Raw genomic sequence first — 111,740 nt, forward strand, 5'->3', positions numbered from 1 at the left:
TGCATCGGCCACCTCTTATATTTCTACCATGCGACATGTGTTGAAGATCTGCGCAACCTGCGCACTGGTGGCAATACCCGCCCATGCTGAAGAGGACAGCAAGTCCTTGATGGAGCGAGGTGCCGAGCTTTTTCTGGAAGGTCTACGGCAGGAAATGGAGCCCACGATCGAGGATTTGCGCGGTTTCGCCGAGCAGTTCGGCCCGGCATTGCAATCATTCCTGCAGGAGATGGGGCCAGCGCTGGCTGAACTCGCCACTCAGGTTCAGGATTGGACGGCCTATGAAACGCCCGAAATGTTGCCCAACGGCGATATTATCATCCGTAAAAAGCCAGCACAGGAACGACCCGAAGAAACGGTTCCGCAAGATGACATTCCATCCGATGGCTTGACTGATATTTGATCAGCCCCTCAGGATAACCTTGGGTTCAGAATTCAGCGCATTAGCCAATGAGTTGAACCGCGCTTCGGCAACTTCGTTGAACAATGGACCTGCTGATTTGGGCAAGCGCAGTTCAAGCTTTTGCTTCTTCGGATAGTAGCGCAACTTACCCATAGCCGCGTCATGCTGCATCCAAAGCATTGCTCCAAAGCGAAGCGCTTTGCCCAGGATTTCGGCCTGTTCTTGGCCGCGTTCATCCAGCAGTTCATAGAGCTTGTTAAATCGGCTTCCCTCACGCTTGTTCCTATATCGGTGCTGCAAAGCGAGGCCGATAAATACTCTCTCAGAGTGTTTGATCCCGCTCATGTTGGCACGGGTCACATATTCGAAACAGGCCTCGGCTCGGTAATCGGGATGCGCGCGCCAACTGACGTCGTGCAGCAGACAGGCGGTTTTGATCAGTCGCACCCGCTGCTCTGGCGCCGAGCGAAAAAGGGGCATGACAAAATCGAACAGGTGTTTTCCGAACCCGGGCAGGCGTGCATCTTTTGCTTCGGCAAAACGGCTTACCTCGATCAACGGGTCGCGATCGCGCAGGCGTTGCGGCATCTGCTCATACAGTAATCCTTCGCGGATGCCATAGCTGGATATCGCGATGTCCTTGGGCTTGAAGGTGCGAATCAAGCGGGAAAGCACATCCATTGCATAAGGGATCAGCGCCATACGCGAACCAGATACACCAGCCTTACTGCGCAATTCATCCGCGTTATTCTGTTCGATGAATTTGATGGTCTCGCGAACTTGACTCTGAGTCATACGGTATTCGTGCAGCACGTTTAGCGGGTAGCCTCGGCGCAGCATGTCAAGGCGTGCGAAGGCGCGCCAACTGCCGCCAACAAGAAACAGGCGATCCCGCTGGGGGCCCATCTTATCGCGCATCTCTTCCATAGTCTTCTTGATATGTGTCTTACGCGCCCGACGACCGCCTTTGATATCGCGCAGTTTGAGCGGACCCAAAGGCGAGGTCATGCGACGCCCGACCTTGCCGCCTCCGATTTCTGCCAGTTCGACTGACGAACCTCCGATGTCACAGATCAAACCATACGCGCCGGGCCATCCCAACAATACGCCCTGCGCTGACAGGCGGGCTTCTTCTTCGCCATTGACCACATTGATGATCAATCCTGTTTCCGCTTTTACCTGCTCACAGAAATCGCGACCATCTCTTGCTTCACGCACTGCGGCAGTGGCGACGGCGTGCAGGGTAGGTAGCCCGAGGTCGTTGGCCAGATATTTGAACCTATGCAATGCAGCCAGCGCGCGTACACGTCCCAACGGGTTAAGGCGCCCGGTTTCGGATAGGCCTGCCCCCAATTCGCACATGACCTTTTCGTTGTAGAAATAAGCCGGAGAGCGCGCTGCACCATCGAAGATCACCATGCGGACCGAGTTGGATCCGATATCGACAACGCCAACCCGAGACAGCGCCCGAGCCCCCGGATCTTCGAAAATGGGCTTTCCAAACAGCCCGTGATCGGGGAAATCGGTCTCGGCAGTCTGTGTCATTGTGTCCCCAGATGTTTTGGGCGCAGGATGCGGGATCACCTGTGTTGGGTCAATCGTGGGCATCAGATTGTTCGAGTTCTGTGTTCAATAGACGCACCGCCAGCGCACGGGTGATATCGCGCTTTTCATCGAGTGCAATGCGATCCAATTCGTCAACCACATTCGCTGCAGCTTCAAAGCTGCGATCCATGTGTTTGACCAGATACGCGATGACATCCGGGCCGGGGCTTAGCTGACGGTCAGTGAAGAGCTTTGCGAGCACTGCACCTAACAGAGCGTCATCCGGCGCTTCCAAGGCCACATGGTGCGCTCCTTCCACGCGACTTTGCAGATCGGCCAAAGGCAGGCGCCATAGCATTGGCGCGGCGCGTCCGGTCATAAGTAAGGCGTTCCCCTCGGCCAGCACCAGATTATGCAGGTGAAATAGCGTTTTTTGCTGTTCAGGATCACCTGCTATTAGGGGAACATCCTCGATTGCGACCGAGGTACGCGCGAGGTTGGGAACCTCTTCGTAGCGCAAATCAGTGGCCTGCACGATGCGGCCGCCTGTTTCCGCCGCCCAAACATGGGCCAAGTGGGTTTTCCCTGATCCTGCCGGGCCGCTTAGCACCAGCTTGTTTCCTGGCCATGAGGTCGCAGAGATCATCGCTACGGCCAACGCATTGGCGGGCGAGACAAAGAAGTCTTCGCGGCCCAAGGCGGTCTTGGACGGCAGATCAAAGCTGAGTTGTGTGGCCATTTACTCGTCGTCCTGTTCGAGCCCTTCAAGCCCGGTATAAAGACGGCTGTTCAGATATTGCTCGGTCGCGAACCGGGCCAAAACACCCAAGGCTGCAGCGACCGGAACTGCGACCAGCATTCCGACAAAGCCAAATAGTGCGCCGAACACTGACAAGGCCAGTAGCAGCCAGACGGGGTGCAAACCGACTGAGCTGCCTACCAACTTAGGGGTCAGGAAGTTGCCCTCGGTCACCTGTCCGATGGCAAATATGCCCGCGACCAGACCGATATGCGCCCAGTCCCCCCAAAACTGAAACAGAGCGAGACCAATGGCCAGAGAGCCTCCGATCAAGGCACCGAGATAAGGAATGAATGTGACCAGCCCGGCGATGAAGCCAACGATCAGGCCGAATTGCAAACCAACCAGCATCAGCGCAACTGCATAATATGTACCAAGGATCAGACAGACTGTGCCCATTCCGCGCACGAATGAGGCCAGAACAGCATCAATCTCGCCAGCCAGCCGCTTGATCGTAGGGGCGTGATCGCGGGGTAGCAGCTCTCCGATCCGGGCAATCATACGGTCCCAGTCCATCAGCAGATAGACTGCAACAACCGGTACGATGACCAGTAAAACGACAACGTTTATGGCCGATCCCAGCGAGGCCAGAACCGTCTGCAAAACATCTCCGGTTTTGGACTTCAGCGTATCACCAAAAGACACCAACATCTGGTGCGTGTTCGATTCCCGGTCCAGAAGAGCGGGGAATTGTTGTTCAATAAATGCGCGTAATTGCTTGAAAAGGCTAGGTAAAGTGTCGATCAGATCCAGTAGCTGAGTGATCAGGGCCGGAACGACCATCAAGATCATCAATACAAAGCCCAGCACTCCAACCACGGTTATGATCGCGGTCGCCGCCATTCGCGATAGACCCAGTTTTTCCAGGCGGTCCGCAACAGGATCAAGGAAATAGGCAATCGCACCACCGATCACGAAGGGTAGCAAGACATCACCCAACAGGTACAAAAGCAGCACGAAAACAACAGTGGCAATGCCCCAGTATCTAAGCTGATCCTTCACTGGCAAGGCCATGGCGCAATTCCTCGTTTGCACAGCATTGCCGTGTTCTTGGCCTATGACGCCCCGCGATGCAAGCGGTTCATGGAGCGCGATTTTTGCACCTCAATCTGTCAGTGTACCCAGTTCCGGAGTATCTCCTGTAGCCATTTCATCAGGCCAATTGGTGCGCCAAATTTCTGCTGACCAGTGGCCGCAATGCACCTCGGGGCGATCAAAGCCAGTCAGGACAGGCAGCAGCGGCGCGACCACCACATCGTGGCGCGGAACGGCGAAATACGGAAAGGAATAGCGTTCATGCCCGGATCGATTGACTACGCGATGCGGGGTCGATTTCAATCGCCCGCCTGACCATAGTTCCAGCATGTCGCCGATATTGACCACGAAGCCGCCTGGAGGGCATTCCGGTGTGATCCAGCCTCCGGTGCGGGTCTGTACCTCAAGCCCGCCGACCGGATCGGGTGCGATTATTGTCAGCGCATCGGTGTCTTTGTGTGGATGTATGCCATAGCCACGCTCTTCCGGGGCCTGAGGCGGGTAGTGCAGCAGGGTCATGTTGGTCATCGGGTCGCGGAAGGCGTCGCGCAGAGTATTGGGTGGGATCTCTAAGCCAACCTCTAGGGCACCGAGCAAAAGATCGGTTACGCCATCAAGCCGTTGCCAATAATCCAGTATGACCGTACGCGCCTGCGGCACCTCTCGGGGCCAGATATTCGGGCCGTAAAGTGCGCATTCAGCCCGGATCGGGGCATCTTCGGCTGCTTCGAAATGCAGCTTGTACCCTTCGTACTTATCCGCCGTGCCCGAGCCGTCATTGGGCGTGAAGAAACCCATCGGTATGTACCCGCGATAGTTTTCGCGAGTGATGGCCTGGTCCCATTTTCGGGCCTCTTTGATATCAAAGATCGCTCTGACACAGCCGCGTACCTGATCAATGTGCTCAGACGAAATGCCTGTCCCGGTGATCGACAGAAACCCGATACTGGTGCAGGCATCCATGATCTGCGCGACCGTTGACTCATACTGTGGTCCGGCGGGATTGGTCAGCGGGCTGATATCAATAGTTGGAATATACTCCATTAGGTAGTTCTCACGCCTTGGCGTTCCAATTCCTGATGCACAGGCGCAAGGTTCATGCTGTCGAGTTCCTGATTGCTTTTCAGCGACAAGGCCGCCGCGATCCCTGCGCCCTGACCCATCACCGCGCAGCAGGACATGTTGCGCGTCGCGGCGTGTGCGACCCGATCCGCGCCATGGGACCGGCCCGCAACCAACAAACCCTTGATCCCTTTGGGCAGCATCGAGCGATATGGTATCTGCATATATCGCCCCGTGGTCGGCAAGATCAGAATGCCGTAACCGTCGATGAATTCAGGGTAAATACCAATGGAATCCTCGAATCGGCCTTGATGGCGGGCATCGGTTTCGGTCATGTTGTAGACTGCATCGATCTTGCGCGTATCCCGAATACCGATCGTCATGCCGAAATTGCGCAAACGAGCATTTTCGCAGCCCGGCATGAAACGGCGGAGGGCATCAATGGCGAGCATCGCCTGACGGCGGCCTTCGATTTCCCCAAAAGTCAGGCTGTCGGGGTCGGTCCCGTCGATCTGGTCCATATGAATCAGGTTCATATATGTCAGCTCTCCGGTATCGTGCATCGCCCCCCAAGTGCCAGCTATCGTGTTCAGATGAGCCGGTATCAGGCCCTCATCAATCGCCTGCTGGAAGGGTTTCTTGACGAAGGGCGAGAACATGTCGTCCTCTTTGCCCGAGGTTTCGATATTCCATTCGCCGCCACCGCCCCAGTCCTTGTAGGTCTGCGGGTCGGCTTTGATACCTTCCATAAAGGCCCGTTTGTCAACGCCGGCCAGATGAAACATGACCGAGGCTGCCATCATGTCCTCACGAGGTGTCTTGTGGGTCGGGGCACCTGCACGATGTGCGACGTCTGCATCCCCCGTTGCGTCGATAACAACCTTGGCCAAGATCGCCTCACGCCCCGCTTTGGATTCGGTGATCACGCCGGTGATGCGATCCCCGTCCATGATCGGGGCGACGAATTGTCGATGCAGCATCGGATGAACGCCCGCCTCTTCGACCAGCTTGTCGGCCACCAGCTTGAAGCCCTCGCTGTCCAGTTCATAGCTGAGCGATTGGCTTTCAGGCACGGCTGCGCCCATTTCCTTTGCGCGGGTCTCGAATTCCAGGCCGATGCCCCCGGCCTCGACGGTTTGTTCGTGGCGATACCAGGCAAAGCCTTCGACGCCAACGGCCGTAATGTTGCCACCCATGCAACCGAACCTGTCCATCAAGGAAACTTCGGCCCCTGCGCGTGCGGCGGCAAGCGCAGCGGACAATCCTGCTGGGCCAGAGCCCACAACCAAAACATCTGTCTGGTGAACAACACGGATCTGGCGGGCGGGTTCGGTGATTGTTTGCATTGTTGCCTCGCGATTGAACGTTTGCGCCAACATTGAAAAACACGGCGTTGCGGTCAATCGAAAAACCGACAGCGGCGGGGTCGTAAAAACGCCATTGCGTGATTGCCCCCGGCGGGGCTTTGGCATAATCACCTTGCAGCGAAATTCTCACCCGTAAGGTTACGTTATGCGCCTCAGCCGTTACTTTCTGCCCGTTCTCAAGGAAAACCCTTCGGAGGCTCAGATCGTCAGCCACCGGCTGATGTTAAGGGCCGGGATGATCAAACAGGCTGCTGCCGGGATTTATACCTGGTTGCCGTTGGGCTTTAAAGTTCTGCGCAAGCTGGAAAACATCGTGCACGAAGAGCAGGCGCGGGCAGGGCATATTGCGATCCAGATGCCGATCCTGCAATCAGCCGACCTATGGCGCGAATCCGGACGTTATGATGACTACGGTCAAGAGATGCTGCGGATGCAGGACCGCCACGGTCGCGATATGCTGTACACGCCGACCGCCGAGGAATTGGTAACTGATATCTTCCGCGGCCACGTCAGCAGCTACAAGGATCTTCCGCTGACGCTCTATCAGATTCAGTGGAAATTCCGCGACGAAATCCGCCCGCGATTTGGCGTGATGCGGGGGCGTGAGTTCTACATGAAGGACGGCTATAACTTCGATCTGACCAAAGAAGACGCGTTGCACGCCTACAACCGCCATCTGGTCAGCTATCTGCGCACCTATGAACGCATGGGCCTGCAAGCCATACCGATGCGCGCTGATTCTGGCCCCATTGGGGGCGATGACACGCACGAATTCCTCGTGCTAGCTGATACCGGTGAATCCGAGGTCTTCTATGACAGCGCCGTCACTGACCTGACCTTTGGTGACCGCGAGATCGACTATGATAGCCGTGACCAATGTCAGGCGATCCTCGAAGAATTCACATCGAAATACGCTCGTACAGACGAAACCCATGATGAGGCTCTGTTTAATCAGATACCTGAAGAACGTCGTCGGGTAGCGCGCGGGATCGAAGTTGGACAAATCTTCTATTTCGGGACCAAGTATTCCGAACCATTAGGCGCGACCGTTCAAGGGCCGGATGGCAAGCCGGTTCCGGTGCATATGGGCAGTCACGGCATCGGTGTCAGTCGCCTGATCGGTGCGATCATCGAGGCCAGCCATGACGACAAGGGCATTATCTGGCCCGAAGGCGTCACACCGTTCCATTGCGGAATCGTGAACTTGAAGCAAGGTGATGAAGAGGCTGATGCGGCCTGCGACAAGCTCTATGCCGCGCTGACAGCTTTGGGGCTTGAGCCGCTTTATGATGATCGGAAAGAACGGGCAGGGGGCAAGTTTGCCACTATGGACCTGATTGGTCTGCCTTGGCGTATCACTGTCGGGCCGCGCGGTCTGAAGAATGGTGTTGTCGAACTGACTTGTCGCCGAACTGGTGAGAGTGAAGAGTTGAGCCCCGAGGCAGCTGTCACCAAGATCGCAGAAATCTACGAGGGTATCGCCTGAACAAGGCGATGTACTTTCTGAGACTTAGCTCAGTTTGCTGATGTCGGGCGGTCGGTCAGGATATCGCCGTCCGCTTCACTGCCCCGAGCAACCACGATTGGGCGACCAAAGCGGCGCACGAGCTCGGCGAGCTCAAAGCCAAGAAACCGCAATCCACAGATTCGTTCGTCTGTGGCGCGATCTGAAATGCACAGCCGTCCCTGCCGGAAAGCAAGGCGATAGCCTTTATCTCGTAGAATGTCAGTCAAACCGGCCCAGCTAGCGGCACTTAAGAAAATTGGCCTGATTGCCGCGCGCAACAAAGCTGCGCTTTCACAATCCAGTTCTGTTGCTGCCGAACGGGCTAATATTGGGCCCGTGCCTTTCATATGTTCTTGAATACCCATGAGCGTACCTCCGCCCTTAAACTCTTAAAATGTGTCCCCCACACAAAAAGGGTGACAAAATTTCCTACACTTATCAATTTGTGAAACAATATTTCGCGCCCAAATGTTGCGATTGTGACTCAGTCAGGTACGGATATCTCACATTGACTTCATACCTGAAACAATAAGCCTTTGTCTGTGAAGAGGTTCACAACCTTTGGTGTATCGAAGTGGAGGTGATTCTCGCTTTGACGGTGAAGCGCTGACCTGAGTGCGAATGATTCGTTTCAGACTGTTCTTTTCATGCCCGCGTCGGCTGCAGAAGCGCCAATCGGACATCCGCGCGATAACCGGCTTGACCATCTGACCAAATGTCGAGAGGGTCGCGAAAAATCTGAACCCGAGGCAGGAATGGCCAAAACACCACCGCCCTTCGCTCTTTTTGAATGGAAGATTGCCTGGCGTTATCTGCGTGCCCGCCGTGCGGATGGCGGCGTCAGTGTGATGACTTGGATCTCGCTGATCGGGATCACGCTAGCCGTGTTCGCGTTGATCGCCACCTTGGCGGTTAGGTCTGGTTTTCGCTCCGAATTCGTGGGCACCATTCTGGGGGCCAACGCCCATGTCACCGTTTATTCCGCCGGAGAGGTTGATGCACAGGGGCGGCTGGATCGCACCATCACCGATTTCGATGGTATGGCCGAGCGGATCGCGCAGGTGCCCGGGGTTGAGCGCGCCGCCCCGCTGGTTAAAGGGCAGGTGTTGATCACCAATGCTGACCGCAGCTCTGGTGTGCAGGTCTTTGGCATGCGTCCTGACGATCTGGCTGATCTGTCGGGTATTGCAGAGAGCGAAGAAGCCTACGGCGATCTATCCAGGTTCCCGGATGGCATCGCCATCGGCTCGGGCGTGGCGCGTGCGATCGGGGCGACTGTTGGAGATCGAGTGAAGCTGACTTCGCCCAATGGTGTGAAAACCGCCTTTGGTACGTCGCCGCGCGTGAATGCTTATGAAGTGGTCTATGTCTTTTCGGCCGGGCGTTTTGATATCGATCGTACCCGAGTCTACATGCCCTTCACCGAGGCGCAGAGCTTCTTCAACCGTGAAGGAGTGGCGGATGAGATCGAGGTGATGGTCGATCGCCCCGAAGAGCTGACCCCGATCTTGATCCCGATTATCGAGGCAGCTGGAGAGCGTAGTCAGATATGGACTTGGCAGGATGCTTCAGGCGGTTTTTTGCGGGCATTGGAAGTCGAAGACAACGTTATGTTCATCATCCTTTCGATCCTTGTGTTGATCGCGGCAATGAATATCGTTTCGGGTTTGATCATGCTGGTGAAGAACAAGGGTCGCGACATCGGTATCTTGCGCACCATTGGCCTTAGCGAAGGGTCAGTGCTTCGGGTGTTCTTCATCTGCGGAGCGTTCACGGGCATCATCGGGACCGCAATGGGGGTCATTCTAGGCTGCCTGTTTGCAATTTATATCGACCCGATATTCTCGTTCGTGAACTACGTCATGGGTGGCGGCGTCTGGGATCCTTCAATTCGAGGTATCTATGCCTTGCCTGCCGAGTTGCACTTGTCGGATGTCTTGAAAGCCATCGGTCTTTCGCTGGGCCTGTCCTTCCTTGTTACCTATTTCCCGGCCCGCCGCGCGGCGCGGCTGAACCCGGTTGAGGCGCTGCGCTATGAATGATGTGACGTTAAGGCTCAGCGGTCTGAGCAAGACATATCTTCCAGGCACGCCAGGTGAGATACAGGTATTGCGAGGTGCCGATCTGGAGTTGCGTGCCGGGGAGGCGGTCGCGCTGGTGGCGCCATCAGGCGCAGGGAAGTCGACCTTGCTGCACATCGCAGGTCTTCTGGATACGCCCGACACCGGCGATGTTGAAATCGCGGGACAGGGGGCAACGGGCAAGGGGGATCGCGCACGCACAGCGATCCGGCGGCGCGATGTGGGATTCGTCTATCAGTTCCACCATCTGCTTCCCGAATTCACGGCACTAGAAAATATCATTCTGCCGCAACTTGCGAATGGCACATCCGAAAAAGCGGCGCAGGTACGAGCGATGCAGTTGCTCGATCGTGTTGGCGTTTCGGCCCGCGCGGAACACCGGCCAGCCGCATTGTCGGGCGGAGAACAACAGCGCGTGGCTTTTTGCAGGGCATTGGCCAACAAGCCCCGTGTTCTGCTAGCGGATGAGCCGACCGGCAATCTGGACCCCGAAACCTCGGATCAGGTCTTTGCAGCCCTCATGGCGCTGGTGCGGGACGAAGGGCTATCGGCGCTGATCGCCACGCACAACCTCGATCTGGCGGCGCGGATGGACCGGATGTTGCGGCTGGAAGGCGGTGTGCTCAGGCCAGCTGAGTGATTGCGACACCGATCGCCATTATCGCAATGCCTCCCGCCCGCATCAATGTCAGCGGTGTGACCTGAGCACCGAACAGGCCGAAATGGTCAATCGCAGCCGTGCTGATCAACTGGCCCAGCAGTACGAAAAACACGGCATTCCCCACTCCGAAATGTGGGGCTACATGGGTAATTGATAGCACGTAAAACGCGATCAGCACGCCGCCCAACAGTAAGTGACGCGGAGCTTGTGCGATTTTGGCAAAGGCCTCACTTCCTCCGAGGATCAAAAGCGCCAGGGCCGAGGACACAAAGGCAATCGCGAACAGAATCACGGCCGCAGCGGTCGGCGATCCGATCAGTCGGCCCAAGGCTGCATTCAGGGCGGCAAGGATGGGAACGCCGATCCCGGCGGCCAGCATTATTGCTGCGTATTGTGTCATGGCCCTGTATCCCTGCGCTCGTTTCGTTGATCTGGATCATTGCGCCAGTGTGGCCGTCGGGCAAGTCTGGAATTGTCAGGCAGAAAGGAGAAAAGCGATGGTCCGATCAATACTTGGCTTAGTCTCGCTGTCGGTACTCACTGCGATTTCGTCGCCCGTTTTCGCACAGGATGCCGAGGCTGGGGCCAAGCTGTATCAGCATCACTGCGCGACCTGTCATGGGTTGGACGCAACCGGGCATGGCCCGATGGCTGGGGTGCTGGTGATCCAGCCAACGAACCTGAAAGCGCTGCTGGATGCTGATGGAGATTTTCCGACCGCGCGCGTGGTCGCCCGGATTGATGGACGCGATCCGTTGGTCAGCCATGGAAGCCCGATGCCAGTATATGGGCCTTATTTCGAAGGGAATGACACCGCAATCAAGACGCCCGATGGGCAGCCGATTCTGACCAGCAAGCCGATTGTGGATCTGGTGGTATTCCTGAAAACTCTACAGGAGGGCTAGAAGGCTCAACGGCAGATACCTTGCACTTTCACGCCCGACCAAGGCAGCAACACATCGCTTTCGCGCTTATTTCCGGGGAGTTTTGAGACATCGAAATGTACGCTTAACATATCGTGCAGGCGTTTGGTTCGAGGTGCCTCGGGGTCGAGAGCGCGGCAGCAGACATATTCTTCGACAATCGCGCCTTGTTGTTCAAACCCATAGGCAAGAAAATCAGGTGAGGTATCCAGATCGAACAGATACGGATCATTCTGGCGCCCGTGCTCAGCCGCTGCGCGCAGCGGGTGATAGCCGGTCGTCTTGCGATTCTGCCATTGCCAGACATGGGTCAGTTCATGCGCCAGCAGCATGGCCGCAATCAGGTTCATCTGCTCAGGGTATTGGCTCATGTAGTCGTCCAGATACCAATCTTTCGTAAAGTACACGTGATTGAATAGGGCGACACCCGCCGGTTTGCCTGTCACGGTTTCCTCTTTGATGGGTGGCAAAATCCGCTCTCGACAAGCGACCCGAGGGCGGGCTTTCCTGGTAAAAGTTACTGCGGCAACCGGTGCGCCCTCGACCAAGCGCACGCGGTCAAGGTTCAGCGTTTCGCCATGAATTTTGCCAGCGAATGTGCGCTCCTGATCGGTAAGCGGGCGGCCACAGGAAGCAAACAGAAACAGAGCTGAAATCATCAGGGTGCGGAGCATATCGACAAGCCTAATGTGGAAGCTCGGCTCTGCAAGCCGTTTTCAAAGGCTCATCGCCAAAACCCGGCTGATTTCTGTAAGCGAACGCCCGGATTGTTCCATCCAAGTGTTGAAAGCGGTTTGCACCGCAGCCATGGCTTTTTTGGAAGTTGCGGGTTTGTCGATGATGCCCTCGGCAACCAAACGAGCCGTCACGTCGCGTGACAAAATAAAACTATCCCGGCCAGCAAATCGCATGGCGTATTGGGCTGATGCACCGCCGAGTCGCGATCCGCGATTGGCCAGCATCTGCAGCAATCCGACATAGTCCTGTGACGGCCAACCGCCCAAAGTTTGACCAACGCCACCCTCGGAGCGGAGTTCCAGAAGAAAGGCCGCATTGTCCCGAACGGCAGCGATTTTAGTGCCGTTTCGTACGATACGAGTATCTTGGAGCAGGGCGTCGAACTTTTCATCATCCATGAATGCACAACGACCGAGGTCGAAGCCGTCAAAGGCTGTTTCAAACCCGTACCACTTTGCCTCGATCACTTTCCAGTTAAACCCGGCCTGAAAAATCGTTTTCGTGATTATCGATAACCAACGGTCATCAGCCATCTCCGCCAGTTCATTTAGGGGGGTTGGTTCGGTTAGCTTGTTTTCCAGCGCTTCGGGTCCACTATGGCGGTCTGCTGCCAGCTCATAGATTTCATCAAAGTGACGCATCTTAGGCCCTCCGTTGCGCAAATGCTGATACTTCCTGTTCGTTTGGCAAGTAAAAACCAGTACGCAACCCGAAAAACCGGGATGTTTTTATTGACTAGTCAATCAAGTTCTTTCACTTTGTGGTATGAAGGGTGCTGCGTATGGGGAACACCGGTCGGAGAGGGGCCGGAGCAATAGTTAGAATTGGCGGGGGCGGATGATCTGGTTAACAACAACAACTGCCTGTTCAATTTCGACCAGAATTGTGCATGTTTCGATCGCACCGTGAACGAGGAAATACTGGATGGGCTGTTAAAAGCTCAAAAACGGCAAATGAAAAAGACAGGGAGTCAAAACAATGAAAAAGCTTAGCGTAAGCGTGTTAGCTATCTTGGTCGCCAGTTCAGCCCATGCGGCAGACATGGGCGCTGTGGATGAACCGATCAAGCTGGCAATCAATGAATGGACTGGTCAGCACGTTACCACGCATGTTGCAGGCGAGATGCTGAAGGCTGCAGGTTATAACGTGGAATATGTGACCGCCGGCATGATGAACCAGTTCCAGGCACTGGCCGATGGCGACATCGATGCGACGCTGGAAATCTGGTCCTCTAACGTGTCAGACGAGTATGCCAAGAAGATTGACGAAGGCACTGTTGTCGAAATTGGCGATCTGGGCCTCGATGCGAAAGAAGGTATTGCCTACCCTGCGCACGTCGCCGAGCTGTGCCCGGGCCTGCCTGCGTGGGAGGCGTTGAAAGACTGCGCGCAGGTCTTCGCCACTGCCGAAACACTGCCTGGTGGTCGCCTTGTCGACTATCCTGCGGATTGGGGCACACCTGGCGCGGACCGCATGACCGGTCTTGAACTGCCGTTCAAAGCGGTTCCTGCAGGTTCCGAAGGTGCTCTGATCGCGGAATTGCGCGCCTCGACCGAGCGCAAGTCGCCGCTGCTGATCACTTTCTGGCAGCCGCACTGGGCGATGTCGGCCTATGATGTGCAGTTTGTTGAACTGCCTGCGGGCGAAGAAGCGTGCTTTAACGATCCGTCCTGGGGCCCGAACCCAAATGCGGTGAACGATTGCGACTTCTCACCGTCCCGTATCTTCAAGGCCGGTTGGAGCGGCATGGAAGAGAAGTGGCCTGCAGCCTATGAAATCCTGACCAACTATCAACTGGCGGTCGAAGACCAGCAGCCAATGATGGGTGCGATCGACGTAGATGGAGGTGCAGTCGAAGAGGTGGTCGCTGCATGGATGGCCGAGAACGAAGGCAAGTGGCGTCCTGTGGTTGACGCGGCAACCGAGTGAGCCCGCTTTAGTGACTGACGCCAATACGCCAGCCATTGCCTGCCAGAATCTCTGGCAGGTTTTTGGCCCCGGCGCTGAGAAAGCTCTGACCGACGCGCTGTCTCGGTCAGGGAATGACGCCGACAAAGCCGCAACTGATCTTCGGGAACACGGGTTTATTCCCGCTGTTCAAGACGCCAATTTCGAAGTTCGCGAAGGCGAGCTATTCGTCATCATGGGGCTTTCGGGTTCGGGCAAATCGACGCTGATCCGCTGCATCTCGCAACTGTTGCCTGGTACGGGCGGGGAAATCCGCGTGGATGGCGAGAACGTTATCGGTGCATCCAAGAAGGTGCTGACCGATCTTCGGCGCAAAAAGCTAGGCATGGTGTTCCAGCATTTCGGCTTGTTTCCACATATGACTGTGGCTGAAAACGTAGCATACCCGCTGCGGGTTCAGGGTGTGAGTAAAAAAGAACGTTTGGCGCGCGCGCAAGAAGTGATCTCTCTGGTCGGTCTGGAAGGGCGCGAAGACAGTTTCCCCCGGCAGCTTTCAGGCGGCCAACGCCAGCGTGTGGGGATCGCGCGCAGTCTTGCCGTGAATCCGGACATTTGGTTTTTGGACGAGCCGTTCTCGGCGCTCGACCCATTGATCCGCCGTCAGCTGCAGGATGAGTTCCTGCGTATTCAGGCGACGTTGAAAAAGTCGATCGTCTTTATCACTCATGATATCCAAGAGGCTCTGAAGCTGGCCGACCGCATCGCCATCATGCGCGATGGCAAGATCGTGCAGATCGGTACACCAACGGATATCGTGCTGCGCCCGGTGGACGACTATGTGCGCGAGTTCTCAAAGGATGTTGCCAAAGGCCAGCACGCCAAGGTCGCCTCGGTCATGCGCGATGATGGGGAACGTGGGCCAGATGATCCGGGCCTGACCACATCAATGACATTGGATGCAGCACTTGCGCATTGCATGGAGCTTTATGAACCCGTGCCCGTGCGCGATGCAGACGGCAATATTGTCGGCACCGTGCATCCGTCTGATTTGGCTGCAGCCTTGCAGGTGGATGAGACATGACCGCGGTGACGGACACTCCCGCGCAACAGGTTCGCCTGACAGCCGGGGCGCAAGCTGCGCTGATTACAGTGATCGTCGGCGCGGTCTGCCTTGCGCTGGAAGGCGTTGCCCCGTGGCTGGTCAAATGGCCCGCCGTGTGGGAATTGCCCGCAACTCAATGGGTTGGGGTATTTCTGGATTGGTTTCTGAACGGCATCAAACCGGCCATGCGGCTGTTTTCGGACCTGATGACCTATCCGATGAATGCTGCCAACTATGTGCTCGGGAACACCCCGTGGCCGATTCTGATCGGTATCGTCACCGCTCTGGGCTGGTATCTGGGCGGCTTGCCCATGGCGGCGCTGGGCTTTATCGGCCTCAGCTTCGTTCTGGCCTCAGGCTATTGGGCCGAGAGCATGAATACGCTCGCCCTCGTCGCCGTGTCGGTGCCCGTGGCGCTGATTATGGGCGGCGCGATCGGCATCCTCGCCAATGAGGTGCCGCGGGTGAAGTCATTCGTGCAGGCGGTGCTGGACATCATGCAAACGGTACCGACTTTTGCTTATCTGACGCCGCTGCTGCTGCTGTTTGGATTTGGTCCGGTGGTTGGCCTGATCGCCTCGGCCATCTATGCGGCACCGCCGATGGCGCGCAACGTGATGCTAGGGTTGGAACGGGTGGAATCCGAGATCAAGGAAGCCGCCATCATGTCCGGCGGCACCCGCCTGCAGCAACTATTTCAGGTCGAGATTCCGGCGGCCACCACGCAGATCATGGTCGGTGTGAACCAGTGCCTGATGGCGGCCCTGTCGATGGTGATCATCGCCGCCGTCATCGGTGGCTTCAACGACATCGGCTGGGAGGTTCTGCTGACCATGCGCAAGGCGCAGTTCGGCGAATCCCTGATGGCTGGTCTGGTCATCGTCGTCTTCGCTGTCGTGATCGACCGGATGAGCGGCACTCTGGCGACTGAGCGCAAGCGCTATGACAGCCGCGTTGTCTGGGCGATGCTGGGCTTTGCGGTGCTGTTCACCGCTGCCTTCTGGGCGTGGCTGCCGAAACCGTCCGAGCTAACCGTGCTGGACCCGATGGCCGGGGCCATCGACAGCGGCCTGACCGCGTTCACGCAAGCCAACGGGCCGTGGCTGGATGCGCTCAAGAACAACTCACTGTTCTATGTGCTGCTGCCGCTGCGGATCGGGCTGGATCAGGCGGTGCTGCCTTTCACTTGGGGATTCCAATGGACCCCCAACATGAGCTGGGGTCTCTTCGCCGCTGGGGCCACAATCGCGCTGCTGATGGCTTGGCGCGGTCACCTGACCGGAGGGCTGGTGGTTTTGATCCTGATCGGCATGCTGGAAACCGGCATCGCCAACCTGCCATGGCCCTTTGTACTGACCGGGGCTGCCGCACTGGGCTGGGTCGCAGGCGGCTGGCGTCTGGCGGCGTTGTCGGTGGGTCTGCTCTGCACCATCCTTGTCTCAGGCCTGTGGGAACGCGCCCTGTTGTCGCTCTATCTCAGCGGCGCTGCAGTGTTCTTCTGCGCCGTGCTTGGCGGTCTGATCGGGCTGGCCAGTGCGGTCTGGTCTCCGGTCTGGACCGTTGTGCGCCCGATCTGCGATATGCTGCAGACGATCCCGCTTTTCGTGTTCCTGATCCCGGTCCTGATGGTGTTCCAGATAGGAGAGTTCTCGGCTTTCCTTGCGATCTGTGCCTACGCGATTGTCCCGATGATCCGCTACACGCGGCACGGGCTGGTCAACACGCCCGAGGAAATGATGGAGGCCGCGATCTCCAGCGGCGCGACTGAGTGGCAGATCATGCGCGACGTCCGCGCGCCTTATGCTGCGCCCACCATCCTGCTGGGTTTGAACCAGACCATCCTTTATGCCTTTGCCATGTTGGTGATCGCCGCATTGATCGGCACCACCGGTCTGGGTCAGTCGATCTATCTGGCACTGGGGCAGGCTGATGTGGGGCTTGGCATCTCGGCTGGAGCGGCGATGGCCATTCTGGCCCTGATCGCCGATCGCATGGTGCAGGGCTTTGCCGAGGAACGCCGCAAGGCGCTGGGCCTCTAAGACAGGGCAGGGGCGGGCAACCGCCCCATGCCGAACTTGATTTCGGACAAAGACCCACACGTGATCACGACGTAATCCGGGTGCAACATGTTCGGAGATAAAAATGACCGGTTGGGGCTATTTCCTCGCAGCACTTGCCACCTTTCTGCTCAGCCACATGATTCCAGCGCGACCAGCCGTGCGAGGCTGGCTGATAGGCACACTCGGGCGCACAGGGTACTTTGCTGCCTACTCACTGATCTCGCTCGTGGTATTAGGCTGGCTGATCGTCGCCGCTGCCAATGCACCATATCTCGAGGTCATTCCGCCGCTCACTATCTTCCGCTGGGTGCCAGTGCTCGTTATGCCGATAGTCTGTTGGCTGGCCATTGCGGGCCTCTCGATCCAGAACCCATTTTCTTTTGGAGGATTAGGGCATCGTTCCTTTGATCCAGAATCCCCCGGCATCCTGCGCACTACGCGCCATCCGATCCTAGTGGCGCTGATGCTTTGGGCCGTTGCCCACCTACTGGCAAATGGCAGTCTGTCACATGTCATCCTGTTCGGATTGTTCGCGGGCTTCGCTGCGATGGGAATGGTTCTGATCGACCGCCGCACAGCCCGTTACATGGGGTCGGATTGGCATCGCCTGTCTCGAAATACCGCGCGTATCTCCTTGCGTGTGCCTCGTCCATGGCCACGCTTTTGGGTCTGGCTTGCCGCTTTCGCTGCCTACGCAGTTATCTTCCATATGCACGAAGCTGTGATCGGGCTCTCGCCGATGCCGTAAAACGGAGGAGTGGCCGAACCGCCCGGCCCGTGCTATCTGATCTGTCACCATTCGAAGTCTTGAGGTCTCCAAATGCATCTCGCCTATGTCACAACCACCGATCGCGGTGCCACCGATCGCCTGCTCAGCACTTTTGCCGAGGCGCTGACAGATGCGGGCACCGCGTTGTCGGGTGTGGTGCAAACCAACACCGAATGCGCCGAAGGTTACAAATGCGATATGGACCTTAAGGTGTTGCCGACCGGAGAAACCATTCGCATCTCGCAATCGCTGGGTAAAAATGCGCGTGGGTGTCGTCTGGACCCGGCCGAGTTGGAACGCGCTGTCGGATTGGTAACGCAATCTCTGGATAACGCTCCTCAGTTGCTGATTATCAACAAGTTCGGCAAGCATGAGGCCGACGGGCGCGGCTTTCGCCCTCTCATAGCGGACGCGTTGGGACGTGGGATACCGGTCCTGGTAGGGCTCAACAAACTGAATATAGAACGGTTTCAGGAGTTCGCGGGCGGGATGGCCGAAGCGCTCGAACCGGACCTCGGTTGCCTGACTGATTGGCTTGACGGTCTGAACCAGTCTGAAACGCAGCGCACAGCCTGATTGCCCATCATGGGCGGTCGTTAAACCGCATTCGACACGAGAATGTGAAAAAACTGGACATGTCTGACTGCATCGGGTCTAGCTTCGGCGAGGAAGCAATCCGGTAGTTCGACAGGATAGGGACGCACCGGTGGAATCGGGGCGTATCATGAGCCAATCCCAGACGGATCCTTACCAGCTATCCACCAATCCTGGGCGGATTCAGCAGTTGGCTGGAACTGACAGATTTTGGCTTTGGTTATATTGCGGTTACTTCTTGCTGCACGTTGTCATCCGGCTTGCAACGGGTGGCGCGCTTGGTCTGGACGAGGCCGAGATTTTGCTGGATGCCCGCGAACTTCAATGGGGTTACGGCCCCCAACTACCACTGTATGCATGGTTGCAATGGGCCGTTTTCCAGATCACCGGCCCAAGCATACTTGGGCTGTCGCTGCTGAAGAACGGGTTACTGTTGGCGACCGTCGTCACTCTTTATATGACTATTCGGACCCGACAAAATCCCGTAGTCGCAGGGGTGTCGGTGCTGTCGTTGTTGATGCTTTATCAATTCAGTTGGGAAGCGCAGCGCGCGCTGACGCACACAGTTCTCGCCAATCTCTGTTCTGCGCTGAGTTTCGCGGTGATCTGGGGATTGATCCGCAATCCCACGACCAAAGGCTATGCCCTGCTAGGCGTGGTGATGGCGGTGGGTGGGCTGTCCAAGTACAATTACGCTATTGCGCTCCTGGCTATGCTTCTGGCGGCGCTCAGCGCGCGAGAGACGCGTAAACCTTTCTTATCGCTGAGGTTGTTGTTGTCGGCCGGTATCGCTGCGGCTCTGATTGCTGCTCCGATCGTGTGGATTCTAAACCATTCGGCCCTTGCCTTTGACAGCGCGCGCAAACTCGACATGTCTAGCGATGGGCCCACCTTTTCGGCGGCCTTGCGCGGCGCAGCCGAGCTGTCGATGGCGGCGCTGGGTTTTGTGGCGCTGCTATCCCTGATTATGAGCATTCTCTGGTTGATCTACCGGCGGCAAGGGGCGCCCGGTGTCGCAGATGACCTATTGCGTTTTATGCTGCGGACGGTGTTTTGGGCTTTGGTCCTGATGGCGTTGATCGTGATCATCAGTGGCAGTACCAATATTAAGGATCGCTGGCTGCAACCCATCCTGATATTTGCAGGTCCAGCCATTATGCTGTGGCTTCTACCCAAGATTGGTCGAGCTGGAACCCGGCGCTTCTGCCATATCTCGGGCGGGCTAGCTGTGCTGATCGTCGTGGCCATGCTGCATCATAATCTTGCCGGAAATGCAAAGCGTGCGGCTCCGTTTGCTGCGCTTACCCCTCAGATACTGGACCAGACCCCGCCTGAGATCGTGATCGTTGCCCATAACTGGCTGGCTGGTAACATGGCCTATCTGGCCCCGGATCGATCAATTCACGGCGAACGCCGCGTGAGCGTATCTGCTCCGGCGCTCCGTGTTTGGGCTGCAGGTCGAAAAGCACCGAATGACATCAATCCGGCAGATGTTGTCACATTGGAAGCCCCTTATCGATTTGATTCTGGCGAATTGATGTCGCTGTCTTTCGCACCTGTGACCCGGTAGCGTTGGGCTGCAGCTCAATCGAAGATCAGGGCGCTCAACGGTCATCCCATGGTCTTGAATATACCGGACGCGCTTTGGCACGATCTCTAGGGCAAATCAGGTGGCCCAGCCAACGAGTGACGAACGACCATCCTAGTATCTATGCAGACTGATCGGCCTTCTGACCTACCTTCAACCATTTCTACAATTTCCTGTGCAGCCTTGCGCCCCATTTCGCGATGAGGGACGTGAACTGTCGTCAGGGACGGGCTTACAATTTCGGCCAACTCAATGTCATCAAATCCAGTTATCGAAAGCTGCTCTGGAACCTGAATGCCAAGGTTATGTGCTTCGCGCAGGGCCCCGGCGGCCAGAACGTCGTTGCCGCAAATCACTACCGTAGGCCTTGGGCTCAGGTTCATGAGTTTACGAAGGGCCTCAGCACCCTTTTCAATTTCGTATGTGGTTTCGATCAGCGTTAAGGTGTCAGGGTCGAGGCTGTTTTCCGTCATGGCCAGTCTGACACCCTCAACCCTACTTTGAGCCCGGTCATTGCCTTTCGTTATCCCCGAAATCATTGCAATCTGTCGGTGACCGGCCAAAATCACCTTTCGGGCCAGTTCTCCCATTGCTGCGGTATTGCTGAAACCGACCGAAGGGCGCTGCACCATTGGATCGTAAGACCAGGCAACCAACGAAGGAATCTGGTGCTGTTGGAGATATTTGTAGATCTCTGCATCTCGTGCATATCCAATCAGCAGCAACCCGTCTGCACCGCGCGCGACAAGAGTGCGAATTTGTTCTCGCTCGACTTCGGGATCATAGGCCGAGCTGGAGACCAAAAGCGTATATCCGCTTTCGCGAAGCTGGTCCTGAAATTCCTGCAGCCCGCGGGCGAAGATCGCGTTGTCCATTGTCGGGATTATCGCACCGATCGTAAAGCTGCGATTCGCTGCCATCACGCGGGCCGCGAAATTCGGTGTATAGCCCAGCGATTCGACTGCTTGCATCACACGCTTGCGCGTGGATTCGACCACTCTTTCCGGTGAGTTCAGGCATCGCGAGACTGTGGCGGTCGATACGCCCGCCGCCTTTGCGACGTCGTTAAGTGTCGGAGCTGAACGGGTTTTTCCCATACTGTGCCTGCATCTGATCTGACGCCCGTCTTATCACAAAAATGCCCATTTGCCATCTATTCATGTAAGCGCTTGCATTATCAATGTAAGCGCTTACAAATGTATTTGAGATAACGAACTGGGATTCCGTGATGTTCCTCTGGGCTGCTGCCGCTGTGTTTATCGTGTTCTTTGCCAATGTGGCCTTGGGCGCCTTTGGCGGTGGTGCGTTTCTGGGGGATGTCGGGGAAATGCTGGTTTTGTTTGCCGCCTCGATTTTGTTCGTGGTGGCCATTCTCAAGCAAGAGGCTGACCATAAAAACAAAAACGGCAGCTGACGGATTTCATGGGAGGAAGACAATGACGAATGGCAAGGATGGCCTCAAATCTGCTGAGCGCCGGAATTTTCTGAAACTGGCCTCAACCGGCTCGTTCACAGCGGCGCTTGTGGCTGGTGCGGGTGGCGTGTTGTGGTCATCAGAGGCGGCGGCGCAGACCGCCAAAGAAGAAAAAGAACGCGAAAAAGCGGCCGATCACGTAATGACTGTCGCCACAGCTTATGTTTTGGGTGCTTCGCGTAGCTATCCGATTATGCAATTGGATCTGAAAGAGAACATTCAGAACGCCACCAACGGCAAGGTATATGTCAAGCTTGCCCCAGGTGGCCAATTGGGTGCAGGCGGCGCACTGGTCCAGAAAGTTCAGGGTGGAACAATTCAGGCGGCCCAGCATTCGCTGTCAAACTTTGCGCCCTTTGCGTCAACCGTTGACCTGATCAACATGCCGTATCTCTGCGGCTCGAACCAGCGGTTCACAAACCTGGTGCATTCGGACACGTGGACCAATGAAGTTCACCCCAAAGTCGAAGCTGCTGGGTTCAAGGCCCTGTTCTACGTTGTCATCGATCCGCGTGTTGTCGCTGTGCGGCAGGGCGGGAACGCGATCATGACACCGTCTGATATGAGCGGTGTAAAATTCCGCGTGCCGGGATCAAAAATGTTGCAGCAATATTATCGGATGGTCGGTGCGAACCCGACACCGGTTGCCTGGGGTGAGACGCCATCGGCGATCAAACAGGGTGTTGCGGATGCGCTCGATCCATCGGTCGGAGCACTGTATGTCTTTGGATTCAAAGACATCCTCAGCAATGTCACCTTCACACAGGCGGTGCCTGACAGTCAGGTCTATTCCTGTAACCTTGAGTGGTTCAATTCCATGCCAGCCGACGTGCAGGAAGGGATCATGTGGGGTTCTGAAATGACCAGCCATCAGAATCTGTCCAAAGTTCCCTCAGCAAGGGCCTTTGCAATGGCCGAACTCAACAAGGCGGGCGTGCAATTCCATTCGCTGTCTGACGATCAATTGGCCGAGTGGCAAGATGCCGGTGGCTACCAGCGTTCGGAATGGGATCCTTTCAAGACCGAACTGGCGGGCTCGATGGAGAATTTCGAGAAACTGGTCGAAGCGGCTGGTACGCAGGGCAAATACTACGTCCACGACGCGTAATATAGTTGGGCGAGGGGCAAACGCCCTTCGCCTGCTTTTTCCCATTTAACCAGATGGCAGCGGTCCCTTTGGACCGGCAAAATTGAGCGCTGCCAGGGATCGGGGCTGGATATGACCTTATTGCAAAAGATCAACCGCGACGCCGAACGCTGGCTGCTACTGGTGTTCTACGTGATGCTTGTCATTACCATGGCGATCGAGGTGCTGCGGCGCGAGGTATTTGCCTTTTCCTCGATCTGGGGCGAGGAAATCGTTCGCTACTCTTTCATCTATCTCGCCTGGATCGGAGCGGCGGCAGCGGTCAAGGAACGTGCTCATATCCGTATCGACGTGCTCATGCACTACATGGGGCAGCGTCCAAAGGCGGTTCTGTATATATTCGGCGATCTTGTGATGCTGGGTGTGGCAGTCATCGCACTCTACTGGTCCTATGAAGCCGTCCATGTCTCCGCCAAATTCGGTTCGGTCACGGATGGGCTGCGGGTGTCCAAGGTTTGGTTTCTGATGGCAGTCCCCACCGGGTTTGCGCTGATGATATGGCGCCTCATTCAATCCTTGATGCGCGACTTTAAATCTCTTCGAGACGGCACACCCGTCTTCGAAGGCGACAAACTGTTTGACTGAGGAGAACTCGAATGCTTTGGAATTCCCTCAATCAAACGGTCGAGCTCGGCTGGGATTTTTATTTGCCCGTCATTCTGTTCGTTGGCCTGATCGCATTGGCCGTACCGGTATGGGCGGCGATCGGCACCGCCGCGATTGTCATGTTGGTCATGTCAGGGGATCTGCCGCTGAGCGCGGTTGGTGAAAGCCTGTTCACCGGAATAGACGCCTTTGCCTTAACAGCTGTCCCCCTTTTCATCCTGACCGGGGATGTTCTTGTAAGGACTGGGCTTAGTAAGAAATTCCTTGATGTCGCTGAAGCGCTGACCTGTTGGACGCGCGGAGGTTTCGGGTCAGCCACGGTGCTGGTTTGCGGGATGTTTGCCGCGATTTCGGGCTCTGATGCGGCGGGCGCTGCTGCGGTGGGGCGGATGACCATCGCACGCCTCGTCGAAAGCGGTTACCCGCGACCTTATGCCTGTGCGCTGGTGGCTGCGGGCGCCTGTACCGGCATCCTGATTCCACCTTCGATCGCCTACATCATCATCGGCCTCGTGTTGGGCATTTCAGCCTCGACCCTATTTCTTGCGGCGTTAATCCCCGGCCTAGCGATTTTGGTTTCGATCCTGATTACCAATATTATCATGAACCGGATCTATACCTATGAAACCGGGGGCAATATGGGACTGAGCGAATGGCTCGGTAACCTTGGTCATTCGCTAAAATCCGGTTGGTACGCCTTCATCGTGCCCGGGATTATCTTCTACGGAATTTTCTCTGGCCGCCTGACCCCGACAGAGGCCGGTGCGACCGCGGTTGTCGTCACCATCGTGATGGGCTTCATTTTGGGAACTCTGAAGCTATCCGACTTTCCTGCGATGCTGGTCAGTTCTGCCAAAGTGAACGGGGTAATCCTGCCAATCATCGCGTTCTCGGCCCCGCTGGCCGAAGCGCTGGCAATCATGGGAGTCCCTCAGGGGTTCGTGACGGCGGTGACTGGTTTGACTGATGATCCGATGCTGTTGATCCTGCTGATGATCTGTATTCTGATCGCCGCAGGCTGCGTCATGGAAACAACGCCCAATATTGTGATCCTGGCACCAATCCTGAAGCCACTGGCCGACAATATCGGAATGAATGAGATTCAGTTCTGCATCATGATGATCACCGCGCTGGGTGTGGGATTCATCACACCTCCGTTGGGATTGAACCTCTTTGTTGTCTCGGGCATCACGGGCGAGTCCATACTCAAGATTGCTGCCCGCGCCATACCCTTTGTGCTGACAATGTTGATTGTGGTGCTGTTGATTGCATATTTCCCACCGATCTCGACCACGCTGCTTCCCGATATCTATAAATAGGACTACCCGGTAATGACTCGCGAATATCTGAAAAAGGCAGATCTGACCCCAAAATCAGACGCGTCTGAGACCCACAAAATCGTGCAGGACATCCTGAACGATATCGAGAGTGGGGGTGACGCCAAAGCACTGGAATATGCCGCAAAGTTCGACAATTACGAGGGCAATGTACTTTTGACCCCGGAAGAGATCGAGGCGGCTTGCGCGCTTGTGCCGGAAAAGCTCAAGGCTGATATCCGCTTTTCGCACAATAATGTGCGCCGGTTCGCCGAGCTGCAGAAAAGCACAGTGCATGATGTGCAGATCGAAATATCACCGGGTTTTATTACGGGTCAAAAGGCGATCCCGGTGGATGCTGCCGGCTGCTATGTGCCGGGCGGCCGTTATAGTCATATCGCCAGCGCCATCATGACCGTGACAACGGCCAAGGTGGCGGGTTGCAAGCACATTACGGCCTGCTCACCACCGCACCCTGGGGTAGGGGTTGCGCCTGCTATCATCTATGCGGCGCACATTTGCGGTGCAGATAAAATCATGGCGATGGGGGGCGTTCAGGGGGTTGCGGCAATGACCTTTGGCCTATTCGGGCTGCCAAAGGCAAATATTCTTGTTGGCCCTGGCAACCAGTTTGTTGCCGAAGCCAAACGGATACTGTTTGGTCGCGTCGGTATCGATATGATCGCCGGACCGACCGACAGCCTGATCCTCGCCGATTCCACGGCGGACGCACATATTGTGGCCACCGACTTGGTGAGTCAGGCCGAACACGGTTACAACTCTCCGGTCTGGCTGGTGACCGACAACCGTTCATTAGCGGAAGAGGTCATGCGATTGGTGCCAGCCTATATCAACGACTTGCCAGAGGTGAATCGTGAGAATGCAGCCGCAGCCTGGCGCGATTATGCCGAGGTCATTCTGTGTGCGGATCGCGAGGAAATGGCAGCCTGTTCCGACGAATATGCGCCCGAGCATTTGACGGTTCAGGCTGATGATCTGGACTGGTGGCTGGATCGGCTGACTTGCTACGGTTCGTTATTTCTGGGTGAGGAAACTACGGTTTCCTACGGTGACAAAGCGGCGGGCACCAACCACGTGCTTCCGACTTCACGAGCGGCAAGCTACACTGGCGGCTTGTCGGTTCATAAATACATGAAGATCGTGACATGGCAGCGATCCACACGGGACGGCTCGAAGCCGGTCGCTGAAGCCACCGCCCGAATTGCGCGACTTGAGGGCATGGAGGGCCATGCGCGTGCTGCTGACGTTAGATTGGCGAAGTATTTCCCGGATGAAACCTTTGACCTGACCGCGAATGGCTGACCCACGCGCATTGTTTGACCTAACCGGACGAACCGTTTGCGTCACCGGTGCCAGTTCAGGGCTGGGAAGACAGGCGGCCATTACGCTTGCGGCGGCGGGGGCGCGGGTTGTGGCCGTGGCACGCAGGGCAGAAGCTTTGCAGAGCCTCTGTGCGGAAATTGGTGCGGACGCTGCCTATGTGCAGTCGGATGTGGCAAACCAAAGTCAGACAGAGGCATTGGTCGCAGAGATTTCGCGACCCTTCGGCGCCCCGGATATTCTGGTACATGCCGCCGGGATAAACACCCGGCAGCCAGCAGATGAGGTCACGGTTGCCGAATGGGATAGAACTCTGGCGCTGAACTTATCTGCTCCGTTTTTTCTGAGTCAGGCAATGGTGCCAGCAATGAGGCAGCGAGGTTGGGGACGAATTGTTAACTTCGCCTCGCTGCAATCCTTCCGCGCTTTCCCCGGTGGCATCGCCTATGGGGCAAGCAAGGGTGGGGTCGGTCAGCTGACCCGTGCGATGGCAGAGGCTTGGTCTGGCTTCGGGATCTCCGCAAACGCGATTGGGCCGGGGTTCTTTCCAACCGAGCTCACACAAGCTGTGTTCAGCGACGAGCATCGTGCAGCGGGCAATGCGGCGCAAACCTGCATTGGCCGCAATGGTCGGCTTGAAGACATCGACGGGCCGCTGCTGTTTCTGTGTTCTGAGGCATCTGCCTATGTCACGGGTCAAATCCTGATGGTTGACGGGGGGTTTACGGCGAAATGAAAGCCCTGGTTTACGAAGGTAATGAAACGCTCGGTTTCCACGATGTGCCCATGCCGGTCGCTCAGGTAGGAGAGCATCTGATCCGCATCCAAGCCTCTGGCATCTGCGGATCCGACATGCATGCCTATCTGGGGCATGACGCGCGCCGCCCTGCGCCCCTTATCCTGGGACATGAAGCGGCCGGTGTTGTTACCGGTGGGCCCCGCGATGGCCAACGTGTGACCATAAATCCTCTGGTCAACTGTGGTTCTTGCTCTGCTTGCGCGTCAGGTCGGGAAAACCTCTGTCCCAACCGCCAGATCATCTCGATGCCCCCGCGCGAAGGCGCGTTTGCTCAATTTGTGGCCATCCCGGATCGCAATTTGGTTCCGATACCGGATGACGTGCCCTTGGAAAAGGCTGCGTTGACGGAACCATTGGCAGTCAGTTGGCATGCTGTGCGTCTTGCACTGCAAGCGTTGCGTCCGGGAATGGACCGTCGCGCTCTGGTCATCGGTGGAGGGGCCATCGGACTTGCGGCGGCTCTTGCCTTGCGCGCAATGGGTGTGACTGACGTGATTGTTCAGGAACCCAATGCCGAGCGTCGGGCTTATCTGTCCGAGCGTTGCGGCCAGCAAACCATCGATGTGTTTCACGGCACTGTGCCACTGGTTGTAGATGCGGTCGGAATTGCAGCTACGCGCGCAACGGCATCTGCTGTTGCATTGCCGGGGGGGGTGATTGCACATGTTGGGCTAGGCGAGGATGCCGGAGGCTTAGATATCCGCCGCATGACTCTGCAGGAAATCACGTTCATCGGCACCTATACCTACACTGCACAGGATTTCCGAGATACCGCACGCGCGATCTTCGATGGTTGCCTCGGTCCGCTGGATTGGCCCGAGATGCGCCCTTTGTCTGACGGTGCTACTGCCTTTCAGGACCTGCGTTCTGGTTCGGTGGCTGCGCCCAAGATAATCCTCGATCCCTGGGCATAAGACACCTGCCCAAGAATAAGGAGAGCACAAATGTACGACAGAGTTCTGGTCCCCATGGCGCTGGATCACGGCGTTTCCGGCACAACCCTCACCGCCGCCAAAACCTTATGCAATCCGGGCGGACAGATCACCGCGCTGCATGTCTATGAGGCGCCACATAGTTCTGTCAGCGCGTATCTCGATGAGGAGGCCGTGCGCAGCGCGTGGGATAAAGCCCAGCAGAGGTTGGCAGAGAAAACGGCCGGCCATGGTGATGTGACAACCGAAATGGTCAAGGGACGTTCCTATCGCGCCATTCTTGAATTTGCTGAAAAACATGATGTGGATTGTATCGTTGTTGGCTCGCACAAACCGGGCCTCAGCGACTTTTTCCTTGGCAGCACCGCTGCGCGTGTGATCCGACACGCACCTTGTGCGGTTCATGTCTGTCGCACATCCTAGCTTTCAAACTGACACGCCAAATCGCGCAATGCGCCCTAAACAGGACAGATACTCCGGATATGGACATAGACAAAAAGATAACAGACGACCTGGTTGCGAACGATATCTCGTTTGTGACCACCGTTCCATGCAAGCAACTTGCAGGCGTAATCGAACATATCGATGCGCGAGATGGGATTTTCCATATCCCGTCGAACAAAGAAGACGAGGGCATGGGCCTGTGTGCCGGCGCATGGATGGGTGGAAAACGCCCAGCGATCATCATGCAGAATACGGCCATTGGTGTTACCATCAACACGCTGGCGACTTTGATTCAGTATTATAGGATGCCACTGCCTATGCTGATTTCATATCGCGGAGAGCTGCGTGAACCGATTGCATGTCAGGTCGAAATGGCCGTTCATACCAAGGCCCTTTTGGCTCAGCTCAACATACCGACCTATCATTTCCACCATCAGTCAGATGTCGAAGAACTGGACGCGATCCTGAAATATACGTTCATGTGCAATAAGCCGGTCGCGATCTTGACCGATGCCAATTTCTGGGGAGGCTACGGCGACCAATGATCCGTTCTGAAATTCTCAAGGAAATCGCTCCGATCCTGCGTGATCAACTGGTTGTCTGCAACATCGGCATTCCCAGTCAGGAACTGCACGCCATCGACGACCAACCGTCAAATTTTTATATGCTGGGAACCATGGGATTGGCCTCTTCAATCGGGTTGGGATTGGCGTTGTCGCAGCCCAAACCAGTGATCGTGATTGATGGTGATGGCTCGATCCTGACCAATCTGGGTACTTTGCCAACCATCGCGAATAATGTGGCGGACAACTACATCCTGTTGATTGTGGACAACGGTTCCTACGGGTCGACGGGGGACCAGCCGACTTATGCGGGTCAAAAAACCTCGCTTACAAAGATGGCCGAAGCCGCGGGATGTGAACGTGTGATTGAGTGCGCGGCCGAAGAAACAGGTCGTGTCCTGCAAGAGGCCCTGGATGCGAAACAGATGACCATCATTGTCAGCAAGTGCGAAAGCGGCAATGCCAAGATGCCACCGATTACAATGGACCCGGTGGTCATTCGTGACCGCTTCATGAAGGCCGTTCAGGCCTGATGGCCGCCAGCACCATTCATTCGGCCGAGGACGCGCGACGCCTAGCGCGTCGCAGGCTGCCTTGGATGGTGTTTGACTATATCGACGGCGCTGCCGGACAGGAATCCGGGGCGGCACGAAACCGTGCTGCCTTGGATGCCATTACTCTGCGTCCGCGTATCTTGAAGGATGTGAGCCAGCGATCGCTGTCGGCGCAGATTTTAGACCAACAATCAGATCGGCCTTTTGGGATTGCCCCGATGGGAATGTGCAACCTTTCAGCTCCTGGCGCTGATCTGATGCTGGCGCGTTTGGCAGCACACAACCGTGTGCCTCATGTCGTATCCACAGTTGCGTCTACCTCAATGGAAGAGATCATTGCCGAAGCCGAAGGCAATGCCTGGTTTCAGCTTTATTTCAGTGGAGAAGGCTCAGGCACGTTCAAACTGGTCGAGCGGGCGAAATTCGCAGGTTATGACGTTCTGGTTCTGACTGTAGATGTGCCCGAGGTTGGTCGGCGTCCACGCGAATTGCGCCATGGGTTCAAGATGCCGTTTCGTATCGGACCGCGCCAGTTCCTCGACTTTGCTCTGCACCCTCGGTGGTCGTTGACCACCTTGTTCAAGGGTCGCCCTGTGATGGCGAATTTCGATGCGGAAGGTTACGATTTTGACAGAACTGAAAGCCGCGCGCGTGCCGATTGGGATACGCTGAGCCGGTTACGCGATGCCTGGCCGGGAAAATTGGTGATAAAAGGCGTTTTGGATGTCGAAGATGCCCGAACACTTGTGTCGGCAGGGGTGGATGCAATTCAGGTCTCCAGCCATGGCGCAAGGCAGCTGGACTCTGCACCTGCACCCATCGAAAAGCTGCCAGAAATCCGTGATGCGCTTGGGCCGGACTTCCCGATTTTTTATGATAGCGGCATCAGATCCGGCGAAGATATCCTCAAGGCTCTGACAGTCGGAGCGGATTTTGTCTTTGTGGGACGAATACTGCAATATGCCATCGCCGCTGCCGGAGAGCCGGGTCTGGAACAACTTTGGGATGTTCTCAGCGACGAATTGAGCATTGTAATGGCGCAGACTGGGCTGACGACATTGGACGATGTCAGTCTGCGCGAATAGCGTTAGTGCGCGCTGGCTGTCCGGATCCAGCTTCCTAAAGCATTGAAAGTGTGTGGAAATGGTAGCCCGTAGGGGAATCGAACCCCTCTTTCCAGGTTGAAAACCTGGCGTCCTAACCGATAGACGAACGGGCCATTTAGACCAAACAAACGAAATGGTAGCCCGTAGGGGAATCGAACCCCTCTTTCCAGGTTGAAAACCTGGCGTCCTAACCGATAGACGAACGGGCCACGTTGGCTTGTGGAGGGCCTTTTACGGTTTACCTTCCCCCCCCGCAAGACGAAAAACGCAAGGCTACGAAACTTTTTTGACTGGTTGTACGGCGTGTTGAAAAAGGTGTCAGACGGCTTCTGCCGCATCCTCCAGTCGCAGTTGCACGCCCTGCCGACCGCCCCAGGAATTGACCTCAAGCCGACCTGCGAAATGGAAGCGGGCACCGCCATGATTTGAGAGGCGATCCCCCAGCGGACCATCGAACGCACCAAAGGCGATCGCATCCAGTCCTCCGGACATGCCATCCGATAGCGACAGTTTCAGATGTGTTTCGCCTACGCGTTTTGCAAAGCGCACCTGCAGATCGGGCAGAGCATAGCGTGGGGCAGGCGCACCGGCCCCGAACGGGCCTGCCTTTTCGATCTGCTCGATCAGGTCGACTGTTGCGGCGCCAGGCATCAGTGCCCCGTCCAGTTTCAGATCGGCAGGGCCTGCTTGCCCCGCACCCTGCTTGGCCAGGAGTTCCGACAGGCGCGCCATGGCGGGCTCTAACTGATCCCGCATCACCGTCAGACCTGCCGCCATCTTGTGTCCACCACCTTTGACCAACAACCCTTCGGCTGCCAGACGCTGGATCGACGCGCCCAGGTCAATGCCCGAGACGGAACGGCCCGACCCTTTGCCCTCATCTCCATCAAACCCGATCACGATCGCGGGCCGGTTTGCGGCCTCTTTCAGCCGCGATGCAACGATGCCTACGACACCGGGATGCCATCCCTCACCAGCAGCCCACACCAACGGTGCATCAAGCCCGCGTTCATCCGCCTGTGCCAGTGCTGCAGCGCGCACTGTGTTCTCGATCTCACGCCGTTCCGAGTTCAGGGCATCTAGTCGCTCGGATAGGGCTTCGGCTTCGGTCGCCGAGTCAGTGCTTAGCAACCGCGCGCCCAGATCAGCCTGCCCAATGCGCCCACCTGCATTCACGCGCGGCCCCAGCAAAAAACCTAGGTGATAGCTGTTGGGCGCAGTATCCATGCGGGCCACGTCCGACAACGCCACCAGCCCTGGCCGTTGCCGCTGGGCCATCACCTTCAGTCCTTGCCGCACCAAGGCCCGGTTGGCCTCAATCAGCGGCGCGACATCGGCCACCGTAGCCAGCGCCACAAGATCCAGCATGGCCATCAGATCCGGCCCTTTGGCGCCAGCCTCGCGGAGTTGGCGGCCCGCCTCGACCAGCATCAGAAACACCACCGCAGCCGCGCAGAAATAGCCCAGATCACCGCTTTCATCCTGCCGGTTCGGGTTCACCACTGCGACGCAATCCGGCAGGGTTTCTCCCCCCAAATGATGATCCAAAACGATTACATCTGCACCATTCGCCGCCGCGATAGGTTCATGGCTAAGTGTTCCGCAATCCACGCAAATGATCAGATCATGGCTAACTGCCAATTCCTGCATCGCCGGTACATTTGGTCCATAGCCCTCATCAATCCGGTCGGGCACATAGAGCGTTGCGGCTATTCCCATCTGGCGCAGCCACACCAGCAGTAGCGCAGCCGAACTGCCCCCATCCACATCATAATCGGCAAACACCGCGATATTTTGACGATTACGCACCGCTTCAAGAAACCGCGAAGCGGCAAGCTCCATGTCCTTCATCGAACGCGGATCAGGCAGCAGTTCTTTCAACTTTGGCTCCAGAAAGCCCGAGGCCTCCATCACCGGAACACCGCGTCGCGCCAGCACCTGACAAACGGCGCGCGGCAAATCGGTCTGCTGCGCCATCATCTCAGCTGACCGCTCGACCTCTATCCCCGGTCCAACCCAACGCCGACCGGTCAACGATTGCTCTACGCCCAGAAACGCCACATCTCACCTCATGCGCCAAGGCCGGGCCCCTTCGAACCCGGCCTCTTCATCTTTTTAGATACTCTCGCCGAAGGCAACGGCGCAAGCCGCTAAGCGTCGGTATGTGGCCACATAGGCGTCCGATAAGACATGCGACGAACAGAACCGGTCTTTGACCGCATCAGCAGCGTCGTTGTCTCAACCCAGCCCGGTTCCCGCTTGATGCGTGGAAGCAGAGAGCCTCCGGTCACGCCAGTGGCAGCGAAGATGACATCTGCAGTCACCATCTCGTCGCGCGCATAAACGCGGTCCAGATCGGTGATGCCTGCCTTGGCGGCGCGGCCGCGTTCGTCATCGTTGCGGAACAACAGGCGGCCAAAAATCTGTCCCCCCATGCATTTCAGCGCAGCAGCTGCCAGAACCCCTTCGGGTGCGCCGCCTTGGCCCATATACATGTCGATCCCGGTCACTTCGCTTTCGGCGCAGTGCATGACGCCAGCGACGTCACCATCGGTGATCAGGCGGATAGAGGCGCCGGTATCGCGGACTTCAGCAATCATTGCTTCGTGACGAGGACGCTCCAAGATGCAAACGGTGATATCTGCAGGCTCACACCCTTTGGCTTTGGCCAGAGCCTCAACACGCTCGCGCGGGCTCATGTCCAGATTGACAACGCCTTCAGGATAGCCGGGGCCAACGGCCAGTTTGTCCATATACACATCAGGCGCGTGCAGCATCGAGCCGCGCGGTCCCATGGCGATCACCGTCAAGGCGTTTGGCATATCCTTGGCTGTCAGCGTGGTGCCTTCCAGCGGGTCCAGCGCAATGTCCACGCCCGGCCCATTGCCAGTACCAACCTCTTCGCCGATATACAGCATCGGTGCTTCATCGCGCTCGCCCTCACCAATGACGACGACACCCTCGATGTCCAGAAGGTTCAGCTGTTCCCGCATCGCGTTTACAGCAGCCTGATCAGCGGCTTTCTCATCACCCCGGCCAACCAATGAGGCGGACGCCAGCGCGGCCTGTTCCGCCACCCGCGCAAGGCCCAGAGACAGAAGGCGGTCGTTAAAATCGATCTTGGCAGCACTCATATGTTCGTATCCTCAGGTCAATAAAGCCGTAATTACCGGCATAGCTTGCGTTTCATGCAGGTCGCAAGCTCAAACCTCTTCAATGCGCAAGGCGACAGGCTCACCCGCGATAACATCCGTGTCGCGCAAGCCTTCAAGCGCGACGTCAAGAGTTGCGCGTGTAGTCTTATGAGTGACGATCAACACGGGCGCGGTGCTTTCGGCATGCCCATACTGGCGCATCCGGTCAATCGAGACGCCTGCATCTCCCAGAATAGAGGCAACCTTGGCCAGCGCGCCTGGTTTATCCTGCAGGCCCAGCCGCAGATAGTAGGGCGCAGGCAAACCAGTAACGGCAGGCTTTGCCTCTTCCAGTGATGCGGCAGGGCGGCCAAATGTCGGGATGTGCAATCCGCGTGCCAGATCGCAGACATCGCCCATCACAGCGCTTGCAGTGGGACCTTCGCCCGCACCGGGGCCACGCAGAACAATCTGCTCAACTGCATCGCCATCCAGCACGACCATGTTGGTTCCACCTTCCAGCTGACCCAACGGAGAGTCACTCGGCACCAGACAGGGTTGCATACGCTGCTCTAGTCCCCGGGCAGTGCGCTGAGCCACGCCCAACAGCTTGATCCGGTATCCCATGTCGTGAGCCTGATGGATGTCATCCAGGCTGATCTGTTGAATGCCTTCAATCTCGATCCCGTTGAAATTCGGCTTGGTGCCGAAGGCAATCGATGACAGCAGCGCCAATTTATGCGCCGCATCGATGCCACCAACGTCCAGATTGGGATCGGCTTCTAGATACCCAAGCTGCGCGCATTCCTCGAAAAGAGCGTTGTAGCCCAACTCCTGCGATTGCATCCGGGTCAGGATGTAGTTGCAGGTGCCGTTCATCACACCCATGACGCGTGTGATCTCATTGCCAGCCAGCCCTTCGGTCAGAGACTTGATCACCGGGATACCACCCGCGACGGCTGCCTCGAACCGAATGACGCGGCGTGCAGCTTCGGCCTTTTCCGCCAAGTCCTGTCCATGGATGGCCAGCAGCGCCTTGTTGGCAGTGACGACATCTTTTCCACTAGCCAATGCCGCCTCGACAGAGGCTTTTGCGGGACCGTTCTCACCGCCCATCAGTTCAACAAAAACATCGACGTCGTCACGTTTTGCCAAGGAAACCGGATCGGTTTCCCACGCGTAGTCGGATAGATTTACGCCACGATCCTTATTGGCATCGCGAGCCGAAACAGCGGTGATCTGAACGGGGCGCCCGGTGCGCGCCTGCAAAAGATCGGCATGCCGGCGTACGATTTTGACCACTCCCACTCCGACAGTTCCCAGACCGGCAATTCCAAGCCTCAGCGCCTGTGTCATTCCCTTGGGTCCTTTCTGCTCGCAATGCCGCCCGCGATGGCGAAGTGTCCTTTGCGGGCTGCCTTAGCGGGTTAAGGGCAAGGGTGCAATCCGTCTAATCTTTCGGAGGCTTAGGCGCAGGCAAAATCCTAGTTAATCTCGGCATTTTGCAACGCCTCGGCTTTTTTCGCCAAGGCTTCGCCGCGCGTCGACAAATCCTCTTCAACCTCTTCCGCTTCGCTGACGGGATCAGTGGGGGCACCGAGGGCCGGATCCAATGCAATGAGTTTGGGATAGGGGGCCTTGCGCAATGCGGCGGTTTCGCTGCCTTCCAACTCGGGGATATTCGCGCAACTCGCAGTGGCGAGCACAAGAAATATCGACGGCAAAAGCTTCATCGCAGACCTTTGGGTTGCAGAGTTTTTCATGTGATGCACCTTTTACCGCGCTGGTTCAAGCGGGGTTCTATCTGAACAACCGTTCATATAGGATAAGTTCATGGCACGTACACAAGGCTCTCATTCAGACATCACCGGCCCTCGCATTCGCGAGGCAGCGTTGGGGTTGTTTGCCCGTCACGGCTATGCCGCTGTATCGATGCGACAGATCGCGGGAGAGGTGGGGGTGCAGGCCGGAGCCCTGTATAATTATACCCCTGATAAACAAAGCCTGTTGTTCCGTCTTATGCGCGATCATATGCAGGATTTGTTGGCTGCATATGAAGAGCTTGAGCAGTTTGACGACCCACACGATGCGCTGCGCCAGTTTGTCGGGTTCCACATCCGTTTTCACCTTCAGCGCCCGGATGAAGTATTTATCGCCTATATGGAACTGCGCAATCTGACGCCCGAAAATTTCACCGAAATTGAAGCGCTGCGCCGCCGCTACGAAGACTCGCTGGAGAGTATCTTGCGCATAGGACAGCAATCGGACCAATTCTCGGTTACCGATACCAAAATCGCCACTTTGGCGGTGATCGCCATGCTCAACGGCGTGATCACCTGGTACCGCAGCGGCGGGCGATTGTCGTTGGATGAGGTTGAACAGGTCTATTGGGATATGGTGCGCAAGGCCGTCACCGCCTGACCGGCCCTCAATGGGCCGGGCGGATGAATGTGCCGTTGCGCAATTCACGAAAGGCCTGCTGCAATTCGGCCTGCGTGTTCATGACGATCGGTCCGTGCCATGCGACAGGTTCATTAATCGGAGCCCCAGAGATCAGAAGAAATCGCACACCATCGGGCCCGGCCTGAACGGTGATTTCATCCCCAGTTCCAAACCGAACTAATGTCCGGTCTCCAGACATGTCGCGGATATTGACCTCTTGCCCGGCGATTTCCTTTTCCAAAAGCACTCCAGAAGGGCGGGAGGCATCCGCGAAGGCAGCGCTCCCTTCAAAGATATAGGCGAACGCGCGACGATAGGTATCTATTGGAAAGGTCTTTTTCATGCCTGCCGGTATACTGATATCCAGATATTGCGGATCTGCAGCGATCCCGTCGACAGGACCTGTACGGCCCCAGAAAGTGCCGACTATTACCCGGACCGCAGTACCATCGTCTTCGATAATCTCGGGAATCTCGGTGCTTTGGACGTCCTGATAGCGCGGGGTAGTCATCTTTTGATCCGATGGAAGATTGCCCCATAGTTGAAAACCATGCATCTGGCCGCTGTCCGAGCCTTTGGGCATTTCCTGATGCAGAATACCAGACCCTGCAGTCATCCATTGAACGTCTCCTGCACCCAAAGTGCCGCTATTACCCAGCGAGTCACTGTGTTCTACTGAACCAGACAGGACATAGGTGATCGTTTCGATGCCGCGATGTGGATGCCATGGAAAACCGGCCACAAAATCTTGCGGGTTGTCGTTCCGAAAGTCATCAAACAACAGATAAGGGTCCAGTTCCGAGGGGTCTTGAAACCCGAATGCGCGATGAAGTTTGACACCCGCGCCTTCCATTGTTGGAACCGAAGTGCGCGTCTCAAGGATCGGTCTGAGGGACATTCTAGCCTCCTGATTGCTTAGCCGCAATTTATGGCCAGTCCCGGCGTAATCAATTTGCGCAGGAACACGCAGTCTGTGCAATCACGCTCAGACCAGCGACATGGGTGTTGTTCTTTGCATATCAAACCAGCTAGAGCAGACGAGTAACGGGGAGAGTGACATGCAAGACGAAGTTCTGGCCTCTATTCAGGCCTCATCCGCGCGCCGATGGACCGGAGTAGGGATGTTGGCCACTGTCGGAGCGCTGGTGATTTATGTCGCGATAGCATCGCCTCCGGATCTTGGTTGGCAGATATTCCTGTTTGTTGTGGGAATTGGGGCTTTCTGGCTGTCGCATCACATGTGGCATTCGACTCAGGACAGGATTGAACTGACCTCTACCGATTTACGCACCAGCTCGGGGCAGGTGATTTGCAAAGTGCAAGAAGTCGAAACCGTCGACCGAGGTGTATTTGCGTTCAAGCCATCGAATGGATTTATTATCAAAACCCGCACGGCAGGATCGTTTGACTGGTTTCCAGGCCTTTGGTGGCGTGTCGGGCGCCGCATTGGTATCGGCGGAATGACGGCCGCCGCCGAAACCAAATTCATGTCCGAGATACTGACCGGATTGCTTGCTGAAAGGTCGTAGCTAGACGACGCAGGACGGATCAGTATTGACGATATTGTCGAATACGCGCGGATGAGTGAACACAAGGTTGTTCATGTCAAATTCGGCGAATTCAAATGCGATATAGAATGGCGGCCGATATGTGTTCCGGGTTTCGACCACGATCATCGATCCATTGTCAGGCATCGCGGGTAGCCGAGGCTTTATGTCGTCAATGTCTGCGTTTGACCATTTCGGCAGGCCTGTGCCACGAACGCAGGACCACAGTACATTATGGATGTCGTTCTCGGCATCAAATGTAAGATAGGTCATCCGTAATGTTACCGGCGCGCGCGTTTCGACCATGGTCTCCAAAAGATCATACATCGTGTTTACGTAGGCTTCGGTCACATTGCCATCTTCACGCGAAACCACATCGGCAACCGCGTAGGCACCCTTGATATTACGCGCACTTTGCCGATAGGCGTCATAGTAGGTGTATGAAGCAAGCATAGACCAGTATAGCAACGGCAATATCAGCATGGCTTCAACAGACATGATGCCGTCTTCCCGACGCCGGAAGCGACGAACGGCTCTTGCAATTGCGCCTCTGATTGAGAAATTAGCCGCCGGCATCTGCTACGTCCTCCGGTTCAGAAGTGCCACCTCCAGTGGGAGTACTTGATGAGCCTCCAAATGGTTCATGAACAAACACAGAAGAGGCGTGTATTTCCCACTGCCCGTCATTATCTTGCCTTACCAGATCGTTCATCATGGAGAGGCCGAATACAGGTGAGACTTCGAGGCAGGCTCGAATAATCATCATTTCGTTCGAGGTTCCCAATTCAAAGGCAACATCTTCGGGTTTTCTGATCGTCGCCGGTGTATCAACGCAATAAGGCGTAGGATCCAGCTGGTTGCCGACGCGGGGGTCAATGGATTTCATCTCGAGCGCGAGATTTTCAGAACAGTCGGAAATGATTGCGTTCTCACACACCATCTTCTTCAGAAGGGCATGATCCCACGTGTCTTCGCCAGGCGGCAGGCGATTCAGTCGAACCTCCCTGATCGTCATGTCCAACGACCGCTCAAGGTCGGCGTGGCGAAATGAGATCAATCCCAGGTCCATGCCAGAATATGCGACATATAAGAAGAGAGGGAACCAGAACATAAACTCAATGCTCGAGGATGCGCCATCCTCTTTACGCCAGAACCTTTGCGCCCGTATTCGCAACGACATGATCATTGGGTCAGCCTCAGGTTTTGAATCGAAGTGCTGATTGAATCGAAGACACGTTCAATCTGTGTGCCAGTTGCTTCGTAGTAGCGGGCAGGTTTGATCGCACAGTCTTTCAGCATCTGCTTGACGCCGTAGGGGGCTTCGAAAGCGATCGAGAAAATTATGACTTTTTCTTTCTCAGCTTCTACGCAAAGATCGACAACCCGTGGATTTTTGGTTGAAGGGCCGATTTCGGTGGTCGACGCAGCCGCGAATTCATTGCCACGGGTCCAACCGTAGGCATGGCGGAACATATTCCGGATCGCGTTTTTCTCCGTATGCGCCCAGACATCAGGCCAATCTAGTTCTGCTGGCGACGAACCGCTTTCGTTGAAGTCGCGATCATTCGATCTGTCGATATCGTAACAGGTGCCATTGTAGTAATCCCGGCAACGATATCGTTTGTAGGTACCATTTCCGTGCGCATGATCCTGGAACTTGTCACGAGTCCAGTACCCGCCGGTATTATTATCCCAAATGGTGGTATTTACATTTGGCCAAGCCCAATGCCCATTTTCATCATCATAGATGGAATAAGTCTGTGCACTTTCGTTCCAATAAATATTGGAGCCACCCTCGTTATAGGGTGAGTTTACCTTATGCTGATAGGTGTTTTCCCCATCCGTCATCAGCACGAGTACCTTAAGGGTGTCTGTCGTGGTGTTCGGTGCAGGCCGAATGGCGAACGAGTCTGGGATTTCGGAGCTGTCTGCAATCTGGGCAATCAATGGCTGAATACTGTCATCAAGCAAGGTCAAGCCCCACTTCAATCCAAGATCAATCGAAGTCCAGCCGCTTGCGACCAGATTATCAATCTGGTCCTTCAAAATATCCGGGTCATTCTGGATAACGGTCATTTCCCGTTGGTCAGTCGCGGATTCAAGCCGGCAGATGTTACTGGATACCAAAGTATCACTGAATCTTCTGTCGTTTGTGCCGCTGTCCTTGAAGTGTAAGGTCTGAGGAATGTAGTCCCCTTTCCTAATGATATTCCCGCCATCATCGACGATATCGTAATAGTTGAAATTGGTTGTCGTGAAGTCCGAGGCCTGGAAGTCGATGCAATTTGCAACTTCGTTGGCACCGATCGTATTCAAGGAATCCATCAGATAGTCAGGCACCGAGACCTGTTCGGAATAGGGTACGATCGAAATTGACAATCTACCGTCTTCTGACTTCAGAACCATTTCATCAATAAAGTCGTTTGCGGCCTTCTGTAGGTTGGTCAGCTTTGTTCCGCGCATTGAGCCTGACACATCCAAAACCAACGAGATTTCAACGTTACCAATCGATTCTTCGGCAACGCTGGTCGCGGTTGAATCGATAAGATCGACACCACTCCACTTCATAAAGTGGGTCTCGACGCTCATGTCAGCACTGGCTAAAACCTTGCGCTTGCCTTCAAGCTCGGCGATCTGTTCAACAGAGCCGTCCGCATTTGTCTTACATGTCTCGGGTTCGACTTCGATATTGCTGATGATATCAGGGTTGAAGCCTTCCTTGGTAATGTAATCGTTGACGACAACACGGGGGCAAAGCTCCTGATCCAGGTCCGCTGCTGCCAAAACGGCGCGGTCAAGGGCATATTGCAGTCGCACCCTTTCCCGATCGTAACGCATGATATCGACGGCAAATCCGGCAACGGTGAAGACAATCAATACCAAGAAGAGCGCAAGGATCGTCATCGTGCCTTCTGTTTCAGATGCAAATTGCCGCAAGCGTCGGGCGCACCTGTTTTCTCGGCACAAAAAGTTAAACAATTCTTTTAAATCATAATTGCGCATAGTGAATTCCTCTGTCGACAGGGCGCACCAATGCCAGCGGTTTGCAGCGCTAATAAATTATACAGGGATCGTGGCGAGAATTAGGCGTGATCATCACTATGCTGCTCGTTTTTAACGGTTTTCAGCTTTATTCGTGGCGTTTCTGCTGCCTTTGTTTCCCGCCTCGGGACAATCGCGCGTTGGTGATCGATGGTCGACTCACTACGAACACGCCGATTGGCCTTTCGCAAATTGCTTAAAATAAGTGCAGTTACTGATTGCGGTGAATTACAAGCAGTGCGACAAAACGTCATGACGTTTGTCATTTGCCAGTACGGAGGATTGTATGACCGGCATTATAGAACCCAGCTTTCGTGAGAGTGTTGATCTGATGTTCAACAGAGCTGCGTCTCTGATGGACCTGCCGCCCGGACTGGAAGAAAAGATCAGGGTATGTAACGCCACCTACACAGTCAGGTTCGGAGTTCGGCTGAGAGGGCAGATTCACACATTCACCGGATACCGCTCGGTTCATTCAGAACATATGGAGCCGGTCAAAGGTGGTATTCGCTATGCCCTCGCGGTGAACCAAGACGAGGTCGAGGCGCTCGCGGCACTGATGACCTACAAATGCGCTCTGGTAGAGGCGCCATTTGGGGGGTCGAAAGGCGGGTTGTGTATCGATCCGCGCCAATATGAAGAACACGAGCTAGAGCAGATTACCCGCCGTTTTGCCTATGAATTGGCTAAACGCGATCTGATCAACCCGTCTCAGAACGTCCCCGCGCCCGACATGGGAACCGGTGAACGTGAGATGGCGTGGATGGCCGACCAATATGCGCGGATGAACACCACAGATATCAACGCGCGTGCTTGTGTGACAGGTAAACCGCTGAACGCGGGGGGCATCGCGGGCAGGGTCGAAGCGACCGGGCGCGGCATCCAATACGCTTTGCGCGAATTCTTCCGAAACCCGGAAGACGTCAAGAAGGCGAACATGTCCGGCTCGCTGGACGGGAAGCGCGTAGTCGTACAGGGCTTGGGTAACGTGGGTTATCATGCTGCCAAATTCCTCAGCGAAGAAGATGGGTCGCGCGTGGTCGGCATCATCGAATGGGATGGTGCACTGTATAATCCCGACGGCATTGACGTAGAAGCCGTGCGGCAGTGGATCGTCAAGCATGGCGGCGTGAAAGACTATCCGGATGCGACGCATTCAGCCGAGGGCGGTGCAGTTCTTGAATCCGAATGCGATATCCTGATCCCGGCCGCACTAGAAGGGGTGATTAACCTGTCTAATGCAGAACGGATCAAAGCGCCGCTGATTATCGAGGCTGCAAACGGCCCGGTCACAGCGGGCGCGGATGAAATCCTGCGCAATAAAGGTACAGTCATTATCCCCGATATGTATGCAAATGCGGGCGGTGTTACAGTATCCTATTTTGAGTGGGTCAAGAACCTTAGCCATATCCGTTTTGGCCGCATGCAGCGCCGCCAGGAAGAAGCGCGCCATGAACTGATCGTCAGCGAGCTTGAGCGGCTTGATCGATACCTGGGTGATGCCTGGTCGATGTCGCCGAACTTCAAGGCCAAATACCTTAAGGGTGCTGACGAGCTGGAGCTGGTGCGCTCAGGCCTCGATGATACAATGCGCATCGCCTATCAGGCTATGAGCGAGGTTTGGCATGACCGCGCTGATGTCGATGACCTGCGCACTGCAGCTTACATTGTGGCGATTGATCGGGTCTCAAAAAGCTATCGGGCAAAAGGACTCTGAGCACTCAGGCAATCGAATTTCTGATAGCGGCCGCCCCATGGGTGGCCGCTTTTTACGATTTGACCTAATTCGGTTTCGCAGAAGGGTCGATCGATATGCCGTCGGTCGTTCTGGATTTGGACCGGGACAGCGTTTATGTCGATGTTCAAAATACCTCGGTTACTACGCTATTTCAGAAGAAACTCTGATACGCCGCCATATGACCGCACGCGAGTGTTGAAACATCTGCGAAAAGTCAGTGCCTAATGCTGCGCTGGCAGGGTATGAAGCTGTTGTTAGCCGCCTGACGCTTCGACTGAGGTACAAATTGAAATCGGCGATGGAAGGTGTTGCTATGCAGGGTTAAGCTGCGCCAAAGGAAACGAATCCGGGAGAACCCCATGTTGCGTATTGCCATTGTCGCGGTCTTGCTGGCCTCACCCTTGGCTGCTCAGGAGACTAAAGAGCAAAGTTGCAAGTATCAGGCAGATGTCGTGGCTGCGGTGCAGAAGGCACGTCTGGACCGGGTCAAGGAACGCGACGTGGCGCAGGCAGTAGCAGACAGCGGTCCGACATGGCCCGAGAACTACAATGCGGCGATTCCGTTGATCACGCCTTGGGTGTACGAACAAAAAATGCGCGACGTGCGCAAAAAAGATCTCGGTGCCGCTTGGCTGGAGTTGTGTTTACAGCAATAATCCACAGCCAGATCATTTCTCTGTGGACAACCGCGCGCCATCCCCTTGGCGCGCGTTTTCATTTCTGGCAGGTTTGACTCATGTCTTTGCCCCCCGGATTTCTGGATGAACTGCGCACGCGCCTCAGCCTGTCTCAGGTGGTCGGGCGTAAGGTCATGTGGGATCAGCGTAAATCCAATCAGGGCAAAGGGGATATGTGGGCACCTTGCCCGTTTCACCACGAAAAGACCGCCTCATTCCACGTCGATGACCAAAAGGGATTCTATTATTGCTTTGGGTGCCATGCCAAAGGCGATGCTATCAGCTTTGTGAAAGAGACCGAGAATGTCTCGTTCATTGAAGCGGTCGAGATTCTGGCGCGTGAAGCGGGGATGCCGATGCCCGCGCGCGATCCGAAAGCGCACGAGAAACAGGACAGACGCTCGAAACTCGCCGACGTCATGGAGCAAGCGGTTCAGTTCTTTCGCTTGCAACTCAAGACCGGGGCAGGGGCCGAGGCGCGCGATTACTTGACCCGCCGAGGGCTGGATGCGCAGGCGTTGGATCGATGGGAGATCGGGTTTGCCCCCGACGGCTGGCAGGCGTTGTGGGATCATCTAACCGGCAAGAATGTAGCCGATGAACTGATCCTTGCAGCAGGTCTGGCCAAACCGTCCAACAAGGGCAAAAAACCTTATGACACGTTCCGAAACCGCATCATGTATCCAATCCGCGACCCACGCGGGCGTTGCATTGCCTTCGGCGGTCGGGCGATGGACCCGAATGACAACGCAAAATACCTGAACTCGCCCGAGACCGAGTTGTTCGACAAAGGCCGTAGCCTATATAACCACGGTCCTGCGAGACAGGCGGCTGGGAAGGGGCAGCCCCTGATCGTTGCCGAGGGTTACATGGACGTAATCGCGCTGGCCGAGGCGGGCTTTGGCGCGTCGGTGGCGCCATTAGGAACTGCGATCACCGAACATCAACTACAGTTGTTCTGGCGTGTTTCAGATGAACCGATCATTGCCTTGGATGGTGACACAGCGGGCCTGCGCGCCGCGATGCGGGCGATTGACCTGGCCCTGCCGTTGCTGGAGGCAGGCAAATCCTTGCGATTTGCACTCATGCCCGAAGGCAAGGACCCAGACGATCTTCTGCGTGCCGAAGGGCCGAGGGCGGTGCAAGCCGTCCTGGAAGGGGCCATTCCGATGGTCAAGCTGCTGTGGCAACGTGAGACGGAAGGCAAGGTGTTCGACAGCCCTGAACGGAAGGCGGCGTTGGATAAATCTCTGCGTGAGAAGATCAAGCTGATCCGCGACCCCTCGATCCGATCGCATTACGGGCAGGAAATTAAGGATCTGCGCTGGCAATTATTTCGTCCTCAGAGACAATCGCAAAATCGAACGTGGCAGCCGCGCGGAAAATGGCAGGCGCAACCCCAGCCTGCCACGCCCGGTGCGCGCGCATCGTTTCTGGCGTCGTCCGAGAACGCAGACATCCAATTGCGCGAAGCGGCCATTCTCGCAATTTCTATTCTAAATCCGCAAGTTGTAATTCAATTCGAACACCAGTTGGAAGAAATGGATTGTTACGATCCCGATCACGCAGCTTTGCGCGGGGCGATCTTGCGCCATGCGATTGACGATCCGGACAATCTGCAAGAGCACATCGTACAAACTTTGGGGCCGGAACCCCTTGAAAACCTTCTGGCCCTTCGCCATGTCGCAGTGATCCCCTGTGTGTACAAACCAGGCGACGTTGAAAAGGCCCAGATGACGCTGGCCGAGGAACTCGCAAAGATCAAAGCGCTCCGGGGGTTGGATGCTGAGATTGCCGAAGCGGCGGAGGAATTGTCTGATCTGGCCGATGAGGCGGTGACATATCGGCTGGCGCAAGCCGCCGAAGAGCGCAACCGAACAAGCCGCAGCCAGAACGAAGACAGGGCCGTTTTTGACATCGCCGACAATGGTGCGCGAATCAACCGTGACGAGAAAGACGCGTTTGAAGCGATCATGTCGGGTATCAATTTTGAGCGGAAACGCCGATAAAGTGGTGTTTTCGTAAGGCACTGGAAAAGAAAAACAGGTAAACGGGTGGCCGAATCACTTCTACGCGCTAATGATTCGGTCAAAACGAATCACCCATCCCTGCAGGAGCATTGAATGGCCGCCAAGGATACGAACGAAGACCGCAAATCCGACGAGCAGGAACAGGAGATCTCGCTTGATATGAGCCAGGCAGCGGTCAAGAAAATGATCGCCGAGGCCCGTGAGAAAGGCTACATCACCTACGATCAACTGAATCAGGTTTTGCCGCCTGATCAGGTCAGCTCGGAACAGATCGAAGACGTTATGTCGATGCTGTCCGAGATGGGCATCAACATCATCGAAGATGAAGAGGCCGAGGAAGAAGAGAACAAAGGTTCGACAGAACTGGTCACGACCGAAGGCCCACGCGAAGTTGCGCTGGCTGGTGCCGCTACCGAAAAGCTGGATCGTACTGATGACCCGGTGCGCATGTATCTGCGCGAGATGGGATCAGTCGAATTGCTTAGCCGCGAGGGCGAGATTGCCATCGCCAAACGGATCGAGGCTGGTCGGAATACTATGATCGCCGGCCTGTGCGAAAGCCCACTGACCTTCCAGGCGATCACGATCTGGCACGACGAATTGTTGAGCGAAGACATTCTGTTGCGCGACGTTATTGATCTTGAAACAACGTTCGGCAACCAGTTGGATGAAGATGGCGACGTACAGGAGCCGGTCGTTGACACATCGTCGGTTCAGGCAGCCAAACCCGCCAAAGATGAAGGCCCAGAGCTGGATGCCGATGGCAACCCGATTGCCAACGACGACGACGATGACGAAGACGATCAGGCAAATATGTCGCTTGCTGCGATGGAAGCCGCGCTTAAGGATCAAGTTCTGACTACGCTAGAGCGGATTTCCAGCGACTTTGCGATGCTCTCCGAAATGCAGGATAGCCGGATTTCGGCCACTCTGAATGAAGACGGATCGTTCAGCGAAAAAGACGAAGAGACCTATCAGAAGCTGCGCGCGGAAATTGTTGAGCTGGTAAATGGTCTACACCTGCACAACAACCGTATCGAAGCGCTGATCGACCAGCTTTATGGCATCAACCGCCGGGTCATGTCGCTGGACAGCTCGATGGTGAAACTGGCTGACCAGGCTCGTATCAACCGTCGTGAATTCATCGACGCTTATCGCGGGCGTGAACTGGATCCGAACTGGCTTGCAGAAATGGCCGAAAAGCCTGGCCGGGGTTGGCAGATGTTCATCGAACGCTCGACCGCTAAGGTCGAGGAACTGCGCAACGACATGGCTCAGGTCGGTCAGTATGTCGGTCTAGATATCCCTGAATTCCGCCGCATCGTGCAGCAGGTTCAGAAAGGCGAGAAAGAGGCGCGGCAGGCCAAGAAAGAAATGGTTGAAGCCAACTTGCGCCTGGTAATCTCGATCGCCAAAAAGTACACGAACCGCGGCCTGCAATTCCTTGATCTTATTCAGGAAGGTAACATCGGTCTGATGAAGGCGGTGGACAAGTTCGAGTACCGCCGTGGTTATAAGTTCTCGACCTATGCGACTTGGTGGATCCGTCAGGCGATCACGCGGTCAATCGCGGATCAGGCGCGCACCATCCGTATTCCGGTACATATGATCGAGACGATCAACAAACTGGTTCGGACCGGTCGCCAGATGCTGCACGAAATCGGTCGCGAGCCGACTCCGGAAGAACTGGCAGAAAAGCTGCAAATGCCGCTCGAGAAAGTTCGAAAGGTGATGAAGATCGCCAAGGAACCGATCTCTCTCGAAACACCCATCGGTGACGAAGAAGATAGCCAGCTTGGCGATTTCATTGAGGACAAGAATGCCGTGCTGCCGCTCGACAGCGCGATTCAGGAGAACCTCAAGGAAACCACGACCCGGGTTCTGGCCTCACTCACACCGCGCGAGGAACGCGTACTGCGGATGCGGTTTGGTATCGGCATGAACACTGACCACACACTGGAAGAGGTGGGTCAGCAGTTCAGTGTTACCCGCGAACGTATTCGCCAGATCGAGGCGAAAGCGCTGCGAAAGCTAAAGCATCCCAGCCGATCGCGGAAGCTTCGGTCCTTCCTGGATCAATAGGTCAAAGGCGCCCACGAGGCGCCTTTTTCATGCCGCGCCTCACATTGTCTGAACAACAAATCAAATTGGCGAAATATCGCATGTTGCGTTGCGCCGCTGTGCATACGTGCTCAATGTCCACTCATGGACAGGCCGGGGCGAGGCGGCAGCGCCGATGACCCCCGGCTACTTTCCTTTTTGTGTAAGCGGACGTGAAACCCATTTACGGAACGCTGTCGGGGCCTGACCGGTCCAGCGTTTGAAGGCCGTCGAGAACGCAGCCTGATCTGAATAGCCCAAAGAATACGAGATTTCAGCTAGATTCATGCCGTTCTTGATAAAGGTTTGCGCAAGATCACAGCGCAGATCTTCGACAATCTCGCGGTAGGAAGTGCCTTCATCCGCCAGACGACGGGCAAGTGTGCGCGGGCTGAGCCCAAGTCGAGAGGCGGCTTCATCTGCCTGAATTATCCCTCCGGGCATTGACCCGGTGATTAACCCTTCGATCTGTGCACGGGTTTTTTGTTCTGGCTTACGTCCTTCCGCCAGCAGACGCTCGCCATATTCCAGCAGATGCGCCCGCAGACTGGGATCATAGGTAGGGATCGGTGTTTCGAGTGAGGGTAGTGATAAAATAACCTCCAACCGTTCAGCCTCAAACTTTACTGGAAAGTCTCCGATCTTTTGAAAGGTGTCCGCATGTCGCCCCACACTGTGCTGAAATCGTATTTCGATAGGATACAGTTTCACCTGCGTCAAAGCCCGCATTCGAGCAATGCTTGCGAATAACAAAAACTCGGTTCGACGATGATATCGCGAAAAACTTGGGTCCTTCCATTCAGCCTCCAACGAGGCGGAATTGCCGGAAACACGCAGACTGAACGCCAGTGCGGGGTCGATGATACCATGAAACCGCGTTGTGTTTTCCAACACCTGTTTCAGATCCCGCGAGTATTTACTGATATATGCCGTCACACTGGAGGAAGAATTGAACTCTAATCCCGCGCCTGCACCGAATGTGATGTCACCGAGCGCATCACAGGCATGGCGAACAAACATGGCCTCTTTGCGGGCGCTAAATAGTGTGGCAGGTGCTTCAACATCCATCCGGGTCAATGCGCTGTTTTTCAGAACCTGATCGACAACCGATAAACTCGCGCGTTGTTCGAGGGCGCGCATCAGCAATTGAATGCGTGAAATATCAACGTCCATAACCTTGTCCGAAACTCATCCTGATAATCTGATCACGATAGCGGAAAGGCGCTGTATTTTGCCAGCCTCTGTTACAGACACTTGTGACGTGTCGGATATTCGAAAGGATTTGGCTGAAATTGCCAAGAATACCGCGGGAGTGACACCTAAGTATCCATCGTTGCCGGGTCAGCACCTTTTGGGGATAAGGTCGAGCCCAAGCCGACGGTCCACCAGGCCGTTTCAATGGGTTCCCCGGCACAGCTCTTCTTAGTGGTCGGTCATGCCGCATTGCCGCGAGATTTATGCTGTGCCAGTATCTTCTTGAATTGATGGTGGTATTTGGATTTACAGTGCCTGACTTGCCAGACATTGAAACTGATTTGATTGTCTTTGACGGTGAATGCGTTTTGTGTTCGCGGTTTTTTCAGTTCATGTTGCGCCATGATCGGGGCCAAAGGTTCAGATTTGCGACCGCCCAGTCGGATTTGGGGAGGAGACTTTATTCACGGCTGAATCTCCCGACCAAGGATTTTGAGACCAATCTGGTCATCGTAGATGGTAAAGTTCACCAGAAGCTTGATGCTTTTGCCGCCGCGATGCGCGCGTTACCGGGAGCTTTGTTCTTGCTGTCCTTGTGCCGATATCTGCCAGTGTTTGTTAAGGATCGGCTGTATCACTCGATTGCCCGTAATCGATATGCGTTGTTTGGTCCTTACAAACATTGTTTGGTTCCCGATGCTAGCCTTCGGTCTCGGTTCGCTTCCGATGGCTTCTGAGCACGACCCATTCCTGCAAGCTCTGGGTGTGGATGAAAAGCTGCCGGAGGCAATTCAAAAACTGCACTCGGCTGAGGGGCAATATTGGGGAAGATGCAGCATAATCCGAGGTCGGGGGCCGTTGGTCGCCCTAGCTTTGCGCATCGGAGGATTCCCGCCAGAAGGGGACGACCTTCAGATCACTCTCACCATACGGCGAACAAAAGGGCATTGGATTTGGAAGCGGGACTTTTCCGGGCATGAGACATGTTCACGCATTAGTTTTGACCGGAGATACAATTGCGTCCACGAAAGGATTGGGGGGCTCGCAATTTGGTTACAGCCTGTGCGAACCGAGGCAGGGCTGTCGATTCAAATCCGTCGGCTCGCCCTGTTTGGAATACCTTGTCCAAAGTTTCTGCTACCGCAGTCAGCCTCGACGGAAACCCAAGATTCAATGGACCGCTTTTGTTTTGACATCTCTGCCTATGTGCCCGGCCTGGGTTTGCTGATCCGATATAGCGGGTGGCTTGAGCCGGATCGGAGCGAATTGAGGTCAGTTTGAATTGATTGTGATCTCTACTGTTTGGAGTGGTGAGGCGCACTAGGTATATTTCAGGTGGAAACAGGAAGATGACGAGGATGAAACAGATATTATCAGTTACGTTGGGCGCACTTATGTTGCTCGGTTCTCCGGCAATGACCAGCGCGGCACCAAACGGATATCAAACCGAAGCGATCAGCAATACGGAATTCGAAGTCATCCCAAGGGCGCGCAGAGATGTCGATGGATATTGGTGTGCTGCGGCGGATTTCGCACGACGGTCTTTAGGTGCGGGGTGGCAACAGCGTATTTATGTCCTGCGCGGCTACGGGCCAAGCGTGACGACCGGCCGAAAGACGGCGGTGCAGTTTTCGCTCAAGCCTCCTGCAAATGTAGACCAGCAAGGCAGTATATCGGCTGGCTTCAAAGCCGGCGACAGTATGTCTGTGCAAGGTGCAAATGGCCGGTGCAGTCGTCGCATTAACTTTAGGTGATCTGCGGTGCAGACCGAATTCTCGATCTCAACGCAGGGTGCGGGGCTCTATGAGTTCACCGCCCCTGTGCGCGATTGGCTGAGGCCGGTATCAGATGGCCTGCTGACCCTCTTCGTGCGGCACACCTCTTGTTCTTTGCTGATTCAGGAAAACGCTGATCCCGAAGTGCTGACCGATTTACATGCCTTTTATGACCGGCTTGTGCCGCCTTCCGACCATCCTTCGATGGCTTATCTGCGCCATACATATGAGGGGCCGGATGACATGCCAGCTCATATCAAGGCTGCGATGATGCCGGTTTCGTTGTCGATCCCGGTGAGGGGTGGGGCGCCTCTGCTGGGCACATGGCAGGGGATTTACGTGTTTGAACATCGCAATGCACCGCATATGAGAAAGGTCGCTGCACACTTTGCGTGACGCTTTATATTGGGGTGGAAAATTCCGACTACCCAAACCCTAGCGGCTGCCCTATAGTTGTGGATAAGTAAGCCGCAGCGCTTACAAGAGAGGCCGAACTAGGGACGAGGAGACGGCGGATGCGCTGCCCGTTTTGCGGAAATATCGATACTCAGGTTAAAGATTCACGCCCGGCTGAGGATCACGTAGCGATCCGCCGACGCCGGTTTTGTCCGGCCTGCGGCGGACGGTTTACGACTTATGAGCGTGTACAGTTGCGCGATCTGGTCGTGATCAAGACCAATGGAAAACGAGAAGATTTCGACCGCGACAAACTTGAGCGTTCAATCCGCATATCGATGCAGAAGCGGCCGATTGATCCAGAGCGGATCGATCAGATGATTTCGGGTATCGTTCGCCGATTGGAAAGCATGGGTGAAACCGATATCCCATCGAACAAAATCGGTGAGATTGTCATGGAAGCGCTGGCCCGGATTGATACGGTCGCATATGTTCGTTTTGCGAGTGTGTACAAGAATTTCCAGGCGGCCGACGATTTCGAGGAGTTTGTCCACGAGTTGCGCCCGCCGCAACCTTCGACGGACGAGTGAACGAAGCAGATAAGCGATTTATGGCGCTTGCCTTGTCTTTGGGGCGGCGCGGCCAGGGCACGTGTTGGCCGAACCCGTCCGTCGGGTGCGTGATCGTGCGCGATGGGCGTATTGTCGGACGCGGCTGGACGCAGCCCGGAGGCCGGCCGCATGCCGAACCCATCGCACTTGCCCAAGCAGGCGAGGCGGCACAAGGGGCGACAGCGTATGTCTCTCTTGAACCCTGCTCGCATCACGGAAAAACGCCACCCTGTGCCGAAGCATTGATCGAGGCTGGAATTGCACGTGTTGTCTCGGCAATCGAAGACAGTGACCCGCGTGTGGCTGGACAAGGGTTCACCTTGCTTCGTGAAGCTGGGATTGATGTCGTTACCGGGGTTCTGGCCGAACAGGCTGCACGGGATCACGCGGGGTTCTTTCTGAAAACCGAGCAAGGTCGACCGTTTGTAACACTGAAACTGGCCAGCAGCTTTGATGGTCGGATTGCCACTGAAACCGGGCACAGCCAGTGGATCACCGGCCCCAATGCACGCCGTGCAGTGCACGCCATGCGGGCCCGCCATGATGCGGTCATGGTCGGCGCGGGAACGGCGCGGGCTGATGATCCGTCGCTGACGGTTCGCGATTTAGGCGTAGAACGCCAGCCGGTCCGCGTGGTGGTGTCTCGGCATCTGGACTTGCCTTTGATGGGGCATCTCGCGCGGACCGCGTCCAAAATTCCGGTCTGGCTCTGCCATGGTCCTCATCCGGATCCTGATCGCGCCCGCGCCTGGGAGGGGCTTGGTGCGCGACTGATCCCATGCGCATTGGACGATCATCACGTTGAAGCCGCTGATCTGCTGCACCAGCTCGGGCAAGCGGGGCTGACCCGCGTCTTTTGTGAAGGCGGATCAGCTTTGGCTGCGTCTTTGCTAGAAAGTGATCTGGTCGATGAGCTGGTTGGTTTCACCGCCGGGCTTACGATCGGAGCCGAAGGTCTTTCGGCGATCGGAGCCTTAGGGTTGGATACTTTGGAAACCGCACCCCGGTTCGATCTGATCGAAACGCAGGTTGTTGGCGGTGATATCCTGCACCGTTGGGCGCGCGTCACGCATTAGGCCTTAGCGCCACCAACGCGCATGCGTTGCCATCATTCCTTGTAGTTTGGACAGAAGGCGGTTTATAGGTCCTGTCGCCGTTGGTGCCCCGTGCGCAAGCCGTTCAACCGCGATCTCGACTGGGCAAGCCTGTCCAGTCACGGGATCAAAGTATCGCGGGTAGTCGATCAGGGTTGCGTGTACCAAGCCCATCAATGAAGGCTGCGCGCCGCGACGAGCAGGCACAGCCCCCAAATCTGTCGTCAACCCCCACCCAGCATAGAATGGCGCGCCTAGCGTCGTGACCTTGACGCCGCGCAGCAAAGCTTCGAACCCCAGCAGCGAGGTCATAGTCCAAACCTCGTCTACCTGAGTCATCAGGGTGGCGGGGTCGGTGCGCTTGACCACTATGTCAGCCAAATCTGATTCGATTTTGCCCTCTCGCAATCCGGCTTCGACATCCGGGTGAGGTTTGTAAATCAGAACAGCATCAGGATTGGCCTTGCGCGTTACACGCAGCAGATCGAGGTTGTTGCGAATATTGCTTGTACCCAGTCTGATCGAGGCGTCATCTTCTACCTGCCCCGGCACCAGAATGCGATGGCCTTTTGGCAGGTCCGGGGCAGGATGACCGACGTTGTACTTGCTCAGGCCCTCAGAGAGCAACTGGGCTATCAGCCGTTCTGATCGAAGCCTCTGGTCCGGTCGCAGCGTCTCTCGCGCGGTGATCCATTCCTCTAGCCGGCTGGGGTGGGTCGGGTCGTAGTAAATACCGATATCATCGGTCACAAGCGAAAGCGGTGGCACCAATTCCGCACCCAATCCACGCGAGCGTAGAAAGCCATCCTCGACGCGTGTTGCGCTCAAAGTATCACGCGCTTGGCTCGCCCAGGCCATATGGGGATGTGCGGTATCTTTTGGCTGCTCGGATGTAAAACGCAGCTTACCGTGTTGACCGAAAATGCGCTGCAGGCGCCGCCGCTTCCACACCCGCATACCCGATGCAGTCCAACCTTTGTGATCCTGTCTCCAAGCGCGGGTCTGCGCCTCGAGTGTATCGATCACGGTTTCCAATTCGCACAAGCAGTCTTGATAGGGGTCGTACCAGCGCGGATACAGGATCATTGTTGCTGCAAAAAGCTGCGCCCGCGTGAGGTTGCGTTGTCGACGGGGGAGGGGGATGTCGTCCTGTGTCAGCCCCCACCCTGAGTAAAACGGTTGCCCGAATACGCGGGGTTTATGTCCGGCCAGAATGGCCTCAAATCCCATCTGTGACGACAGAGTATAAACACCGATAGCGCCTTCCAATAGTGACCAAGGGCTTATGGGGCGGTCCAGAATGGACACGCGGTCATTCAGATCTTGATCAGAAAAGTATCCTTTCCGATGACCTGCTGTCGTTTCGGGATGGCTTTTGATGATGACGCGCGCGCCTGGGTTTTCCTCTTGTGCGATGACCAGTATCTCGCGGAACCGCGCATAGTCGCCGTGGCTCGCAGTAACTGCTGCATCTCCCTGGATTTGATCAATTACCAGAACGTAGCCGGGTTCAGGGGGTGGTTGATCAAGATCGTAGGCTGAGTATTTGCTGAGGTGCAATTCGCGTAGGCGCGCAACCGCGCCACGCGCGCGATCCAGCAGGGCAGTGTCATCCAGCGGATGTGTCGTAAGCAGGGTTTCCAGATCGGATGGCGTAGTAGGATCAAAATGTAGACCTGCACGGTCAAGCAGCAATCCCAGCGGGGCCTCGCCGCTGCGTCCGGGTTGCAGAGATCTCAGGAACGCATCTTCGATCCGTAAGATGGGCACATCGCGTTTCCGCGCTATGGTCAAGCCGCGATGAGCAGTTGGGCTGTTGCCCCAGACCCCAACAAGATCTTCGTGTTGGGGCAGACCAAGCCGAATGTCATACCCGGACAAAGACAGGACCCGGCGCACACGCCGTTGTGTCAGTAAACCACCGTTGTAAACAAATAGCCGGGAGCGTTCGCCCCCGGCCATGCTCTCCAGTTCAGGAAACATCCACTAGTTTCCTGTAAGTGTCGCTACATTCGCAAATGGTGTCAGACCTCCGGCGATCAACGAGATTGATTTGCTCCACTGTGCATATGGGGCCTCGGTGACATAGATCGTGTCATCGTCGCGGATCACAAAATCACGTGCAACAAACAAGCCGTTGGGCGCGGTCAAGTTCAACAGGTAGATCATGCGTTGATCACCCGTCAGCTCGGGGCGCCCCATAACGCTACGTGCAATGTCCTGCCGTTCGTCGCGCAGAATGAATATCCCGGTCGGATCTGACGACAGCGATTGAAGGCCCCCAACTTGTGCCAGAGCTTCGAGAGCCGATAAATCCTGACTTTCGAACGCCACGCGGGACTGCCCAGTCGAACCCAGTGCAATATACGAGCGGCTATCCTGTTCAACCAGAATGCGATCACCGCCGCGCAGGGCGATGTCGGTTTCCGGATTGCGGAAAAGATCGTTGTACCAGATCGTTCCCTTTTGATTTCCGCGGATCACGGTAACCAAAGCTATATCCGATGCAACTGCGACGCCTCCCGCTTGTGCGAGCATGGTCGACAAGGTTCCTGTCGGGCGCTCGATCGGGTAAATACCCGGTGCACCGATGGTCCCGGTCAAAGAAACAGTCGACCCATTGCCCGGCGTGCGCGTAACCTGAACCTGTGGGTCCGGCGTTTGCTCTTCCAGTTTGCTGGAAATCAGGGTGCGCAATTGCTCCGGAGTATTGCCCGCCGCACGCAGCCGACCAGCGTAGGGAACGAAAATATATCCGTCATTGTCGACTTGAACCTGATCCAGATTGGTCGCACCACCAGCTTCTGAAGTCAGCAACCCGTCGTCGACATTCTCCCAGATGCTAAGATTTAAAACATCGCCGGGACGCACAGTATCAGACGCAATGCTTTGGGCGCTGCGAAAAGATTGTGAGAACCCGTATTGCGGAACAGCGGAGGCGGCACGTGCCACGCGGTCGTCGACCTCGACAACAAAGGCGTTGCCGCCGTTTTCGACAGAACCGGCCAGGATTTCTGTTTTGTTCGGTCCAGATTTCGGAAGCTGACACGCTGCCAGCAAACCAAGGGCCACCACAAAGGAAGCCCCCCGTATCCATCGGGTGGGAAAACGCTGCACTGCCGATTTACCTCAGTCGTCTTTGTTTTGGGCAGGTTACCCGTTTCAATGCCAAACATCCAGCAACGGGTTGATTCAAGTTACTTAACAAGATGCAACTGTGGCGTTGCGGCCTCGTTGTCTTCCAGTGCCGACTGATATGGCCCCTGTTTCATAAGCATCATATCTGCGGCACGGCGCAATAATTGTCGACGTCCTTTTCGGGAATAGAAGCCACCCGGAATCTGACTGGTATTGAGAAGAAATTGTCGATAGTCCCGGTAGGCTTTGCTGTCCGGAGCATCGGGGTCAGCAAAAAAAGCCTCGATTGGCTGCCGGGAAACAAACTGTGGCTTGTCATATACCGACCGTCCGAAACTGCGCAGTGGAATGCCGCGCCACAGGGCTTGTTGGCCTGCAGTTGAATTCACGGTTACTGCTGATCTCGCTTCATCGAGAAGTTTTGCCAACTTACCACCTGGCACATAGTGAATTCGATCAGTGATATCGAGTTTTTCGGCCATGCGCTGGGCCATGTGCCGAAGTGGTTCACGATGGTTTTCCAGCGGATGCTCTTTGATGACGAGGTGGTGATGCGCAGGGGCACCCTTGGCAAAACCGTCAATCACTTGGCTGAGAAACTCACTCATGCAGGAATAATCCGAATGGGATTGCACCGAGCTGTCATGACCCAGTTGCAACAGGACAAGGTGATAGGGAAAGCCCCCCCGCCTGACCCGAGTTGTCGCCCATTTTCGTTGTAATCTGTGGAATGGCATCAGTGCCAGTCGCTTAAAATACAACTGAAACTCTTTGGCGACTGGTAGCTCGCGGTGAGGCTGGAAATTTCGATAGCGCCGGTTCATGAGCATCACGAACCAATGGTAAAGCGCGCCGTAGAAAATGTGCTGGCGCATATCCCCCCAATGCGAGGGCGGCGGAGGGGTTTGACCCTCAGACTGCGCCAATGCCGTCTGCATCTCTTCCACATCAAGCTCCATCAAACGCGAGTTTCCGTTCGAGCCGTTGCGCTCATACGTCACCCACCAGGGGCGCAGATATCCCTCTTCGAAAACATGGATAGTAATGCCGCGTGATTTCGCAATTCGAACCGCATTTGCATGGATAGGCCGGGTATCACCATAGAGTACGATATCAGTGACACCATTGAGTGTAACTATGTCGGTGAATGTAGCTGGCCAATCGTCGGGATTCCCCAGATAGGGAATAAAGCTGGTCGTGTCGCTCCAAAACGCCTGATCGCCCGCGTTGAACCCAACACGGATGACTTTGGCTCCGGCTGCGCGCAGCATACCACCTAGTGCATTGAAGAATGGACCATGGGGACCTTGCAGGAACAGGAACACACGCCGGTCAGGGCAGGTGGTTGAAGATGCCATATAGTCTGCTCGCAAGGTATATTCGTGGAACGTTTGGATGAAATTATGCCTCTTTGTTGGATTCTGGGCAAGGCAGGGCTTGTCCGTCGGGCTGGGTGCCTTTACCTCGATTATTGAAATTAGGCTCTTGGGGTTGATGAAATGTTTACAGGGATCGTCACCGATATTGGCACTGTTGCCGAACTTGACCAGCAGGGTGACCTACGGGCAAGGATCAGGACCAGCTATGACACAGCAGGGATCGATATGGGTGCTTCGATCGCAAGCGATGGTGTGTGTCTGACCGTTATCGCGCTGGGGGACGACTGGTACGATGTTCAGATCAGCGCCGAAACGGTTTCGAAGACCAATTTGGATCACTGGCAGGTCGGCACGCAGGTAAATCTGGAGCGCGCCTTGAAAGTCGGGGATGAACTGGGGGGGCATATCGTCTCGGGCCATGTTGATGGCGTAGCCGAAGTGATTGCGGTAGCTGACGAGGGCGATAGCACGCGTGTGACTTTGCGCGCACCCGTTGATCTTGCTCGGTTTATCGCGCCAAAAGGATCGGTAGCGCTGAACGGCACGTCTTTGACGGTCAACGATGTTGAGGGATGTGACTTCGGTATCAACTTCATCCCGCATACCAAAGAGGTCACCACATGGGGTGATGTCGCGGTCGGTGACAAGGTGAATCTTGAGATCGATACTTTGGCCAGATACGTGGCCCGTCTGGCCGAGATGTCCTGAACCTCAGGTTCCCGGCCCGAACCGTGCCGTGAGCCTTTTGGCCAGCCACCAGAAGAAAAGGACCAACAGGATCGAAGCATATCCATCAATGGCGTAATGCCACGCAAGATGTACCGATCCCAACAGGATGACAAAGGTAAACACTGTCAGCCCCCAGCCTAGCCACCGCGAATAAGTGAACCCATACAACGCCAGGAGCGCGCTTGAAGCGACATGCATACTGGGCATCGCTGAGATACCCCGTGCGAGCCCCGAATTTTGAAAGCCATCCAGCAGCGTGCTTTGCACTTTCAGCGCCCAGACTGGGCTGATTTCATGTGATTGGCGCAGCAATTCCATCTGCGGAACGAAATCTGTGCCCAGATTGAAGGGTTCATAGTAAACAGGACCGACAGATGCAAAGACCGTCGCGATCACGTTTCCCCCGACAAACCAGCACAGCACAAAGGCGACCAGGAATACCGTGCTACGAATTGGATCCCGGCGATCCAGGCAGGCCACGCAGACGGCGATATAAAGCATCGGAAACCAGATATGATAGGCCGCATTCAAAGCTGTTGTAATCACTGGCGACCCAAGGACGGGCCTTAGCAAAGTCCAGGGATCGACGCCGCCGTGTAGGAACCTGTCCCATTGCGCAAACTGTGTGTCCCAAAGAGAGGGATTCAACGAGTGAATTTCGTTCTTCAAAAATGTGTAGGTTATGATCAGAGCAACGATGCTGACGAAGCAGATCAAAACGTCGGGTGCTTTTTCGACGTCTGTCAGTTTGGTTCGCAGGTCTTGCAACATCCAATGAATTGGCTTTTTCGGTTTGACCACAAAAATCGCAACACCAAGCCTCCAGAGGATGAAATTTGCGAACATAAAGCAAAGCAGACGGAGCGATATTCCTAAAAGGATGGGGGTCGAGGAATCCCAAAATGACCGGCCCACATAGAGGCTGACGGCGATGGCGCATGCGATTTGCAGCGCAACCAGTGACAATAACAGCCTGTTACGCCAAAGGGAATTTATCAGAACTGCATTAGAAGCAGGGAGATAGGCGGTCTTGGACACTGGGCTCGATATCTCGACACACTAGGGAATTGTTGAGTTTTAGGTGCCTTTGATATCGGGCATTCCGAGGGCTTGATTGCGGCAATTTGTGGACAAAGCCCACATTTGCCCCTCAAAGGTTCAGAAAATGGCAACAATATCCGCGTATCGAAACAGGCATATATACACCCGCAGTGGCCAGTTTTTACGCCCGTTTTAGATTGAATTACTTGTTGCACATTCCAATGCCAAGGGCGGATCGCACAAACCCGAGCGCATACGGGCTGGTCATTGACGCGCACGTGGTCTATTTCGCCAGCAAACCTGCCATGCGAAAGGCTTACCCCATGAGCTTTGAAACCCCCGGACCGGTTGAGGCCCAGTTGCGCGAGGCGATTAGCCCGATCGAGGACATCATCGAAGAGGCCCGCAAAGGCCGGATGTACATTCTTGTCGATCACGAAGATCGCGAGAATGAGGGCGACCTCGTAATTGCTGCAGAATTTGCCGACGCGAATGCCATCAACTTCATGGCCACCCATGGGCGCGGGCTGATTTGTCTGCCCATGACAGCAGAACGGATTGATCATCTTGGGCTGCCGATGATGGCTGTTAACAATTCATCACGTCACGAGACGGCGTTCACCGTTTCGATTGAGGCGCGCGAGGGAGTTTCCACTGGTATTTCCGCCGCTGACCGCGCGCTGACCGTCGCGACCGCGATCAACGAGCAAAACACGATGGCACATATTGCGACACCGGGCCATGTGTTCCCGTTGCGTGCCAAGCGCGGTGGGGTGCTTGTGCGCGCGGGTCATACCGAGGCGGCAGTGGATATCTCGCGTCTGGCCGGGTTGAAGCCAGCGGGAGTGATCTGTGAGATCATGAACCCCGACGGCACCATGGCGCGCCTGCCTGATTTGGTAGAGTTCGCCAAAGAGCATGAGATGAAGATTGGGACAATCAGCGACCTTATCAGCTATCGCTCGCGCAATGATAATTTGGTCGTCGAAACCTCGCGTGAGACGGTGACCTCGGAATACGGTGGCGACTGGGAGATGCGGATTTTTACCGATCAGACCCATGGCATCGAACATGTTGTCATGATCAAGGGTGATATCACTACGCCCGAGCCGGTGCTGACTCGGACCCATGCTTTGCATGAAGCACCGGATATTCTGGGGCTCGGCCCGAAATCCTCGCGCGAGCTGCCTCGCGCGATGGAGAAGATCGCCGCAGAGGGGCGCGGCGTCGTTTGCCTTTTCCGCCAGCCCCGCAATTCTCTCTATGCTGCCGAAGATGAAGGTCCGCGGACTATCAAGCAAACCGGCCTGGGTGCGCAGATTCTATCCAAGATGGGTGTTCAGGAACTGGTGTTGCTGACTGATTCACCCGAAACTGTATATCTGGGGCTCGACGCCTTTGGGCTGTCCATTGTCGGAACCCGCTCGATCCTCAAGGAAGACTGAAAATGGCTGAACAAGACAAACATGGTATCCTGCCGACGCCGACATTCGATAAACCGGTGAAGTTGCTAATTGTGGCGGCTCCTTTCTATCGCGCAATTGCCGACAACCTGATTGCAGGTGCCAAAGCCGAGATCGAGGCGGCTGGCGGTACCTGCGAGGTTGTCGAAGTTCCCGGCGCGTTGGAAATTCCGACTGCTATCGCCATGGCCGACCGTCAGTGCAATTTTGACGGCTATGTCGCGCTGGGCTGTGTCATTCGCGGCGAGACCACTCATTATGAAACAGTCTGCAACGACTCGAGCCGTGCTATCCAGCTGATGGGCCTGCAGGGCCTGTGCATCGGCAATGGCATTCTGACGGTCGAGAATGACGATCAGGCCGAAGTTCGCGCAAACCCTGAAAAGATGAATAAAGGCGGCGGAGCCGCCGCTGCGGCCTTGCATCTGATCGCGCTCAGCCGTAAGTGGGGCTCTTCCAAAAAGGGCGTGGGCTTTAAGCCGCCGTCCGAGTCCATCCTTGTGGCGGGCGACAGCAACGGATCCACAACCGCATGACCAAGACAGACGCGCCGAAACCGGCCAACCAGAAACGCCTAATGAAATCCGCCGCACGCCTCTATGCCGTGCAGGCGTTATTCCAGATGGAGCAATCGGGTCAGACGACTGAAGCAGTCGTAACCGAGTTTCTGGATCACCGTTTTGGCGCCGTCTATGAAGGCGAAGAAATGCTGGATGGCGATATCAGCGTCTTCCGCAAACTGGTGGATGACGCCGTGAACTATCAGGCGCCGATCGACCAAATGACGGATCGCGCGCTGGTGGCGAAATGGCCCATAGCTCGCATCGATCCGACCCTGCGCGCCCTGTTTCGAGCCGCCGGAGCGGAGCTGACCCAAAGCAACACACCGCCCAAAGTCGTCATCACTGAATTTGTCGACGTGGCCCGTGCATTCTTCCCCGAAGGTAAAGAACCCAAATTCGTCAACGCTGTGCTGGATCACATGGCGCGCGAAGCCCAACCCGAGGCGTTCTGACGCCTTTACCCGGAACAGATTTGCGCTAGCCTAAAAGGCAGAGCGCAAGGAGGTTCACCATGCCCAAACTGGTCCGACTGTATATCACTCAAGTTGCATGGGGCTTTGCCATCTCGGCTGTTTTTGTCGGGGTGCTTCTGGCGATGAACGTTGCCAACCTGCGCCACCTGATTACAGGGTCAGAGATCGGACTGATCGCATTGGTGATGATCTGGTTTATGAACGGGATCGTATTTGCAGGGGTTCAGTTCGCCTACAAGATCATGAGCATGGCAGAAAAACCCCAGGGGCCGCGCGGCGGATCAGCTGTTGCCCACAATTTCCGACCTGCAGTCGTCAAACAGGAAGTGCGATCAGATCATTGATCTGAAAGGGAAAATGTGGCGGGACCACCAGCCAACCGTGGGGCTTTGATTCCCGAGGACCTGTGTATACAGGTGGGCGCCAGGTAATCAGGCCAGGACCTGAACAGAGCCAGCTCCCTCGGAATTGCTTAAGGCCACCGGAATGCTGCCGTGCACGAGAAGGGCAGAACCCGCCAAGCGCTTAAGTAGGGCGTGAAGCGGGTTCGCACAAGGGGTTATGCATCAACAGTTTCGTGCAGTGCTGTGCGCATCTTACCGAAATGTTCGTCCCAGCCGTTGTCCAGTGCAAGGATCAGGCCAAAGGCGTCGACCCCTTGTGGTAGCCCTTCGTGCAACAAGCCAAGGCGTGTACCGCCCGGGACCGGTTCCAAGGTCCATTTGACCACGCTCACGGTGTTACCCATCGGCTTGACGGTAAATGTGTATTCCAGATATTCTGGGCGGCGCGCCTCACGCACTTCACCCCAGATCAGAAGATCACCGCTGGTCGTCCCGAACATCTCAAGCTTTTTACCCGCTGCCAAAGGTTGTTCGGGTTTGTGGAACCATTCTGCCAGACGGTCAGGTTCGGTTAGGTAAGCCCAAACAGTTTCGGGCTCGGCCCGCAAGAATATGGTCTTTTGCAATACGGCATTGGTCACTTTTTATTCCTCTCTATCGCTTCTTTTAAGTTCGAAAGCCGGTCGTCCCAGAACCGATCAAAATAGCTGAGCCAGTCCAGAACAGGGGCCATCCCCTTGGGTTCAAGCCGATTAATGCGTTCACGGCCCTTTGCTTCGACCGTAATCAGACCTCCATCTGACAGAACAGTCAGGTGTTTTTTGACCGCCGCCCGTGTCATGTCGAAGCATTCGGTGAGTTGTGCGATCGTCATGTCCTTGGCCGCCAACATCTGCACAATGTCCCGACGGGTAGGGTCAGCAAGCGCCCGGAAGGCGTTTTGAATCTTCGGGTCCATGGGACACTCCATATGATACCATTAGGTACCATATTAATGAGATACCAAATGGTATCATGTCAAGAGCTTGATTTTTGTTCGCTAATTGTTCACATTTTAGGTATGACACTCGATCTACAACCTGGACAAAAACTGGCACGCGGTGTTTCGCGACATTTGTTAACCCATGGCTATGTTTCAATTGAGGAATTTGTACCGGCACGGGGTCTGCGCGTCGATGTGATGGGCTTGGGCCCAAAGGGCGAGCTGTGGGTGATCGAGTGCAAATCCAGTCGGGCTGACTATCAGTCAGACTCTAAGTGGCAGGGCTATCTGGAATGGTGTGATCGATTCTTTTGGGCGGTAGATACTGACTTTCCGACCGATTTGCTGCCTGAAGACACAGGGTTGATTATTGCAGACGCATATGATGCCGAGATCATCCGAATGAGCCCGGAAAGCAAAGTGGCTCCGGCGCGAAGAAAGAAGATGATCCAGAAATTTGCTGTAGACGCAGCCCGCAGGCTGCATACGCTGCGTGATCCGCGACTTTAACTGCTGACTGCCCGCGCTGCCTGAGCAGCGGCGCGGATTTCCTCGGCGATTTCTTCGGCCTCTTCCGGGTCAAAATCCATCGGAATCTCAATACCGGAGCCTTCAATAAACAGACGCACCATACCCTGATCGGTGGGGCCGATCTGCAGGTTCGCTTCGATTTCGCGTTCGGTGTTGATGCCCATTTGTGCCTCCGGGAATTCAGCCTTGGTGCTAGCGTGCAACGGGTTGAGAATCAAGCGGGCTATAGGGTCAGATAGGGAATGGATGACATCAACCTTAGACCCTTTCGTCCAGATGACACCGCGTGGCTGGTGGAACGTCACGGTACGCTGTATGGCCGCGATGAGGGGTTCGACGAGACTTTCTCCCCTCTGGTGGCGCGAATTCTTGAGGATTTTATTGCCAATAGTAACTCGGAACGCGAATGCGGTTGGATTGCCGAGCGCGCAGGTGAGCGACTTGGAAGTATATTCTGTGTCACGCAGGACGATCACACTGCCAAGCTGCGCTTGTTTTTGCTGGTGCCCGAAGCTCGCGGGCTGGGGCTTGGCAAGCGTCTTTTGACCACCTGCATGGGCTTTGCGCGCAGCGCGGGATATCGTGAAATGGCGCTTTGGACTCATGAAAGCCACGCTGCGGCCTGCGGGCTTTACCGTTCGTTTGGATGGCAGCTTACAGACAGCAAGCCGGTACATTCTTTTGGGGTCGATCTGGTGGAACAAAGCTGGCGAATTCGGCTTTAATCCCCTTGCAATCCTCGTACGCCTTCGCTAAATCGCCCCTCACGAGTGCCGCCTTAGCTCAGTTGGTTAGAGCGCTGGATTGTGGATCCAGAGGTCCCCTGTTCAAGCCAGGGAGGCGGTACCATTTCCCCGGGCTTGCATCGATTGCCGAATAAGGTCTCGGGGGTGATCCGGCGCTTGCAATAAACCGCATTTTAGAGGTGTAGTTGAGACATGCCGGACGCTAAGTTTTCAGAAACCCGCATTGCCGCCCGCCTTTCTGTCGCCCCTATGATGGACTGGACGGATCGTCACTGTCGGTATCTGCATCGCCTGCTGAGTTCGCGAACGCTGTTGTACACCGAAATGGTGACGGCACCCGCTTTGGTTCGGGGCGGGGCGTTGCATTTGCTTGAATACAGCCCCCAGGAACACCCAATCGCGCTTCAGTTGGGTGGGGCCGATCCAAGCGAGTTGGCACTGGCCGCCAAGTTGGGGGCCGAGGCTGGGTATGATGAGATCAATCTGAATTGTGGCTGCCCGTCCGACCGTGTGCAATCGGGCACGTTTGGCGCCGTTTTGATGCGCGAACCTGTGCGTGTTGCGGAATGTGTTGCGGCAATGCGTGAGGTCGCGGAGGCTGAAGTAACTGTAAAGTGCCGGATCGGGGTTGATGAGCAAGACCCTCAAAAGGTGCTGCCCGTTTTCCTTGAGCAAATCAAAGCGGCGGGATGTGAGCGTGTCACAATTCACGCTCGAAAGGCATGGCTGCAAGGGCTAAGCCCTAAGGAAAATAGGGATATCCCTCCGCTTGACTACGATCTGGTTCATCAGATGAAGGCAGATTTTCCTGACCTTCACATTTCGATCAACGGCGGAATTACATCGCTGGCACAAGCGCAGGAGCAACTGGACGCAGGGCTTGATGGCGTCATGATCGGGCGCGCAGCCTATCATCAGCCAACGGATATTCTGGCCGGAGCAGATCCGCTGATTTTTGGAATCGGCCAGATTGCAGATCCGATGGACGTGGTTCAAAAAATGTTGCCCTATGTCGAAGCCCATCTTGCCGGTGGTGGGCGATTGCACCAGATCACACGTCATATGCTGGGTCTGTTCTCAGGACGTCCGGGTGCGCGGGGGTGGCGACGGATGCTATCTGAGGGCGCAGTGCGCGAAAATGCAGGGCCTGAGGTGATCCTGCGGGCTCTGGATTCGATAGTGTCGAATGCATCGGTAGAACAGGCGGTTTGACACGGCCCTTGGCTGATTTGGAGGGATGATGCCGGATACGATGTTGCTAGCCCAGATGCTGGGGCTATTGCTTGTAATTGGCGCCTTCGCAGGGGTTTTGGCCGGGTTGTTGGGCGTTGGGGGCGGTATCGTGCTTGTGCCTGCTTTCTTCTATGCGTTTCAAACACTTGGATATGGCGGCCCACAGTTGATGCAATTGTGTCTGGCAACTTCGCTGGCGACTATAATAGTGACCTCCGTCCGTTCGGTGCTGAGCCACAACAAAAAAGGTGCGGTTGATTGGGATATTTTGCGCAGTTGGGGGCCGGGTATTGCAGCTGGTGCGGTTATCGGCGTTCTGGTGGCTTCGGCGCTGAGAACAGAGTTATTGCAGGCGCTATTCGGTATTCTTGGCATGGTCATCGGAGCCTATCTGGGACTGGGTAAATCCGAATGGAGACTGGGGGACGCGATGCCCAAAGGTATGCGCCGTGCCGCCTTGTCCCCCTCGGTCGGATTTCTATCGGTTTTAATGGGGATCGGCGGGGGCAGCTTTGGTGTCCCGCTCATGAGCCTCTACAACACCCCGATCCATCGCGCAGTTGCGACCGCCGCTGGATTTGGCGTGATCATCGCAGTGCCATCGGTGCTGGGCTTTCTGTTTCTTAACATCGCACCTGAGCATCGCCCGCCTCTGACCATTGGAGCGGTCAATCTTGTGGCTTTCAGTATCGTTGTGGCCATGACCATGATCACTGCGCCATGGGGCGTAAAGCTTGCTCATGCGATGGACCCGAAACCGCTTAGACGCGTATTTGCGGTGTTCCTTACGCTCGTGGCGTTGAATATGCTGCGCAAGGCACTGGGATGGTAGACGCCTTTTACAATCGCGGTTGGGTCAGGTTTTCTCATGATGCAGCACTCGCCCAGTGGGTGGCGCAGGTTTTGCCTGCGGCCCGCAAGGCGATCGACGATCCGCTACATTCTATCTGGCATGATTGCGAGGGGACTTGGTTCATCGGTGTGGACGCGCTGGAAAACGACGCGCAGGGCAGGGTGGAAGGGTCGCCTGCGTTGTCCGGCACGGCAATAGAATTTGCGTATCGACAATTCGGGGTGATCGACCTGCATAAGGCGCAGGTATCGGTCATTTATCCTGGGTATCCTCAGCCCCGCCGGGGTGAAAGTGAAGCCGCCGCACGATATCGCGCCAATCGCGATGCTGCGCATGTGGATGGATTGAAGCCATCGGGACCAGACCGGCGACGGCACGTGGATGAACCGCATGCCTGGATATTGGGCATTCCGCTGACAGAAGCGTCTTGTGATGCCTCACCCATGGTGGTTTGGGATGGTAGCCATAAAATACTTGGCGCAGCGTTCCGCAACGCGCTGAAAGATGTCTCTTCGGGCGAATTGGCCAACACTGATATCACGGATACCTATCAGGCTGCCCGATTGGAGGTGTTTCAAAACTGTCGGCGGATTGAACTGCCTGCACGGCCGGGTGAGGCCTATCTGTTGCATCGTCACTGTCTGCATGGTGTTGCCCCATGGGGCGCTAATGCGAATGCCGGGCCTGATGGACGGATGATCGCCTATTTCCGTCCCGAGTTGCCGGGCGGTGTGGCACAATGGCTGGAAACTCCGTAACCTCCTGCCATTATTTGGCTTTGGAGGATGATTTAGATGATTACAGTTCATACAAACTCTGATGGTGCACTGATCGAAGTGGAGCTTTCAGGCGAGGTGACAAGCGCGGATTACGCCGCCACATTGGTGCCCGCAATCGAGGCGGCGCTTGAGGATCACGATTCGGTTCGCCTGCTGGCGATTGCAACTCCCGAGTTCAAAGGATACGACCTCGGCGCGGCATGGTCCGATACCAAGCTGGGGCTCAGTCATTGGCGTGGTTTTGATCGGATCGGGGTTGTCGCCGATCAAGGTTGGGTTCAGACAAGTATCCGATTGGCCGCCCCCATACTTCCGTGCCCTGTGCAGGTTTTTGGGATGGATGAAGTGGAAGAGGCGCGCCGCTGGATGCGTGAGTCTCTCGGGGCGATCCATGTGACCGATCTTGGTGGGTCGTGTGTTCAGATTAGTCTGATGGGCAAGCTTGATTCTGAAGAATACGGTCAGGCGCAATCCGACCTGGATGCAATGTTACGTGAGCGCGACGGATTTCGTCTCCTGATCGACCTGCGCGAATTTGATGGCTGGCAAGGGCTTACTGCGATGGCGGCGCATTTTCGGTTGGCCGCTGGTCATATCGGTATGTTGGACCGTGCAGCGATTGTTGGCGATAAGAGCTGGCAAAAGATGGCGCAACGCATGGCCAGTCACGTATTGGGGACCCGGACACAGTATTTTCCTGCAGAAGAGTTCGAAAATGCGAAAACCTGGCTTGCGGCAGGGTAAGCTTGCTCAAGTAATAGCTATTGGAAACAATGCCTTGACCGGCGCCAAATTGATCTTTTTCAAGGTGACGTTACGGAATGCAGGCTATCGAGTACGTTTTTATTGACTGGCTGGTCAAAAAATTAAAGTGTGCGTTTTATCTTTCACACGTTGCGAGGGAAGGGTGAAAACTGTTTCGCGCCGCTGTGGGCTGCCACTCACTCGACCTTCGGTCTCCGGGCTCTTCTACCCCCTCAGAGTTCGGGTCTGAACCACAGCGGCGCGGCTATTTTTTTGATCTGGCCCTAAGATGAAACTCCGCTCAGTTTTGAACCGAATTTTGATTTGGGAAAGGTCGGATCGACCTCGAGTCAGCAGCGTCCCAGACGAAGCGCGCAAAAACTTGAAACAAGCGGCAAATCGGGCTGAATTGGTCGAATTGTTCAGCGCAGAATTACTAGACCGAAATGTGCTCCAAGAATTACCACCAACTCAGAAAGCTAAATTCTGACATATAGCTTTATGAATTGCCCAAACGTGCGGCACGCCCGCCACGACGCCTGGCCAGACGCGGTTTGCGTTCGGGAAGGTCTTGCATAATCTCGGCCCGTTCGCTGCTATTCATTTTGGACCAGCGCGAGATCTCGTCAATTGTACGATAGCAACCAGTGCAGATACGCTCGGTCGGGTGAACGACGCAGATCTGGATGCAAGGGCTTTCGACCTCGTCCCGTTTCCAAACCATATTCGTCATTGGCGATATCCGATCCGTCAAAGAAAGCGCAGTCTGTCCAGCGCCCCTTGCAGGATATAGCCGGCGGCGACGTGATCGATAACCTGTCCGCGACGTTTTCGTGTCGTATCCGCCTCCAACAGTGCTTTTTCTGCCGCAACCGTGCTAAGCCGTTCGTCCCAGAACCCGATGGGCAGCTCGGTTAAACGTGCCAGATTACGGGCAAATGCACGCGTGGACTGACATCTTGGTCCCTCGCTGCCGTCCATGTTGCGGGGCAGCCCTAAGACAATACCGCCAATCTCGCGGTCGGTCACGATCTCGATCAAACGCGCGGAATCCAGCGTGAATTTCTTACGACGAACGGTTTCAAGCGGAGTCGCAACGCCACGCATTCGGTCGGACACCGCAACCCCAATGGTTTTCTCGCCCAAATCCAGACCCATGAGGGCCGACATCGGTGAAAGGGCGGCGGCGAATTCCTCGAAGGCATCGTGGATCATTGTGCGATACCAGCCTGAACTGATGCAGCGTCGATCATTTGCAACGCCTGATCGTTACCCGCGAAAACTGCAACAGCCTCGTCACGAATTTTTATCGCCTGCGCCGCTTCGCCCAATACGCCTAAGGCTGCGATCAGTCGCGCCCATTCCTCGGGCGATCCACCTTCGCTGGCCAGCCGTTCAGAAAGCCGATCCACCATTCCTCGTATCATGTCCTGACGTTCTTCGGGCGATAGCTCGGCGGCAGCGTCCATATCTTCCTGGCTGGGACCTGGTGCCGCTGGCGTTGCAGACAGATCCGGCGCGTTGAATACCCCGGCGCGAAACGCCAAATCGTCGATCTGGGCACGAATGGCGTCTGCCCAAGGCGCACCTGCAGGTGCGTCGCGCAATGTGTCCACCCAAACCCGATAGGCCATATCTGGTCGTCCGGTCTGCGCCAGCATTTGTCCCCAATAATATCGCGCAGGACCCAATCTTGGATTTCGCTCGAGCGCGTATCGCAATGCCTCCTCCGCTTCGGGAGAGACATAACCACCAGCGGCCAGAATCATCATCTCGGCCTGATCGGAGTAAGCTTGTGCCGGTGCGTTTTCACCCGACAGCTCGATTACACGCGTCTGCGCCTCATAACCTGCTTTAAAGTTTCCGGCATTGGTCTCATGCTGCGCTAACAGAGTTTGCCCTTGCAGATCATCCGGTCGTACGGCCACTGTTTCGCGCAATCGATTCAGAAGGTTTTCGTAACTTTCGTCCAGTGGCGGTGCTTGCACCGGCGTTGCCAATTCCTCGGCTTCTGCCTGGCCTGGCCGGTTCTCGCGCAGTTCTTCTGCCATTTCCATCCGCGCCGAAAGTGGCATATCTGGAAATCCGGCCGCACCCAGTTGGCGATACATTGCCAGCGCTCCACCAATCAGCATGGCCGCCATGACGACGAAGGCCACGACGGTGACTGTTGGTGATGGTCCTGTACTTTCAGCCTCGCCGCGCATCTGCGCATCAGTCGCCAAGATTCGGCGAGCGATTTCCGTGCGCACGCGTTCGGCATCGGCTTTTGCGATTACCCCGCGCGCCAAGTCTCGATCAACGCTTGTCAGCTGCTCGCGATAGACCCGCAGGTCATAGGCGGCGGTAGGGCCAGTGCCGCGACGACCGCGCAGCATGGTGTAACCCAAAAAAACGGCGATGAGCAGTGCAATTAGGAAGATGAGAACCCAAAACGACATGGTCCCTCCAAAATGGTTGCCCTGACTTAGACCTGTCTGCGCATGGAAAAAAGGGACAAATGGCCGCTAGGGGCGGTCATGTCGCAATAGTGCATTATTGCGACGTTGTGCGGCAGGGCTAATATGTCAATGCACGGCATATCTGCGCCAATCATCGAAGACCGAACGGATTCGCTCATGAAACACTACTCAGCCTTTGCTGTGGCGCGCGAAGCGCTGCGCTACCATACCGGGTGGGAACGCGCCTGGCGTTCTCCTGAACCGAAAAAGCGCTATGACGCTATCATCGTCGGTGCAGGTGGGCATGGTCTGGCAACTGCTTACTATCTCGGGAAGAACTACGGCATTCAGAATGTTGCGGTGATCGAGAAGGGCTGGCTGGGCGGTGGCAACACGGGTCGGAACACGACCATTATCCGTTCGAACTATCTGCAGGATCCTTCGGCGGCGATCTATGAAAAGGCGCGCGGCTTGTACGAGGATCTTAGCCAGGAGTTGAACTACAACATCATGTTCAGCCCGCGCGGCGTGATCATGCTGGCGCAGACTCAGCACGAGATTCGCGGCTATCAGCGCACCGCGCATGCGAATGCGCTGCAGGGTGTTCAGACCGAGTGGATTGGACCCGAGCGCGTGAAAGAGCTGGTGCCGATCATCAATCTGGAAGGCCCGCGCTATCCGGTTCTGGGAGGGCTCTGGCAGGAGCGTGGCGGCACCGCGCGCCATGATGCCGTGGCGTGGGGCTATGCACGTGCATGTTCCGCAATGGGTATGGACATCATCCAGCAGTGCGAAGTTACGGGAGTGCGCCAGGAAAATGGCCGCGTTGTCGGTGTCGACACCACCAAGGGTGCCATTGATTGTGATAAACTGGGCATCGTAGTTGCGGGCCATTCTGGCCAGTTGGCCGAGATGGCGGGATTCCGTCTGCCGCTTGAGGCCGTTGCCCTGCAAGCGCTGGTGTCCGAGCCAATCAAACCCTGCATGGATGTGGTCGTCATGGCCAACACGGTGCATGGTTATATGTCTCAGTCCGACAAGGGCGAGATGGTGATCGGTGGCGGTACAGACGCCTATAACAACTTCACCCAACGCGGTTCGTTCCACCACATTGAGGAAACCGTCCGCGCGCTGGTCGAGACCTTCCCGATGATCTCTCGCCTCAAGATGCTGCGCCAGTGGGGCGGTATCGTCGACATGACCGGCGATCGGTCTCCAATCCTGTCGAAGACGCCGTTGCAGGGCTGCTTTATTAACGGTGGCTGGGGCACCGGAGGCTTCAAGGCGATCCCGGGATCCGGCTGGGGCATGGCACAGCTGATGGCGACCGGCCACTCATCGCTGACTGAAGCCTTCTCGCTCGACCGCTTCAAAGAGGGCCGCTTCATCGACGAAAGCGTCGCCGCCGGGGTGGCGCACTGATGGAAATCCAGTCTTTGCCGACAGCAATTCCAAACAAACCCCGCAAGACCAAACTGGCATTGCAGAGGTTTGTTTTGGCCTGTTTTGACGCACAATCGGATCAGGTGCAGGTCGTTCAGGTGGGTGCAAATGACGGACAGCTCGCTGACCCTATTTCGGCATATTGGTCCAAAGACCATTGGAGCGGGATCCTGATCGAACCTCATCCGCTGTATTTCTCGGATCTCAAAGCACGACATGGCAATAATCCTAACCTGACGTTGATCAATGCGGCGGTTTCAGAGACAGAGGGAACGTTTACCCTCTATCATCTTAACGAAGACCTTCGTCATGAGGGACCGGACTGGTTGCGTGGTTGCGCGTCCTTGGACAAAAAGCGCATGATCTCATCCATTGAAATGGCCAATCGGCGTCTGAAAGACGCGCTGCCCCATTCGGCTGTGGCCGAGACCAATGTAGTGGCGCGTCGGCTTGATAATATTCTCTTGGATTTAGGTGGCGGCGGCGCAGATTTGCTGGTCATTGACGTCGAAGGTCACGAAATTCCGGTCCTAAAAAGTGTCGATCTGTCCGGCCTTGGCGTCAAACTTGCGATCGTAGAAAGCAACAGCGGTAACAAAGAAGAAGAACGTGAAATTGTGTCAATTTTGAATGCAGCCGGTCTGACTGCCTTCAAGTTGGCAGGGGATATTGTTGCAATTAAACCGGGCAGCCTCAAAATCCCCATAGAGGCTATGTTTCACTTCAATAATTTTGTGCCGCTAACTGCCGATGCGGCTTCGGAAGCGACCTGACATGTCTGAGAGTGATGTAACAACATGCTGATCCTGAATTGCCCCTATTGCGGCGTCGATGCCGAAGAAACTGAACTGGCTGCTGGTGGCGAGGCGCATCTTAAGCGCTTTGGCCCTGGTTCGTCTGATGACGAGTTTCATGACTACCTGTTCATGCGTGAAAACCCCAAGGGTGTTCATTTCGAGCGCTGGCGCCATGCGAACGGTTGCGGCAAGTGGTTCCACGCGGCCCGCTGCACGCAAACGCTTGAAGTGTTCGGGACCTATTCCGCCCAGACCACCAAGCCGCCAAAAGAAATCAAGGACGCCATCACCGCAAAACGTCCTGGATGGACATGGAGAGAGTTCTCCTGATGCTTCACCTTTTCAAAAATACTCCCGCCGGAGGCTCTGATGCCTCCACCCGCGAAAGGTCCGCACTATGAGCACCCGTCTCGCAAAACAAGGCCGGCTGATCGACCGGTCGAAACCGGTCAACTTTTCCTTCAATGGCACCTCGATGCAGGGTTACGAAGGCGACACGCTTGCCTCGGCTCTGCTGGCAAATGACCAGATGATGATGGGCCGGTCGTTCAAGTATCACCGTCCGCGCGGCGTCGTTGCCAGCGGCGCGGAAGAGCCTAACGCTCTGGTCGGGTTGGGGCAGGGCAGCCGGTTCGAACCGAACCAGCGCGCGACCACGACCGAACTGTTCAATGGTCTGACCTCGGTGTCACAGAACCACTGGCCGAATCTTGAGTTCGACATTGGTGCAATCAACACGCATCTGTCGCGGTTCTTGCCGGCCGGTTTCTATTACAAGATGTTCATCCACCCGAAGCCGTTCTGGAAACATGTGTATGAACCATTCATTCGTCAGTCGGCGGGTCTGGGCAAAGCGCCGGATAAGGAAACCAAGGACGCGGACACCTATGAACACTTCTATGCTTTCACCGATGTTCTGGTGATTGGTGGTGGTATTGCAGGTCTGCAAGCGGCCAAAACGGCTGCGCAGTCGGGTGCCAAGGTGTTGCTGATCGAGCAGACAGCCCATTGGGGTGGTCGCGCCCCGGTTGATGGTGGAACTGTCGGCGGTGAGCCTGTGGATAAGTTCGTGGAACAATTAGTTTCCGAACTCGAAACAATGGACAATGTCACCATGCGCAACCGTTGCATGGGGGCAGGGGTCTATGATCACGGCTATGTGTTGGGATACGAACGTCTGACCGACCATAAACCCGGCACCCAAGGTCCGCGTCACCGTTTGTGGCGGATCCGCGCCAATCAGGTGGTTACGGCGACCGGGGCAATCGAACGACCGCTTTCCTTCGCTGGGAATGACGTACCAGGTGTGATGCTGGCCGCAGCAATGCGCGACTATTTGGTAAACTGGGGTGTGACACCGGGTGAGCGGGTCATCGTTGCGACGAACAATGACGATGCTTATCGGACGGCGATAATTCTGAAGCAGGCAGGTGCGGATGTTCTGCGCGTGGTCGATGCGCGCGATACCGCAGGTCCGTTGGCAGAAGAGGCGCGACAGCTGGGCATCCGTGTTGATCCGGGCAAGGCGATTGCAAAGGTCAAAGGCGGCAAGCGCGTGAAAAAGGTCGAACTTTGCAACCAGAACGGCATCGGCGGCGCGCGCGAAGAGGTTGAGTGTGATGCGGTTGCGATGTCGGGCGGCTGGTCTCCAGTTGTTCACATGTGGTCGCACTGTGGTGGCAAGCTGATCTGGGATGAGGCCCAGGCCCATTTCCGTCCCGACCCGGCGCGTCCGCCTCTGGGCGCCAATGGTGAAGGGTTCGTCGTTGCAGCTGGGGCGTCGAACGGACCGCTGGCATTGGCCGAGGTTCTGACTGATGCACATGCGGCAGGTAAAGCAGCCGCCAAAGCAGCGGGTTTCAAACCCAAGAACACCAAGACCCCTGTCGGTGAAACCACCGAAGAAGCTGCGATGGAAGCCGTCTGGCTCATGCCTGCCAACGCAGAGATTCAGCTGCGCATGAAGTCATGGCTGGACTTTCAGAATGACGTCAAAGTCTCTGATGTGCAGCTAGCAGCCCGCGAAGGCTACGAGAGTGTTGAACACACCAAGCGGTATACCACCCTGGGTATGGCGACGGATCAGGGTAAGCTGAGTAACATCAATGGTTTGGCGATCTTGGCTGATGCGCTTGAATCCGAGATCCCGAAAGTGGGAACCACTACTTTCCGCCCGCCGTATACGCCCATTTCGATGGGTGCGATTGGTGGCGAAGCGCGCGGTGACGTGTTCCAACCGATCCGGCAGACGCCGATGCACAATTGGCATGACAAAAATGGCGCTGATTGGGAACCGGTCGGTCATTGGCGTCGGACGTATGCTTATGTGCGTCCCGGTGAGTCCGTGCATGACGCGGTGAATCGTGAGGTGAAGAACACCCGCGAAAATCTCGGTCTGCTGGATGCCTCAACGCTGGGCAAGCTGATCGTCAAAGGCCCCGACGCAGGTAAGTTCCTGGACATGATGTACACCAACATGATGTCCACGCTGAAGGTTGGCAAATGCCGATATGGCTTGATGTGTTCGGAAAATGGTTTCCTGATCGATGACGGCGTTGTTGCACGGATCGACGAGGATACATGGCTATGCCACACAACCACCGGCGGGGCTGAGCGTATCCATGGTCACATGGAAGAGTGGCTTCAGACCGAGTGGTGGGACTGGAAAGTCTATGTCGCCAACGTGACCGAGCAATATGCTCAGGTCGCCGTTGTCGGCCCCAACGCTCGCAAGGTGCTGGAAAAGCTGGGTGGCATGGATCTATCGAAAGAGGCGCTGCCGTTCATGGAGTGGCGCGATGGCAAGATCGGAGAGTTCGACGCGCGGGCCTACCGCATCTCGTTCTCTGGCGAGCTGTCCTATGAGATCGCGGTTCCCGCCTCTCAGGGGCAGGCGTTCTGGGACGCTCTGATCGAGGCTGGGCAGGAGTTCGGCGTGATGCCTTACGGCACCGAATGTCTGCACATCCTGCGGGCCGAGAAGGGCTTTATCATGATCGGCGACGAGACTGACGGCACCGTGATCCCGCAGGATCTGGGGCTGCACTGGGCGCTGTCGAAGAAGAAAGAGGACTACCTCGGCAAACGTGCCCATTCGCGGACCCATATGGCCGATCCCGAGCGCTGGAAACTGGTTGGTCTTGAGACTGTGGATGGATCGGTGTTGCCAGACGGTGCCTATGCGGTGGGCGAGGGCGTGAATGCCAATGGCCAGCGCAACATGATCGGGCGCGTAACCTCGACCTACTACTCGGCCAATCTGGGCAAAGGCATCGCCATGGGCCTGATCAAACACGGCCCCGATCGTATGGGCGAAGTGGTCGAGTTCCCGGGCACCGATGGCAAAACTTACAAAGCCAAGATCGTGGACCCGATCTTCTATGACAAGGACGGGGAGAAGCAGAATGTCTGAACCCATCAGCGCACTGAACCACGCCTCTTATGATGGCATCGCCAAGGTTGAGGAATGCGGTCTGCAGGGCATGATCACACTACGCGGTGATTTGTCCGACAAGGTGCTGGCTAAGGCTGTAAAGGATGCTACCGGGCAGAAGGTGCCTGGCCAACGTGAAGCACTTGTCGACGGCGACACCGGTGTTTGTTGGATGTCCACCGACGAGTTGCTGGTGTTGGTGCCTTATGCTGAGGTCGAGGCCAAACTCGCTGCGATGACCAACGCGCTGAGCGCCACGCACGCGCTGGCGGTCAACGTTTCCGATGCCCGTGCAGTGATACGGGTGTCGGGCTCCAATGCGCGCGAGGTTCTTGGCAAACTGGCCCCGGTCGAGCTGTCGGCTGAAGCATTCCAACCCGGCCAGATCCGCCGATCGCGTTTGGCGCAGGTGGCCGGTGCCTTCTGGATGGACGACGCCGAGACCTTCCGCATTGTCTGTTTCCGCTCGGCGGCGGACTATGTTTTCAAACTGTTCAAGATTGCAGCGCAGCCGGGCAGTGAGGTTGGGGTTTATTAATCCCTGATCGCCTGATGATATATGGGTGAGGGGGCTTTGCCCCCTCGACCTGCGGCCTCACCCCCAGGATACTTTAGGCTAGATGAAGGGCGGATCACCTTTTCTCAGCGTCAGGAGTTCGCGCTGAACAGGAAGGTCGGGAACTGGGTGAGTGCCCGTTGGCTGGTGAGGGCTGATTTGCCGGTTTCGCCAGTAAGTGGGTCGTGGCAATGGGGATAGAAGGCCAGGTCTTCTGATAGTTTGTTCATGGCTGCGCCACGGTTATCTGCGCTAAGATAAGGTGCATGCGTTGAGAGCAACAGCGATGGGCTTTCTTTTTCCAGCCAGGGAAGCAGAGAGGGCAGAACCGAAAATTCGGCGCCTTCAATATCCATTTTGACCAAAGAAACATTAGTCAGGTCTACGGATTCAGAAAATTGATCCCAACCGACAGTGAGTGCGTCAGTGCCATGGCTTCCGTCGTGGAGCAATGACGAGGTGGAATCACCTGCCTCTCCGTGCGCTGATGCCATTCGAGTCACCCCAAACCCATCAGACAAGGCGATGCTGAAGGCTGATACATTGCGGATGTTGTTCAACTCTAGATTCCAGACCAAGTGGCGGTAAGCCACTGGGTCAGGCTCAAAACACCATACATGGCGAGCGCGCCGCGCCGCATAGAGGACCGTGGGGCCGATCCACGCACCAATATCGAGATAATCCTGCGTGGGCGACAGATATTGGTCCAGCACTGAAAATGTCTCGGGTTCCCACTCCCCGGCTGATGCCTTGCGCCAGAATTTCGAGTGGTAGGGGTCTAGACGAAAGCGCTCACCGTTCAGGTTGCCCGCATAGTATCCGCGGGCGCGATAGAACATTTTGCGCGCCTGTGTCAGCATCGCGGACCTCCGGGTTTTTGTGTCGCGGGCCTTGACCTGCGGCGGCTGTCAAAGCATTTAACCTTTGGAACCGCAACATTCATTTTCAACAGGGGGCCGACATGGCTTTTGAACTTCCTGATCTTCCTTATGCACATGACGCGCTGGCAGCCAAGGGTATGTCCGCGGAAACGCTGGAATATCACCACGACCTGCACCACAAGGCCTATGTCGACAACGGCAACAAGCTGATCGCCGGCACCGAGTGGGACGGCAAGTCGCTGGAAGAGATCATCGTTGGCACCTACGACGCAAACGCCGTCGCGCAGAACGGTATTTTCAACAACATCAGCCAGCTGTGGAATCACAACCAATTCTGGGAGATGATGGGCCCAGGCGGCAACGCCATGCCCGGCGAGCTGGAGAAGGCTCTGACCGAAAGCTTCGGTTCGGTTGACGGATTCAAGTCACAGTTCAGCGCTGCCGGTGCTGGTCAGTTCGGTTCGGGCTGGGCGTGGCTGGTCAAGAATTCCGACGGCTCGCTGGCTGTCACAAAGACCGAGAACGGCGTGAACCCGCTGTGCTTTGGTCAGACCGCACTGCTGGGTTGTGACGTATGGGAGCATTCCTATTACATCGACTTCCGCAACAAGCGTCCGGCGTATCTGTCGAACTTCCTCGACAACCTGGTGAACTGGGAAAACGTCGCCTCGCGGATGTGATCGGTTGATCGGAGAGTGACCTTCTTAGAGGCCTGCTTGCGAAAGTGAGTAGGCCTTTTTGTATTTTATTTGAATATTCAGGACTGGCATGAAGTCCGCTTTTCTATTTAGTTTCAATGACCGATTAAAGTCCAAAGCGGAAGTTCACTCGCCTAAGGTGAAACGAGTGGTTTTGGACGATTTTGCATTAGCCTGATTCCAAGTAGCAAGGACAAACATCCAAACGCCAATCCCATTGCGAGGGCATTGGCAACGAAGATACCGCCAAACAGGGATATCGCTGTTTTTCCCGCCTGCTCGATAGACGTGTCTACTACGATCGATAACCAGTCTTGCAGGTATAATGCGAACAGGACCGAGAGCCCCACGGGCGAAATGATGAGCGCTGTACCGAGAGAGGCCAATCCTCGCCCGAGGACAGCCCGCAGTGTTGACCCTTTCAAAACTATTGCGGCTGTGAAAGCAAAAACAACAAATGCAGAGAGCAGGACTAGCAACATGTCCACAATTGGAGAGAGATCTTTCGTGACCGCCCCTGCTAGGGCCGAGGTGAAGGGCAATAGAACAAAGGTCGCAAGCCCTGCGGCAAGGTGCCCGGTGAACAATTTTGGCAACTTGCCAGACGAGCGTTTGTCGCTCCGGTTTTTTGGCTTAGGCGGAGTGGGCAGAGCCGGATCAATCTGATCCCACTGCACAGACATTTGTTTTGGATTAGAAAGCATCACAGCCCCCTTGAATTGTTAAGTTAGAGACGACCCAGCCAGCCGCTTGTTCTTGGGAATTTGGTAGGCCGGAACGGAGTTTCTTTCGGCGCTTGGACTAATATTTGCGTGATCTAGACATGCCGACGCGCGAACATTGGTATCCTTGCCATTTCAAGTGATGAACATCCTGATTACGTAAGCGACAGTGGTTAGGCACAAGACGCTGCCGAACCAGATTGCGCTGAACCAGAAAACTTGCTTTAGCAGTTTCAATGGTAGCTCTCCTCTGGATCGATCTTTCCGCGGAAAACCCAGTACGTGTAGGCGGTGTAGGCCAGGATCACAGGCAGCAGAATGACGGCTCCGATCAGAGCAAAGGCCAAGCTGCTGTCCGGCGCTGCGGCTTCGGCAATCGTTAGGCTTGGGGGTAGCATATAGGGGTAGAAACTGATCCCAATGCCAATGAAGCAAGCGACGAACAATGCAATGGCGCAGAAGAAGGGCTGATAGTCGCGCTGTGTCTTCAGGCCGCGATGAAGCATCCAAGCAATGAGAGCAACAACAGCCGGCACACACACAGAGAAAACGACACCGGGCCAAGAAAGCCATCTGATCAGATAGATCGGATCTTGGAGCGGGGTCAAAAGACTGACGAGGCCAATCAACCCGAGCGTCATGAGCATCAGTGGACGTGCATAGGAACGCATCTGGTGCTGTATTCCGCCCGTTGTTTTCATATTGAGCCAGGTCGCGCCCAGCAAGGCGTACCCGATCACCAAGGCCACGCCCGTTAGGACAGAGAACGGCGTCAGCCAATCCCACTGTGCACCTGCGTAGAGCCGATCTTCGACCGGGATGCCCTGGACCAGCGCGCCAAGCGTGATGCCTTGGCAGAAGGCAGCCACGGTTGAACCACCGTGAAACGCGACATCCCACAGCCAGCGCCCACGCACCGTTCGCCACCGGTATTCGAAGGCGACACCGCGGAAAACAAGCGCAAGAAGCATGATGATAACGGGCAAATAGATCGCGGGCATCACCACGGAATAAGCCAGCGGAAAAACAGCGAACAAACCTCCGCCGCCCATGACCAGCCAGGTCTCGTTCCCATCCCATACTGGAGTGACCGAGTTCATCATGACATCGCGATCTTTGTCGGTTTTTGCGAATGGAAAGAGGATCCCAATTCCTAGATCGAACCCGTCCAGGATCACATAGGTCAGAACGGCAAAAGCAATTATGCCCGCCCAAATTGTCGAGAGTTCAAGCATTACGCTGCCTCCGCCAAAATAGAGATTTCAAGGGGTTTGTGACGTTGCTGGAAACCTTCGACAGGTGGTTTCCCCATGAGGCGCAGCATGTAGAACGTGCCCGCTCCGAACACAGTGAAATACACTACGATGAAGGCTACCAAAGACGCGGCAACAGTAGGTGCATCCACTTGTGAAAGGGAATCTGACGTCCGCATCAGCCCGTATACCGTGTACGGCTGGCGCCCCACTTCGGTGGTAATCCAACCGGCCAGTACCGCTACAAACCCACTGGGCGCCAATAGAACGGATGTCCGGTGCAACCAGCGATCTTCGTTGAGGCGACCCCGTACCCGTTGAACAAGCGACCACAGGCCGACGACCAGCATGGCAAAGCCGATAGCGAGCATGATGCGGAAGCTGTAGAACACGATCGCGACAGGGGGCACCTCGTCGTCGGGGATAGTGTCCAGCCCATCAAGCGGGGCGTTAAGGTCATGTTTCAAGATCAGCGATGATAGTTTCGGAATTGCGATGGCATAGTCCACGCGCTTTTCATCCTCGTTTGGAATGCCAAACAGGATCAGTGGTGCCCCTTCGGGATGGCTGTCGAAGTGACCTTCCATCGCCATCACTTTCTGCGGCTGATGCTCCAGCGTGTTCAAGCCATGGAGGTCGCCGGAAACGATCTGCAGAGGCGTGACTAGAACGGCCATCCACATTGCCATCGAGAACATTCGGGTGACCTCGGTCGTGCGATTGCGGCGCAGCAAGTGCCATGCCGCAACCCCAGCCACCACGAAGGCGGTTGTGAGATAGGCAGCAAGGACCATGTGGGTCAGGCGGTAGGGGAAGGATGGGTTGAAGACAATCGACCACCAATCAACGGGAATGAACTGCCCCAGCTCGTTGATGTCGAACCCAGCCGGGGTTTGCATCCAAGAATTGACCGACAAGATCCACGTAGCCGAAATCAGAGTACCAAGAGCGACCATTGCAGTGGCCATCATGTGCAAGCTCGGACCGACGCGTTCGCGACCGAAAAGCATAATGCCGAGAAAGCCTGCCTCCAGGAAAAAGGCTGTCATGACCTCGTAAGCCATCAAGGGCCCGATTACAGGGCCTGCGATATCCGAGAATGTGCTCCAGTTCGTACCGAATTGGTATGACATCACGATGCCGGACACGACACCCATCGCAAAACCAACTGCGAAGATCTTTTTCCAGTAGTTGAAAAGGTTGAGGTAAGTCTTGTCCTTGCGCCATAGCCAGAGGCCATTGAGAACGGCCAAGAAGCTTGCTAAGCCGATAGAAAAGGCCGGGAAGATGATGTGAAACGACACAGTAAAGGCAAACTGGATGCGTGCCAGGGTCTCTGCGTCGAAGTTTGCGAATAAGTTCATTGCCGTTTCCTTTGGCATTGGGTTGCAAAGTGCGGCAGTGAACAGAAGTAACTCGGCTGCCAGCTCGTCGATGTCATTCAGATGAGCCGGATTTGGGTTGGTGCCGGTTTCAGTTCGTTTGGGTTCTGGACGGTTGTTTTTGGGTTTTGGACAAAGCGGCGGTTGAGATTGGCGACCGAAGTCCGGACCCGCGGCTTCGGCAAACGTGTGACGTTTGAGGGTTCAAAACAAAGTTGCCACCCGGCTCGTTTTCCGAGCCGAATGGCAACCTATCAGAAACTGTGCGAGTTCTGTGCGGGATGGTCAGTCAAACTGCGTCTGGATGCTAACAGCGCATGCCAACCGGTCGGGTTTGTTCGGCTGTGTTTCTCCTTTTTCTGTTTCGTTGGCGGTCTGGCTTTAGTCGTTCTAGTCTTTGTGTTCTTCCTTGAAGTCGTCGCGGCGCTCTTGCGCTTCGTCCTGCGCGTCTTCGAAGTTGTCCTTCTGGATCGCACCCCCCACGGCGCCAACTGCGGCACCTGCGGCAGCACCACCTACGATGCTTTCGCCTGCGATACCGGCGATGGTGGCGCCGACAACTGCGCCCTTGATCGCTTTGTCGGTGACGTAGTCGGCCTGAGCCGTGGCAGCCATGGTGATTAGAAGTGCGCCGGAGATCGGGGCAATAAAGAGTTTCTTCTTCGAGGTCTTCATAGGGTTTTCCTTGTTCTGGGTCAGCAACCACCGCGGCTGCTGTGTGCCATTGAACTAGGTGACCCGATGGCCCGCTTTCTTTTGGAGACGGGACAAGGTTTTGTGGATCTTGGACATCTTCCGTCCCCTGTCACTAAGCCCTTTAGCGGCCAGCTTTACGGAACCTCGCGGGTGTTTCACCTGTCCAGCGCTTGAAAGCCACCGAAAAGGCGGCCTGATCCGCAAATCCAAGCATGAAGGCAACACGGGCAACACCCTCACCACTACGAAGCATCCGCTTGGACAGGTCGCACAACACCCCTTCCAAGAGTACCTTAAAGCTTGTTCCCTCGGCCGACAGGTGCCGGGACATAGTGCGCCGCGTCAGTCCAAGCTCTCCGGCGATATCGTCGCCGTTTGGTATCGGTCCGGGAAGACGCTCCCCGAGCATGTCCACAATGCGGTCGGACAGACTGCGGACTGCATCAGGCTGAGCCTTCAGTTGCTCTTCCCCGTGCATACGTAAATGCCCCAACAATGTGGAGTCTGCCGTAGGTATCCGAAAACTCATGCCGTTTGACGGCAGAGCCAAGGCGTATCCGGACTTGAAGCCTAAGACTTCACATCCTGCCAAATCGGCCAGCAGCCGGCAGTGCTCGGCATCGTCCGTTTCCAACTCAATAGAGATCGGGGCAAGCCCGCCAGAGGTGATTTGTTGAACACGCTTATAAAGACCGAATATCAGCATCTCACGGTGGCGAGGGTATTGATGCGCCGGGATAACACTGCTCTCCAGAGTGATCTTTGGCTCTTCGGGCGCCCCCACTACGTCAAGACGCAAGTCAGGATCCTGCATTGCATAAAAGCGTTGCGTCAAGGCTAGCGCGTCTTTCACCGTTTCGGCTGCCCGCACGATGTATGCCAGAAGTGTTCCGGGACCTTGCGCCGAAAGCCCAACCCGCGCTGCGAAAGTTTTGTCTTTCAAAACCCGGCACGCAGTTTCAACTGTACCCGCCTCGTGAAGCAACTCGACAGTGGCATCGGGGCTGTTGCCGATATCAATGGGCACCCCAGCCATCTCCAAGACCTCAGGAAACGGAATGCGTGTTCCGGGTTCTTGCGAATAACGCAGCCCAACGTTTTGCAGTCTGTAAGCGCTGATGCGTGGCATTTGTGCGTCCTCCCCTGACTTGCACGCAACTCTCTGCAGTTACTGCAATTGTCCAGAAGCCAATAACAAATGTCCAGAACCCTCAGGATCGCAAGTGCGATGACGGTTAGGTCCGGGTCATCAGAAAGGAAACGACCATGATCTACTTCGCAAGATATTACCGCGTACTGAAGGCAATCCAAAACTCCGTCAAACAAGAGTGGTCCGGGGGAAACATCCAAGGTCTGCACACTTTGGAGCTTGGTGAAAAAACACCGAACGGGCGTCGCTGGGACCCTCCCTACACCCTGCCGGAACAACCCTCAGAAACCGCACAACAACAACCCACCGAGAATTGACGTTCTCCGAACACTGAAAATCTACATGCTCAGCGTGGCTGCGCAACAAAAGGACCTGAAACATGAAACCACCCGCGTTCCTTGTGGCGCCCTTAATTGGCGTCATTTCAACTCCGGCCTTTGCCGCTGGCGGCGATCCCAGATGGTGGGTCGCGCCCAATCAAACCGACACCTATGCATGGGTAGGCTTGGTCGTTCTCGCCCTTGCGATCCTGCTGGTCGTACATCTGTATGCGCGCTTTGAACGTTACACCGAACACAAGTCAATCGGCACTCCGCTGCGCACAACTATTCCGACAATGCTCACTGTCGCCTTGGCGTATGAGCTGATGCCTGCCCTGAGCCACTTCAGCAGTCTACTGCCAGGTGCCTTAATCCTGACCGCAATCGCTCGCGACTTCATGTTGTGGTGGCGTCCATCGAAAGAGGAGTTGGCAAAATGATTGAACTTCTCGTCACATCTTTTCCGTTTGTCCTGCGCGTGATTTATCTGAAATGGCGCGGGCTACCGGTCACCCTCTACAATGTTCACCGAGCGCTCTTCATGTGGTTCGTCCTGGCCCTGATCGTGTTCTTTGCTGTATTCTACTACTATCCCAAGTCCTACACCGGCCTCGTGCCATTCAGAACTGTTCCGGTCGTTGCCGAGAACGGCGGAACCGTCACAGACATCTATGTAAAGGGCGGCGATCGTGTCGAACCGGGCGATCCGCTGTTTGCAGTCGAGAATGCGTCGGAACAAGCCGCTGTAGATTTTGCGATGCGCAAAGTTGAAGAGATAGAAAGCGCGAAACTGGCAGCAGAGTTGCAGGTCCAGACCGCGCAGGCCGTTGTGGATGCCGCAGTTACCGCTAGAGAACAGGCTGAGCTGGTGCTGATGGATCACGAGGCACTTCAAGCGAAGGGCTCTGCAGCATTTCAAGTGAGCCAGCTGGAGCGCGCTCAAGCAACTTTGAGCACTCGGGAAGCTGAGGTTGAGGCTGCTGAAACGCAACTTGGTGTGGCGCAAGTTCAGGCAACGGCTGTTCTGCCCGCCCAACTTGCATCGGCGCGTGCATCGTTACAGCAGGCTCAGGTGGAACTCTCAAAGACCCTGACGCTCAGCTCTGTCGATGGTGTAGTTGAACAAGTTACCCTGAATGTTGGTTCACGCGCAGCGCAAGCCGCAATGAGTCCCGCCATGCTGATTGTACCGGATCGGCAAGATGCAGAGAAAGGACGTATCGTTGCCGGTTTCTCGCAGGTTTCTCGCACTGAATTGTACGAAGGTATGGCCGCAGAGGTGGCTTGCGAAAGCAACTTCAACATCTCGATGCGCAATACCGTTCTCCCTGCAAGGATTGTACGTATTCAGGAGCAGATTTCTTCCGGTCAGCTAGCGCCTAGCGGTCGCCTGATTGAGCCTAGTGAAAAGGCGAAACGTGGTCAGATCGTAGTGCAGCTCGATTTGGTGCACCCAGAACACCGCGAACTTTTGGTGCCAGGTAGCGGTTGCATCGTCCAATCTTACACCACCAATTTTGAAGGTGAAATGGAAGGAACACTTGTCGCACACGGGATCCAGGCAATGGGCATCATCAAGGCGGTTGGTCTGCGGGTCAAAGCTTGGTTCGGTCTGACTTCGGGTATCGGTTTGATCGGTGGTGGACACGCCTGATTTTCCAAAGACCCTCCTATTAAGTAAACACGGCTCCCGATAAACGTTGGGAGCCGCTGCTACTACTTACGTACAGACCGCACGCCAAAAAAGCGAGTTCTGCTACGGCTTTCTTCTGCACGGCGAACGATCAATAGGTTCGCTCAGGCAGTCTTTTGTAGGAAAAAGACGACCACATACAGTAGTCCGGAATGTCAGCTTTATCCGCAATGCAGACGTTGAATTTTCGCAAAACATGGCGCCAAAAGTGCTGATCGGCTGTCTCCGCTAATTTCATGACCCTTTCGCCGCGAGTTAGTTCGCCGGTAATTTCCCGCTCATAAATTCGAATTAATCTGAGCGCGTATTGTACTACGCCTCCCAGTGCCTAGCTAAGACAGGCGGAGGGAGAGAACCGCCAAACAATTGAAAAACAAGGCTGTTGCGCGTGGGTGTCTTCATTCGCGGGAAGCTGAAATCATGGCCGCTGGGCGAGGGATCGGCACCTTAACCTTTGAAGGAGACCATTATGGCAGCACTTGAGCAGGGAACATGGGTCATCATCGCAGACGGGGAGAAGGCTCTGGTGATGGAAAATATCACCGACGCGCAAGATCCCAATCTGGTTGTCGTTTCAGTTGAGGAACAAGACAGCGTAACAGCAAAGCCGACGGATCGGGCTGGGCGCAGGTCTGATATCGGCCCCAACCAGAAATCCGCCGTGGAAGAGGACACATGGAGGGCTCACGCCAAGTCTTTGTTCGTGCAGGATGTGGCAAATCTACTGAATCGTAAGGGCATGAAGGGTGCATACAAACGCCTGGTGTTAGTGGCCAGTCCGCATGTTTTGGGTCTGCTGCGCCGCAGATTGCACAGCAAAGTGCTCGCTAAAGTGGTAGCGGAAGTTGATAAGACGCTGACCAACCATCCGTTGCACAAGGTTGAACAGATACTCAGGAATCGATTGGCCAAACCTGCCTGAAGAGAGGTGATCTGCGGGCGGTTCAAACCGCCCGATTACCGTCTTTTCAGTTCAGCAGTCTGCGAAGTTCGGACATCGCTGCCTCAGGCGTGGTGACCCAGGTAATGAACTCTGCCAGTGAAGCGTCGGCAAAGCCTTGACCAATAAGTTGCTCCAGCAATGTATGCAGCGCGTCCCAGTAGCCATCTACATTCATCACCAGAATGGGTTTGTCATGCAGACCCAACTGCCGCCATGTGAGGGCTTCGAACAACTCGTCCAATGAACCAGGTCCGCCAGGCAAGACGACAACGGCATCGGCATTCATGATCATGACCTTCTTGCGTTCGTGCATCGTTTCGGTCACGACAAAGCGGGTTAGGTCAGTTTTACCAACTTCGCGTTGCAACAAGTGGACAGGGATCACTCCAAAAGTATCACCATCAGACGCTTGTGCTGCACGGGCTACTTCGCCCATCAGACCCACATCTCCGGCTCCATAGACTAGCCGCCAGCCTTCTTTGGCCAGTATGGTCCCAAAGTTTTGGGCGGCGGCGGAGTAGGCGGGATTCACTCCATTGCGTGACCCGCAATACACACAGACCGATTTCTGAGACATGGGTTGGGCTCTCTGCTCTTGTGTTAGGGGTTTTGACCCGTGATAGCGGGATTGATAGGTTGGCTCAACCGCTCCTGGGAATGTGTGCCAAATTGGCCAAGTACCGGGCGGAGTGAAAGGATAAGAATGAACGCCAAATCGGGAAGCGGAGGTTCTGGTACCTTCATATGGGGTCTGGTCGCCGGGATCGTTGTGGTGCTCGTTGCGGGCGGATTATATCTGTCAGGTCTGTTTGACCGACCTCAGGAACTGGCCGAGCCAGAAGCAGTTGAAACATCCGAACCGGACGTAACAGCCAAGCAGGAAGCCGAGGAACCTGCAGATATCCAGCCGGATGAACAGACGACAGAAGCTAGCGAACCTGCGCCTGCTACGCCCGTCGAGAGCACCGAGCAAGCCGCTGTAATCGAAGAAGAGCGGGTGCAAGAGAGAGAAGAGCCGGAAACCCCGGTTCTGGCGGCGCCGGTGCTGGATCAGATTTTTGTCGAATCCGATGGAAACGGATTGTTGTCCGGTAGCGCCGAACCAGGGGCTGAGGTCAACGTTCTGCTCGACGGTGAAATTATTCATCGCTTTACTGTCGACGCAAGCGGCCAGTTCGCTGAATTCGTATCGATCCCATTTGCAGACGACGCTCGCGGGCTGGTTCTTGAAACCCGGAGTGGAGAAAGTACCAGCCGGTCAGATGACTATCTGATCGCGGCGCTGCCTGAACCGGTCCCTCCGGTCGAGTCAGACCCTTCTGCCGATGAGCCGGTCAAAGAAGTTGCTGAGGCGCAGACCGTGGTCACCGAAACAAACGATCAGCAAGCAACCGACGAAGCCGAGACCGAAGAAAATGAACCCGAGGTTGCTGGCACCGTTTCGCCGCCCGTAGACCAGGCTGCGCCCGCGACTGAAACACAGTCCGAAACAGTTGACGTGCCTGATCAACAAGTCGCGATCCTGCGCTCGGGCGAAGAAGGTGTTGAACTCGTGCAACCGCCCACCGTGCTGGACACACCGCCGGAACAGATCGCATTGGACACGATCGGGTATTCAGACGTTGGCGATGTGGAGTTGACAGGGCGCGCTCAGGACGGATCTGCAGTGCGCCTGTATCTGGACAACAAACTTGTTGCTGACCTTGAGCCTGCAACGGATGGACAGTGGCGTGGTGAGGTCGAGGGTATAGATCCCGGCGTTTACACCCTACGTGTGGATGAGGTTGCTCCGGATGGGACAGTTGTCAGTCGGCTTGAGACTCCGTTCAAACGCGAGCCCGTCGAGGCTCTGCGTGCAGCCGAAACAACCGAGGCGGGTGAAACCCCAGCAGAAACTCCTGCGATCCGCTTCGTCACGGTTCAAAAGGGCGATACACTTTGGGCGATTTCTCGGGACAGGTTCGGAGATGGTGTGTTGTACGTTAAGCTGTTTGAGGCCAACAAGGACTCGATCCGTGATCCTGATTTGATCTATCCAGGGCAGATTTTCACTATCCCTGAGTAAAAAAGACCACTGGCCCAACACCGGGCCAGGGCTATCTCTGACCGCAGTTAAGGTACGTGATGAGGCAACCATCCGCGATTCAATCCGAGCCGGACGAGCAACGTTCAGGCTGGCGCACGATCCGCAAGGTAGCGCCCTATCTTTGGCCTGAAGATGAGCCATGGGTCAAACGCCGTGTGGTTTGGGCGATGGCGATGCTGGTGCTGGCCAAGCTGATCGCTGTTTATACACCGATTCTGTATAAAGGCGCAGTGGATGGACTGGCGGGTGAGGGCGTGCCACCGATTGCGCTGGGTGCGATTGGTTTGACGGTTGCCTATGGGGTTGCCCGCATGATGACCGTCGGGTTCCAGCAATTGCGGGATGCGTTGTTTGCCCCAGTTGGTCAACGGGCGTTGCGGGCGTTGGCGCTTGAGACGTTTCAGCATATTCACCAGCTTTCGATGCGTTATCACGTGACGCGGCGCACGGGTGGTCTGAGCAGAATTATCGAGCGCGGGGTGAAGGGCGTTGAATTCCTTTTACGTTTTCTGCTCTTCTCGATTGGGCCACTGATCCTGGAACTGCTTCTGGTGTCGGTCATACTGCTGTGGCTGTTTGACGTCTGGTATCTGGTCGTCGTCGCGGTGACGATCGCGCTTTATATTTGGTTCACATTTGCGGTGACTGAATGGCGCGTGAAGTTGCGGCGCGAGATGAATGATCAGGATACCGAAGCCAATCAGCGCGCCATCGACAGCCTTCTAAACTTTGAAACGGTTAAATATTTCAATGCCGAGATGCGCGAAGCAGAACGCTATGACGTCTCGATGAAAGGCTATGCCCAGGCTGCGCTGAAGACGGCTTATTCGCTGGCATTCCTGAATTTCGGCCAATCGTTCCTGATCACTTGTGGTCTGATTGGAGTGATGGTTCTGGCCGCCATAGGCGTGCAAAAAGGATCATTGACTGTGGGCGACTTCGTGATGGTCAACGCATACATGATCCAGATTACGGTTCCGCTGAACTTTCTGGGCACGGTTTACCGCGAGATCCGGCAGTCACTGGTGGATATGGGGCAGATGTTCGATCTGCTCGAACAACCGGCAGAAGTGACAGACAAACCTTGTGCGCCAAACCTCAAGGTAGATGGTGGAGAGGTCACGCTTGAAAACGTGCATTTCGGATATGAAGCGGATCGCGAAATCCTGAAGGGTGTGTCGCTGACGGTGCCTGCCGGGCAGACCGTGGCGATTGTCGGGGCGACAGGTTCAGGTAAATCCACCATTGGGCGGCTGCTGTTCCGGTTCTATGACGTAACAGGCGGCGCATTGAAGATCGACGGACAGGACGTGCGCGATGTCAGCCAATCGAGCCTGCATGCCTCGATCGGGGTGGTTCCGCAGGATACGGTTCTGTTCAATGATACGATCCGCTACAACATCGCCTATGGGCGCGAAGGGGCGACCCAGCAGGATGTTGAGGCCGCCGCTAAAGCCGCTCAGATTCACGATTTCATCGTCAGTCTGCCTGAAGGGTATGACACCAAGGTCGGCGAACGTGGCTTGAAATTATCAGGTGGTGAAAAACAACGCGTTGGTATCGCCAGAACGCTTCTGAAAAACCCGCCGATCTTGTTGCTCGACGAGGCGACCTCGGCCTTGGATACGGAAACCGAGCAAGACATCAAAGACGCTCTGGCACGTGCAGGTGAGGGCCGGACTGTGATCACTATCGCTCATCGTCTTAGCACAATTGCCGAAGCAGACCGGATTGTTGTGCTTGAGCGAGGTGAGATCATCGAGCAGGGCACGCATGATGAGTTGCTGGGGCATGAGGGGCGATATGCCCAGCTGTGGAGCCGTCAGCAATCCGACAGCCAAGCGGCCTGAGCTCAACGGCCCTTACAACTGATGATTGTGCGGATCGGTATAAAAAATCGGTCGCTGCGATACGGTTTTCCGTTTGACGCGGACCCGCCGCCGCGACACTGTGCGCGCCGAAACAAAGACAAGGAATAACCTTATGAAAATGCGAGCGGCGGCGGTGTTGGCTGCAACACTAATGATGGCGACTTCGGCAGCAGCTGAGGATCTGGAATTCTTGATCATCAACGAAACCAGCTATGATCTGGTTGAGTTCAACGTGTCTCCGACCTCGTCCGGCAGCTGGGAAGGCAATCTGCTTGAGGGTGGTTATCTGGGTGCGGATTACGAAGTGGGCGTCCTCATCGCGGACGGGCTAACCACCTGTGTCTATGACATCCGCGGTGTTTTCAGCGACGGAGAATCGATTGAAGATTATGGTCTGAACCTGTGCGAACTGGGCGAATACGCGTTCGTCGAATAACACTTCTGCCAGAAACGAAAAGGCGAGCCCGAGGGCTCGCCTTTTTTTTATTCCGCCGCCTTCAGCGGGGTTGTTGGTGGATGATCTGGCCGGTCGTCCAGAGCGCTCTGATCAGGGGCAACTCGGTCCGGTTCATCGGTCCAGATCATCTCGGCTGCTTGCACATCTCGCGCGCTTTGGCCGATTGCCATGTCCTGCGCGATCTGGCTGGACCGTCCCGCCGTGGCGCGCGCCAGCGCCTTACCCAGCCATACCGCATAGGTTGTGACCCACACCCGTAGCGCCAGGAATGAAGGCGTGACGATCAGCGTCAGCACCGTGGCCGTGCCGAGGCCAAAGACCACCGCCGTCGCCAGCTGTTTCCACCACAGAGCCGTAGGGCTATCGATCGAATATCCGCCACCGATGAAATCCAGCGATAGGCCGAACATCATTGGGGTCAGACCCGCCATGGTCGTCAACGTGGTCAACAGAACCGGACGGATACGCGCCTCGGCCGTGCGGACGATGGCATCGATACGCGACATGTAACCGCTGTATTCCTGATAGGTGTCAATCAGAACGATGTTGTTGTTCACAACGATACCAGCCAAGGCGACGATCCCGGTCCCGGTCATGATGATCGAGAACGGTTGTTGCATGACCATCATGCCCAGCAACACGCCGGTGGTAGACAGAACCACGGCCAGCAGCACCAGCACCGAGTTGTAGAACGAGTTGAACTGCGCCAGCAGGATCACGAACATCAGGCCTAGAGCGGCAAGGAATGCGCTGGACAGGAAAGCCTGGCTTTCAGCCTGATCTTCCTGATCGCCGGTCCACTCCCACGCGATGGTGCGGCCGAACGGGTCGGTCTGCAGCCATTCGGTCAGCACAGCAATCCTTTCGTTCGGATTGATCAGGGCAAACCGAGCGTCACCGCTTTCGATGGCGGCCCGCACTTCGCCCACATTCTCGGCGCCCGTCAGCTTCACGAGTTCGAACTCGGCTCCGTCCATATTGGTGATCGTGGTGCCGGTTGGTGTGGAACCTTCGCCAATCGCTCGCACTGTGGCCAGACGCAGTTCTGCGCCGTCCGGGCCAGTGGTCACGATCTTGCTCAGCCCCGGTTCGACATCTGCCTTGACGTCGTAGTAGCGCTGCTGGTCCACGCGATTGATCTCGGCCAGCTTGGCCACCGGTTTGCGGGTTACAAAGTTCGACAAGGGGACCAACCCGTCCGGGGTGCGAACTTTCAGCGTATCCAGCGTTGACAAGACACGATCCTGATCGGGCAGGCGGACACGGATTTCAACTTCTTCATCGGTCGAATCCGGACGCATCTCACCAAGCAGGATACCGCGTGTAACAAGCTGTACCATCGCGCCTACGGTTGCGACGTCAGCGCCGAACCGGCCCGCCTTGGCAACGTCCACGTCGATCTGCCAGTCGATGCCGGGTAGGGGCAGGGTGTCCTCGATCTTGATCAGGCCGGGGGTGGTATCAAACGCCTCGCGCGCTGTGAGCGTGGCCGCGGTCAATTCTTCCCAGCTATCGCCCTTGATCCGCAGATGAACGGGCTTGGCCGAGGCGGGACCTTGCTCCAGCGCCTGAATATCAACGATGAAGCCGGGAAGAGTTGCTAACTCTGCGGTGAGTTCTTCCAGAACAAAATTGCCGTCATATTCGGCTGCAACTTCCTCCTTTGCAAAGCCGAGCAGACCAGCAATCGGTCCCCAGAACCAACCGGTAATCTGCTCAGAGCTGATTGGGCGATCTTCCCAAGGAATGAGCTCGAACTGCACACGGCCAATAGTGTCGGCTGGGGCTTCTGCTCCGCCATTGTTCTGATTCAGACCGCCTTCGCCCGCAAAGGCAAATACGTTGATCACTGCCGGATGTTCACTGATGACGCGTTCGGCCTGAAGAACCATCTCGTCTTTTTCAGCCAGAGACAGGTTGCCACGCGCCCGAACATAGGCTGTAGCCTGTTCCGGTTCGCTCTCGACGAAGAATTCGACACCGCGCGAGTTCTGCGGGAACAGGATGAACGCGACCCAGAATACCGCCGCAAAGACTACGGCGATTGATACCACCGGCATGACCGGATTGCCGACCAGGAACTTAGTCACGTAACCAAAGGGCGTGTGCTCTTTTGTGGTATGCACATGTTCATCCGGGGCCCGTTCGATCTTGGCTGCGCTCAGCGTGACCGACCCGGCGAATGCGCCGAACAGGAACAACAGCACACCAGCGAGTGAACCGCCGGGCAGCAGATAGTTGGGGTTCAAGACCTGCATTGCGCCGAGGAAGATCATATATAGTGAAGGCGGCACCAGTAGCGCCCGCACCCACCATGGTGCGCGTGCCCGCAGCCAGTTCGAACTGCGCTCGAAGCTGCGGCTCATACGGCCCGAGACACCACCCACAACCGGCAGGTAGATCAGTGCAACGATCAGCGAAGCAGACAGAACGAAGATCAGCGTGATCGGCAGCATCTTCATGAATTCGCCGGGAATACCGGGCCAGAACAGCATCGGCAGGAAGGCGCACAAGGTCGTGGCGGTTGATGAGACAATCGGCCAGAACATCCGCTGCGCCGCCTCGACATAGGCGTGCATCGGGCCGACGCCTTCTTTGATGCGCTTGTCGGCATATTCCACCACAACGATGGCACCATCAACAAGCATACCCACTGCAAGGATCAGGCCGAACATTACCATATTCGAGATTGTGACCCCGATCATCGCCAGAAAGGCGAAGCACAACAGGAACGAGGTCGGGATTGCAAAACCCACCAGCAATGCGGCGCGTGTTCCCAACGAAGCCAGAACCACGATCATCACAAGTGCAACCGCGGTCAGGACCGACCCCTCAAGCTGACGCACCATCGAATCGACGATGCGGCTTTGGTCGTTCGAGGTGCCTACATCAACTGCGGCCTGCAACTCGGTTGGCCAATTGGTCTGAGCCGCTGCGACGGTGGATTTGATCAGCGCAACGGTGTCGATCAGATTGAAGCCCTTGCGCTTGACGACCTGCAGTGCGACGGTGGATTCTCCGTTGAACCGGGCCGTGCCAGCGCGGTCCTCAAAAGTATAGTTAATCTCGGCCAGTTCACCCAGGGTGACGACGCGGTCACCATTGACCTTGACGGGCAGGCCATAGACGTCCTGCGCGGTCTTGAATGACGACGGGATCTTGACCGAGAACGTGCCCTGCTCGGTTTCAACCTCACCCGCCGCGATCAGTTGGTTGTTGTTCTGCACAACGTTGATCAGTTCAGCGGCCGTGACATTGTAGGCCTCAAGCCGGAGCGGGTCGATCACGACCTCAAGCATTTCATCGCGGTTTCCGGCGATACCGGCCTCAAGCACCGCATCCAACGCCTCAAGCTCGTCCTGCAGGTCTTTGGCAACGCGCGCCATCGTGCGCTCCGGGACCGGACCAGTCAGGTTGACAATGACGATAGGAAATTCAGAGAAGTTGACCTCGGTAATCGTATACTGCTCGGCCCCATCGGGGAAATCGGCCTGAGCGCTGTTCATGGCGTCGCGCACATCGGCGATGGTGGCGGATTTGTCCCAACCGAACTCGAATTCCAGCAGAACGCCCGCGTAGCTTTCAGCAGCAGTGGCGGTCATCGAATCTAGCCCGTCGAGATCGGCCATCTCGGTTTCCATCGGCTTGATCAGTAGGCTCTCGCTATCTTCCGCCGAGATGCCCGGAAACTGGACCGATACAAATAGCATCGGGATATCGATATCCGGCTCACCCTCTTTCGGCAGCCCTACATAAGCATATCCGCCGATAACCAGCGAGATCGCGATGAAAGCCAGAACCATTCTGGCTCGGCTTGCGGCCCAACTGACGATACCCGTCATTGCGATGCTTCCCTGTAGGTCGGCGCAACGGTTACGCCGCGTGTCACGAATTCCTGACCGATCACGATAATATCAGCGGTTTCTGGCAGGCCGCCAACCCAAACACCCTCGGCAGTGTCGCGCAACAGGCGGATTGGAACGAAATCGACAACGTTTTCAGTGACAACGGTGCGTACACCAAGTTCGCCCTCATTGTTCAGGGTCAACGCGGATTGCGGCAGCAGATGTGCTTTGACGCCCTCGGCAGCGATTTGGATATTGGCGGTCTGGCCATCACGGATCAGAAGTTCCGGGTTGGGAACGGTGATTTCTACTTCGAACGTACGTGTGGTTTCGTCAGCTGATCGGCTGAGGAAGGTGACGCGCCCTTCGACCTGCAAGCCTGTGACCAGTTGTGCAGACGCCATCGAACCGACGATAATCCGGTTCACTTCGGTTTCAGGCACAAAAGCCACCAACTTGATTGGGTCTAGCTGGATAACAGTTGCACACAGCGAACCGGGCTGCATCAGACTGCCCAATTCCGCGGTATCGCTTTCCAGCAGCCCCTTGAACGGTGCCTCGATAGTGAGGCGATCTATCTCGCGTTGGGCGGCTGCAACCGCTGCAGTGGCGGCTTCAATGCCCGCTTGCGTTGATTCCAGACCAGCCTCAGCGGATTTGATGCCAGCCTCGGCGGTACTCATTTCGGCCTCGCTCGAGATGCGGCGCGTTTCTGAACCGAACCCGGTTTCAGACAGCTTGCGTGCTGCTTTCAGATTGATTTCAGCCTCGGCCAGACGAGCATGAGCCTCTTCGATACGTGCTTCGGCTTCGGGGACACGGCTTTCGGCCTCAAGCTTTGCAGCCATCGCTTCGGCCAGACTTGCGGGGCGGGTGCCAGGATCCAGCTCACACAGTAGATCACCCGCTTCGACAAACGCGCCTTTGCGCTTTGGCTCTGACACGACGGTCGAGGTCGTCTCAGCCAGTACCTCGACCTGGCGATTTGCCTTGGTTTGACCGCGCAACTGGACCGCACTGCCAATTTCGCGCGCAGTCGAACGCACCACGACAACACCTATCGCATCCGGAGCAGGCACTGATTCCGAAACCTCAGTTGCGGCTTCAGCAGGCTCATCCCCGCGACCAGCGAACGCAAAAAGCGTGTCGCGTTCGAATACAAGAAAATACAACGCAATAATAACCAAAACAGCGTTAACGAATGAAATCAATCGCATGCGGTACAATCTCCAGATCTGTTCGCGCGGCTGGCTTTCGCCTCTATCACTTGAAATGGGGTAATAGAAACGGCTTTTCCATACTGAACTGAATAGTTCGGTTTAGTTTTTTTCGCAAGGGCCACGCGGATGCGGGCAAATGTGTGGATTCGAGCACTTGGCTTGGCCTGAACGGCGCGGTATGACATGGCGCTAGAAAACCGGACACTTAAGCCTGGGGGCAGGGATGAGCGACGTCGACAGTTTTATTGATGAGGTCACCGAAGAGGTGCGCCGCGATCGCATGTACCTGCTATTGCGCCGATGGGGTTGGGTGGGTGTTGTCGCAGTCGTTGCCATTGTAGGTGGCGCGGCATTCAACGAATACCGTAAGGCGCGCGATACAAATCAGGCCGAAGCTCTGGGTGATGCGATTCTGTCTGCTTTGTCTCAGAACGCATCCGATGAACGCGCAGCCAGCCTGCGAGCGGTCGATGCCTCATCTGCCGGAGGTGACGCGGTTCTGAATATGTTATTGGCTGCATCGCAGGCCGATGCAGGATCGCAACAGGATGCTGTGAACAGCCTGAACGCGATCGCTACACAAGGGGATTTGCCAGAAATCTACCGGGCGATTGCAAGTTTCAAGGCTTTGCTGCTGCAAGCCGACACGATGCCCGTCGCAGATCGCCGTCAACAATTCGAGGCGCTTGCGATACCCGGTGCGCCTTTGCGCTTGCTTGCCGAGGAGCAACTGGCCCTGATTGATGTGACCGAGGGAAGTACACAGGCTGCGTTGGATCGCTTGCAGGCTTTGCGCCAGGACGCCGAAGCCAGCGCCGATCTACAGCAACGCGCAGCCCAACTGATCATTGCGCTTGGGGGTGTGCCCGAGCCTGTCGCAACCCAGCAGGGTTGACCCGGCAGCGAAACGGAACATCACAGGCGAGTTTGTCGAATATGGTAACACGTTATTTCTCACGCTTTGGATTGGTCGCCGCAGCAGTTTCCTTGACTGCGCTGAGCGCATGTCAGGAACCCGAGATTATTCTGCCCGGTGAGCGTGAGGATATTCGCGCCGCCGATGACAACGAAACCGTGGAAACACGTGGCGCCAAGCCAATTAGCATTCCGGCCCAAAGCCGGAACGCGAACTGGTCGCAAAGCCCGGGCACCCCTGCATTCCGCACTACAAATGCCGCATTGAACCCCACGCCACAGCGTATCTGGTCAGCCAACATTGGTTCCGGTGACCGCCGGAAACAGCGGATTACCGCAGACCCGGTTGTTGCTGGTGGTTTGATTTATACGCTCGATTCCGGTGCGACTGTTTCGGCGGTGACGCCACAGGGGCAAGTTGCCTGGAGCACCAATCTGATTCCACCGAATGAAAAAGACGTCGATGCCACGGGGGGCGGGCTCGCTTACGCCGATGGTGTATTGTACGTCTCATCGGGTTTTGGTCGTTTGACCGCATTAGATGCTAAAACAGGCGCTCAAAAGTGGCAAAAGCGTTTGAATGCAACCGGCAGCGGCGCGCCTTTGGTCAGTGGCGGGATTCTATATCTGGTAGCCGGGGACGAGACCGGCTGGGCGGTGAACACAAAGGACGGCCGGATCATCTGGCAAATTGACGGCACTCCGAGCGTCGGGAACGTTTTGGGTGCACCAGCGCCGGTCATCGCCTCTGACCTGTCGGTCTTTGCGTTTGGATCGGGGGACATCGCTGCGACTTTTCGCCGGGGAGGCATCTTGCGATGGAACGCATCTGTAGCGGGTGGCCGCCGGGGTCGCGCGGCGGCTCAGATCGTAGACGTGACAGCCGGGCCTATGGTGTCCGGCAATTCGATCCTGATCGGCAACCACTCGGGTCGTACGGTTTCCTTTGATACCGGTTCGGGCGAGCGGAACTGGACCGCTCTGGAAGGTGCGGTTGATACGGTCTGGCCTGCAGGAAACAGTGTTTTCCTGATCAGCGATCGCAGCCAACTGGTGCGTCTGGACGCAGCGGATGGCTCGATTGTCTGGGCAATCGATCTGCCCGGATTCGTCAAGAACAAGCCGGGCCGTCGGGGTCCGATCTTTGCTCACTACGGCCCGATCATGGCCGGAGGGCGGCTGGTTGTAGCTTCGAACGATGGGTATCTACGCTTCTTCAATCCAGTTGACGGCGCGTTGGTCCATCAGATCGAAGTGCCGGGCGGCGCGACCACTGCGCCGGTTGTGGCGGGTCAGACGCTCTATGTCGTTTCGACCAAGGGCGAATTGCACGCTTTCCGTTGACGACAAGATGCGCTAAAGGGCGCTTCTTGAGTCTTGAAAGATGAGAACATGTCGCTGACCCTCGCCATTGTGGGGCGCCCGAATGTGGGCAAATCCACCCTGTTCAATCGCCTCGTGGGCAAACGTCTGGCTTTGGTTGACGACCAGCCCGGCGTGACGCGTGATTTGCGCGAAGGCGAGGGCCGTTTGGGAGATCTGCGCTTTACCGTGATCGATACGGCGGGTCTTGAGGACGCGACCGATGACAGCCTGCAGGGCCGGATGCGGCGACTGACCGAGCGTGCTGTGGACATGGCTGATGTTTGCTTGTTCATGATCGACGCGCGGGTAGGGCTTACGCCGACCGATGAAATGTTTGCTGATATCCTGCGCAAAAAATCCAAGCATGTGATCCTTGCCGCCAATAAGGCCGAAGGCAACGCGGCCGATGCGGGTGTGCTTGAGGCTTACAACCTTGGTCTTGGCGAACCGGTGCGCCTGTCTGGCGAGCATGGCGAGGGGATGACTGATCTCTATGCCCAACTTATGCCACTGGCGGATGCGGCAGCGGAAAAGGCACAGGACGACAGCCCCGAAATTGATATCGAACTGGACGAGGATGGCGAGGGTGAAGCCCTTTTGATCACGGCTGATAAACCTCTGCAGGTGGCTGTGGTTGGGCGGCCAAATGCCGGTAAATCCACTTTGATCAACAAGATCATCGGGGAAGATCGTCTGCTGACCGGCCCCGAGGCCGGGATTACCCGTGACGCTATCAGCTTGCGGATCGATTGGGCTGACCCTGATGGCGACAGCACACCGATGCGGATCTTCGACACAGCAGGGATGCGCAAGAAGGCCAAGGTGCAGGAGAAGTTGGAGAAGCTCTCGGTCTCGGATGGTCTGAGGGCGGTCAAGTTTGCCGAAGTCGTCGTGGTTCTGTTGGACGCGGCCATCCCGTTCGAACAGCAGGATCTGCGGATCGCCGATCTGGCTGAACGCGAAGGCCGCGCCGTGGTCGTCGCCGTGAACAAGTGGGACATCGAGGACAACAAGCAAGAAAAACTTCGTGACCTGAAAGAGTCGTTTGACCGTTTGTTGCCACAACTGCGTGGTGCGCCTCTGATCACGGTATCGGCCAAAACAGGTAGGGGGCTGGAGCGTTTACGCGCCGCGATCCTACGCGCTCATGACGTTTGGAACCGACGCGTGCCGACCGCAGCGTTGAACCGTTGGCTGACCGCCATGCTGGAACAGCACCCGCCTCCAGCGCCGCAGGGTCGTCGGATTAAGCTGCGTTATATGACTCAAGCGAAAACGCGCCCACCGGGGTTCGTTGTGATGTGCTCGCATCCCGACAAGATGCCCGCAAGCTACAACCGCTATCTGGTCAATGGGTTGCGCGAGGATTTTGACATGCCGGGCACCCCGATCCGTCTGACTTTGCGTGGGCAGGGCGACAAGAACCCCTACAAGGGCCGTCGCAAGAAGAACGCAGGCGCCTTGGCCAAGCATCTCAAGGGACGCGCGTAACCGCGCTAATTTTCAGCATTTTCAGTGAGGGGGCGTGACAGCCCCGTTTCCGCGCGCTAGCATTCAAGTGCGTGCATTTGTATTTGCACGTGCTGCTTGATTGCGGGTTTGCCGCACGTAATTTGAGTTTGAGATTGGTCGGAGCACCCTGGGGAGCGGGCGTGATGGATCTGAGAGAATATACAAGACAATACGCGGTACAGGACAATACGCTTGCCGCCCTTAGCTATTTCGGAACATTTGCGGTGTATTTCGCATCGCTGGCTTTGGCGATCACGTATGTTGACCAGTGGTATGTCATGATTCCGGCAGGGATCGTTTTTGCCTTTTCTGCAGTCCGTCTATACGTGCTGCAGCATGATTGCGGTCACCATTCGCTGTTTGAAACCCGTCTGCAAAACGAATGGGCTGGCCACGGATTGTCGCCATTTACCTTCGCCCCGTTCGAAGTGATGAAGCAGAACCATAATCTGCACCATGCTGGGATCGGAAACCTCGAACACCGCGAGACAGGTGAAATTCACACAATGACGCTGCGTGAATGGAACGAAGCCGATTGGAAAACGCGTCTGTTTTATAGGCTTTACCGGAACCCGTTCATTCTTGTGCCGATTGGTGCTTTGTTCACCTACTTCATTCGCTATCGCTGGCCCAAGAATACTGTTCGGTTTGGGGTGATGGGTGTGCTGCTGCATAACCTCTCAATTATCGTGTTTCTGGGACTGCTTTACCTGATTGCAGGCGCCACCGGTATTTTAGTCTGGTTGGTCTTTTCTCTGCTCGGGGGCATGCTTGGTGTGTTTCTAGTGTATCTGCAGCATAATTTCGAAGACACCTATTGGGACCGACGTCCTGAGTTGGACCCCAAGCTAGCAGCACTGGAAGGATCATCGGCATTGGATTTCGGTTGGTGGTTTGACAATGCCGTGGCTTGCATCACCCTGCACGACATTCACCACTTCAATGCGCGCATTCCGTCCTATCGTCTGCGCGCGTGCCACTATAACTTACCCCCGGAATACACGCCGCGTCGGATCAAATTTCCCGAAGCAGTGGCGGCACTGAACCTGAAGCTTTGGGATGAGGAAGCCAAACGCCTTGTCCCATTCCCCAACAGAACCGAGCAGCACCGGCTGGCCGAAAGCGGTTAACGTTACAAATGCTGTCGCTCTCTCTACTTTTTCGTCAATGCCAAAACATTTACGTTGCCAAGGGGAGACAACGAAAGGAACCGACATGACCGCAGTTACCGACGTGAGTGGGGTAGGGCCAACGCTGGAGCGGGCGCTGAATTCAAAGGGCTTCAAAACAGCAGAAGCCTTAGCAAAGGCCAAACCTGAAGACGTGCTTGGTATTCCGCGCGTCGGTATTGCCCGCGCAGCCAAGTTGATCGCAGCGGCGAAGGCTGTTGCAGGTGCCAAACCCAAGACCGCGGTTCGTGCACCAGCACGCCGCCCAACCAAGCAAAAGCCAGCAGCAAAGCAATCTGCGGTACGTCGGGCAACTGCAAAAAGCAATGCCGCCGCGAACAAGGCCGAGGCCGAGCGAAAAGCCACAGAAGAACGCCTTGCGGCGGAGAGAGTCGCTGCCGAGGCCAAGGCGAAGAAAAAGGCAAAGGCCAAAGCCAAGGCTGAGAAGGCTGCGAAGAAGAAATCCGAAATGGAAGCAGCATTTTCCAAAGCCAAGGAAAAGGTCAAGGAAAAGTCCAAGAAGGGCAAGAAAGACAAAAAGCCCAAAAAGGACAACAAGAAGAAGGACGCTAAGAAGAAGTCTGACAAAAAGTCCGGCAAAACGTCTGAAAAAAAATCTGGTAAGAAGAACAATAAGAAAAAGGCGAAGAAGTAACTCTTCTTCGCCTTGTCAATCGGGAACCGGCATCATCGATGCCGGTTTTGTTATGCCAGTGTACCGTCGATCTGTAGCGTAAGCTTGCCGCCCAGATAGGGGCCCAAAGCTTCGGGCAGGGTCACCGTGCCATCCGCGTTCTGGCCATTCTCAAGCACGGCGATCAGGCAGCGCCCGACAGCCAGGCCAGACCCGTTCAAGGTGTGAACATATTCCGGTTTACCGCCAGCTTCTGGCCGGAAGCGTGCGTTCATTCGGCGGGCCTGGAAATCACCGCAGGTCGAAACCGAACTGATCTCGCGATAGGTGTCCTGACCGGGTAGCCAAGCCTCGATGTCATAGGTGCGACGTGCGCCAAAGCCCATGTCGCCCGTGCAAAGAATGACGGTGCGATAGGGGATGCCCAGTTTTTCCAGAATACCTTCGGCGCAGCGCAGCATGCGCTTTTGCTCGTCGTCCGATTTGTCCGGGTGCGTGACCGAGACCATCTCGACCTTTTCGAACTGGTGCTGGCGCAGCATCCCGCGCGTGTCCCTGCCTGCCGAGCCCGCTTCGGACCGGAAGCAGAGGGAATGCGCAGTATAACGGCGGGGCAGATAGCTTTCCTCGATCATCGTGTCGTTGACGATGTTGGTCAGCGACACTTCGGAGGTTGGGATCAACCACCAGCCCTCGCGGGTCTGATAGCTGTCCTCGCCGAATTTCGGTAGCTGGCCAGTGCCTTGCATCATTTCCGAGAGAACCAGAACCGGGCCGTTAACCTCGGTCAATTCATTCTCATTGATATGCGTATCCAGCATCAACTGCGCCAGAGCGCGATGGATGCGCGCGACGCCGCCCGAGAGCAGTACAAAGCGAGAGCCGGACAGCTTGGCAGCGGTTTCGAAATCCATACCGCTCTGGACGGCTTCGATTTCAAAATGCTCTTTCGGTGCAAAATCCAAGGCGCGCGGAGTGCCCCAACGGCTGATCTCGACATTGTCGTTCTCATCCGCACCTTCGGGCACATCCTCTGCCGGCAGGTTGGCGATACGGATCAGCTGGTCGGTCAGCAGAGCGTCCAGGTCCTTGGCTTCGGTCTGCATCTGGGCCACTTCGGCCTTTTTCTCGGCCACCAGCGCGCGCAGACGTTCGAATTCAGCCTCATCGCCGCGCCCCTTGGCGGCACCAACCTCTTTGGAGGCCTTGTTTTGCTCGGCTTGAGCCGTCTCGGCTGCCAGAATCTTGGCGCGGCGACTTTCGTCCAGCCTTAGCAGGTCTGACGACACCGGCGCGTCCCCACGGCGCGCAAGGGCGGCGTCGAAGGCGGCTGGGTTTTCGCGAATGGCGCGGATGTCGTGCATGGTTCAGATCCTTAAATGCGTGAATCACTGAAACCGCTTATGCACCATCTGAAAGGAAGGGTGTAGCGCCGGTTACGACTTATCCGCGTCGTCGTGCGTTTCATGTGCTAGATGACCATCCCACTCTTCCGCTGGGATCTTCGGCTCGGGCGGATCAGCCATGTACGAAGGTGTCATGATTTGCACGTTGTTTTCGTTGAACACGGCAACGATGTTGCGATGCAAATCCGAGCGGATCTTCGGGATGATACTGCCCCGTGTGCTATATCCGTTGATCTGATAATTGATCGCGTAATCCGCCAAAGCAGTCCACAAAACAAAGGGTTCGGGTTTGGCTTTGATGCTCTTGGTACGATGTGCGGCCTCGATCAGCATCGCTTCGACCTTCTCGGGCGGTTCTTCATATCCGATCCCAACCGTTGTATGCAGCAGCAACCCATTGCCATCGGTTTTTTTTGAGAAGTTCACCACGTCCGAATTCATCAATTGCGCGTTCGGGATCGAGATCAGCTCATTCTTGATCGACTTCAGATGTGTCTCCATCAGCTTGATCTGCACTACATCTCCGATGTGGTCTCCGATCTGGATACGGTCCCCGAGCGAAGTCGAGCGGCGATAAATCACGAAAAGCCCCGCCAGCATATTCGAGACCACCGAGTTCGCGCCCAACGACAGCATCGCGCCGACAAGGATAGTCAGTCCCTGAAAGGCCGCAGAGTCCGATCCGGGAATGTAAGGGACAGCAAAGACCAGTGCGATCAGTATCACAACAACCCGGGCGATGTTAAACGTGGGGCCAATCCAGTGTTTCTCGAAATCGCCAAGATCGAACGATCCCGCTTCGACTGCGTCAAAGAACACGCGCATTCCCCGGATGATATACATCGTTATCCAGGTGATAAGCACCAGCATGATCAGGTTCGGGAAATAGCTGAGGATACCCTTGAAGATCAGCAGGACCGGCTCGGTCAGGTAGGTCAGCAGCAATTGCGCAAAGTATCGCGTTTCGGCAAAGGCCAGCAGAACGAAGGAGAGATAGTAATAGAAGCCAAGGAAAAAGATCACCAGCAATACGAAATTCAGGGCATACCGGATCAATGCCGCTATGGCCTCGGCCTGGACGCTCTTGGCGGTCGCAGTTTCGACGTCTTTGAGATAGCGCTTAACCAGTTTAAGCGTCCGCCGCCTGATGCGTCGGTGTAACCAGAGAATGATGACAACGAATAACGCGAAGCCGAGCGTCCAGGCCAGGGCCTCGATAGCACCCGAAACGCGTGCTTGTTCCGTGCGATTGGCGCGGTAGTTTTCGATCGCCTGTTCAATAGCTTGGCCGTGCAATAACCCGAGAACATTCAGATCCATTTGTTCAAGTTCGGAATCCGCATCGGTCACGATCGAAACCTGGATGCCATCGGCAAATATCCGGATCCCGAATTCAGAGTCCTCGAAGGTTATCGAAACTTTCTTTGCATCCGAGGATTCGGCTACTTCTATGATCTTGTTCTGAACACCCTCCGCCCGCTCGTTTGCGGGCAAAGCGCTGGAGCCGCGCACATGAAACAGGGTATCGCCATCAACGATAACTGGAGCCTGAAAGGTCTGTGTTTCAGAATCCTCTGTGTTTTGTTCTTCTCCGATTACGTTCTGTGACCAAAGTGGTGGTGCCAAGAGACAAAGAGAAACCGTCAAAAGGATTAGGCGAATAAACTTGCCAAAGGTCTGGATTAATTGAATCATTGGGCCCCCCTGGCCACAACTATATCCGACTTGCCGGGGCTGCCTAGAACATATCTGCAACGTCCCGCATCAATCCTGTGCACTTGATAGGTGAATTGCAGATGCGTTTGCTTGCAAACGTCTGAACCAAAGCATAGGTTCGCGCCAACTTTGCAGAGAGCCCTCTGCATTACCAGAACAAAGGAATATGTCATGGAAGGTGGCGCAATCGCCCAGTTTCTCCCGCTGATCCTGATTTTCGGGATCATGTATTTTCTGCTGATCCGCCCGCAGCAGAAGAAGATGAAGGAACATCAGGCCATGGTCGAAGCCGTGCGCAGGGGTGATCAGGTTGTCACGCAAGGTGGGCTGATCGGCAAGGTGTCCAAGGTCAAGGAAGGCGATAACGAGATTGAGGTCGAGATTGCAGAAGGCGTGAAGGTTCGCGTGGTCAAATCGACCATCGCTCAGGTTCTGAACAAGACCGAACCGGCGAAGTAACTTCGCGCGTCAAATCCTTGAAAAGGCAGGGTAATGCTGCAAATTGATTCCTGGAAACGGGTCCTGATATGGTCGGTCTGCGTGATCGGCCTACTGTTGGCCCTGCCGAATGCGTTCTATACACGCGTTGAGCAATCGAATGATGCCAAAGCCGCAATTGAGCTTGGCATCGATACACCTGAGATGCAGGCGGAGGCGGCGCAATGGCCGAACTGGCTGCCTTCATCACTTGTCAATCTGGGTCTCGATTTGCGCGGCGGCGCGCATCTGCTGGCTGAAGTTAAGGTTGATGACGTCTACGAATCTCGGATGGAGGCGATGTGGCCCGAAATCCGCGATGCGTTGCGCGATGAGCGCGCCACGGTAGGCACCATTCGCCGACAAGACTCGGCCCCTGATGAGATTCGCGTGCGCATTAGTCAGCCCGAAGGTATGTCGCGTGCGCTGGAAGTCGTGCGCGGTCTGGCGCGTCAGGTGCAAACACTGACCGGGGTTGGGGCCACTGACATCGAAGCCCGCGCTGAAGGAGATACCATTGTCGTACAATTGTCCGAGGCTGAAAAGCTTGCCTCGGATGACCGTACGGTGCGTCAGGCGCTTGAGATTATTCGTCGCCGCATCGACGAAGTCGGCACGCGAGAACCGACAATCCAACGCCAAGGTGCTGACCGGATACTGATACAGGTGCCGGGCATCGGTAGCGCAGGTGAGTTGAAAGACATTATCGGCACCACGGCTCAGCTGACGTTCAACCCCGTGGTGGGGCGCGGTACTGATCCTGACGCCATCGCGGGTGTGGGTGAAGAAGTTGTTCCTTCGATCGATGAGGACGGGGTTTATTACACCTTGGAATCAGCGCCGGTGGTAACCGGGGAAGAGCTGGTCGACGCACAACCGTCATTCGATCAGAACGGACGCCCTGCGGTCAGCTTCCGTTTCAATACTTCTGGTGCCCGCAAGTTTGGTGACTACACGCTAGAAAATATCGGCGCGCCGTTCGCCATTGTCTTGGATGATGAAGTGATCTCGGCCCCTGTAATCCAAAGCCATATTCCTGGTGGTTCCGGCATCATCACCGGTAACTTCACGGTGGAGGAAAGCACCAATCTGGCGGTCCTGCTGCGTGCGGGGGCCTTGCCTGCGGGCCTGGAATTTCTTGAAGAGCGCACCATCGGCCCGGAGCTGGGGCAAGACAGCATCGATGCGGGTAAAGTCGCGACAATCGTGGCGTTTGTCGCGGTATTGGTGTTCATGGCGCTCAGCTATGGCCTGTTTGGCATCTTCGCCAATATTGCGCTGATCCTGAATGTGGGCTTGCTCTTCGGACTGCTCTCTTTGATCGGTGCGACGCTGACCCTTCCAGGGATCGCTGGGATCGTACTGACGGTCGGTATGGCTGTGGACGCCAATGTGCTGATCTTTGAACGCATTCGCGAAGAACTGAAATCTGCCAAAGGCCCTGCGCGCGCAATCGAGCTGGGCTATGAAAAGGCGCTTTCGGCCATTCTGGACGCGAACGTAACGACATTCATCACCGCAACCATTCTGTTTGCCATGGGTAGCGGGCCGGTACGCGGGTTCTCCATTACACTTGGTCTGGGTATTCTGACCTCGGTCTTCACCGCGATCTTTGTAACGCGCCTGATGATCGTAATCTGGTTCGAACGCCGCCGTCCGAAAACGATCGAGGTTTGACATGAGACTGAAACTCGTACCGCAAAACACCTCGTTCGATTTCTTCAGCCGCTGGAAGATCTGGCTGGGTATTTCGGGCCTGATGATGGTAATTGCGTTTACCTCGTTCCTTCTGCAGGGGCTGAACTTCGGCATCGACTTCCGCGGGGGCACCACGATCCGCACGCAATCCGCGCAAGAGATCGACGTGGGCGCCTATCGCGACGCCATCGCGCCGCTGGAACTTGGCGACGTGACCATCACGGAGATTTTCGATCCGACATTTGGCGAGGATGAAAACGTCGCGATGATCCGTATTCAGGCACAGGATGGAGCCGAAGCTGTGTCTGCAGCAATCGTGACCGCCGTTGAAGAAGCGTTGACTGTTGCAGCGCCGGACATTCAGTTCGTTTCGGTCGAATCCGTGGGCCCCAAGGTCTCGGGCGAGTTGATCCAGACCGCAGTGATTGCTGTCGCCTTGGCCATCGGCGCGGTGCTTGTCTATATCTGGCTCCGGTTCGAATGGCAGTTTGCTCTGGGTGCGGTCGCCGCGCTGGTGCATGACGTGATCCTGACCATTGGTATCTTCTCGGAACTGCAAATTCGCTTTGACCTGGCCATCATCGCGGCGCTCCTGACCATTGTCGGCTATTCGCTGAATGACACCGTGGTTGTCTTTGACCGCGTTCGCGAAAACCTTCGCAAATACAAGAAGAAAGACCTCAAAGAGGTTTTGAACATCTCGATCAATGAAACGCTCAGCCGGACGGTGATGACCTCGGTGACCACGCTGCTGGCGTTGATTTCACTCTATGTCTTGGGCGGGGATGTGATCCGCGGCTTCGTCTTCGCGATGATCTGGGGCGTGATTGTCGGGACCTATTCGTCGGTCTTCGTGGCCTCGACCATCCTGCTGTGGCTGGGGGTCAAACGCGACTGGTCGAAACCGTCGAATACGGCGGGCAACCAATTTGCCAACATCGATGCCTGAGTATTTCGGTCAGACCCCAACTGGTCTGGCCGTTATCATTTTCGCTGCCTTTGTTGGGGGCATCGTGCGCGGTTTCTCCGGCTTTGGCACGGCCCTGATATTCCTGCCCATCGCCAGCCCCTATCTTGGCCCCTTCGGTGCCATCATCGCGCTGACAGTTATGGATATATTCGGGCCCATCCCAAACCTACGCCGCGCATGGTCTGTCGTCGACAAAGGAGATTTGGGGCGCCTTCTACTCGGATGCGCATTAGTACTGCCGGTAGGTTTATGGCTGCTCACGCGTACGCAACCCGAAGTATTTCGCTATTTGGTCAGTGTGATCTCGTTGTCGATGCTTGTCGTACTGATATTTGGTCTGCGCTATCGCGGGACGGTGCGGCGCCGCATGGTTGTGGCAATTGGCGGGGCAGCGGGGCTGCTCGGTGGAGTGGCCGGGATACCGGGACCAGCTGTCATCCTGTTCTACATGTCGCGCCCATTGCCGGTTGAGATAATCCGCGCGACGATCCTACTGTTCCTGTTTGTTTTCGATTTGCTGGTCCTTGGATACCTCGGCGGGATGGAGCGTCTTTCGCTGGCAAGCATTGGATTGGGCCTCGCGCTGGCGATCCCCAACATCGCTGGTAACTGGCTGGGGGGCTGGATGTTCCGACCCGAACATGAAAGGCTGTACCGCGCCGCAGCCTATCTGGTGATCGCAACAGCGGCCTTGTCCGGCCTGCCGCTTTGGGGCTAGAACCCTCCGCATGCGCTTAAATGAGATCACATATACAAACGCTCAACCCGTCGATGGCTATGGCCCTGGGTTCTTTCGGGTCGGTGGGCAGGTTCATAAAGGGGCAGTCTTGACCGGCCCCACCGGAACTTCGATTTGGGCAGGATTCTCGGAGGCGGATCCGCTTTTGGCCTTGTCCGAACATGTCGACGTTCTGTTCATCGGTACGGGCAAAGACCTGACCCACATCCCCACCGACCTACGCACTAGGCTAGAAGAGGCGGGGCTGGGTGTCGAAATCATGAACTCTCCGGCTGCCTGCCGCACCTACAACGTGCTACTTTCCGAAGGCCGCCGCGTTGCGCTTGCGCTAATTCCGGTCTGAGGATCTGTTCTTCATCTGGCTAAAAATATCCCAGGGAGTGTAAGGGGCCGGCCCCTCACTGCGATCCAACCAGCCGCTCTGCGGCAATTCCGACCTTTTGCCCACACGCACAATCCGCTAAGCGGACTTCATGACTTTGAAGGTAACCGATCTGGCTATCGCACGCGGCGGTGTTCCCGTGCTCGAAGGGCTGAGCTTCTCGCTTGAGGCCGGAAGGGCGCTGATCCTGCGGGGGCCGAATGGGATCGGAAAGACAACATTACTGCGTACGCTTGCGGGTCTGCAGCCGCCGCTGACGGGGCAGATCGACGGGGCAGAAGACCAAATCGCTTACGCGTCCCATTCTGACGGGTTAAAGCCGACCCTCACCGTGGTCGAAAATCTCAACTTCTGGGCGTCGGTGTTTGGCATCCGAGATATCCAGCATGCTCTGGATGCATTTGAGCTGAACGAGTTGGCCGACCGCCATGCGGGCAACCTTTCGGCGGGGCAAAAACGGCGTCTTGGATTGGCGCGGTTGCTGGTTACCGGGCGTCCAATCTGGATGCTGGATGAGCCGACGGTCTCGCTGGATCGTCACGCCGTGCAGATGTTCGCGGATGCGGTACGCGCGCATCTGGGGCAGGGTGGTTCGGCCCTCATCGCGACCCATATCGATCTTGGATTGGACGGAGAGGTTTTGGACGTTGGCCCCAACAAGGCCAAACCCAAACCCATCGACGATTTTGACGGAGGCTTCCTGTGATCGCTTTATTGCTGCGTGATCTGAAACTGGCCTTCCGCGCAGGGGGTGGCTTTGGCCTCGGTCTTGCTTTCTTCCTGATCGTCACCGTTCTGGTGCCATTTTCGGTAGGCCCGCAATCCTCGTTGCTTTCGACCATCGCGCCGGGCGTTCTTTGGCTGGGCGCGCTTTTGGCGTGCCTGCTTTCGCTGGACCGTCTGCTGGCGCTGGATTGGGAAGACGGCTCGCTTGATCTGCTTGCCACCGCGCCGCTGCCACTGGAGTCGGTCGTCACCATCAAAGCGCTAGCCCATTGGTTGACCACAGGATTGCCGCTGGTGTTGGCTGCGCCGTTTTTGGGCGTTTTACTAAACCTGCCTGTACCTGGGTTTTCGTGGCTGGTGATCTCACTGCTGCTTGGCACCCCGGCGATGAGCGTTATCGGTACCTTCGGCGCAGCCCTCACCGTGGGCCTGAAACGGGGCGGTCTGCTTCTTTCGCTTCTGGTTTTACCGCTTTACGTGCCGACATTGATCTTCGGGGCCGAGGTTGCCCGACGCGGTGCGACAGGTATGGAGACGCAAACGCCCCTGCTTATGCTGGCAGGGATTACCGCCGCTACGGTCGCACTTTTACCCTTTGCCAGCGCCGCCGTGCTGCGCATCAATCTTAGGTGATGGGAACAAAGCTTGACTGAGGTCAATTGAGAACCATGCCGACTCGGACTAGATAGGGCCCATGACAATCGCAGCCAAAGCCAACGCCCTTTGGGAATACGCCAATCCGCGCAAGTTCCTCGCCACCAGCGAGCGGGTTCTTCCGTTCTTCTGGATCGGTGCAGGTCTTTTTCTGGTCGTAGGATTGATCTGGGGCTTTTTCTTTACCCCCGATGACTACAAGCAAGGCTCGACCGTAAAGATCATATATCTACATGTCCCGGCCGCTCTGATGGCAATCAATTGCTGGCTGATGATGCTGGCAACCTCGCTCGTCTGGCTGGTGCGTCGCCACCATGTGAGCGCGCTGGCCGCGCGCGCCGCGGCGCCCATCGGCATCGTGATGACGCTGATCGCATTGGCCACCGGAGCCATCTGGGGCCAGCCCATGTGGGGTACATGGTGGGCCTGGGATCCGCGCCTGACCTCGTTCCTGATTCTGTTCCTGTTTTATTTGGGATATGTCGCTCTTTGGGAAGCTATCGAAGATCCGGACACCGCGGCTGATCTGACCTCGGTCCTTTGCCTCGTGGGCTCGGTCTTTGCGTTTCTCAGCCGATATGCGGTGAACTTCTGGAATCAGGGGCTGCATCAGGGGGCTTCCGTGATGCGTGCAGGGGCGATCACAGGTACGGACACCGAGGAGAAGGTTAGCAACATCTACTTCTATCCGCTGCTCCTGTGTATCATCGGCTTTGTGCTTCTGTTTATCGCGCTGGTCTTCTATCGCACGGGCACCGAAATCCGAGCCCGTCGAACCAAGGCGCTGATGGCGCGGGAAAGGGTGAACGGATGATCCCTGATCTTGGAAAATATGCCGATACTGTTTTGTGGTCCTATGTTGTATCCATCGGGCTTCTGATTGCGCTGGTGGGATTCAGCGTGATCCGAGGCCGCAAGGTGCGGGCTGAGATGGAGAAAGTCGAACAGAGGATGTCGCGCAATGGCTAAGATTTCGCCCCTGATGATCGCGCCTCCTCTGATTTTCGGAGCCTTCGCTGTGCTTGCTGGAATCGGCATGTTCCGCGACGATCCCAATGCCTTGCCTTCGGCGCGCGAAGGGCAGCCTGCTCCGCCCGTCGTTCTGACAGAGTTCGCGGGTAAACCCGGTTTCGACGATGCCACCCTGCGTGATGGTGAGGTCAAGCTGGTCAACTACTGGGCCAGTTGGTGCGCCCCGTGCCGCGTCGAACACCCCAATCTGCAGGCCCTGTCAGACGAGGGGACTCCAGTTTACGGCATCAACTACAAAGACCAACTGGACAATGCCGAGGCTTTTCTGACCGAGCTGGGTGATCCATACGCCGGGATCGGACGGGATGAACAGGGCCGTATGGGGCTGGATTGGGGCGTCTATGGCGTGCCCGAGACCTATGTGGTCGATGGTGAGGGCACGATTATTCTACGCTGGGCTGGGCCGATTACGCAGCGGGTGATCGAAAGCACGATCCGCCCGGCGCTTGAGAAAGCTGCGGGCGGCTCATAAGCGATAGCCACCCGTAACGGTTAACACCTCGCCGGTGATAAACGACGCGGCATCTGAGGCCAAGAATCTAACAGTCTTCGCGATATCATCGGGCTTTCCCGCGCGTCCTAAGGCGGTGTCGTTGATAAACAGAGCAGTCAGTTCCTCAGGCCGAGGTGCTTCGGGAATGTTAATCGCGCCTGGCGCCAGTGCGTTGACACGTATCCCCTCGGGCCCAAGCTCTTTGGCCATGGCGCGGGTCCACAGGTTCAAGGCCGCTTTACTGGCGCCATAGGTCACTGCGTCTCGGGGGGGCAGAACTGCGTTCATTGATGAGATGCTGACGATTGAGGCATCGCGTTTCAGATGCGGCAGCGCGGCGGTTAACAACGCTGCTGGAGCCAGTAGGTTAAGGTCCAGAATGGCGCGATGGTTCTCGGCCTGAAATTCTTCTTTCGGCGTAGATTTCACCAGACCGGCGTTATTGACGATCACATCAAGCCGCCCAAAGTGCTGCACTACCTGTTCGATCACGTTGGCAGGCTGATCTGGCGCGGACAGGTCGGAACGTATGGCCAGTTTATTCCCGCCCAAAAGATCTGGCCTCGGTTCGCTCGACAGCCACGTAAATGCAATGCGGTGATCGCGGCCCAGGTCTTCGACGATCGCGCGCCCAATGCCGCGCGCGCCGCCGGTTATCAATGCGACTTTTTCCATAGTCGCAGAAAATCGGTAAAGCGGCAGGGATTCAAGCAGTTACTTGCGAACCAAAATCCAGATCATTGCGCCGATGAAGGCAAATGTG

The 111,740-nt window shown here is 56.1% G+C and carries 113 protein-coding genes and 3 tRNA genes; 74 read left to right on the forward strand and 42 right to left on the reverse strand.

Features of this window, described 5'->3' with window-relative positions; genetic code table 11:
* Positions 1-40 precede the first annotated feature (40 nt).
* Positions 41-403 carry a hypothetical protein gene (locus ACR0MQ_RS05565; protein WP_411353633.1) on the forward strand — a complete coding sequence of 121 codons (363 nt, stop codon included), beginning with the start codon at positions 41-43 and terminating at the stop codon, positions 401-403.
* Here ACR0MQ_RS05565 and ACR0MQ_RS05570 read toward each other — a convergent pair whose 3' ends face one another.
* The 5 genes from ACR0MQ_RS05570 to ACR0MQ_RS05590 all read right to left on the reverse strand — a co-directional run bounded on the left by ACR0MQ_RS05570 (position 404) and on the right by ACR0MQ_RS05590 (position 6,223).
* Entirely contained in the window at positions 404-1,948 is a 1,545-nt protein-coding gene (locus ACR0MQ_RS05570) for a Ppx/GppA family phosphatase (protein ID WP_480606531.1), read from the reverse strand.
* 49 nt (positions 1,949-1,997) lie between these two features.
* Entirely contained in the window at positions 1,998-2,687 is a 690-nt protein-coding gene (locus ACR0MQ_RS05575; RefSeq protein ID WP_480606534.1) for a P-loop NTPase family protein, read from the reverse strand.
* Positions 2,688-3,761, reverse strand: a complete 1,074-nt coding sequence (locus ACR0MQ_RS05580) for an AI-2E family transporter (protein WP_480606537.1) — start codon at positions 3,759-3,761, stop codon at positions 2,688-2,690.
* 90 nt (positions 3,762-3,851) lie between these two features.
* Positions 3,852-4,826 (reverse strand): isopenicillin N synthase family dioxygenase, encoded by a 975-nt coding sequence (locus ACR0MQ_RS05585; RefSeq protein ID WP_480606540.1) that lies wholly within the window; start codon positions 4,824-4,826, stop codon positions 3,852-3,854.
* Positions 4,826-6,223 (reverse strand): FAD-dependent oxidoreductase, encoded by a 1,398-nt coding sequence (locus ACR0MQ_RS05590; RefSeq protein WP_480606543.1) that lies wholly within the window; start codon positions 6,221-6,223, stop codon positions 4,826-4,828. The genes ACR0MQ_RS05585 and ACR0MQ_RS05590 overlap by 1 nt, the downstream gene beginning before the upstream one ends.
* Before the next feature lie 133 nt (positions 6,224-6,356).
* Between ACR0MQ_RS05590 and proS the strand changes: the two genes are divergently transcribed.
* Positions 6,357-7,697, forward strand: a complete 1,341-nt coding sequence (proS, locus tag ACR0MQ_RS05595) for a proline--tRNA ligase (protein WP_480606546.1) — start codon at positions 6,357-6,359, stop codon at positions 7,695-7,697.
* Positions 7,698-7,726: 29 nt separating this feature from the next.
* On the opposite strand, the gene ACR0MQ_RS05600 is transcribed toward proS, so the two are convergent.
* On the reverse strand, positions 7,727-8,083 hold the full coding sequence (locus ACR0MQ_RS05600) for a hypothetical protein (RefSeq protein ID WP_170540871.1): 357 nt from the start codon (positions 8,081-8,083) through the stop codon (positions 7,727-7,729).
* 390 nt (positions 8,084-8,473) lie between these two features.
* Between ACR0MQ_RS05600 and ACR0MQ_RS05605 the strand changes: the two genes are divergently transcribed.
* Together ACR0MQ_RS05605 and ACR0MQ_RS05610 are read left to right on the forward strand one after the other, a co-directional pair.
* Positions 8,474-9,760, forward strand: a complete 1,287-nt coding sequence (locus ACR0MQ_RS05605; RefSeq protein ID WP_170779730.1) for a lipoprotein-releasing ABC transporter permease subunit — start codon at positions 8,474-8,476, stop codon at positions 9,758-9,760.
* Complete coding sequence (locus ACR0MQ_RS05610) at positions 9,753-10,439, forward strand: ABC transporter ATP-binding protein (protein ID WP_170772998.1); 687 nt, start codon at positions 9,753-9,755, stop codon at positions 10,437-10,439. The genes ACR0MQ_RS05605 and ACR0MQ_RS05610 overlap by 8 nt, the downstream gene beginning before the upstream one ends.
* On the opposite strand, the gene ACR0MQ_RS05615 is transcribed toward ACR0MQ_RS05610, so the two are convergent.
* Entirely contained in the window at positions 10,423-10,860 is a 438-nt protein-coding gene (locus tag ACR0MQ_RS05615; protein ID WP_170773000.1) for a DMT family transporter, read from the reverse strand. The two genes, ACR0MQ_RS05610 and ACR0MQ_RS05615, sit on opposite strands and share 17 nt — an antisense overlap.
* Positions 10,861-10,957: 97 nt before the next feature.
* Between ACR0MQ_RS05615 and ACR0MQ_RS05620 the strand changes: the two genes are divergently transcribed.
* A complete protein-coding gene (locus ACR0MQ_RS05620; protein ID WP_480606550.1) occupies positions 10,958-11,365 on the forward strand; it encodes a c-type cytochrome in 408 nt (135 codons plus the stop codon).
* A gap of 5 nt (positions 11,366-11,370) precedes the next feature.
* Here ACR0MQ_RS05620 and ACR0MQ_RS05625 read toward each other — a convergent pair whose 3' ends face one another.
* Positions 11,371-12,057 carry a hypothetical protein gene (locus tag ACR0MQ_RS05625; RefSeq protein WP_170472470.1) on the reverse strand — a complete coding sequence of 229 codons (687 nt, stop codon included), beginning with the start codon at positions 12,055-12,057 and terminating at the stop codon, positions 11,371-11,373.
* A 42-nt stretch (positions 12,058-12,099) separates the two neighbouring features.
* Positions 12,100-12,762 (reverse strand): DNA-3-methyladenine glycosylase I, encoded by a 663-nt coding sequence (locus ACR0MQ_RS05630; protein ID WP_480606553.1) that lies wholly within the window; start codon positions 12,760-12,762, stop codon positions 12,100-12,102.
* Positions 12,763-13,099: 337 nt separating this feature from the next.
* Here ACR0MQ_RS05630 and ACR0MQ_RS05635 point away from each other — a divergent pair, with 337 nt between their 5' ends.
* The 6 genes from ACR0MQ_RS05635 to ACR0MQ_RS05660 all read left to right on the forward strand — a co-directional run bounded on the left by ACR0MQ_RS05635 (position 13,100) and on the right by ACR0MQ_RS05660 (position 20,124).
* The gene (locus ACR0MQ_RS05635) at positions 13,100-14,050 is read left to right on the forward strand and encodes an ABC transporter substrate-binding protein (RefSeq protein ID WP_480606557.1); all 951 of its coding nucleotides are present in this window, start codon (positions 13,100-13,102) and stop codon (positions 14,048-14,050) included.
* A gap of 10 nt (positions 14,051-14,060) precedes the next feature.
* Positions 14,061-15,110 (forward strand): quaternary amine ABC transporter ATP-binding protein, encoded by a 1,050-nt coding sequence (locus tag ACR0MQ_RS05640; RefSeq protein WP_010441963.1) that lies wholly within the window; start codon positions 14,061-14,063, stop codon positions 15,108-15,110.
* Complete coding sequence (locus ACR0MQ_RS05645; RefSeq protein WP_480606560.1) at positions 15,107-17,170, forward strand: ABC transporter permease; 2,064 nt, start codon at positions 15,107-15,109, stop codon at positions 17,168-17,170. The genes ACR0MQ_RS05640 and ACR0MQ_RS05645 overlap by 4 nt, the downstream gene beginning before the upstream one ends.
* Before the next feature lie 103 nt (positions 17,171-17,273).
* The gene (locus ACR0MQ_RS05650) at positions 17,274-17,939 is read left to right on the forward strand and encodes an NnrU family protein (protein WP_480606563.1); all 666 of its coding nucleotides are present in this window, start codon (positions 17,274-17,276) and stop codon (positions 17,937-17,939) included.
* 72 nt (positions 17,940-18,011) lie between these two features.
* Entirely contained in the window at positions 18,012-18,536 is a 525-nt protein-coding gene (locus ACR0MQ_RS05655; RefSeq protein ID WP_170773009.1) for a DUF2478 domain-containing protein, read from the forward strand.
* A gap of 148 nt (positions 18,537-18,684) precedes the next feature.
* Positions 18,685-20,124 (forward strand): ArnT family glycosyltransferase, encoded by a 1,440-nt coding sequence (locus tag ACR0MQ_RS05660; protein ID WP_480606566.1) that lies wholly within the window; start codon positions 18,685-18,687, stop codon positions 20,122-20,124.
* An 86-nt stretch (positions 20,125-20,210) separates the two neighbouring features.
* Here the strand turns inward: ACR0MQ_RS05660 and ACR0MQ_RS05665 are convergent, their stop codons facing one another.
* Positions 20,211-21,239, reverse strand: coding sequence for a LacI family DNA-binding transcriptional regulator (locus tag ACR0MQ_RS05665; protein WP_480606569.1), 1,029 nt, complete (start codon positions 21,237-21,239; stop codon positions 20,211-20,213).
* Positions 21,240-21,370: 131 nt separating this feature from the next.
* Here ACR0MQ_RS05665 and ACR0MQ_RS05670 point away from each other — a divergent pair, with 131 nt between their 5' ends.
* The 11 genes from ACR0MQ_RS05670 to ACR0MQ_RS05720 all read left to right on the forward strand — a co-directional run bounded on the left by ACR0MQ_RS05670 (position 21,371) and on the right by ACR0MQ_RS05720 (position 30,403).
* Positions 21,371-21,556, forward strand: coding sequence for a hypothetical protein (locus tag ACR0MQ_RS05670; RefSeq protein WP_010441969.1), 186 nt, complete (start codon positions 21,371-21,373; stop codon positions 21,554-21,556).
* Positions 21,557-21,578: 22 nt separating this feature from the next.
* Positions 21,579-22,724 (forward strand): TRAP transporter substrate-binding protein, encoded by a 1,146-nt coding sequence (locus ACR0MQ_RS05675; RefSeq protein ID WP_170540842.1) that lies wholly within the window; start codon positions 21,579-21,581, stop codon positions 22,722-22,724.
* A gap of 111 nt (positions 22,725-22,835) precedes the next feature.
* Positions 22,836-23,348, forward strand: a complete 513-nt coding sequence (locus ACR0MQ_RS05680; RefSeq protein ID WP_170540839.1) for a TRAP transporter small permease — start codon at positions 22,836-22,838, stop codon at positions 23,346-23,348.
* Positions 23,349-23,359: 11 nt separating this feature from the next.
* Entirely contained in the window at positions 23,360-24,688 is a 1,329-nt protein-coding gene (locus ACR0MQ_RS05685) for a TRAP transporter large permease (protein WP_010441972.1), read from the forward strand.
* Positions 24,689-24,700: 12 nt separating this feature from the next.
* A complete protein-coding gene (gene hisD, locus ACR0MQ_RS05690) occupies positions 24,701-26,008 on the forward strand; it encodes a histidinol dehydrogenase (protein WP_010441973.1) in 1,308 nt (435 codons plus the stop codon).
* Positions 26,001-26,762 carry an SDR family NAD(P)-dependent oxidoreductase gene (locus tag ACR0MQ_RS05695; protein WP_010441974.1) on the forward strand — a complete coding sequence of 254 codons (762 nt, stop codon included), beginning with the start codon at positions 26,001-26,003 and terminating at the stop codon, positions 26,760-26,762. Before hisD ends, ACR0MQ_RS05695 begins: the two co-directional genes overlap by 8 nt.
* Positions 26,759-27,739 (forward strand): alcohol dehydrogenase catalytic domain-containing protein, encoded by a 981-nt coding sequence (locus ACR0MQ_RS05700; protein WP_480606574.1) that lies wholly within the window; start codon positions 26,759-26,761, stop codon positions 27,737-27,739. Before ACR0MQ_RS05695 ends, ACR0MQ_RS05700 begins: the two co-directional genes overlap by 4 nt.
* Before the next feature lie 30 nt (positions 27,740-27,769).
* On the forward strand, positions 27,770-28,180 hold the full coding sequence (locus tag ACR0MQ_RS05705; RefSeq protein WP_010441976.1) for a universal stress protein: 411 nt from the start codon (positions 27,770-27,772) through the stop codon (positions 28,178-28,180).
* Between the two features lie 59 nt (positions 28,181-28,239).
* A complete protein-coding gene (gene comD / locus ACR0MQ_RS05710; RefSeq protein WP_170472438.1) occupies positions 28,240-28,746 on the forward strand; it encodes a sulfopyruvate decarboxylase subunit alpha in 507 nt (168 codons plus the stop codon).
* Complete coding sequence (gene comE, locus ACR0MQ_RS05715) at positions 28,743-29,297, forward strand: sulfopyruvate decarboxylase subunit beta (protein ID WP_010441978.1); 555 nt, start codon at positions 28,743-28,745, stop codon at positions 29,295-29,297. Before comD ends, comE begins: the two co-directional genes overlap by 4 nt.
* Positions 29,297-30,403: an alpha-hydroxy acid oxidase gene (locus tag ACR0MQ_RS05720; RefSeq protein ID WP_480606579.1), complete on the forward strand. Its 1,107-nt coding sequence runs from the start codon at positions 29,297-29,299 to the stop codon at positions 30,401-30,403. Before comE ends, ACR0MQ_RS05720 begins: the two co-directional genes overlap by 1 nt.
* 59 nt (positions 30,404-30,462) lie before the next feature.
* On the opposite strand, the gene ACR0MQ_RS05725 is transcribed toward ACR0MQ_RS05720, so the two are convergent.
* The 6 genes from ACR0MQ_RS05725 to ACR0MQ_RS05750 all read right to left on the reverse strand — a co-directional run bounded on the left by ACR0MQ_RS05725 (position 30,463) and on the right by ACR0MQ_RS05750 (position 35,321).
* A tRNA-Glu gene (locus ACR0MQ_RS05725) sits at positions 30,463-30,537 on the reverse strand.
* Positions 30,538-30,558: 21 nt separating this feature from the next.
* A tRNA-Glu gene (locus ACR0MQ_RS05730) sits at positions 30,559-30,633 on the reverse strand.
* A 109-nt stretch (positions 30,634-30,742) separates the two neighbouring features.
* Positions 30,743-32,485 (reverse strand): single-stranded-DNA-specific exonuclease RecJ, encoded by a 1,743-nt coding sequence (gene recJ, locus ACR0MQ_RS05735; protein WP_480606581.1) that lies wholly within the window; start codon positions 32,483-32,485, stop codon positions 30,743-30,745.
* Positions 32,486-32,574: 89 nt separating this feature from the next.
* Positions 32,575-33,558: a class II fructose-bisphosphatase gene (gene glpX / locus ACR0MQ_RS05740; protein WP_010441981.1), complete on the reverse strand. Its 984-nt coding sequence runs from the start codon at positions 33,556-33,558 to the stop codon at positions 32,575-32,577.
* Positions 33,559-33,627: 69 nt separating this feature from the next.
* Complete coding sequence (locus ACR0MQ_RS05745) at positions 33,628-34,914, reverse strand: homoserine dehydrogenase (protein ID WP_480606584.1); 1,287 nt, start codon at positions 34,912-34,914, stop codon at positions 33,628-33,630.
* 128 nt (positions 34,915-35,042) lie between these two features.
* Positions 35,043-35,321 (reverse strand): hypothetical protein, encoded by a 279-nt coding sequence (locus ACR0MQ_RS05750; RefSeq protein ID WP_010441983.1) that lies wholly within the window; start codon positions 35,319-35,321, stop codon positions 35,043-35,045.
* A gap of 70 nt (positions 35,322-35,391) precedes the next feature.
* On the opposite strand from ACR0MQ_RS05750, the gene ACR0MQ_RS05755 reads away from it, so the two are divergent.
* Positions 35,392-35,979: a TetR/AcrR family transcriptional regulator gene (locus ACR0MQ_RS05755; RefSeq protein WP_170540813.1), complete on the forward strand. Its 588-nt coding sequence runs from the start codon at positions 35,392-35,394 to the stop codon at positions 35,977-35,979.
* Positions 35,980-35,986: 7 nt separating this feature from the next.
* Here ACR0MQ_RS05755 and ACR0MQ_RS05760 read toward each other — a convergent pair whose 3' ends face one another.
* Positions 35,987-36,898: a pirin family protein gene (locus tag ACR0MQ_RS05760; RefSeq protein ID WP_170773032.1), complete on the reverse strand. Its 912-nt coding sequence runs from the start codon at positions 36,896-36,898 to the stop codon at positions 35,987-35,989.
* A 160-nt stretch (positions 36,899-37,058) separates the two neighbouring features.
* Between ACR0MQ_RS05760 and ACR0MQ_RS05765 the strand changes: the two genes are divergently transcribed.
* Complete coding sequence (locus tag ACR0MQ_RS05765) at positions 37,059-37,529, forward strand: cytochrome P450 family protein (RefSeq protein WP_170472422.1); 471 nt, start codon at positions 37,059-37,061, stop codon at positions 37,527-37,529.
* On the opposite strand, the gene ACR0MQ_RS05770 is transcribed toward ACR0MQ_RS05765, so the two are convergent.
* From ACR0MQ_RS05770 to ACR0MQ_RS05780, 3 genes are all read right to left on the reverse strand, one after another.
* Positions 37,530-38,045 carry a hypothetical protein gene (locus tag ACR0MQ_RS05770; protein ID WP_480606587.1) on the reverse strand — a complete coding sequence of 172 codons (516 nt, stop codon included), beginning with the start codon at positions 38,043-38,045 and terminating at the stop codon, positions 37,530-37,532.
* Positions 38,046-38,109: 64 nt separating this feature from the next.
* Positions 38,110-38,733, reverse strand: a complete 624-nt coding sequence (locus ACR0MQ_RS05775) for a TadE/TadG family type IV pilus assembly protein (RefSeq protein ID WP_010441988.1) — start codon at positions 38,731-38,733, stop codon at positions 38,110-38,112.
* The gene (locus ACR0MQ_RS05780) at positions 38,730-40,451 is read right to left on the reverse strand and encodes a Tad domain-containing protein (protein ID WP_480606591.1); all 1,722 of its coding nucleotides are present in this window, start codon (positions 40,449-40,451) and stop codon (positions 38,730-38,732) included. The genes ACR0MQ_RS05775 and ACR0MQ_RS05780 overlap by 4 nt, the downstream gene beginning before the upstream one ends.
* Before the next feature lie 424 nt (positions 40,452-40,875).
* Here ACR0MQ_RS05780 and ACR0MQ_RS05785 point away from each other — a divergent pair, with 424 nt between their 5' ends.
* The 4 genes from ACR0MQ_RS05785 to rpoD all read left to right on the forward strand — a co-directional run bounded on the left by ACR0MQ_RS05785 (position 40,876) and on the right by rpoD (position 47,116).
* Positions 40,876-42,306 carry a Glu/Leu/Phe/Val family dehydrogenase gene (locus ACR0MQ_RS05785; protein ID WP_480606593.1) on the forward strand — a complete coding sequence of 477 codons (1,431 nt, stop codon included), beginning with the start codon at positions 40,876-40,878 and terminating at the stop codon, positions 42,304-42,306.
* Between the two features lie 380 nt (positions 42,307-42,686).
* Complete coding sequence (locus ACR0MQ_RS05790; RefSeq protein WP_170472416.1) at positions 42,687-42,983, forward strand: hypothetical protein; 297 nt, start codon at positions 42,687-42,689, stop codon at positions 42,981-42,983.
* An 80-nt stretch (positions 42,984-43,063) separates the two neighbouring features.
* Entirely contained in the window at positions 43,064-45,013 is a 1,950-nt protein-coding gene (gene dnaG / locus ACR0MQ_RS05795; RefSeq protein WP_480606597.1) for a DNA primase, read from the forward strand.
* Positions 45,014-45,127: 114 nt separating this feature from the next.
* On the forward strand, positions 45,128-47,116 hold the full coding sequence (rpoD, locus tag ACR0MQ_RS05800; RefSeq protein WP_010441993.1) for an RNA polymerase sigma factor RpoD: 1,989 nt from the start codon (positions 45,128-45,130) through the stop codon (positions 47,114-47,116).
* A gap of 165 nt (positions 47,117-47,281) precedes the next feature.
* Here the strand turns inward: rpoD and ACR0MQ_RS05805 are convergent, their stop codons facing one another.
* Positions 47,282-48,307 (reverse strand): AraC family transcriptional regulator, encoded by a 1,026-nt coding sequence (locus tag ACR0MQ_RS05805; RefSeq protein ID WP_480606599.1) that lies wholly within the window; start codon positions 48,305-48,307, stop codon positions 47,282-47,284.
* Between the two features lie 311 nt (positions 48,308-48,618).
* On the opposite strand from ACR0MQ_RS05805, the gene ACR0MQ_RS05810 reads away from it, so the two are divergent.
* From ACR0MQ_RS05810 to ribD, 6 genes are all read left to right on the forward strand, one after another.
* On the forward strand, positions 48,619-49,065 hold the full coding sequence (locus ACR0MQ_RS05810; protein ID WP_170773292.1) for a DCC1-like thiol-disulfide oxidoreductase family protein: 447 nt from the start codon (positions 48,619-48,621) through the stop codon (positions 49,063-49,065).
* Positions 49,055-49,609 (forward strand): DUF4166 domain-containing protein, encoded by a 555-nt coding sequence (locus ACR0MQ_RS05815; protein WP_170773042.1) that lies wholly within the window; start codon positions 49,055-49,057, stop codon positions 49,607-49,609. The genes ACR0MQ_RS05810 and ACR0MQ_RS05815 overlap by 11 nt, the downstream gene beginning before the upstream one ends.
* A 77-nt stretch (positions 49,610-49,686) precedes the next feature.
* Positions 49,687-50,082 (forward strand): hypothetical protein, encoded by a 396-nt coding sequence (locus tag ACR0MQ_RS05820; protein ID WP_170472398.1) that lies wholly within the window; start codon positions 49,687-49,689, stop codon positions 50,080-50,082.
* 6 nt (positions 50,083-50,088) lie between these two features.
* The gene (locus ACR0MQ_RS05825; RefSeq protein WP_170773045.1) at positions 50,089-50,499 is read left to right on the forward strand and encodes a secondary thiamine-phosphate synthase enzyme YjbQ; all 411 of its coding nucleotides are present in this window, start codon (positions 50,089-50,091) and stop codon (positions 50,497-50,499) included.
* A gap of 119 nt (positions 50,500-50,618) precedes the next feature.
* On the forward strand, positions 50,619-51,089 hold the full coding sequence (gene nrdR / locus ACR0MQ_RS05830) for a transcriptional regulator NrdR (protein ID WP_008756450.1): 471 nt from the start codon (positions 50,619-50,621) through the stop codon (positions 51,087-51,089).
* Entirely contained in the window at positions 51,086-52,186 is a 1,101-nt protein-coding gene (gene ribD / locus ACR0MQ_RS05835) for a bifunctional diaminohydroxyphosphoribosylaminopyrimidine deaminase/5-amino-6-(5-phosphoribosylamino)uracil reductase RibD (protein WP_480606602.1), read from the forward strand. Before nrdR ends, ribD begins: the two co-directional genes overlap by 4 nt.
* A 3-nt stretch (positions 52,187-52,189) precedes the next feature.
* Here the strand turns inward: ribD and ACR0MQ_RS05840 are convergent, their stop codons facing one another.
* From ACR0MQ_RS05840 to ACR0MQ_RS05850, 3 genes are all read right to left on the reverse strand, one after another.
* Positions 52,190-54,187, reverse strand: a complete 1,998-nt coding sequence (locus tag ACR0MQ_RS05840) for a capsular polysaccharide biosynthesis protein (RefSeq protein WP_480606605.1) — start codon at positions 54,185-54,187, stop codon at positions 52,190-52,192.
* Positions 54,188-54,190: 3 nt separating this feature from the next.
* Positions 54,191-55,321, reverse strand: coding sequence for a polysaccharide biosynthesis/export family protein (locus ACR0MQ_RS05845; RefSeq protein ID WP_480606607.1), 1,131 nt, complete (start codon positions 55,319-55,321; stop codon positions 54,191-54,193).
* Positions 55,322-55,401: 80 nt separating this feature from the next.
* The gene (locus ACR0MQ_RS05850) at positions 55,402-56,700 is read right to left on the reverse strand and encodes a capsule biosynthesis protein (RefSeq protein ID WP_480606609.1); all 1,299 of its coding nucleotides are present in this window, start codon (positions 56,698-56,700) and stop codon (positions 55,402-55,404) included.
* Between the two features lie 141 nt (positions 56,701-56,841).
* Here ACR0MQ_RS05850 and ACR0MQ_RS05855 point away from each other — a divergent pair, with 141 nt between their 5' ends.
* Positions 56,842-57,429, forward strand: a complete 588-nt coding sequence (locus tag ACR0MQ_RS05855) for a riboflavin synthase (protein ID WP_170472388.1) — start codon at positions 56,842-56,844, stop codon at positions 57,427-57,429.
* A gap of 3 nt (positions 57,430-57,432) precedes the next feature.
* On the opposite strand, the gene ACR0MQ_RS05860 is transcribed toward ACR0MQ_RS05855, so the two are convergent.
* Positions 57,433-58,416, reverse strand: coding sequence for a phosphatase PAP2 family protein (locus tag ACR0MQ_RS05860; RefSeq protein ID WP_480606611.1), 984 nt, complete (start codon positions 58,414-58,416; stop codon positions 57,433-57,435).
* A gap of 398 nt (positions 58,417-58,814) precedes the next feature.
* On the opposite strand from ACR0MQ_RS05860, the gene ribB reads away from it, so the two are divergent.
* From ribB to ACR0MQ_RS05880, 4 genes are read left to right on the forward strand one after another with little or no spacing between them, the layout of a single operon-like run.
* Positions 58,815-59,936, forward strand: a complete 1,122-nt coding sequence (gene ribB, locus ACR0MQ_RS05865) for a 3,4-dihydroxy-2-butanone-4-phosphate synthase (protein ID WP_480606614.1) — start codon at positions 58,815-58,817, stop codon at positions 59,934-59,936.
* A gap of 2 nt (positions 59,937-59,938) precedes the next feature.
* Positions 59,939-60,490, forward strand: a complete 552-nt coding sequence (locus ACR0MQ_RS05870) for a 6,7-dimethyl-8-ribityllumazine synthase (protein WP_170472384.1) — start codon at positions 59,939-59,941, stop codon at positions 60,488-60,490.
* On the forward strand, positions 60,487-60,969 hold the full coding sequence (nusB, locus tag ACR0MQ_RS05875) for a transcription antitermination factor NusB (RefSeq protein WP_010442006.1): 483 nt from the start codon (positions 60,487-60,489) through the stop codon (positions 60,967-60,969). Before ACR0MQ_RS05870 ends, nusB begins: the two co-directional genes overlap by 4 nt.
* Positions 60,970-61,028: 59 nt before the next feature.
* The gene (locus ACR0MQ_RS05880; RefSeq protein WP_170540768.1) at positions 61,029-61,334 is read left to right on the forward strand and encodes a hypothetical protein; all 306 of its coding nucleotides are present in this window, start codon (positions 61,029-61,031) and stop codon (positions 61,332-61,334) included.
* A 215-nt stretch (positions 61,335-61,549) separates the two neighbouring features.
* Here the strand turns inward: ACR0MQ_RS05880 and ACR0MQ_RS05885 are convergent, their stop codons facing one another.
* Together ACR0MQ_RS05885 and ACR0MQ_RS05890 are read right to left on the reverse strand one after the other, a co-directional pair.
* Positions 61,550-61,975, reverse strand: coding sequence for an SRPBCC family protein (locus ACR0MQ_RS05885; protein ID WP_480606618.1), 426 nt, complete (start codon positions 61,973-61,975; stop codon positions 61,550-61,552).
* Positions 61,972-62,292 carry a metalloregulator ArsR/SmtB family transcription factor gene (locus ACR0MQ_RS05890; RefSeq protein WP_170773055.1) on the reverse strand — a complete coding sequence of 107 codons (321 nt, stop codon included), beginning with the start codon at positions 62,290-62,292 and terminating at the stop codon, positions 61,972-61,974. Before ACR0MQ_RS05890 ends, ACR0MQ_RS05885 begins: the two co-directional genes overlap by 4 nt.
* Before the next feature lie 102 nt (positions 62,293-62,394).
* Between ACR0MQ_RS05890 and ACR0MQ_RS05895 the strand changes: the two genes are divergently transcribed.
* Positions 62,395-62,826: an MmcB family DNA repair protein gene (locus ACR0MQ_RS05895; protein ID WP_029621999.1), complete on the forward strand. Its 432-nt coding sequence runs from the start codon at positions 62,395-62,397 to the stop codon at positions 62,824-62,826.
* Here ACR0MQ_RS05895 and ACR0MQ_RS05900 read toward each other — a convergent pair.
* A complete protein-coding gene (locus tag ACR0MQ_RS05900; RefSeq protein ID WP_010442011.1) occupies positions 62,823-63,011 on the reverse strand; it encodes a DUF6324 family protein in 189 nt (62 codons plus the stop codon). The two genes, ACR0MQ_RS05895 and ACR0MQ_RS05900, sit on opposite strands and share 4 nt — an antisense overlap.
* A gap of 78 nt (positions 63,012-63,089) precedes the next feature.
* Between ACR0MQ_RS05900 and ACR0MQ_RS05905 the strand changes: the two genes are divergently transcribed.
* The 6 genes from ACR0MQ_RS05905 to ACR0MQ_RS05930 all read left to right on the forward strand — a co-directional run bounded on the left by ACR0MQ_RS05905 (position 63,090) and on the right by ACR0MQ_RS05930 (position 67,202).
* Positions 63,090-63,572, forward strand: coding sequence for a GNAT family N-acetyltransferase (locus tag ACR0MQ_RS05905; RefSeq protein WP_170773057.1), 483 nt, complete (start codon positions 63,090-63,092; stop codon positions 63,570-63,572).
* A 47-nt stretch (positions 63,573-63,619) separates the two neighbouring features.
* Positions 63,620-63,696, forward strand: a tRNA-His gene (locus ACR0MQ_RS05910).
* Between the two features lie 89 nt (positions 63,697-63,785).
* Positions 63,786-64,805 (forward strand): tRNA dihydrouridine(20/20a) synthase DusA, encoded by a 1,020-nt coding sequence (gene dusA / locus ACR0MQ_RS05915; protein WP_170776978.1) that lies wholly within the window; start codon positions 63,786-63,788, stop codon positions 64,803-64,805.
* Positions 64,806-64,833: 28 nt separating this feature from the next.
* Complete coding sequence (locus ACR0MQ_RS05920) at positions 64,834-65,658, forward strand: sulfite exporter TauE/SafE family protein (RefSeq protein ID WP_170773095.1); 825 nt, start codon at positions 64,834-64,836, stop codon at positions 65,656-65,658.
* The gene (locus ACR0MQ_RS05925; protein WP_170776980.1) at positions 65,652-66,437 is read left to right on the forward strand and encodes a hypothetical protein; all 786 of its coding nucleotides are present in this window, start codon (positions 65,652-65,654) and stop codon (positions 66,435-66,437) included. Before ACR0MQ_RS05920 ends, ACR0MQ_RS05925 begins: the two co-directional genes overlap by 7 nt.
* 36 nt (positions 66,438-66,473) lie before the next feature.
* Positions 66,474-67,202 (forward strand): SpoIIAA family protein, encoded by a 729-nt coding sequence (locus ACR0MQ_RS05930; protein WP_170540747.1) that lies wholly within the window; start codon positions 66,474-66,476, stop codon positions 67,200-67,202.
* 499 nt (positions 67,203-67,701) lie between these two features.
* Here ACR0MQ_RS05930 and ACR0MQ_RS05935 read toward each other — a convergent pair whose 3' ends face one another.
* The 3 genes from ACR0MQ_RS05935 to ccmI are packed head-to-tail and all read right to left on the reverse strand — an operon-like array spanning position 67,702 to position 69,643.
* Positions 67,702-67,935 (reverse strand): DUF1289 domain-containing protein, encoded by a 234-nt coding sequence (locus tag ACR0MQ_RS05935; RefSeq protein WP_010442017.1) that lies wholly within the window; start codon positions 67,933-67,935, stop codon positions 67,702-67,704.
* A gap of 17 nt (positions 67,936-67,952) precedes the next feature.
* A complete protein-coding gene (gene ruvX / locus ACR0MQ_RS05940; protein WP_170540741.1) occupies positions 67,953-68,417 on the reverse strand; it encodes a Holliday junction resolvase RuvX in 465 nt (154 codons plus the stop codon).
* A complete protein-coding gene (gene ccmI, locus ACR0MQ_RS05945; RefSeq protein ID WP_480606623.1) occupies positions 68,414-69,643 on the reverse strand; it encodes a c-type cytochrome biogenesis protein CcmI in 1,230 nt (409 codons plus the stop codon). Before ccmI ends, ruvX begins: the two co-directional genes overlap by 4 nt.
* Before the next feature lie 177 nt (positions 69,644-69,820).
* Between ccmI and ACR0MQ_RS05950 the strand changes: the two genes are divergently transcribed.
* The 5 genes from ACR0MQ_RS05950 (at position 69,821) to ACR0MQ_RS05970 (ending at position 75,854) form a co-directional block, all read left to right on the forward strand.
* Complete coding sequence (locus ACR0MQ_RS05950; RefSeq protein WP_010442020.1) at positions 69,821-71,065, forward strand: sarcosine oxidase subunit beta family protein; 1,245 nt, start codon at positions 69,821-69,823, stop codon at positions 71,063-71,065.
* 119 nt (positions 71,066-71,184) lie between these two features.
* Positions 71,185-71,859 carry an FkbM family methyltransferase gene (locus ACR0MQ_RS05955; RefSeq protein WP_480606626.1) on the forward strand — a complete coding sequence of 225 codons (675 nt, stop codon included), beginning with the start codon at positions 71,185-71,187 and terminating at the stop codon, positions 71,857-71,859.
* Between the two features lie 24 nt (positions 71,860-71,883).
* Positions 71,884-72,213, forward strand: a complete 330-nt coding sequence (locus tag ACR0MQ_RS05960; RefSeq protein WP_480606629.1) for a sarcosine oxidase subunit delta — start codon at positions 71,884-71,886, stop codon at positions 72,211-72,213.
* A gap of 67 nt (positions 72,214-72,280) precedes the next feature.
* Entirely contained in the window at positions 72,281-75,295 is a 3,015-nt protein-coding gene (locus ACR0MQ_RS05965) for a sarcosine oxidase subunit alpha family protein (protein ID WP_480606633.1), read from the forward strand.
* Positions 75,288-75,854, forward strand: coding sequence for a sarcosine oxidase subunit gamma (locus tag ACR0MQ_RS05970; RefSeq protein WP_480606636.1), 567 nt, complete (start codon positions 75,288-75,290; stop codon positions 75,852-75,854). Before ACR0MQ_RS05965 ends, ACR0MQ_RS05970 begins: the two co-directional genes overlap by 8 nt.
* A gap of 110 nt (positions 75,855-75,964) precedes the next feature.
* Here the strand turns inward: ACR0MQ_RS05970 and ACR0MQ_RS05975 are convergent, their stop codons facing one another.
* The gene (locus tag ACR0MQ_RS05975) at positions 75,965-76,732 is read right to left on the reverse strand and encodes an FkbM family methyltransferase (RefSeq protein ID WP_480606639.1); all 768 of its coding nucleotides are present in this window, start codon (positions 76,730-76,732) and stop codon (positions 75,965-75,967) included.
* A 101-nt stretch (positions 76,733-76,833) separates the two neighbouring features.
* Here ACR0MQ_RS05975 and ACR0MQ_RS05980 point away from each other — a divergent pair, with 101 nt between their 5' ends.
* Entirely contained in the window at positions 76,834-77,433 is a 600-nt protein-coding gene (locus ACR0MQ_RS05980; RefSeq protein WP_170472351.1) for a superoxide dismutase, read from the forward strand.
* Positions 77,434-78,406: 973 nt separating this feature from the next.
* Here ACR0MQ_RS05980 and cydB read toward each other — a convergent pair.
* The 4 genes from cydB to ACR0MQ_RS06000 form a co-directional block, all read right to left on the reverse strand.
* Complete coding sequence (gene cydB / locus ACR0MQ_RS05985; RefSeq protein ID WP_480606642.1) at positions 78,407-79,408, reverse strand: cytochrome d ubiquinol oxidase subunit II; 1,002 nt, start codon at positions 79,406-79,408, stop codon at positions 78,407-78,409.
* A complete protein-coding gene (locus tag ACR0MQ_RS05990) occupies positions 79,408-80,790 on the reverse strand; it encodes a cytochrome ubiquinol oxidase subunit I (protein ID WP_480606645.1) in 1,383 nt (460 codons plus the stop codon). The genes cydB and ACR0MQ_RS05990 overlap by 1 nt, the downstream gene beginning before the upstream one ends.
* Positions 80,791-81,198: 408 nt before the next feature.
* On the reverse strand, positions 81,199-81,483 hold the full coding sequence (locus tag ACR0MQ_RS05995) for a hypothetical protein (protein ID WP_480606648.1): 285 nt from the start codon (positions 81,481-81,483) through the stop codon (positions 81,199-81,201).
* A 142-nt stretch (positions 81,484-81,625) separates the two neighbouring features.
* Positions 81,626-82,633: an AraC family transcriptional regulator gene (locus tag ACR0MQ_RS06000; RefSeq protein ID WP_170773113.1), complete on the reverse strand. Its 1,008-nt coding sequence runs from the start codon at positions 82,631-82,633 to the stop codon at positions 81,626-81,628.
* Positions 82,634-82,770: 137 nt separating this feature from the next.
* On the opposite strand from ACR0MQ_RS06000, the gene ACR0MQ_RS06005 reads away from it, so the two are divergent.
* The 4 genes from ACR0MQ_RS06005 (at position 82,771) to ACR0MQ_RS06020 (ending at position 85,589) form a co-directional block, all read left to right on the forward strand.
* On the forward strand, positions 82,771-82,971 hold the full coding sequence (locus ACR0MQ_RS06005; protein ID WP_480606651.1) for a hypothetical protein: 201 nt from the start codon (positions 82,771-82,773) through the stop codon (positions 82,969-82,971).
* A 62-nt stretch (positions 82,972-83,033) separates the two neighbouring features.
* Positions 83,034-83,414: a hypothetical protein gene (locus ACR0MQ_RS06010; RefSeq protein ID WP_170772830.1), complete on the forward strand. Its 381-nt coding sequence runs from the start codon at positions 83,034-83,036 to the stop codon at positions 83,412-83,414.
* Positions 83,411-84,628 carry an HlyD family secretion protein gene (locus tag ACR0MQ_RS06015; protein ID WP_480606654.1) on the forward strand — a complete coding sequence of 406 codons (1,218 nt, stop codon included), beginning with the start codon at positions 83,411-83,413 and terminating at the stop codon, positions 84,626-84,628. The genes ACR0MQ_RS06010 and ACR0MQ_RS06015 overlap by 4 nt, the downstream gene beginning before the upstream one ends.
* Before the next feature lie 508 nt (positions 84,629-85,136).
* Positions 85,137-85,589 (forward strand): host attachment family protein, encoded by a 453-nt coding sequence (locus tag ACR0MQ_RS06020; RefSeq protein ID WP_170773119.1) that lies wholly within the window; start codon positions 85,137-85,139, stop codon positions 85,587-85,589.
* A 46-nt stretch (positions 85,590-85,635) separates the two neighbouring features.
* On the opposite strand, the gene ACR0MQ_RS06025 is transcribed toward ACR0MQ_RS06020, so the two are convergent.
* Positions 85,636-86,187 (reverse strand): TIGR00730 family Rossman fold protein, encoded by a 552-nt coding sequence (locus ACR0MQ_RS06025; protein WP_170773121.1) that lies wholly within the window; start codon positions 86,185-86,187, stop codon positions 85,636-85,638.
* 126 nt (positions 86,188-86,313) lie between these two features.
* Here ACR0MQ_RS06025 and ACR0MQ_RS06030 point away from each other — a divergent pair, with 126 nt between their 5' ends.
* The 3 genes from ACR0MQ_RS06030 to ACR0MQ_RS06040 all read left to right on the forward strand — a co-directional run bounded on the left by ACR0MQ_RS06030 (position 86,314) and on the right by ACR0MQ_RS06040 (position 90,003).
* Positions 86,314-87,675 (forward strand): LysM peptidoglycan-binding domain-containing protein, encoded by a 1,362-nt coding sequence (locus ACR0MQ_RS06030; RefSeq protein ID WP_170773122.1) that lies wholly within the window; start codon positions 86,314-86,316, stop codon positions 87,673-87,675.
* A gap of 59 nt (positions 87,676-87,734) precedes the next feature.
* Positions 87,735-89,546 carry an ABCB family ABC transporter ATP-binding protein/permease gene (locus ACR0MQ_RS06035; RefSeq protein WP_170540708.1) on the forward strand — a complete coding sequence of 604 codons (1,812 nt, stop codon included), beginning with the start codon at positions 87,735-87,737 and terminating at the stop codon, positions 89,544-89,546.
* Positions 89,547-89,679: 133 nt separating this feature from the next.
* Entirely contained in the window at positions 89,680-90,003 is a 324-nt protein-coding gene (locus ACR0MQ_RS06040; protein ID WP_480606657.1) for a hypothetical protein, read from the forward strand.
* A 47-nt stretch (positions 90,004-90,050) separates the two neighbouring features.
* Here ACR0MQ_RS06040 and ACR0MQ_RS06045 read toward each other — a convergent pair whose 3' ends face one another.
* Positions 90,051-93,866, reverse strand: a complete 3,816-nt coding sequence (locus ACR0MQ_RS06045; RefSeq protein WP_170773126.1) for an efflux RND transporter permease subunit — start codon at positions 93,864-93,866, stop codon at positions 90,051-90,053.
* Positions 93,863-95,086, reverse strand: coding sequence for an efflux RND transporter periplasmic adaptor subunit (locus ACR0MQ_RS06050; RefSeq protein ID WP_170773129.1), 1,224 nt, complete (start codon positions 95,084-95,086; stop codon positions 93,863-93,865). Before ACR0MQ_RS06050 ends, ACR0MQ_RS06045 begins: the two co-directional genes overlap by 4 nt.
* A gap of 226 nt (positions 95,087-95,312) precedes the next feature.
* On the opposite strand from ACR0MQ_RS06050, the gene ACR0MQ_RS06055 reads away from it, so the two are divergent.
* The 5 genes from ACR0MQ_RS06055 (at position 95,313) to ACR0MQ_RS06075 (ending at position 100,705) form a co-directional block, all read left to right on the forward strand.
* Positions 95,313-95,984: a hypothetical protein gene (locus ACR0MQ_RS06055; protein ID WP_170540696.1), complete on the forward strand. Its 672-nt coding sequence runs from the start codon at positions 95,313-95,315 to the stop codon at positions 95,982-95,984.
* 41 nt (positions 95,985-96,025) lie between these two features.
* Positions 96,026-97,348 (forward strand): PQQ-like beta-propeller repeat protein, encoded by a 1,323-nt coding sequence (locus ACR0MQ_RS06060; RefSeq protein ID WP_480606660.1) that lies wholly within the window; start codon positions 96,026-96,028, stop codon positions 97,346-97,348.
* Positions 97,349-97,396: 48 nt separating this feature from the next.
* A complete protein-coding gene (gene der / locus ACR0MQ_RS06065) occupies positions 97,397-98,860 on the forward strand; it encodes a ribosome biogenesis GTPase Der (protein ID WP_170776982.1) in 1,464 nt (487 codons plus the stop codon).
* Positions 98,861-99,024: 164 nt separating this feature from the next.
* Positions 99,025-100,011, forward strand: coding sequence for a fatty acid desaturase (locus ACR0MQ_RS06070; protein ID WP_480606663.1), 987 nt, complete (start codon positions 99,025-99,027; stop codon positions 100,009-100,011).
* On the forward strand, positions 99,959-100,705 hold the full coding sequence (locus tag ACR0MQ_RS06075) for a helix-hairpin-helix domain-containing protein (protein ID WP_480606666.1): 747 nt from the start codon (positions 99,959-99,961) through the stop codon (positions 100,703-100,705). Before ACR0MQ_RS06070 ends, ACR0MQ_RS06075 begins: the two co-directional genes overlap by 53 nt.
* Positions 100,706-100,755: 50 nt before the next feature.
* Here the strand turns inward: ACR0MQ_RS06075 and serS are convergent, their stop codons facing one another.
* Positions 100,756-102,048 carry a serine--tRNA ligase gene (serS, locus tag ACR0MQ_RS06080; RefSeq protein WP_170773136.1) on the reverse strand — a complete coding sequence of 431 codons (1,293 nt, stop codon included), beginning with the start codon at positions 102,046-102,048 and terminating at the stop codon, positions 100,756-100,758.
* A gap of 72 nt (positions 102,049-102,120) precedes the next feature.
* Entirely contained in the window at positions 102,121-103,785 is a 1,665-nt protein-coding gene (locus ACR0MQ_RS06085) for a mechanosensitive ion channel family protein (RefSeq protein ID WP_480455752.1), read from the reverse strand.
* Between the two features lie 192 nt (positions 103,786-103,977).
* Between ACR0MQ_RS06085 and yajC the strand changes: the two genes are divergently transcribed.
* The 10 genes from yajC to ACR0MQ_RS06135 all read left to right on the forward strand — a co-directional run bounded on the left by yajC (position 103,978) and on the right by ACR0MQ_RS06135 (position 110,956).
* Entirely contained in the window at positions 103,978-104,265 is a 288-nt protein-coding gene (gene yajC, locus ACR0MQ_RS06090) for a preprotein translocase subunit YajC (RefSeq protein ID WP_010442042.1), read from the forward strand.
* Between the two features lie 33 nt (positions 104,266-104,298).
* Positions 104,299-105,960, forward strand: coding sequence for a protein translocase subunit SecD (gene secD / locus ACR0MQ_RS06095; RefSeq protein ID WP_010442043.1), 1,662 nt, complete (start codon positions 104,299-104,301; stop codon positions 105,958-105,960).
* A 1-nt stretch (position 105,961) separates the two neighbouring features.
* Positions 105,962-106,930, forward strand: a complete 969-nt coding sequence (gene secF / locus ACR0MQ_RS06100; protein ID WP_010442044.1) for a protein translocase subunit SecF — start codon at positions 105,962-105,964, stop codon at positions 106,928-106,930.
* Positions 106,923-107,669 (forward strand): sulfite exporter TauE/SafE family protein, encoded by a 747-nt coding sequence (locus ACR0MQ_RS06105; protein ID WP_170773142.1) that lies wholly within the window; start codon positions 106,923-106,925, stop codon positions 107,667-107,669. The genes secF and ACR0MQ_RS06105 overlap by 8 nt, the downstream gene beginning before the upstream one ends.
* Positions 107,670-107,679: 10 nt before the next feature.
* A complete protein-coding gene (locus ACR0MQ_RS06110) occupies positions 107,680-108,033 on the forward strand; it encodes an Mth938-like domain-containing protein (RefSeq protein ID WP_480606670.1) in 354 nt (117 codons plus the stop codon).
* 130 nt (positions 108,034-108,163) lie between these two features.
* On the forward strand, positions 108,164-108,778 hold the full coding sequence (gene ccmA / locus ACR0MQ_RS06115) for a heme ABC exporter ATP-binding protein CcmA (RefSeq protein ID WP_480606673.1): 615 nt from the start codon (positions 108,164-108,166) through the stop codon (positions 108,776-108,778).
* A complete protein-coding gene (ccmB, locus tag ACR0MQ_RS06120) occupies positions 108,775-109,431 on the forward strand; it encodes a heme exporter protein CcmB (protein ID WP_074733966.1) in 657 nt (218 codons plus the stop codon). The genes ccmA and ccmB overlap by 4 nt, the downstream gene beginning before the upstream one ends.
* 61 nt (positions 109,432-109,492) lie before the next feature.
* Positions 109,493-110,266: a heme ABC transporter permease gene (locus ACR0MQ_RS06125; protein ID WP_480606676.1), complete on the forward strand. Its 774-nt coding sequence runs from the start codon at positions 109,493-109,495 to the stop codon at positions 110,264-110,266.
* The gene (gene ccmD / locus ACR0MQ_RS06130; RefSeq protein WP_010442050.1) at positions 110,263-110,421 is read left to right on the forward strand and encodes a heme exporter protein CcmD; all 159 of its coding nucleotides are present in this window, start codon (positions 110,263-110,265) and stop codon (positions 110,419-110,421) included. The genes ACR0MQ_RS06125 and ccmD overlap by 4 nt, the downstream gene beginning before the upstream one ends.
* Entirely contained in the window at positions 110,414-110,956 is a 543-nt protein-coding gene (locus tag ACR0MQ_RS06135; RefSeq protein ID WP_480606679.1) for a DsbE family thiol:disulfide interchange protein, read from the forward strand. The genes ccmD and ACR0MQ_RS06135 overlap by 8 nt, the downstream gene beginning before the upstream one ends.
* Here the strand turns inward: ACR0MQ_RS06135 and ACR0MQ_RS06140 are convergent.
* Positions 110,951-111,652, reverse strand: a complete 702-nt coding sequence (locus tag ACR0MQ_RS06140; protein WP_480606682.1) for an SDR family NAD(P)-dependent oxidoreductase — start codon at positions 111,650-111,652, stop codon at positions 110,951-110,953. The genes ACR0MQ_RS06135 and ACR0MQ_RS06140 overlap by 6 nt on opposite strands.
* Between the last annotated feature and the right edge of the window lie 88 nt (positions 111,653-111,740).

It is taken from the genome of Ruegeria sp. AN6 (assembly GCF_056540425.1).

Excerpts from the sequence above, each read along its gene's own strand:
- ACR0MQ_RS05570 (WP_480606531.1), bottom strand. The coding sequence starts at position 1,948 with ATGACACAGACTGCCGAGACCGATTTCCCCGATCACGGGCTGTTTGGA.
- ACR0MQ_RS05575 (WP_480606534.1), bottom strand. The coding sequence starts at position 2,687 with ATGGCCACACAACTCAGCTTTGATCTGCCGTCCAAGACCGCCTTGGGC.
- ACR0MQ_RS05580 (WP_480606537.1), bottom strand. The coding sequence starts at position 3,761 with ATGGCCTTGCCAGTGAAGGATCAGCTTAGATACTGGGGCATTGCCACT.
- ACR0MQ_RS05585 (WP_480606540.1), bottom strand. The coding sequence starts at position 4,826 with ATGGAGTATATTCCAACTATTGATATCAGCCCGCTGACCAATCCCGCC.
- ACR0MQ_RS05590 (WP_480606543.1), bottom strand. The coding sequence starts at position 6,223 with ATGTTGGCGCAAACGTTCAATCGCGAGGCAACAATGCAAACAATCACC.
- proS (WP_480606546.1), top strand. The coding sequence starts at position 6,357 with ATGCGCCTCAGCCGTTACTTTCTGCCCGTTCTCAAGGAAAACCCTTCG.
- ACR0MQ_RS05600 (WP_170540871.1), bottom strand. The coding sequence starts at position 8,083 with ATGGGTATTCAAGAACATATGAAAGGCACGGGCCCAATATTAGCCCGT.
- ACR0MQ_RS05605 (WP_170779730.1), top strand. The coding sequence starts at position 8,474 with ATGGCCAAAACACCACCGCCCTTCGCTCTTTTTGAATGGAAGATTGCC.
- ACR0MQ_RS05610 (WP_170772998.1), top strand. The coding sequence starts at position 9,753 with ATGAATGATGTGACGTTAAGGCTCAGCGGTCTGAGCAAGACATATCTT.
- ACR0MQ_RS05615 (WP_170773000.1), bottom strand. The coding sequence starts at position 10,860 with ATGACACAATACGCAGCAATAATGCTGGCCGCCGGGATCGGCGTTCCC.
- ACR0MQ_RS05620 (WP_480606550.1), top strand. The coding sequence starts at position 10,958 with ATGGTCCGATCAATACTTGGCTTAGTCTCGCTGTCGGTACTCACTGCG.
- ACR0MQ_RS05625 (WP_170472470.1), bottom strand. The coding sequence starts at position 12,057 with ATGCTCCGCACCCTGATGATTTCAGCTCTGTTTCTGTTTGCTTCCTGT.
- ACR0MQ_RS05630 (WP_480606553.1), bottom strand. The coding sequence starts at position 12,762 with ATGCGTCACTTTGATGAAATCTATGAGCTGGCAGCAGACCGCCATAGT.
- ACR0MQ_RS05635 (WP_480606557.1), top strand. The coding sequence starts at position 13,100 with ATGAAAAAGCTTAGCGTAAGCGTGTTAGCTATCTTGGTCGCCAGTTCA.
- ACR0MQ_RS05645 (WP_480606560.1), top strand. The coding sequence starts at position 15,107 with ATGACCGCGGTGACGGACACTCCCGCGCAACAGGTTCGCCTGACAGCC.
- ACR0MQ_RS05650 (WP_480606563.1), top strand. The coding sequence starts at position 17,274 with ATGACCGGTTGGGGCTATTTCCTCGCAGCACTTGCCACCTTTCTGCTC.
- ACR0MQ_RS05655 (WP_170773009.1), top strand. The coding sequence starts at position 18,012 with ATGCATCTCGCCTATGTCACAACCACCGATCGCGGTGCCACCGATCGC.
- ACR0MQ_RS05660 (WP_480606566.1), top strand. The coding sequence starts at position 18,685 with ATGAGCCAATCCCAGACGGATCCTTACCAGCTATCCACCAATCCTGGG.
- ACR0MQ_RS05665 (WP_480606569.1), bottom strand. The coding sequence starts at position 21,239 with ATGGGAAAAACCCGTTCAGCTCCGACACTTAACGACGTCGCAAAGGCG.
- ACR0MQ_RS05670 (WP_010441969.1), top strand. The coding sequence starts at position 21,371 with ATGTTCCTCTGGGCTGCTGCCGCTGTGTTTATCGTGTTCTTTGCCAAT.
- ACR0MQ_RS05675 (WP_170540842.1), top strand. The coding sequence starts at position 21,579 with ATGACGAATGGCAAGGATGGCCTCAAATCTGCTGAGCGCCGGAATTTT.
- ACR0MQ_RS05680 (WP_170540839.1), top strand. The coding sequence starts at position 22,836 with ATGACCTTATTGCAAAAGATCAACCGCGACGCCGAACGCTGGCTGCTA.
- ACR0MQ_RS05685 (WP_010441972.1), top strand. The coding sequence starts at position 23,360 with ATGCTTTGGAATTCCCTCAATCAAACGGTCGAGCTCGGCTGGGATTTT.
- hisD (WP_010441973.1), top strand. The coding sequence starts at position 24,701 with ATGACTCGCGAATATCTGAAAAAGGCAGATCTGACCCCAAAATCAGAC.
- ACR0MQ_RS05695 (WP_010441974.1), top strand. The coding sequence starts at position 26,001 with ATGGCTGACCCACGCGCATTGTTTGACCTAACCGGACGAACCGTTTGC.
- ACR0MQ_RS05700 (WP_480606574.1), top strand. The coding sequence starts at position 26,759 with ATGAAAGCCCTGGTTTACGAAGGTAATGAAACGCTCGGTTTCCACGAT.
- ACR0MQ_RS05705 (WP_010441976.1), top strand. The coding sequence starts at position 27,770 with ATGTACGACAGAGTTCTGGTCCCCATGGCGCTGGATCACGGCGTTTCC.
- comD (WP_170472438.1), top strand. The coding sequence starts at position 28,240 with ATGGACATAGACAAAAAGATAACAGACGACCTGGTTGCGAACGATATC.
- comE (WP_010441978.1), top strand. The coding sequence starts at position 28,743 with ATGATCCGTTCTGAAATTCTCAAGGAAATCGCTCCGATCCTGCGTGAT.
- ACR0MQ_RS05720 (WP_480606579.1), top strand. The coding sequence starts at position 29,297 with ATGGCCGCCAGCACCATTCATTCGGCCGAGGACGCGCGACGCCTAGCG.
- glpX (WP_010441981.1), bottom strand. The coding sequence starts at position 33,558 with ATGAGTGCTGCCAAGATCGATTTTAACGACCGCCTTCTGTCTCTGGGC.
- ACR0MQ_RS05745 (WP_480606584.1), bottom strand. The coding sequence starts at position 34,914 with ATGACACAGGCGCTGAGGCTTGGAATTGCCGGTCTGGGAACTGTCGGA.
- ACR0MQ_RS05750 (WP_010441983.1), bottom strand. The coding sequence starts at position 35,321 with ATGAAAAACTCTGCAACCCAAAGGTCTGCGATGAAGCTTTTGCCGTCG.
- ACR0MQ_RS05755 (WP_170540813.1), top strand. The coding sequence starts at position 35,392 with ATGGCACGTACACAAGGCTCTCATTCAGACATCACCGGCCCTCGCATT.
- ACR0MQ_RS05760 (WP_170773032.1), bottom strand. The coding sequence starts at position 36,898 with ATGTCCCTCAGACCGATCCTTGAGACGCGCACTTCGGTTCCAACAATG.
- ACR0MQ_RS05765 (WP_170472422.1), top strand. The coding sequence starts at position 37,059 with ATGCAAGACGAAGTTCTGGCCTCTATTCAGGCCTCATCCGCGCGCCGA.
- ACR0MQ_RS05770 (WP_480606587.1), bottom strand. The coding sequence starts at position 38,045 with ATGTCTGTTGAAGCCATGCTGATATTGCCGTTGCTATACTGGTCTATG.
- ACR0MQ_RS05775 (WP_010441988.1), bottom strand. The coding sequence starts at position 38,733 with ATGATCATGTCGTTGCGAATACGGGCGCAAAGGTTCTGGCGTAAAGAG.
- ACR0MQ_RS05780 (WP_480606591.1), bottom strand. The coding sequence starts at position 40,451 with ATGACGATCCTTGCGCTCTTCTTGGTATTGATTGTCTTCACCGTTGCC.
- ACR0MQ_RS05785 (WP_480606593.1), top strand. The coding sequence starts at position 40,876 with ATGACCGGCATTATAGAACCCAGCTTTCGTGAGAGTGTTGATCTGATG.
- ACR0MQ_RS05790 (WP_170472416.1), top strand. The coding sequence starts at position 42,687 with ATGTTGCGTATTGCCATTGTCGCGGTCTTGCTGGCCTCACCCTTGGCT.
- dnaG (WP_480606597.1), top strand. The coding sequence starts at position 43,064 with ATGTCTTTGCCCCCCGGATTTCTGGATGAACTGCGCACGCGCCTCAGC.
- rpoD (WP_010441993.1), top strand. The coding sequence starts at position 45,128 with ATGGCCGCCAAGGATACGAACGAAGACCGCAAATCCGACGAGCAGGAA.
- ACR0MQ_RS05805 (WP_480606599.1), bottom strand. The coding sequence starts at position 48,307 with ATGGACGTTGATATTTCACGCATTCAATTGCTGATGCGCGCCCTCGAA.
- ACR0MQ_RS05810 (WP_170773292.1), top strand. The coding sequence starts at position 48,619 with ATGGTGGTATTTGGATTTACAGTGCCTGACTTGCCAGACATTGAAACT.
- ACR0MQ_RS05815 (WP_170773042.1), top strand. The coding sequence starts at position 49,055 with ATGGCTTCTGAGCACGACCCATTCCTGCAAGCTCTGGGTGTGGATGAA.
- ACR0MQ_RS05820 (WP_170472398.1), top strand. The coding sequence starts at position 49,687 with ATGAAACAGATATTATCAGTTACGTTGGGCGCACTTATGTTGCTCGGT.
- nrdR (WP_008756450.1), top strand. The coding sequence starts at position 50,619 with ATGCGCTGCCCGTTTTGCGGAAATATCGATACTCAGGTTAAAGATTCA.
- ACR0MQ_RS05840 (WP_480606605.1), bottom strand. The coding sequence starts at position 54,187 with ATGTTTCCTGAACTGGAGAGCATGGCCGGGGGCGAACGCTCCCGGCTA.
- ACR0MQ_RS05850 (WP_480606609.1), bottom strand. The coding sequence starts at position 56,700 with ATGGCATCTTCAACCACCTGCCCTGACCGGCGTGTGTTCCTGTTCCTG.
- ACR0MQ_RS05855 (WP_170472388.1), top strand. The coding sequence starts at position 56,842 with ATGTTTACAGGGATCGTCACCGATATTGGCACTGTTGCCGAACTTGAC.
- ribB (WP_480606614.1), top strand. The coding sequence starts at position 58,815 with ATGAGCTTTGAAACCCCCGGACCGGTTGAGGCCCAGTTGCGCGAGGCG.
- ACR0MQ_RS05870 (WP_170472384.1), top strand. The coding sequence starts at position 59,939 with ATGGCTGAACAAGACAAACATGGTATCCTGCCGACGCCGACATTCGAT.
- nusB (WP_010442006.1), top strand. The coding sequence starts at position 60,487 with ATGACCAAGACAGACGCGCCGAAACCGGCCAACCAGAAACGCCTAATG.
- ACR0MQ_RS05880 (WP_170540768.1), top strand. The coding sequence starts at position 61,029 with ATGCCCAAACTGGTCCGACTGTATATCACTCAAGTTGCATGGGGCTTT.
- ACR0MQ_RS05890 (WP_170773055.1), bottom strand. The coding sequence starts at position 62,292 with ATGGACCCGAAGATTCAAAACGCCTTCCGGGCGCTTGCTGACCCTACC.
- ACR0MQ_RS05895 (WP_029621999.1), top strand. The coding sequence starts at position 62,395 with ATGACACTCGATCTACAACCTGGACAAAAACTGGCACGCGGTGTTTCG.
- ACR0MQ_RS05900 (WP_010442011.1), bottom strand. The coding sequence starts at position 63,011 with ATGGGCATCAACACCGAACGCGAAATCGAAGCGAACCTGCAGATCGGC.
- ACR0MQ_RS05905 (WP_170773057.1), top strand. The coding sequence starts at position 63,090 with ATGGATGACATCAACCTTAGACCCTTTCGTCCAGATGACACCGCGTGG.
- dusA (WP_170776978.1), top strand. The coding sequence starts at position 63,786 with ATGCCGGACGCTAAGTTTTCAGAAACCCGCATTGCCGCCCGCCTTTCT.
- ACR0MQ_RS05920 (WP_170773095.1), top strand. The coding sequence starts at position 64,834 with ATGCCGGATACGATGTTGCTAGCCCAGATGCTGGGGCTATTGCTTGTA.
- ACR0MQ_RS05925 (WP_170776980.1), top strand. The coding sequence starts at position 65,652 with ATGGTAGACGCCTTTTACAATCGCGGTTGGGTCAGGTTTTCTCATGAT.
- ACR0MQ_RS05930 (WP_170540747.1), top strand. The coding sequence starts at position 66,474 with ATGATTACAGTTCATACAAACTCTGATGGTGCACTGATCGAAGTGGAG.
- ACR0MQ_RS05935 (WP_010442017.1), bottom strand. The coding sequence starts at position 67,935 with ATGACGAATATGGTTTGGAAACGGGACGAGGTCGAAAGCCCTTGCATC.
- ruvX (WP_170540741.1), bottom strand. The coding sequence starts at position 68,417 with ATGATCCACGATGCCTTCGAGGAATTCGCCGCCGCCCTTTCACCGATG.
- ccmI (WP_480606623.1), bottom strand. The coding sequence starts at position 69,643 with ATGTCGTTTTGGGTTCTCATCTTCCTAATTGCACTGCTCATCGCCGTT.
- ACR0MQ_RS05950 (WP_010442020.1), top strand. The coding sequence starts at position 69,821 with ATGAAACACTACTCAGCCTTTGCTGTGGCGCGCGAAGCGCTGCGCTAC.
- ACR0MQ_RS05960 (WP_480606629.1), top strand. The coding sequence starts at position 71,884 with ATGCTGATCCTGAATTGCCCCTATTGCGGCGTCGATGCCGAAGAAACT.
- ACR0MQ_RS05965 (WP_480606633.1), top strand. The coding sequence starts at position 72,281 with ATGAGCACCCGTCTCGCAAAACAAGGCCGGCTGATCGACCGGTCGAAA.
- ACR0MQ_RS05970 (WP_480606636.1), top strand. The coding sequence starts at position 75,288 with ATGTCTGAACCCATCAGCGCACTGAACCACGCCTCTTATGATGGCATC.
- ACR0MQ_RS05975 (WP_480606639.1), bottom strand. The coding sequence starts at position 76,732 with ATGCTGACACAGGCGCGCAAAATGTTCTATCGCGCCCGCGGATACTAT.
- ACR0MQ_RS05980 (WP_170472351.1), top strand. The coding sequence starts at position 76,834 with ATGGCTTTTGAACTTCCTGATCTTCCTTATGCACATGACGCGCTGGCA.
- cydB (WP_480606642.1), bottom strand. The coding sequence starts at position 79,408 with ATGCTTGAACTCTCGACAATTTGGGCGGGCATAATTGCTTTTGCCGTT.
- ACR0MQ_RS05990 (WP_480606645.1), bottom strand. The coding sequence starts at position 80,790 with ATGAACTTATTCGCAAACTTCGACGCAGAGACCCTGGCACGCATCCAG.
- ACR0MQ_RS05995 (WP_480606648.1), bottom strand. The coding sequence starts at position 81,483 with ATGAAGACCTCGAAGAAGAAACTCTTTATTGCCCCGATCTCCGGCGCA.
- ACR0MQ_RS06000 (WP_170773113.1), bottom strand. The coding sequence starts at position 82,633 with ATGCCACGCATCAGCGCTTACAGACTGCAAAACGTTGGGCTGCGTTAT.
- ACR0MQ_RS06005 (WP_480606651.1), top strand. The coding sequence starts at position 82,771 with ATGATCTACTTCGCAAGATATTACCGCGTACTGAAGGCAATCCAAAAC.
- ACR0MQ_RS06010 (WP_170772830.1), top strand. The coding sequence starts at position 83,034 with ATGAAACCACCCGCGTTCCTTGTGGCGCCCTTAATTGGCGTCATTTCA.
- ACR0MQ_RS06015 (WP_480606654.1), top strand. The coding sequence starts at position 83,411 with ATGATTGAACTTCTCGTCACATCTTTTCCGTTTGTCCTGCGCGTGATT.
- ACR0MQ_RS06020 (WP_170773119.1), top strand. The coding sequence starts at position 85,137 with ATGGCAGCACTTGAGCAGGGAACATGGGTCATCATCGCAGACGGGGAG.
- ACR0MQ_RS06025 (WP_170773121.1), bottom strand. The coding sequence starts at position 86,187 with ATGTCTCAGAAATCGGTCTGTGTGTATTGCGGGTCACGCAATGGAGTG.
- ACR0MQ_RS06030 (WP_170773122.1), top strand. The coding sequence starts at position 86,314 with ATGAACGCCAAATCGGGAAGCGGAGGTTCTGGTACCTTCATATGGGGT.
- ACR0MQ_RS06035 (WP_170540708.1), top strand. The coding sequence starts at position 87,735 with ATGAGGCAACCATCCGCGATTCAATCCGAGCCGGACGAGCAACGTTCA.
- ACR0MQ_RS06040 (WP_480606657.1), top strand. The coding sequence starts at position 89,680 with ATGAAAATGCGAGCGGCGGCGGTGTTGGCTGCAACACTAATGATGGCG.
- ACR0MQ_RS06045 (WP_170773126.1), bottom strand. The coding sequence starts at position 93,866 with ATGACGGGTATCGTCAGTTGGGCCGCAAGCCGAGCCAGAATGGTTCTG.
- ACR0MQ_RS06050 (WP_170773129.1), bottom strand. The coding sequence starts at position 95,086 with ATGCGATTGATTTCATTCGTTAACGCTGTTTTGGTTATTATTGCGTTG.
- ACR0MQ_RS06055 (WP_170540696.1), top strand. The coding sequence starts at position 95,313 with ATGAGCGACGTCGACAGTTTTATTGATGAGGTCACCGAAGAGGTGCGC.
- ACR0MQ_RS06060 (WP_480606660.1), top strand. The coding sequence starts at position 96,026 with ATGGTAACACGTTATTTCTCACGCTTTGGATTGGTCGCCGCAGCAGTT.
- der (WP_170776982.1), top strand. The coding sequence starts at position 97,397 with ATGTCGCTGACCCTCGCCATTGTGGGGCGCCCGAATGTGGGCAAATCC.
- ACR0MQ_RS06070 (WP_480606663.1), top strand. The coding sequence starts at position 99,025 with ATGGATCTGAGAGAATATACAAGACAATACGCGGTACAGGACAATACG.
- serS (WP_170773136.1), bottom strand. The coding sequence starts at position 102,048 with ATGCACGACATCCGCGCCATTCGCGAAAACCCAGCCGCCTTCGACGCC.
- ACR0MQ_RS06085 (WP_480455752.1), bottom strand. The coding sequence starts at position 103,785 with ATGATTCAATTAATCCAGACCTTTGGCAAGTTTATTCGCCTAATCCTT.
- yajC (WP_010442042.1), top strand. The coding sequence starts at position 103,978 with ATGGAAGGTGGCGCAATCGCCCAGTTTCTCCCGCTGATCCTGATTTTC.
- secD (WP_010442043.1), top strand. The coding sequence starts at position 104,299 with ATGCTGCAAATTGATTCCTGGAAACGGGTCCTGATATGGTCGGTCTGC.
- secF (WP_010442044.1), top strand. The coding sequence starts at position 105,962 with ATGAGACTGAAACTCGTACCGCAAAACACCTCGTTCGATTTCTTCAGC.
- ACR0MQ_RS06105 (WP_170773142.1), top strand. The coding sequence starts at position 106,923 with ATGCCTGAGTATTTCGGTCAGACCCCAACTGGTCTGGCCGTTATCATT.
- ACR0MQ_RS06110 (WP_480606670.1), top strand. The coding sequence starts at position 107,680 with ATGCGCTTAAATGAGATCACATATACAAACGCTCAACCCGTCGATGGC.
- ccmA (WP_480606673.1), top strand. The coding sequence starts at position 108,164 with ATGACTTTGAAGGTAACCGATCTGGCTATCGCACGCGGCGGTGTTCCC.
- ACR0MQ_RS06125 (WP_480606676.1), top strand. The coding sequence starts at position 109,493 with ATGACAATCGCAGCCAAAGCCAACGCCCTTTGGGAATACGCCAATCCG.
- ccmD (WP_010442050.1), top strand. The coding sequence starts at position 110,263 with ATGATCCCTGATCTTGGAAAATATGCCGATACTGTTTTGTGGTCCTAT.
- ACR0MQ_RS06135 (WP_480606679.1), top strand. The coding sequence starts at position 110,414 with ATGGCTAAGATTTCGCCCCTGATGATCGCGCCTCCTCTGATTTTCGGA.
- ACR0MQ_RS06140 (WP_480606682.1), bottom strand. The coding sequence starts at position 111,652 with ATGGAAAAAGTCGCATTGATAACCGGCGGCGCGCGCGGCATTGGGCGC.